This window comes from Halostagnicola alkaliphila (assembly GCF_055379965.1).
On record NZ_AP043826.1, the window covers coordinates 556,944 to 669,863 of the forward strand.

The following is a 112,920-nucleotide window of genomic DNA, read 5'->3' on the forward strand; positions in this document are numbered from 1 at the left end:
TCTCCCGGCGAGCGTCTCGGCCTTTCGCTGGTGATCGCTCACCCGTTCGACCTCCACGCCGACGTCGTCGGGGAACCGACTCACCAGCCCCGCGAGCGCGTCGGGTTCGCCGAGGACGGTAACGTGAACGCTCTCGCGACCGGTGTAGACGATCGGCGGCACGATCACGAGGCCTGCGTCGTCGAACGTACCCAGCAACGTCTCGTCGGCGGCCCGGAGCTCCATCTCGGCGTAGCCGTAGAACGTGTCGTCGTCGACGGGCGTAATATCGAACTGGTGAACGACGCCGATCTCGGCCGCCGTCTCGCGGATCGCGTCGCGGTCGCCGACGATCAACGAGAGGAATCGCACCCGTTCGGTCTCGGGGTCGACGTGCCAGGAGAGCAGCTCCTCGCGGTGAAACTCGAGTTCGGAATCGGGCCTGGGAACCGGAAGCTGCATTCGCTCGGGCAGTCGGAGCGTCAGATCCGTCGATTGCATACTCGCCAGTCACGCCCCGTAATAAAGAAGTTCAGTGCTTCGGGAGAACACCGACCATCGATCCCGACCTCCGTACACCCATGTCCGAGCCAGAATTGCACGCGCTTCGGTCCGACGGCGGAGCGTCGTCGTCGGCAGATTCCTCGAGCGGTGAGCACTCGAACGCGGATGGCTCGAGCGTTACTTCTTCGAGCATAGATGGCTCCAATAGCAATCCCTCAAGCGCCGACCGACCGCCGGGACCGCGCGGCCTTCCGCTGATCGGGAGCACGCTCTCGATCGCGCGCGATCCGCTCGCGTTCCTCGAGTCGGCCAAGGAGTACGGCGATATCGTCTCCTATGGTGCCTACGGAACCGAGTTCGCGCTCGTCTACGATCCGCACGTCGTGGAGGCCGTCCTCGTCTCGCGGTCGGACGAGTTCGACAAAGGCGAGTTCGAGACCGATTTCGGCGAACTCATCGCTCCCGATGGAATCGCGTTCACGGAGGGCGAGCGGTGGCGTCGACAGCGCACCCTGTTGCAGTCGTCGTTTACGCCCGATCGCATCCGCGCCGTCGCCGACGGGATGGTCGCGGAGGCGGACGCGCTCGTCGACGGGTGGGACGACGGCGATGTCGTCTCGCTTCGGGACGAGCTGTCGACGTACACGCTTCGCGTGCTCGCTCGAACGCTGTTCGACTTGCCGCTCGCCGCCGATCGCGCTGCGGTCGTCACGCGGGCGGCGACCGCAGTCAACGAGTACGCGTCGCCCCGACGACTCGCGATCGGCTCGGTCGTGCCCTCGTGGGTTCCGGATCGCGTCGGCAACGAGTACGAGACCGCGATGGCCGATCTTGAGGAACTCGTCACCGAACTGGTCACGGAGCGCCGCCGGACTGACACGACGGGTGCGGACCTTCTCTCGGTACTGGCTCGAGCGGAGTACCCGGACGGATCGCGACTCTCGCCCGACGAAATTCGAGATCAACTCGTCACGTTCCTTTTCGCCGGTCACGAGACGACCGCGACCACGCTCGCGGTCGCGTGCTGGCTCCTCGCAGACGATCCGACCGTTCGCGATCAACTCGAGACCGAACTCCAGGCCGTCTGTGGCGATCGGGACCCCGCGGTCGGCGATCTCGCAGATCTCGAGTACACCGAAGCCGTCCTCAGGGAGGCGATGCGCCTCTACCCGCCGGTAACGGGCGTCTATCGCGAGCCGCGGGCGGAGACGGTGTTGGCCGGATACCGGATTCCGTCCGGAACGACCCTACAGCTCTCGGCGTACGGCATCCACCGCGACGAGCGGTGGTGGGCCGATCCCGAGACGTTTCGGCCCGAGCGCTGGCTCGCCGATGCCGACCGACCCGAGTACGCGTATTTTCCCTTCGGCGGCGGGCCGCGTCACTGTCTCGGGATGCGCTTTGCGATGGTCGAATTGCAACTCGCACTCGCATCGCTGGTGCGACGCGTCGAGTTCAGCCGGGTCTCGGAGACCCTCGAGCCGTCGCTCGGGGTGACGCTCGATCCCGGTCCGCTCGAGACACGAGTCGAAAAGCGATGAAGCGGCGCTCGTTTGACCGGGTCGACATCGGATCTCAGCCGGCGGACACGGTCGACCGGGACGGCTGAATATGAAAGTCATAGCTATTTGCGTCGGAGCGGTGTTCTCTCCAAACCCATGGTAATCGAAAGCGAGCGAGAGCTGTTCGAACGGACGCTCGAGGAATACTACGGCGTCCAACACGCGCTCGACGACCTCCAGCCCGAACTGGCGTCGAACGCGGCGGACCAGGACATCGAGGACTTCTTTTCGGCCCACCACGAGGCCACCCGAGCGCAACAAAACCGAGTCGAGGACGTTTTCGAGGCGATCAACGCCGACCCGTCCAGTCGAGAACCGGCCGCGCTCGAGGGGATTATCGAGGATCGTGACGCGATCAGTAACGACCTCGAACGCCCCGATCTCGACGACTTTGAAGCGACTGTGGCTGGAAAAGCGATCGAACGCTTCGAGATCACGCAGTTAGAAACGTTGCTCGTGCTCGCGGATCGGATCGATCTCGATTCGGAATCGACCGACGACCTCGAACGGAGCAAACTCGAGGCTGAAGACGCTCTCGAGACGCTTCAGGAGCTGTCTACAGGGTATTGACAGCCTGGTCTGCTGCAGGAATTGACCGAATCAGTTGGACGCAAGCCACGGGCAACTCGGACCAGAAACCGCGTGAGAAAATGGATCGGCCAGTTCCGGTCGATCTTACTCTTCGACCGTGACGGTGATCTCGTCGGGTTCGCCGAAGGCGCGGTGTGGCCCGTCGGCGATCTGGAGGGTCAGTTCGTACTCGCCGGGTTCGAGTTCGATCTCTCCGTCGGAGCGGCCGTCACCCCAGTGGTAGATGCCATCTGCTTCGGCCTCGTCTCCCGGGCCGGGGATGATATCGCCGTCTTCGAAGCCTTCGTGATCGACCAGCACGTGCAGATGACCCTCGCCCTCGACGGCGTCTCCGGCCTCCGCGAGTTCGATTCCGTCGACGTTGGCCTCGATTTCGACCGGCGACGTAACGGCGTCGCCGTCCTCGGGTGTGGCGAACGTCGCGGTCGCGTTGTCGGGTTGGTCGTCGACATCGACTTCGCCGTCTTCTCCCGAGTCCTCGTCATCTCCGGGCTCCCCGTCGTCACTCGACTCTTCGTCGTCTTCCGGCTCGTCATCGTCGTCTCCGCTAAGACAACCGCTCAGTCCGACGACGCCCGCACCCGCGAGAACGCTGAATCTTCTGCGTGTGAACCTTGTGTTTTTAGAAGTCATAATTGTATTATACTCGCACATGGTTATGAAATCACCGATGGTGAGATAGTTGATCGCCTCCTCAGCTAAAATCTCTGTATTCAGAATCGAGAATCGTCGATGCCGAAAGGCGTTACTGGAGATTTCGAGTCGAACCGCTCGAGAAATGGTCGCGACGGTCGACGCGAGTTAGGATATCTTCTCGTACTGTTCGGAAAGCTTCTCCGCGGCTTCGCCGAGTTCGTTACGTTCGAACTCCGAGAGGTCCCACTCGACGATCTCTTCGACTCCGTTCGAGCCGAGTTTTGCGGGAACCCCGAACGCGGTGTCTTCCTGGCCGAACTCGCCCTCGAGTGTGACGCTCGCGGGAAGCACTTCTCCGGTGTCCCGAAGGACGGCTTCGACCATGTGGCCGACGCCGGTAGCTGGGCCCCACTCGGTCGCACCTTTCTTCTCGATGACGTTCATCGCCGAGGTCTGAAGTTCCGAGAGGAGTTCTTCCTTTTCGTCGGCGGTGAACTCGAGGTCCCGGCCGTTGACTCGAACTTTCGAGAAGACGGGCACCTGCGCGTCGCCGTGTTCGCCGAGGATCGTCGCCTCGACGTTCTGGACGGGAACGTCGTAGCGTTGGGAGATCACGTATCGGAACCGCGCGGAGTCGAGTCGACCGCCGAAGCCGATCACTTGCTCGCGCGCCCGGTCGCCGGTTTCGTAGAGGTGGCGGTTGAGCAGGTCGACCGGGTTCGAGGTCGTGATCGTGACGAAGTCGTCGTTGTACTCGGCGAGCGAGGAGCCGATGTCCTCCATGATCGGCGCGTTGTCGCCCGCCAGATCGATGCGAGTCTGTCCCGGCTGCCGTGGAATACCCGCCGTGATGACGACGACGTCGGAGCCTTCGGTCGCCTCGTACCCGCCCTGTCGGATGACGGTATTGGAGTCGTAGGCCGCGCCGTGGTTCGCGTCGGCGGCCTGTCCGACCGTGTCGTCTTCCTTGTCCGGAATGTCGACGAAGACGAGCTCGTCCGCAACGTCCCGAAGCGCGATGTTGTAGCCTGCGGCGGCCCCGACCGTCCCGGCCGCGCCGACCACGCTAACTTTCGTCATACCACGTAGAGGTGCATCGTCCCCCGCGTTAAATCCGTCGAAACCCGTCGATTTGAACGATTTACCGATCGTCGAACCGGTGTTCGCCGAACGTCCGATCGCCCCCGCTCGAGTCGGAGCTGTCGAGACCAGTTTGGACCGTCTCGTCTGAGACCGAACCGATCATACAACGGGGCGCCAAGACTCGAGTATGCGCGTAGGTGTGATCGGTGGCGGGACCATCACCGACGAAGAGGAACGAATTGCCGTTGCAATCGGGAAAGCACTCGCCCAGGCCGACCACGTTGTCGTCTGTGGCGGTCTCGGCGGGACGATGGAAGCGGTCTGTCGCGGCGCGAAAGCCGAAGGCGGCGAGACGATCGGAATCCTCCCGACGGATCGCCGAACCGACGCGAACGAGTACGTCGACACGGCGATCGCGACGGGGCTGGGCCACGCCAGAAACGTGCTCGTTCCGATGAACGGCGACGGCGTGGTTGCGCTGGCTGGAGGCGCGGGTACCCTCTCGGAAATCGGCTTCGCACAGGTGTACGACCGCCCGGTCGTCGGAATCGACACCCACGAAATTCCCGGCGTCGAGGCCGTCGATACGCCCGAGGAGGCGGTCGCGGCGCTCGAGCGAGCCGTCGCAGAGAGATAGTGTCTGGCTCGAAACTCACCGGTCGACGGTAGAGGGATTCATCGGTCGACGTTACCGGCGGCCGATGTCGCCGGTCGTCGCCGCGTCGAAGTCGGCACTCCTTCGGTTGCTGGAATCCTCGTTTCCGGTATGACTGGTGATACCGCCGAGAGCGATTTCGGTACCATTCCCGAATCCTACGACCTTCGCGAAGACCTCCCGACACCCGAGCAGTTCGCCGACCTTCGCGACGCCGCCGGACTTCCGGCTCGCTCGCGCGAGGGAATCGAACGCGGTCTTCCAAACTCGCTTCACGGCGTGACCATCGCGTACGGGCCCGATGAGGAGGTCGTGGGAATGGGGCGAATCGTCGGTGACGGCGGGACGGTCTTCCAGATTGGCGACCTGGCGGTCCGTCCTGAACACCAGGGAAACGGTCTCGGGACGGCGATGATGGCCGCGCTCGTTTCGCACCTCGAGGAGAACGCCCCGCCTCGGGCGTACGTCAACTTGATGGCGGACATCGACGGCTTCTACGACCGATTCGGGTTCGAGGAGACGCGGCCCGAATCGAAGGGAATGTACCGCCGAACGGGCGAGGACCGATAGCGATGCGGTCGCTCGTATCCGTTTCTCAAACTCTCACCCCTCTTCGCAGCCTTTTCGACGTTCCAGCCCGTTGAGACGAGTATGAGCGACTTCGACAAGGAAGCCGAGCGCGAGAAGCTTCGAGAGAAGTACGAGCGCGACAAACAGGAGCGGAAGGCGACCCAGCGGATGAGCGACCTCCTGCTCAAGGGTGCTCGGATGACCAACACCCACTGTAACACCTGCGGCGATCCGCTCTTCCAGCAGAACGGAACCACGTTCTGTCCGTCCTGTCACGGCACCGCCGAGGGCGTCGAGGCGTCCGCGGCCGACCAGTCGGCCGAAGAGGACGCTCGAGGAACCAACGCAACAGGGACCGAACCGGGAACCACGAGTTCGAACGGTGGGTCGACTGCCGCTCGTTCAACCGCGACCGAAACTGCCGATTCCGTAGAATCGGTTACCGAGACGACCGAGACGATTTCGAACGACCGCGCGTCATCGTCTCACGAATCTCCTGTTGAATCGGAGAAGAAATCGTCGAACGCGACCGAGGCGACCGCTCATTCCGACGATGCTCGAGTCGCCCCAACAGACCATTCGCAGTCTGGGACGGCTCCCGATCCTGTTCGAGACTCCGCCGGAAACGGCCGTTCGTCTCCCGCTCCTGTCGACGGCGATCTCGAGGCCGCACAGGACGCGCTCGTTGAATCTCTCGAGCGATTCGCACGGAAAGCCGCCGAAACTGACGATCCGCGGTACGCCAAAGAGTGCCTCGAGGCCGCTCGCGAGGCGAGCGAGGCGTTATCGGCGTTGCGATAAGGACTGTTCGACCCCTTCGGTGCCGGTTACTTTCCGGAGCCGGTGTAATCGTTCCCGATAACTTCCCGAATCCGTTCTGCGGTGACCGAGCCGACGCCGTCTGCCTCCTGGAGTTCGTCCTCGGTCGCGATCATCACCGCCTCGACGGTGCCGAACTCCTCGAGGAGCGAACGGGCCGTCACCGGCCCGATTTCGGCGATCGAACCGACGACGTACTCCTGTTGCTCGGCCAGGGTCTTGCTCTGTTTCTCGCCGTGGACCGAGACCTCGCGACTCGAGGTTTCCTGTTCGCGCCCGGCGATGACGCCGAGTAGCTCCTTCGTGTCGGCTTCGTCTTCGGTTCGCAAGATGCTCACGCCGAAGTCGACGGCGAGACTCGAAAGCGCGCCCCTGATGGCGTTCGGATGGATGTCGCGCTGTTCGTACAGCCCGTCGCCCTCGACGATCACGATCGGTCGGGAGTAGTGTCTGGCCATCGCGCCGACCTGCTCGAAGACCGACCGATCGCCGCCGACCAGCGAGTCCACGAAGTCGGCGACCGACTTTCGCTCGACGACGGCCCGATCCGAGAGCACGTAGTCGCCGACCTCGAGCGTCTCGAGGCGGATGTCGATCTCCTCGCGTTTTGAGAGCTCTCGAGCGATGTTGGCGTCCATCTCGCGTTGGTCGGCGACGATTTCGATCGTGTCCCCCTCCGCGTGTGGCTCGTGGGCTTCGACCTCGTCTTCGGTCGATCCGTTCGCCTCGCTCCCGTCGCTGTCGTCGTCCGATTCGGCGTCGAACTCCTGCAATCCGGGCTGCCCGGAAACCCCTCCACTTCCACTGGAAGATGTAGTTCCGTCAGGTGATTTCGTCGATCCCGTGTTCACTTCCGCACTGCTTTCGGTTGCACCGCTATCGCTGGCCTCATTCCCCGCGCGCTCGCCGCCGTTTTCGAAGGCGGCGAGCGATTGTTGGGCGTCGTCGAGTTCCTCCTCGAGATCGGTGGCCATTCCCTTCAGTTCGCGCAGTTCCGATTCCATCTCCTTCTCGCGCCGCCTCGAGATCCAGAAGTACGCCTCGTCTCGGGTGTCTTCGGCCATCAGGACGACGACGCGACCTTCGGACTGGCGGCCCGTTCGGCCCTTTCGCTGGATGGAACGAATCGCCGTCGGCACGGGTTCGTAAAAGAGCACGAGGTCGACCTCGGGCACGTCCAGGCCTTCCTCGGCGACGGAGGTCGAAACCAGCACTTCGAACTCGCCAGCGCGGAAGTCGTTCAACACGTCCTGTTGTTGATTCTGGGTCATCCCGTCCGATCCTTCGCGGTCGCCCTGCCCGACGAAGCGTTTGGCGTCGAAGCTGTCGTTCAAGAAGTCCGTCAGCGCCTCCGCGGTGTCCCTCGATTCGGTGAAGACGATCACGCGTTCGCCGCCGTCGAGCCCCAGCGTTTCGGCCAGCAGCATCCGCGTTTTACGATACTTGGGGTGGAGTTCGTCGTACTTCTCGGCCTTTCGCATCGACTCGCGGACCCGCGGATCCGAAACGAGTCGCTGGCTCGCCTTCGAGGCACCGGAGGAGCGAGCCTGGTTTTTCTGCCGGTCGAAATACCGACGGAGCGCCTCCACGCTCTGGGTTTCGACCAGCGTCACCGCCTGTCGGAGTTTCATCACCTCGGCGTGGACTGACATCCCTTTGAACCCTTCAGACTGGTCGTTGTTGATCAGCTCCTGTAACTCGGCTCGCATCCGATTGAGGTCCTTCTGGGACTGGTCGGGTTGAGTCGACTTCGCGACGCCGAGCTCTTTCAACTTCTCGAGGCGCTCTGTGATCACCTCGTTCAACGCGTCCCGAATCTCGATGACGTCTTCTGGGAGGTCGATCCGCTCCCACTCGACGTCGGTGTCGTGGGTGAACTCCGAGACGTCGGCGTCCTCCTCGGTCATCACTTCGACCTCGTGGAGCCCGAGGTTTTCACAGACCTCGAGGATGGCTTCCTCGTCGCCACCCGGAGAAGCGCTCATTCCCGTCACGAGCGGCTGGTCGGCGTCGGCGTGGTAGCGCTCCGCGATGTAGTTGTAGGCGTAGTCGCCGGTCGCCCGGTGGCACTCGTCGAAGGTGATGTGAGTGACATCGGAAAGCGAGACGCGGCTGCCGACGAGGTCGTTCTCGATGACCTGCGGTGTCGCCATAATAATCGTCGACTCGTTCCAGAGTTCGGCGCGGTCCTCCGGGCTCACGTCACCCGTGAAGACGACGATCTCCTCGTCCGTGATCTGCAACGCCTCGCGATAGAACTCCGCGTGCTGCTGAACGAGGGGTTTCGTCGGCGCGAGCATGAGCGACTTGCCACCGGACTCCTCGAGCCGTCGGGCGGTCACGAGCAGGCTTACCGTCGTCTTTCCCAGCCCGGTCGGGAGACAGACGAGCGTGTGGTCGTTCGCCGCCGTTCCCGCGAGTTTCAGCTGGTAGAGTCGTCGCTCGAGAAAGTCGGGTGCAAGTAGGGGGTGATCGATAGAGGGGATATCCTCGTCCGTCGCTGCCATTGCCGGCGGTTCGACGCGGCCGCGGTTAAGGTTTGAGAAAGCGCGGTGGAAGTAGAAGTCGTCGCCGAGGACCGGCTCCGTCAGTCCGCCTCGAGTCGGCAATCAACTCGTTTCTGGCGGCTGAACCGTCGCCGGTTCGTTGTCGCCACAACCGTGGCGGTAGAACTCCGTGTACTCTCGGTCGCGATCACCGGGCGTATCGATCGTCTCGTGAGTGATGTCCTCTTCGACGACGTACATGTTCAGGCGAACGAGCTCCTCGTCGTGATCCTCGGACCACTGCTCGCAGATGTCGTCGGCCAACGTTCCGGGAACGTCGTTGCCAGCGTAGCCTCCGCGGCGGACACTGTTCATGTAGAAGCGCTCGCGGTAGGTATCGTACTGTAACTGTAGCTCATCGTGGGGTCGATCGTAGGCCAGGGGCCGTTCGTTGTAGGCGTCGACCAGCTCGCCGCTCTCGGTTTCGGCGGGGAAGACGTAGTACCGGTCAGTCGTCCGGGGATCCGGGCCGGCGAAGACGCCCCAGCCCACCGGCTGGTCGATTCCCAGGCTCGAGGCGACCGTCTCGACCTGTGCGACGCCCCGGTGCTCCTCGAGGGTCTCGTGAACCGACCCCTCGATCCGTTCCTCGAACTCCCGGTCGCTCTCGTCGTCCAGTGCGGCTCCGCCAACGTTGACCGCCAGTACGGTGGCGACGAACAGGACGGTGACGACGACGGCACCGAGCGAAAGGCTGTACGCGCGCTTGCGAGCGACGGTGATTCGTTCGTCGTCGGCTCCCGAAGCGGGAACTCGTTTTGCGATCCCCTCGAGCCGCCGGGTCGCTCGCGTCGCGATTTCGGAAGCGTCGATTCCCAGCCGGGTCGCTACCGCGCCCAGATCGTCCCAGAACTGCGCTTGCAAAAAGAGGAGAACGCCGGCGATCGAGACGTATGAAAACGCGCCGATGCGGACCGTCAGCGCGAACGAGAGATGGCCCGCGACGAACATCCCGGCCAGTAGCATCCGCGGGCGGCCCCGTAGCACGAACAGGACCGGCGAGCAGACGAGCATGAGAAACCAGAGTAAGCCGCCGAACTCGAGCAGTACCGGGAACTGGCGCACGGTGTCCCCGAGCAGGAACGTCATTTCGTCGAGGCCGAGCACCAGCGGCGCGGCGTCTCCGCTCGTCCAGACGTCGGATCGTGATTTGATCAGCCCGTTCGTGAAGTACATGTAGACCATCTGGCCCAGAATCAACGCCGAGGCGACGCTCGCGATGGCGGTTCTGGGTTCCCGGTCGTCGTGGACGGCGTCGATCGACCACCGCTCGCCCAGCGGGAGGAAGATAGCCCAGAACGCCAGAAGTCGAAATAGCGTGTCCGCGTAGCTCAACACGAACGGGTTGTGGTTGTCCAGCGAGATGATGAACAGGAATGTTAGTACCGCCGCGAGGCGCGTTTTGTAGCCGACAATCAACAGGAGAGCGAACAGTCCCTGCAGGACGAACAGTCCCGCGATCAGGGTCGGATCCGTCGTCAGGTGGTAGATCGAGAACGGGTACGTTGTGGCTGTCTCGAGGACGAGCGATTGCGGGACGACGCCGCCGTCGGTGTAGAAGTACCCGAAGTTTCGCGCCCGGAGGAACAGATCGGCGAGGACGAGGAGGCCGACGCACACGCGAAAAACCGCGAGCGTTCGCGTGTCTATCCGAATGCCCCGACGCAGGCGGCTTCGAAGCCGGCGGCCCGACTCGTGAAGGGAGGAGGTTGTCGTGGGACCCATCTGTCATCCTGATTCTATAGGAACGGTATAGGTTTTGCTACTGAAACGACTGCTCGACGACGCGTCGGCGGTGGACGAACGGTTCGGATTCGCTGCTCACGATTTAGCTAAACCACCGGCACGAACCGATCAAAAGGATAATAGTAACGACGTGACACGTTCGTCGTATGGCCGCCATCGAACTCCGCGGCGTGACCAAACGGTACACGAGTTACGGATTGCTCGGTAACCGCTCGGTCACGGCCGTCCAAGATCTCGATCTCACCGTTCACGAGGGTGAGATATTCGGGTTTTTAGGTCCGAACGGGGCCGGAAAGTCGACGACGATCGACCTCCTCCTCGAGTACGCCGAACCGACCGACGGATCAGTTCACGTTCTCGGACACGACGTCCAAACCGAGAGCGTCGCCGCAAGAGAGCGCGTCGGCGTCCTTCCCGACGGTTACGGTCCGATCGGCGAGCGAACGGGCCGCGAGCACGTCGAGTTCGCCATCGAAGCAAAGGGCGCCGAGGACGACCCGGACGAACTCTTAGAGCGCGTGGGCATGCTCGGTCCCGACGAGTACCCCCTCGAGGAGTACTCGAAAGGGATGTCCCAGCGGCTCATGCTTGCGATGGCGCTCGTGGGCGAGCCGGACTTGCTCATCCTCGACGAGCCTTCGACGGGACTCGATCCTAACGGCGCACGGACGATGCGAAAAATCGTCCGCGAGGAGAACGACCGCGGCGCGACCGTCTTCTTCTCGAGTCACATCTTAGAGCAGGTCGAGTCCGTCTGCGATCGGATCGCCATCCTCGATAGCGGACAGCTGGTCGCCGTCGACAGCCTCGAGAACCTCCGGACGGATGCCGACGGATCTGCCCAGGTCACGGCAGAATTGTCTGCGGTCCCGCCGGAGATTCCCGACCGAATCCGGACGCTCGAGGGCGTCGAGGACGTACAAACGACGGGAACGTCGGTCGTCGTCGCCTGTCGAAACGACGTGAAAGCGACGGTGATCGCGACGCTTCACGACTCGAGCGTCGACGTGTTGAACGTCACGACCAGCGAAACCTCGCTGGAGGATCTCTTCGAGAACTACACGCGAGGTGTCGCCTGATGGGGATCGGCGGCTCCTCGCGGCTGGCGCTGTATATCCGCGAAGACGTTCGCGATACCGTCCGCGAGCGTCAGGCTCAGGTCATCGTCGGGCTGTACGCGCTCGTCGGCGCGTGGGTGGCCAACAACGCCGCGAGTTCGTCCCTGGTCGAACCGTCGGAAGTCGACCTGTTCGCCGAACTCGTCCCCGTCCTCGTGTTGCTCACGCCGCTGGTCGCGCTCGGATTCTTCTGTTCGTCGCTCGTCCAGAAGCGCACGGGCGGCGCGCTCACGGTTATTCTCGGGTTGCCGTTCTCGAGGAAAACTGTCGTTCTCGGCACGCTGATCGGCCGCTGTCTCGTCATGACGACGGCGGTACTCGCCGCGATCGCCGCCGCCGTTCCGGTCGGCTACCTTCGCGGGATCTCCTTCGAGCCGATCAACCTCGTCGGCGCGGTGCTCTTGGTCGTCCTCCTCGGGGTCACGTTCACCGCGCTCGCGGTGTTTCTCTCGGTGGTCACCCGGACGGCCACTCGAGCGACCGTCGCCGCGTTCGGCACGTTCGTGATCTTCGCGGCCAACGTCTGGAGTCAGCTTCCGCGGCTCGGAGTGTACGTCAGTTACGGGCTGTCGTATCCGGACACCTACCCCGCGTGGTACGACTTCGTCGTCGCGCTGAACCCGATGGCGGCGTACACCTATCTGGTGGCCGAAGCGTTTCCCGATCTCGAGGGCGGGACCTTCATTCGAGCGCCCCAGGAACCGGCGTTCTACGAACGGCCGACGTTCGCGGTCGCCGTGCTCCTCGGCTGGATCGTGTTCGCGACGTGGTTCGGGTATCGACGATTCCGGGCGACCGATCTGTAGTCCTCGAAACCCTGCTAAAAACGTCGCCGCTGATACAGCCCGAAACGCCGTCCTCCTTCGTCGCCTATCGCTTCCACATCTGATTCGCGTGGACCCGACACCCGCAGGGCTCGAGGGTGTGAAAGACGGGATCGACCGCGAGCACCCGCACGATCGGGGCCCCACAACGCGGGCACTCGAGAAACCGCAACTCGCCGCTCCGTTCGCGATCGACGTCGTCCAGTCCGAGCGTCTCGAGCAGGTCGTCGATCGATTTGGGTTCGGCGGGTTCGCCCCGATCGTCCGCGCGGTCTTCGCGTTCCTCGGGGTCGGTCACTCGCCGATCACCCGAACGCCGTCGTTCGTGATCGCGAGTGAAATCCCGCGGACCAGCAGTCGGACCTCGACGTTCGACCCGCCGGTTCGGACCACCCGCTCGAGCGCCTCGGGATCTACCTCGCGGCCGAGCTGGTAGGCGTCCCGCGGGAGCCCGTGGTCCTCGAGCGTTCGGACGATATCCACGACGAGATGGTCGGTGGGATTCGTCATCGTCGCGGGACACCTCCGGTGCTCGGTCGGCGAGTTTGGCTGAAGCCACTCGTTCGTTCGGTTCGATTCGACTGTCGTACGGGACGTTTAAGCCCGCGGAGAAGCAATCCGATCATGGCAACTGACCCTTACCGGGTTCGGAAGCCACGCCTCGGGTGCTCCACCACCCGGGGCATTTCTATGCGAAACGCCCCCATCAGACGGAGGGCGCAGCTTCCGTTTGGGCACTCGAGCTATAGTGTCATATAACTACTGTTTCAGGCTAGAACGAACGTCGGAACTCTCCTCGTGTGTCCTCTCTGTTTCTCGAGTATCTGTCGAGGTGTTGTCCAGTAGCTCAGTTGGGTTGAGCGACAGACGCCAGTGGTTGGGTTGTTTCACTGTTCTGCCAGGGATTCGACGTACTTCTCGAGTGCTTCGTAGACGAGACCGAATTCGGGAAGATCTGCAACCAGATCTGGGAGCGTGTGGTTCCAGGCGTCCTGTATCTCGGTCTTCTTTGCCGTTGGTAGTCCCGAGCGGAGGGGGATATCCAACCCGTCGTGCTCACACTTTTTTCGAAAAGCTGGCACAATACCGGCGTCGGTAACAGTAGCTTCCGATATCATCCGATAGAGATCGTAGTAATCGCGCGCTTGTGTCCGCTGATAGAGCGCTCGCAATTTTTCTGCGAGGATTTCCTCGAGGCTATATGCGATCAGGGAAAATTCTGGTGTATCTTCGTACTCGTGTGTATGAGTAACTGGATCGAATTCTACGTGCTCGTCGATCATTATATCTAAGCTCGTCGTATTTTTCTGTCCGAGCACTGCATCGTACTGGATGTCAATATCAACGTAGTGTGTCGGATACTCTTCCCGCTGTAGCTCTCGATGTTGAGTTACCTCGAAATCGATCCCTGATCGCCTTATCGCGTCGTCTAACGCAGTCCTCAGTTCATCTGCGCTACCCTGGTAGTCTCCCTCAACGCCAAAATCAAGGTCTTCCGAATACCGCCACGTCTTCGGAAAGTATAGTTTGCTGAGTGCAGTTCCTCCTTTGAAAAGCAAATTCTCACCGTACGAACTTGTGTATATACTCCACAGAATCCAAGAGTTGACGTAGTTCTTCTCGGCGTATCCCAAACGGACATCTAACTCCCTGGCGACCTGTCGAAGTTCCGTTTCCGTAATCATGAGTCGACATCCGAGATGAGAGACTGCGGGTCGATGTTCAGGCGAAGCTGATACTTGCTATCGCGAGTGCCAGTTGCTTCTCGAGTCGGATCGAGGAGGGGATAGCCGGACGTAAACTCCTCGACGAGGCGTTCGTATTCGGGAAGAGCAATGTCGAGTTGATCAGCGAGATAGATGATCCGTTTCGTCGCAGCGCCGTTGTCGACTCGCTCGAGCGCGTCGACGACTTTCCCCCACGAACACTCATCGCTATTTTGCATCGCCTTGGCGAGTTCGCTGATTCCACCACAAAATTCTGGATGGTCGGCACAGTCCACGAGAGTTTTTTCGAGCGTTGCGATATTCACTTGTGACGGTCCAACTGCCGTTGGCTGATAGCCGAAGAACTTCTGCTCGGTGACGGTGACTGGTCGATACGTCACACCGTGGATCTCTCGGCTCTGCGCCCGCTCAGTTGTCGCGATGTACACTGTCCGCGGAACCTGTTCTGTGAGCCCGTAATGATTCAATGCGTTCCAATATCCGACGTACATCGGACTCGCAAGCGATTGGGCAATGACAAATTCGTGTGCAGTGTATAGCGGTTCCTCTCCTGCAGTAAGTGGAAGAATAAGATATTTTCCTCGAGCAAGATGCTCGAGCCACCCCTTCTCTTTCAAGGAGAAGGCCATATCCGACGCTGATTTTCGAGGAATATCGAGTGTATTTTCGATATCTCCGACCGAGATCACCTCTCGACCCTCGCTTGCAAGCTGTGAAAGTGCCCGTGATTCGCGTGTGGACAGGCTTTTCCTTTGTACTATCTCCTCGTTTTTCGATGCCATTGCCGTGGTACCTACATGGATTCTAAATCCACTCGGAAATAAATCTACTTGTTAATTTGTGTGGAGATAAGCTTCCCTATAGCCGTGTGAAGCACATAGACTCTAAAACACATCACAAATATATTATAGGATGATGAAAAATCTCTCGAGACGAGCGTTAGATCGGAACGAACTCGAGAACCAGATACCCCAACAATCCGGCGTAGATCGGGATCGTGAGGTTGTCGTCGACGACGAAGTCGCCGATTTTCACCGTGATACAGTCGGCGACCATTGCACCGATCGCCGCCGCAACCGCGACCTCGGGATGCTCGCGCAGGAAGGGGAGTGCGATCAGGAAGCTCACGACGAACATCGTCGCGAACACTTTCGGGCTCTTGAACCGACGGAGGGAGTTGTCCGACACCGCGCCGCTTACCGGATCCCCGATCGCGAGCATCAACATCGCCGGAAGGGCGATTTCGGACGGGAACGCGAGCACGGCGACGGTCATCGAGACCATGTAGTAGCCGTAGCCGGCGAACTGGTCCTGTTCGTACTCTCGAGTAAGCTTGTCGTAGAGGGACAGCTCGAGGCCGGCCTTGAGCCGGAGGAACTCGAGGCCGATAGTCCCGACCGCGAGGACGACCATTAGTAGCTGAAAGCGGTCCCACGTCAATCCGAGATCGAAATAGGCGGCGAGCAGGTAGAGGGCGACCAGTCCGGCACCGCTCGAGTGGACCAGCCGTCGCTTGAGTTCGTCGGCCATCCCGTGAGTCCTCGAAGTACGTGACCTTCAGTTCGTCGGATTACTTTCCGCGCGGGCGTCGCGTCGTCGAGGGAGCGGACGGCGGGATTCGGGAGCAATCAGAACCGGCGAACTCGGACGTTGAGAGTGCGGGGTTGTCGTCTTTATCCGTCGTGACCGTACCTGTGTTATGGATCCCCAAACTCTCGCACTCGAGTACTCGAACGTCGGGGAGGGACCGGACCCGGTGTCGATTACCGAACTCGCCTCCGACACGGCGTTTCTCGTCCTGCTGTTGATGCAGAGCCATCGGAGCGGAACCTGTCGCCAGCAGGTTCGCAAGATTGCGGCCGAGTACGACGAGTTTCGGCGGCGAGACGCTACGGTTGCGGCTGTGGTTCCGGGAACGCACCCGAAAGTCCGGTCCTGGCGCCGACTCGTGGACCCGCCGTTTCCGATTCTGGCGGACGACGACGGTGTCGTCCGCGAGGAGTTTCACCAACCGACGCAGTACGGGACGATCGGTCGGTTCGTCGCGTCGATCGGACGCGTTCCCGTGACGCTCGTTCTGGACTGTCGCGACGGAGAGCCGTCGGTCGCCTACAGTTACGAAGGCCAGACGTCGCTGGACCGACCGTTGCCGGTCGACCTCCTCGCGGCGATCGACGACCTGTGAGAACGAACCGGGTACCCGGACCGGTTCGCCTCGAGCGAACCCGGCGCAGTAAACTAGTTTGATCCTGAGATAGCCGACCGATACGAGCCAGTTTTCGACGACCGTCTTGTTACTATGGATGTAGTAATTACTATTCCTATAGTGGACTAATTTGGAACAACACTTGGAACTCGACCGCCTCTAAATTTAATATTTGAAAATTTGCTGTTGTATACTCATCGATTAATATAATACTCTCTATCAGGGTAGATAACCTGTAGCATATATGGCAATTGCTAATCCACTGATAGTATTCGCAATCGGATTGGTTGCGGTTATCGCACTACTCGTCTGGTTGAAATTACCTGCGGTTATCGGGCTCGTCGTCGCTTCCTTTATCGTCGGCGCTGCGACGGCAGCGGTACCGATCGGCGACGTTCCTGAAGAGATCGCCGCCGGATTCGGCGACACGATGACAGGGATCGGTATCCCCATCCTGATGGCGGCGATCATCGGGAAGGGAATGATGGAAAGCGGGGCCGCAGAACGCATCGTTCGGTCGTTTCAGTCGACGACCGGCGAAGATCGGTCCTACCTCGCCCTATGGGGGAGCAGTAGCGCGCTCTCGATCCCCGTCTTCTTCGAGAACGTCTTCTACCTGATGGCGCCGCTGGCTCGCTCGATGCGAGCCCGGACCGGGCGCGACTACGCGCTGTTCCTCTGTGTGGTCGGCGCCGGGGCGGCGACGACCCACGTGTTCGTCCCGCCGACGCCGGGCCCGCTGGCGGTGGCGGGAGAACTCGGTGACGCGGTCGACCTCGGCGCGATGATGCTCGGCGGCGTCCTCGTCGCGGTTCCGACGGCCGCCGTCTCCGGAATCCTTTACGGGAAGTGGATCAACAATCGCCTCGACGACATCCCGCTGCGGGAGACGATGGGATCGACCGCCGAGGAGGTCAACGAACTGGCGGACCGTCCCGCCAGCGCCCTTCCCGGCATGTTCGAAGCGTTGCTCCCGATTCTTCTCACCGTCGTTCTGGTCGCTATGAACACCACCGTGGACTTCATGATCGACCTGGCCGCCGAGGATGTCTGGCCCTTCGCTGGTATCCAAGGACCGCTCGAGTCGTTCGCGCCGGCGGCGAGTTTTATCGGCGACCCTAACTTCGCGCTGACCGTCGCGGCACTGGCCGCCGCCGTGACGTACCTTCGCGTCCGCGATATCAGTCAGGAGATCTGGACGGACGAACTCGTCGAGTCGCTCAAGAGCGGTGCGCACATCGCTGCGATCACCTCCGCCGGCGGGGCGTTCGGTGGATTGCTCGCGGCCTCGGGTATCGGCGAGTACATCACGGATCTGGTCACCGTCGGATCGGGCGGCGGCGTGATGGTGCTGGTCTCGGCGTGGCTCATCGCCGCCGCCATCCGCATCGCACAGGGCTCTGCGACAGTTGCGATGATCACTACCGCAGGGATCATGGCCCCGCAGGTGCCCGACCTCGCAGTCCACCCGGTCTACCTCGCGCTGATAATCGGCGCTGGCGGCAACATCTTCTCGTGGTTCAACGACAGCGGGTTCTGGATGGTCAAGGAGATCGGCGGACTCACGCAGGCCGAGACGCTCAAGATCTGGACGGCGCTCACGACGATCATTTCGGTCACAGGATTCCTCATCATCGTCACCGTCGCGTCGGTTCTGCCGCTTTCCTGATCGGATCGTTCGGCTTCTCTTCCCGATCGTTTCTTCGAACGTACCCGTCCGTGTGTATCACACGAATTGAGAAAAGCGCTTCAGACACGCTCGCAACCGCGACGGTTACTCGCCCTCGAGTTCCGAAAATGCCACGTCTCCGGCCCGAATCGCGACGAGCGTTTCCGCCAGACCGTCCACCGGCAGGCGCTTCTGGTCGGTCGAGTTTCGCTCGCGAACCGTCACCGTCGTCTCCTCATTTTCTATCGTCTCGTAGTCGACAGTTACGCAAAACGGCGTGCCGACCTCGTCCTGACGGCGGTACCGTCGGCCGATGTTCCCCGAGTCGTCGTAGGTGACGGACAGCCCGGCTTCGCGCAGCTCCGACGCGATATCGTCCCCCTGGGCCTCGAGTTCGTCGTCGTTCTGGAGCGGGAACACGCCCGCGAACGTCGGCGCGACTTCGGGCTCGAGCTCGAGGTAGGTTCGTTCCTCGCCCGAAACCTCGTCCTCTTGGTAGGCGTGGTGGAGAACGGTGTAGACGACTCGGTCGACACCGAAGGAGGGTTCGATGACGGTCGGAACGACGTGCTCGCCCGCCTCGGTCTGCTCCTCGACGGCGAAGCCGGTCTTCTCGACGGGAATCTCGTGGCTCTCGCCCTCGAGTTCGATTTCGACCGTCTCGCCGTCGAAGGCGGACCGATCGCGTCCCGCGAGGGCCTCGAGTTCGGAGACGACGGCCTGTGCGTCGCCGCCGAACTCCGGCCCGAGGTAGCTCATGTCGGGATCGACGGTAGCGCGCTCGACGGTTTTTGGCTCGTCGTACTGCTTGAAGACCGTAAAGCGGTCCCCGGAGTGTTCGGCGTGCTTCGAGAGGTCGTAGTCGCCCCGATGGGCGAAGCCGGCGATTTCGATCCAGTTCCCATCAATTTCGCTCTCGGCGTCCCAACAGTCGCTCGCGTAGTGGGCGCGCTCGCCCGAGAGGTGCTGGCGGAACCGGAATCGATCCATGTCGACGCCGATCGAGTCGTACCACTCCTGGGCGATACCGAGGAAGTAGGCGACCCACGGGTCGGCGATGACGCCCTCCCTGACCGCGTCGCCGATGGTCGTCTCGATCGCTTTCCCGTCTTCCACGTTCTGTTCGGTGACGGGGTACAGCCGCACACCGACGTCTTCGACCGCCGAGAGGTCGGGTTCGTCTTCCTCGGGATCGATGAAGTACTCGAGTTCGGCCTGGGTGAACTCGCGGGTCCGGATGATCGACCGTCGCGGGCTGATCTCGTTGCGGTAGGCCCGGCCGATCTGGGTGACGCCGAAGGGGAGCGTGTTCCGGGCGTACTCCTTGAGCCGCGGGAACTCGACGAAGATACCTTGGGCTGTTTCGGGCCGAAGGTAGCCGGGCTGAGAATCGCCGGGACCGATGTTCGTCGCGAACATGAGGTTGAACGCTTCGACGGCTTCACCCCCGAGTCCAGCACCGCAGGAGGGACAGACGAGTTCGTACTCGGCGATAACTTCCTCGACTTCCGGAATGGGGAGGCTTTCGGCGTCCTCGAAGTCCGTGTTGTCCTCGACGATGTGGTCCGCGCGGTGGCTCTCGCCGCACTCGGAGCACTCGACGAGCATGTCGTCGAATCCGTCGAGGTGGCCCGACGCTTCGAAGACGGGTTCGGGCATGATCGTCGGCGCGTCGATCTCCATGTTGCCCTCCTCGAGGGTGAACCGGTCGCGCCAGGCGTCTTCGACGTTGCTCTTGAGCGACGCGCCCTGCGGACCGAACGTGTAGAAGCCGCCGACGCCGCCGTAGGCTCCGGAAGACTGGAAGAAGTAGCCCCGACGTTTGGCGAGTTCGACGAGCTGTTCGCTCGTCCGCTCAGCGTCGTCGTTCTGTTCTTGCTCTTGCGTTGGGCTCTCGTTACTCATACAGCGCCTCCAGCAGGTCGACGTCGCAGACGATGCCCGCGAGCTGTTCGCCCGATACCATTGGAATCTGCTCGATATCGTTGCTGATCATCTCCTGTGCGGCCTCCTGTACCGACCGCTTTGCCGTCACGGTGACGACATCGTCGGTCATGAAGCTCTCGACCGGGCCGTTCGGGATCTCGATGTCCCGCGTCGGCAGGTATCGACTCCCGACGCCTTTGATTCCCTCCCAGGAGTAGTCGGCATCCTGGTCCGGGAAGTTGTTCCCCGTCTCCTCTTCGCCTTCGACGATGCGAGCCACGTCGATGATGTCGACTTCGGTGAGGACGCCGCTCATACTCCCCTCCTCGTCGAGTGCAACCGTGTACGGAACGTTCGCGTAGTACAACTCGCGCTCTGCGACAGCCAGGGGAGCGCCCTCGTAGGTCGTGTTCACGTCCTCGCTCGCGTAGGAGCCGACGACGTCGTCGGTCTCCTGATCGCCCGTTGCGATGGCGTGGATAACGTCGGTTACTGTAACTATTCCTTCGAACTCCCCGTCTACGACCGGTACGCGACGCGCATCTTTTTCGACCATCTCGCGCGCGACATCCTCGAGCGGCGTCTCCGCGGTCGTCGTCGGAACGTCGTCCATCAGCATGACGAGCTGGTCCTCGTCCGGCTGCTCGATCAGGATGTCTCGAGAGACGAGTCCGCGGTATTCGGTCCCCTCGTCGGTGGATTTGACGACGGGAACCGACGAGAACGACTGTTCTTGCAGGTACTCGAGAACGTCGGTTCTGGTTCCCGGCAGTTCGACAGTCACGACCTCCTCGCGCGGCGTCATCGCGTCGGCTACGTTCATGTCCCGCTTGTACGGCTAAAATGAGTATAAACCCAGTGTTTCATTGGTCGGATCCGACGGGAGCCCAACCCTCATGTAGCCGGCGCTGTTAGCGGAACCTCCATCGAGCCAATCGAGCCGGCAGTCATTTCCATTGGACAGTCTATTTCGATGAGTTTATACGTGTGTGGGTGAGAACTTCTCCCATGCCCAACACTCACGCACATTCGGTTGGGTCCGACGACACCGTCGTTGGCTCCATCGATTCGGGAGGATCGAGCAGCGAATACGTCATCGCGGACATTTCAGCCGACGGTGCGTGGCTTTCGATGCAGGCCGACGATGCGCCGAAACTTCCGTCCTGGCGCTAACGCGTTCGTCCATATTGCGGCGTTTTCTACAGATGAGCAAGGCGAGTGCCTCGAGGTCCGCGAAACCTTTGGTTTCGCTTGATGACGAGACGCCTTTGGCGTCTCGAACCACTTGATCCCGAGGCGGTTCACCGGCGAGTCGAAACCGAAACCGGTGCCCGTCTCGGCCCCTTCGAGTCGAACATGCCAACTGCGTCGAACGGAGACGTCTCGCTTCACTACGAGGTCGACGGCGACGGTTATCGAGATAGTCCCGCGGGTAGTTCCGATACCGTCGTATTCGTCCCCGAAGCCGGCCTCGGCGGCTGGTCCTGGGGCTGGCAACACGCGGCTCTCGCCGGCCCGTTCGAAACCATCGTCTGGGATCTTCGAGGAACGGGCCGATCCGACGCGCCCTCCGGACCCTACGACCTCGAGACGCTCGCAGCGGATCTCGAGGCCGTTATCGCCGATTCCGGGACCCGATCGGCCCACGTCGTCGGTGCCGGCCTCGGCGGTGCCGTCGCGCTCGAGGCCGCACGCACGACGGATCGGGTAGAGACGCTCACGCTGCTCGGAGCCGCACCGACGGAATCTGCGTTCGACCTCGAGCCGCTGTTCGCCCCGCCGGAGGACCGGGAGGCGATCCGCTCGTCGCTCGAGACCCTCTTCTCGGCGGACTTCCGAGAACGCCAGCCCGAGGTACTCGAGGGGATCGTCGACTGGCGAGCCGACGGCGACGCCTCCCGAACGGGATGGGAGGCCCAACTCGGTGCACTCTCCAGATTCGATGCGACCGATTGGCTGGTCGAGGTCACCCAGCCCGCGCTTGTCGTCCACGGATCCGAAGACGAACTCGTCGATCCCGAGGGCGGCGAGCGGCTCGCTCGAGAACTTCCACGCGGCGAGTTCGAAGCGATCGATGACGCGGGCCATCTCGCGTTCATCGAACGCTCCCGAACCGTGAACGATCGATTGCTGGGTTTTCTCGAGGCGCAGGAAGACGAGCGCTGATTCCGATAGCCGCCGTTTCGGACTCGAGACAGGCTCCCACCAGCCACATTTTTGTATTACTCACTTGAACGGTTTGCCGAATGCAGTTTATCGATCTCACCGTCGTTCCTGACCCGTCGATTCAGTCCGATTTGAGTCGTCGGCTGGCTGCCAGCGATGCGATCATCAGGGAAGAACTGCTCATGTGGCGAATGAGCCGTCAACTAATTCTCAATCAGTTGTGTTTCGTTCACGGGGACCCGGACGTCTATGCGGATGCGTTGGCGGATGCCTCCGAAATACGCAAACACGAGATCAGGCCGGTCGGCGACGGCAGATTCTACGTCTACACGCAGGAGAAAGACGCCCACGAGCGGACCTCGTGGTGGTCGGTATTTTTGGGCCACGACTTCATCCACGCCCCGCCGGTCGTCGTCGAGGACGGAACGGTCACGGTCACGATTCTCGGGGACTTTCAGGAACTCCGTGAGGTCGTGTCCGATCTCTCCGAAGCGGTGTCGATCGAAATCGAGTCGGTCGGTGATTATCGCGGTCACGAACGACGGCTCACCGATCGATTAACCGCGAGACAGTATCGCGCCTTACGGACCGCCGAGTACGTCGGATACTACGAAGTCCCTCGAGAGGGATCGCTCGCCGAAATCGCAACGGAATTGAATTGTTCCGAGAGCACCGCCTCGGATCTGCTCCGCCGAGCGGAGCGCGAGATCGTTCGCGCGCTCGTCCCGTCGCAGAACCGATAGATGCTCCTGAACGTTTCTCGTCAGTTCTCTCGCTTAGGCGACGAATAGAGTCACGATCACGTACGCGTACACGTTGTTCAACAGGTGAAGTAACCACGCCCCGGCGAGGTTGTCGAACCGAATCCGGAGTATCGTCGGAAAGATCGCCCACGCGGCGATCGCGAACACGCCCGCGATGCCGAGTCCGAAGACGTGATACCCGGCGAAGACGGCGATCGAACCGAAGCCCGCAGCTATCGGAGACCACCCGCGGTCGTCGAGCGAACTGATCAGTGCCCCTCTGAAAAGGAGTTCCTCGGCGACCGGTGCCACGATCACCGCCCCCAACACGACCCCGGCGAACGTCAGGGGGTCGGTCAAGTCGTACGCGTAGAACGGTTCCATTTCGAACCCGAAAAGCCCCGCGACCCACTCGCCGCCGAGAAACGCGCCTAGCCCGAGCGGAACGAAGGCGAGTGTCCAGACAAGCTCGGCTCGATTCGGTCGACGGATTGGGAACGCCGTTCGCCGTTCAGCTTCGTCGAACTGCCACCACAGCAGGGACGCCGCCAACGCGAGCGCGATAGCGCTCGAGCCGTATACGACGCCGGCCGGCGGCTCGACGGTCGGGTCACCGACCGTAAAAATGTATCCGGAGATGGCGACAATTATCACCACGATTGCGAGCGTCGCAGCGCCGAGCGTGAGCCAGAGCCGGTCGGCGATGTTTGTCTCTACAGTATCCGTTCTATCCACTCCGGAGAGCCAGCCTGCGTCCATGTTTCTACGAAGACGTATCATCCGAAGCGTGATGGGAACTCGTACTGCACAGTTCGATCAGTTAAGTCCCCTCGAGAATACAACCGTTTCCGGAAACGGCGACGCTGATCCGTAATAGCTGTGGCTCCTCTCGAGTTCTCCCGCGTCGATGAACCCGGCGAGTCGCTCGAGGGCCGTAGCCCGATTTCGACGGCCGTGGTTTTGACTACGGTTCGAATACTGCCGATCCGGCTCTGCCTCGACGCAGGTCACGGCAACGCCCGTGGTGGGCGCAAGGCCTTTTTCCACCGAGCCGTCTACAACTGGTAATGAGTCAGCTCCGTATCGCCGTTCTCAACGCCGCACACGAGGACGCGAACACGACGCGAAACTTCCGACGCGAACTCGACGCCTCGTTAGTGGAGTTCGACGTTAACGGCGGCGAGCTCCCCGACACGGTCGACTTCGATGGCGCAGTCGTGACCGGTTCTCGCTCGTCGGTCTACTGGGACGACGAGTGGATCCTTCCGGTCAAAGAGTGGGTTAGTGAAGCGATCGACGCCGACGTACCGTTTCTGGGTATCTGTTGGGGACACCAACTCCTCGCGGACGTCCTCGGAGGAACCGTCGCCGACATGGGTGCCTACGAGGTCGGTTACAGCGAGATCGAACACACCGGCTCCTCGAGACTCTTTGAGGGCATCGACGGCGAGTTCACCGCCTTCACGAGTCACTCCGACGAAGTCGCAGAGCTTCCGCCGGGTGCCGAGCCGCTGGCCGAAAACGAGTACTCGAACCACGGCTTCAACAAGGGCCGCGTCTTCGGCGTTCAGTTCCATCCCGAATACGACACGAAGACCGCACGCGAGCTCGTCCACCGAAAGGAACTCTCCGACGAACGCCGCGAATCCGTCCTCGCGGAGATCACCGACGAGAACTACCAGCGAGCCTGTCAGGCGAAACTCGTCTTCGAGAACTTCCTCGAGTACGTTCGCGACATGCGACTCGAGGAGGGCACCGGGAAGGCGTCTCGAGACGTCTCTGCATAAATCTTCGTTGCGATCACGTTTTGTTCCGCTGAAGAGCGACTCTCGCCTGTTCCCGCTGCTACGTACGCTATCGAGGGGTTTACCAGTCGTAGAAAGGTTTACTTTTCTACTACCACTACTATTCTCTATGGCGACCTCGGTAAAGATGGACAAACGAACGAAAGATCGTCTCGAACGGTTACAAGCGGAAATCAAGCTTGAGACGGGACGGAAAGTAACGCAACAGGAGCTGTTAAAACGGCTGGTCGATACCGCCTACGACTCTCACTCCGAATTCATCGATTCGTTTCGCGATGAGTGGGACGGGCTATCCGAAGCGGAAGTCAAGCAGTTACTTGCCGGAACGGTCGCGTCCGGAAATCCAATCTCCGAGGAGAACATCGACGATGCGCTGTACGGCGCTGAACTCGAATGAGTCTTTTCTTTGATACGGGTGTCTTCTACGCGCTTCAGGATCGTGATTCTGCACGTCACGATGTCGCACTCGAGCGGTAAAACAGGCGGCAACGGGGCGAATTCGGCCGACTCTTTACGAGCGAGTACGTGTACGACGAAACGATCACGTTGGTCCGCCAACGAACGGGACAATTCAGTGCTGCAAAACAAGCGGGAGATCGGATCCGTGGTATCGAACGTACCCGAAAACGTTCGAACTGCTCCACGTCACTGAAGCGCTGTTTGACCGAACGATCGAGATGTTTCAGCGATACGATGACCAATCGCTCAGTTTCACCGATGCAAATAGCATCGCTCTCGTCGAAGCGTACGATATCGACGCCATTTGTAGCTTCGACGACGACTTCGACGGACTCGCCGAGCGAATCGATCCCGCTTCAATTTAGGCCGCGACCTCGAGACTCGCTTCGTCTTCTTTCCCGATCGCTTCGACGATTAGTTCGGCGACGTCGACGACCTCGATGTCGTCCTCGAAGCCGCCCGTTTTGCGTCCGTCCTCGTACATCGTCATGCACATCGGACAAGCAACGACGAACTTTTCGACGCCGCTCCCGGCGTCGGTGTCCTCGAGTGCCTCCCGAATGCGCTCTTCGCTCGGTTTGGGTTCCTCTTCGAAGTCCATCCAGAGTCCGCCCCCGCCACCGCCACAACAGAACGAGTTCGAGCGATTGCGCGGCATTTCGTCGAGCTCACAGCCCGTCGCGCGGATGAGTTCTCGAGGCGCTTCGTACTCGTCGTTGTACCGCCCGAGGTGGCACGGATCGTGGTAGGTGACGGTGTAGTCGAGTTCGGTGCCCGAAAGCTCGAGCGCGCCGTCGGTGACCAGCTCTTCGACGGCCTGGGTCCAGTGGAGGACGTCGATCTCGCCGTCGTCGTTCCAGAACTCGTCGTACTCGAAGGGCATGATCGGATCGTCGGCGAACTCCTCGAAGTCGACCTCCGGATACTCGTTCTCGAATGTGTTGTAGGAGTGCGGGTCCGTACAGACGATTTTGTCGAACTCGCACTCCTCGAATGACTCGACGTGGTGGCCGGCGAGTTCGATGTAGAGGAACTCCTCGCCGACGCGGCGGATGTCGTTGCCGTCGTACTTTTCGTCCTCGAAGAGGATGCCGAAGCTCACGTCGGCCTCCTCGAGTATCGTCGCGAGCGAGCGGGCGACCTGCTTGTTGCGCTCGTCGTAGCTCGGGAAGTCCCCGACGTACCAGAGGTAGTCGACTTCCTCCTCGCGGGCGTCGGTCACGTCGAACTCGAGTTCGTCGGCCCAGTCGGCGCGGTTTCGGGGGCTGTTACCGAAGGTGTTGCCGTCCTGCATGACGTTCTGGAAGACGTCCTGCATGGAGGAGGCGATGTCTCCCTGGTCGGTCATCTGACGGTTGAGCTTGGTGAAGGAGTTCAGGTGCTCGATTTCGACGGGACAGGCGTCCATACAGGCCATACAAGCCATGCAGGACTCCATCGTCTCGGTGTTGATCACGCTCGTCCCGCCATCGGCGATGATCGGCTGCTCCTCGCCGCCGGCGTCGAGTTCCTCGCGGTACTGTTTCAGATCGAGGATGACGTTTCGCGGGTCGAGCGGGCGGTCGGAGGCTTTCGCGGGACAGACCGACGAACAGCGGCCGCACTTGGTACAGGCGTCCTGGTCGAGGATATCTTTCCAGGTAAAGTCGTCAATGTCCTCGGCGTTGGTCGCGTCCAGATCTGAGGGGACGCCGGGGAGCCGTGCGCCCGCTTTCTCGTCACGCGTGACGACGTTCGCGAACGAGGAGATCATGTGGAACGGCTTGGCGTAGGGGATCCACGCGATGAAAAAGAGCGCGAGAAGCGAGTGGGACCACCACGAGAGCCAGTGGAGGGTTTCGGCGTTCGCGCCGAACGCGCCCATCGCGACGTACTCCTGAGCGACGTCCGCGCCGCCGACCGTCGGGATCCCGATTGCACCGAACAGCATCGCGAGTCCGTAGCCGACGAAGCTGACGATTTCGTGCTCGGGCATCCCCGTGATGTAGATACGGAACCCCTCGAGGAGGAAGCCGCCGACGCCGAGGCCGAACAGCGTCCAGATGAAGATATCGTCCTCACTCGAGGTGTGGCGATCCCAAAGGCGGTGATTGCGGACCCAGTAGCGCCGATACATGGCCATCCCGATACCGACGACGAACAGCAGTCCCATCGCGTCGACCATGAACTGGTAGGCCAGATAGAAGTCGCCTTCCCAGAAGAGAATGCCAAAGAGCATATCGGTCGCGTAGGCTTCGAAGCCGATGATAATGGTCGCGATGAGCAGCGTCAGAAAGCCCCACATGATAAACGAGTGCATCAGTCCGCCGTAGAGGTCCCTGTTGAACTGCTTCTCGTTCGAAAGAACGATTTTGGCTGCACTGACGATTCGATTCGGCAGGTCGTTGAGCCGAGCAAGCGGATCCTCGCCCCCGCGGGTGTAGCGTTCGAATCGGCGATACACGCCGTAAGCGAAGACGAAGAGCGTGACCGCGACGAGGAAGTAAAACAGGAGTATCTCGACGCCGTGAAGCCCCAGATACATGTCCCTCGACGCGCCCGCCTGTGCGACAATGTTCATGTTCTATCACGTGCGGGGATTCGACTTAACTCTTATCACCGCGTTCGGTACCCCTACCCGACGCCTTCTCCGTAAAATATTATTTATGTTTTGAGTTTACAACTGTGGGACGTTTCTTCTGCTTCGCGACGATATCTGGCAACAGGCTTATATAGCGTCCTATCTCCAATGTCCACTCATGAACGAAAAAACCGAGGAACTACGCGATATCTTTACGAACGTCACTGACGGCGAGGAGACTGTCACAGAGTCCCAGACGGCGAGTCGCGGCTCGCTCGAGAAGGACGAGCGAACGAACAACGAGCGCCTCGAGAGCGTCGTCACACAGATGCGCGAACGGTATGATTTCGAGACCCCGCTTACGAACGAGGAGTTGATCGATGTCGCCAAGGGGTTTTACGAGGGGATGAGCGACGAGGAGATCGCCGGGGAACTCGATGTCACGGAAGCGGACATCTTCGAGGCGAGGCTCTCGCTTCACCTGGTTGACGAGGCCGACGCGGACGAAGTCGATCTCGTGGCGATCCGCGAGCGCGATGAAGATCCTGCTACGCTCGCCGACGAGTACGACGCCAGCGAAGAACAGATCCGACGCTACCGTCGAATCGCGTCGGCTCGAGACGAATCGAGAGCGGCGAACGATCGCTACCGGGACGAGCTCGACAGCATTCTGGCGGATTCGGACCTGACCCAGCGACTGGCAAGCGACGTCCGGGAGGACGGCCTCGAGGACGCCACCGAGGGAATGGAAACCGACGTCTCGCTCTGAACCGGGCGAGACTTTTTATCAAATCGGGCAGCCAACGCGACCGTGTCCCGCGTCGCTTTCAGCGATCTCCGATCGGCCGCTTACTGTCCGCGTAAATGCTATTACGATCGTCGTCGCGATGAGCGCGATCCGCCCGCGGCCGTCGACCGAATCCGTTCGCTCGCCTTTCGGTACCAACCGCTTCTCGAGGCCGATACGAACGCCCTCGCGAACGAACCGATCAAAACCGATCCCGATTCCTACCGACGAGCGCTCGAGGGGAGCCGAGATCGACTCGAGCGCGCGGACCGGTGGGAAGCCATCTGCGACCCCGCCGCCGAATCCGTTCTCGCCACCGGCCGCGATGTACGCGGCATCGTTCACAAGGTCCTCTCAGATCCGCTTGAGCCGACGCTCGTCTCGACGGGTAAACCGCCCGAAACCGGCGTCTGGGAGTCCCAGTCGGTCCACGCCGTCGCGGCCGCGAAGGCGCTCGCCTGGGAGCACGAAACGCCGATCGAGGGCGCCTGGCTCGAGTACCCCGCCTACGGCGTCGTTCGGCGCCTCGAGATGACGACTCGTCGGAAGGCCAGGTACCGACGGGTGCTTCGGACGGTTCGCGAACTCGACGGGCCGCCTGCGAGGATTCGAAACGATTCCAAGTGCGAGGCTTGTGAGTACGCTGGCGAGTGTGGCGTCAGAACGCGGACCTTGCGGTCGCTGCTCGGGTTAGGGTAAGCGGTCTTTCGGCACCGTTCGGTGATCGCGAGGACCCGCGATTCGCTCACCGCTCCTCGAGCCACCGCTCAATCTCTCCAGCCTGAGCGCCGCGACGGTGAATTACACCGGTCGAGACGTTCACGACGGTGCTTTCGGTGCCCGCGGTTTCGCCGCCGTCGAGCACCACCGCCGCTCGGTCGCGGATCTCCGGGTCCAAATATCCAACCCGCCTGGCGCTCGAGCGACCGCTGATGTTCGCGCTCGTGGACGTGATCGGCGTTTCGGCCCGCTCGCAAAGCGCCAGCGCGAGTCGGTGGTCCGGAACGCGGACGCCGACGCGGTCGGCACCCGCGGTGAGTTCGTCCGGCACGGCCTCTCGTCGTCGACAGAGGACGGTGACGGGACCGGGGAGGAACGACGCCATGAACTCCCGTTCGCGGGTGGTCGTCCGGACGTGCTCGAGCGCCGTGGGAACCGACGGGACGGCGAACGAGATGGGGTTCGATCGATCCCGTGATTTCGCGTCGAACACGCGCTCGACGGCGTCCGCATCGAGCGCGTCGGCCGCGAGGCCGTAGACGGTTTCGGTCGGATAGACGACGAGATCGCCGTCGCGGATCGCATCGGCCGCACGCTCGAGGGATGATGGTGGCACGGTTGTCGTCACGACCTCCGCCCGTCGCGGGCAAAAACGTACCGCGTTCGACCGATGCGAGACGGTCGACTGCGACCCCTCCCATTACTCGAGCCCGAACTGCTCCTCGAGGTCGTCGTACTCGGGGAACTCGGGCCACTCGGCGGCGACCCAGCTCGCTTCGACGACGCCGTCCGAACCGATCGCGAAGAAGGCGGTTCGTGGCTCCGAAACGCCAGCCATTCCGTCGAGGTCGTGAGCGATGCCGTACCGTTCCGCGACGCCGTTCGCCGGATCCGCGAACAGGTCGAAGGGGTACTCGTTTTCCCCGATCACGCTCGAGTGGGCGTAGGGGGTCGAGGCGCTGACGCCGACGACCCTCGCGTCGGCGTCGTCCCACTCCCGTTCTGTGAGCTCGTCCCAGACGTACTTGGCCGCGTAGGAGCCGATCATCGGCGTGAAGACGAGAATCACTCGCCCCTCGTCGGTGAGTTCCGATAGCGAGCGATCCTCCCAGAACTCGTCGTTGACGAGCGGTCGGGTGAAATCCGGCGCTTTCGCCCCGGCTTCGGGATGGTCCGCCGGGCCGAGTTCGACGACGTCGAAATCCGGCATTCAGTCGTCACCCCCCGTGGATCCGCCATTATTCTCGCTCGCTCCCGCGTACGTCCGCTCGAGGTACTCGACGATGTTTCCGCTTTCGGCCATCGTAACGCCCGTTTCCTCGTCGACGATGACGGGAACCGATCGGACGCCGGCGACGCGTTTGACGACGTCGCGGTCGGAGTGCATCGGTTCGACGTACCGCGAGGCGTACTCGAGGCCGTACTCCTCGAGGAGGGTAACGACGCGTTCGCAGTACGGACAGGCCTGCAGTCGGTACAGGGTAATCGGTTGTTCAGTCGGTGCGCTCATGTGTGTTCGTTGGTGAAACGGGCGGGTAAACGTGTCGTCGCCGGAAATCCGTCGCAAAAGGATAAAGGGTTAGTCGGCAGGGTGATAATTCCCCACTAATCAATGGCGTTGTCTTCGTTCCTCGACATCTTGCTTGCCACATACGAGGTTCCAGTTGCCGGACTCGAGTTCGACCGGTCGACAGTAACGATTCTCGGGACGCTCGCGGTCGTCGTCCTCATCGCATTATCGGGCTTTTTCTCGTCCTCGGAGATCGCGATGTTCTCGCTCCCGAAACACCGCGTCGAGGGAATGGTCGAAGAGGGGATTCCGGGCGCAGAGCGGGTAAAGTCTCTCAAGGAGGACCCACACCGACTGCTCGTGACGATCCTCGTCGGGAACAACATCGTCAACATCGCGATGTCCTCGATCGCGACTGCGTTGCTCGGCTTTTATTTCGGCGGATTGGCTGCTGTCCTGTTGGCGACGTTCGGGATTACGGCGATCGTCTTGCTGTTCGGCGAGAGCGTTCCCAAGTCCTACGCCGTCGAGAACACCGAAACTTGGTCGGTCAAGATCTCAAAACCCCTCAAGGGGACCGAGTATCTCCTCTATCCGCTCATCGTCCTGTTCGATTATCTCACCCGACAAGTTAATCGTATTACCGGCTCCACGGGAGCGATCGAGTCTCCCTACGTGACTCGCGACGAAATTCAGGAGATGATCGAGTCCGGCGAGCGCGAGGGCGTTTTAGAGGAAGAAGAACACGAAATGCTCACGCGGATCTTCCGGTTCAACAACACTATCGTCAAGGAGGTTATGACTCCGCGACTCGATATGACGGCCGTTCCCAAAGACGCCGACATCGACGAGGCGATCGAAACCTGCATTCAGAGCGGCCACGCTCGAGTACCGGTCTACGAAAACAGCCTCGACAACGTCCTGGGGATCGTCCACATCCGCGATCTCGTTCGCGACTTGAACTACGGTGAAACCGAGGCCGAAGATCTCGAGATCGACGATCTTATTCAGCCGACGCTTCACGTTCCCGAGTCGAAAAACGTCGACGAGTTGCTCACCGAGATGCGCGAAAACCGGATGCACATGGCGATCGTCATCGACGAGTTCGGCACCACCGAGGGGCTGGTGACGATGGAGGACATGATCGAGGAGATTATCGGCGAGATCCTCGAGGGTGGTGAAGACCTCCCGGTCGAGGAAATCGACGAGCGGACCGTCCTCGTCCGCGGCGAGGTCAATATCGAGGACGTTAACGAGGCCCTCGAGATCGAACTGCCCGAAGGAGAGGAGTTCGAAACCATTGCTGGCTTCATCTTCAATCGGGCGGGCCGACTCGTCGAAGAGGGCGAGGAACTCACCTACGAGGGCGTCCGGATCACCGTCGAAGACGTCGAAAACACCCGAATCTTGAAAGCCCGACTTCGAAAGCTCGAGGAGCCGGTCGATGACGAGGAGACGCAAGCGGCTGAAGCTGAGACGGAGGAGTAGGCGGGGCACGAGCGGCCGAAGTCGAACGGAGGAGCAGACGAGGCGGACGAAATTCCGAGGAACGCCCATGCGCTCGGTTGTAACTGTGTACCGTTTTGTCGCCAGAGCGGGGTGGAAAGTGGCCGGAAATGACTTCCAACCGACTCTCTCAGTCGTCGGCGTTGATTAACCCCTGTACTTCACGTGCAACCGCCGGCGGAACGACGATCCGCCGCGGTCCCTGCACGTACTGACCGTCCGGTTGCGCGTACTCGAGGCTCAAGATTGCCGCGTCTCCGAGCCTGCGGATCGAGGCGTCCTCGATCAGTTCGAGTTCGATCGCCTGATCGGGGTCGTGGAGGTAGATCACTCGCTCTTCGTGATCGAGCGTGCCGACCGATCGGAGAAACGACGAGAGTGCAATCGCGACGAGGGCGAGCGGAATCGTCAGCGCCGCGAGCAACGTAAACGGACCGGCACCGAGTTCCAGCAGTTCGTTCTGCGAGACGTACCGACCGATCGCCATCAGGACCGCAATCGCGCCGGCCATCACGAGCATTCCGAGCGCCGCGTCGAGTGCCCGCTCGAGGCTCGTTCCGGTCGGTGCACTGATCGGGAGCCGTTCGCTCACCCGCGCGACTCGCTGTTCGGTATTACTGCCGAACGCGAACGCGAGGATTGTAACGACGAGCGCGGCGAGTCCGGCGACGATGATCGATTGGCCGCCAGTCTGACCGGTCATATCGAACAATCGCCAGAAGACGATGATGAGCGCCGCGGCGAAGAACGTCCCGACGCCGAGTGACCACAGGATACGAACGGTTCGCGACGTTGCGGCGTCCCGCCGCCACTGAATCGGTTCGGAATCGTCTACTGCCATACTGGAATTCACGGCCGTTCGTGTAAATGCCGTTCGGTATCGCGGTCGTCACCTTCCTCTCAGAGAAGCAGGGACTCGATAACCCAGTAGCCGACGAAGGAGATGAGGATCGAACCGACGAGCGAGAGGACCCACGCGAGAACGGTGTACCCCATTTTTCTGCCGCTTACGCCACCACCGGCCGTCGAGGCAGCGTAGCCGCTTCCGATGATCGCACTCACGATAATTTCGTTAAACGAGACGGGGATGCCGTACAAAACGGCAACCTGTGCGATCGCGAACGACGGGATCAGCGCTGCGATGGATCGACGCGGGCCGAGCGAGGAGTAGTCCTGCGAGATCGCTTTGATCATCCGTGGCGCACCCGTCCACGAGCCGATCAGGAGCCCGACTCCGCCCCCGAGGAGCAACGCGATCAGCGGAAGCTCGAGGTCGCCGGAGATGGGCACCAGCGGTCCGATCGCGAGACCGACCTGACTGCCGCCCGCCGAGAAGGCGACGAGGCCGCCGAGAACGAGCAGGAAGTGTCTCTCGCCGCGTTCGATTCCCTTGTTGAGGTCGGCCCCGACGGCGACTCCCCAGAGTATCGCTATCGCCAGGGTCACGCTGGCGACGGAGGGGGTCGGCGACAACGGGAGCCAGCCGCCGACCGTCTGTGCGATCGATTCTCCACCGTCGGGTGGCCCGAGGACGGCGAACTCGATGTTTGCGACCACCGCACCGACCAGCGCGGCGAGCCCCACGATCAAGCGCTTTTCGCGGATCGGCTCGTCGCGCAAAATTCGTGCGATCGTGTACGCAATTCCACCGCCGACGAACGGCGTCAGGATCCACATCGCGCCGATCTCCGTGTACTTCGCCCAGGCGGGGTCGCCCCCCATCGCTAGTCCGACCCCTATCACGGCTCCAGTAGAGGTAAACGCCGTCGCTATCGGGTAGCCGGCGAAGACGCCGATCGCGACCAGCGTTGCCGCGATGGTGAGCGCCACCGCAGCGGCGATCGGCGACAGCGTGGCCCCGTCGATCAGTTCGGTTCCGACGGCTTCGGAGACGTTCGCACCCTGTAACACCGCACCGGCAAATCCGAGGATGCCGACGAAAAACCCGGCTCGCATGACCGAAATCGCGTTCGCACCGACGGCTGGGGCGAACGGCGTCGAACCGCTCGAGCCCGCGCCGATCGACCAGGCCATAAAGAGCGCCGCGAGCGCGGCCACGAGAAACGTCGCGATCGTCGCGATATCGACCATCTACACGGGCTTACCAGCGGGTCCTACAAGTGTGTGCCGACCTATTGGCGACGCCGGCGTTCTCGAGCGTTGGTGCCGATGAAAAGCGCCGCGAGACCGTTAGTTCGTCGTCGATTTCGAGTTGTCTTCGGGCTCCGGCGGCGGCTCGACACCTTCGATCGCTTCGGCGGCCTCGGTGTCCTTCTCGGTGACGACGTGCCATCGGTCGACCTCGTCCTCGTAGGACGCGAGCGATTCCGAAACGTCGTCTTTGAGCACGTCGTCGTTAACGTTGACCTCGAAGACGAACGACTCGCCGTTGTCGTTTCCGCGAGCTGACTGTTGGATGTTGGCGCTGATGAGGTCGTTGTCGAAGTAGTACGGCGCAAGCTGAGTCATCACGTTCTGATAGACCGTGTCCTCGACGCGCCGAAGCGCTTTTCGACTCGCTGAATCCGCCGCCCGAGCGACGTAATCGATGGACTCCTTCCAGTTGTCGACGGCGGCTTCGGCGTCGTCCTCCTCTAACTGTTCGTAGGACTCCGAGAGCTTTTCACCCGCTGCTTTGATATCCTCGTCGGGACCCTTTCCGGCCTTTTCGCCTTTCCCCTCCTCGACGCTCGCCTGCTCTGCGGTCTTCTCGCTGACGTCTCGATCGAGCGTTTCGTGGGCCTTGGGCCGCCATTCTTCCCACTCTTCGAAGGCTCGAGCGAAGCGCGCGCCGTAGTCGTGATCGGGGTCGTGGACACCGGCGTCTCTGAGTGCGCGTGTGACCCGCTCGCCGTGCTCGACGATGGTCGCCCAATCACCGCGGACTTTGAAACCCGAGATACTCTCTTCCATTCGATTGAGCGAGTGGTATGGCGCGAAGCGGTATAAACTTCTCCGCTAGGGGGAAATCTGCGAGTTCGGTCGTCGTTACCCGTTCGAATCGGATCGATACCATGAACTATCCGGCGGGTGGCTGTACTACTATGCCGATAGACAAGCGGGACAACGCCTACGTCGTCACGCACGCACTGGCGAAAGACACCCTCTCACGCCTTCGGGACGTCGAAACCGAACAGGTCGGCTTCCGGAAAGGGCTGGTCAAACTGGGCCGAATCTGCGGCTACGAGATCATCGACGGACGGATGGAAACCGAGTACGCCGAGATCGAAACACCCCTCGAGCCGACGATGGGCGAGCGCGTCAAGGGACTCGATAACGTCGTCATCATCAACGTGTTGCGCGCGGCGACCCCGTTCGTCGAGGGGCTGTTGAAAGCCTTCCCGCGGGCGCGACAGGGAGTCATCAGCGCGAGCAGGGACGAGGAAGCCGGTCGGGGCGAGGACGGCTCGTTCCCGATCACTATCGACTACGTAAAACTGCCCGAGATTCACGAGGAGGATACCGTCATCGTCGCCGACCCGATGCTCGCGACGGGCAGTACGATGTGTGCCGTCCTGGATCACGTCGTCGAGAACTCAGTCGATCCCGAACACCTCATCGTTCTCTCTGCAGTGTCTGCACCCGACGGGCTCCTCCGAGTCGACGAGGGGTTCGACCAAGTCGATCTCCTCACCGTCTCGATCGACGACCGACTGGACGACGACGGCTTCATCGTCCCCGGACTGGGCGACGCCGGCGATCGCGCCTTCCGAACGACCTGATTCTCGGATCGTAATTCTTTGCGGGCGTTACACTCCCCGCAGGAGCCAGCGCTCGAACGAGACGTTATTCCTCGCCGCAGGTATCGATCCCGAACAGGGCGTTTATCGGACACCGCTGGATGATCGCGGTCGCGAATATATCGCTTCCGGCGACGAACGCGAGCGTTCCGATCGTTTTCTGTCGGTTACGGTACCCGTAGATCAGCAGTGCGAGTCCTCCGACGACCCGAAGCAGTCGATCGCTGCCGCCGACGTTTCGGTCCATAGCTGGGTTTCGGGCTCGGACTTCCTAACGGTATTCCCGTCAGCTGTCGGCACGTCGTACCCTGCATTGGGTCTCCGTTCCACACCCACGTTTCAACTCGAGAGACCCAATCTCTCTCGGCCATTTGAACCCTCTCGTTTCACCTCGAACCCTCGACCCTGCTTGCGATTCGCCGGTCAATAGCTGCAGTCGAATTGCACCTACTCCGTTTCGTCCTCGTTCCCGCCGTCGTCCCCCTCACCGTCGTTCCCGTTCTCGCCTCCGCTCAATCCCTCGCCGGGGTCGCGCTCGAGGGCGGGCTGGGAATCGCGGTGACTCGAGTAGCCGTCGAACCAGCGGCGGATGCGTTCGACGCGGTCGACGACGTGTGCCGGTTCGCCGCTCCGGGAGAGTTCGTGGCCCTCTCGAGGATAGCGCACGAGGCGGGTGTCGATGCCGTATTTCTTCAGCCCGAGGTAGAACAGTTCAGCGGTATTGGCGGGCGTCCGATAGTCCCGATCGGAGTGCATCACGAGCGTCGGCGTCTCGACGCCGTCGACGTGTGCCACGGGAGATTGTTCCCAGAGGAGTTCGGGTTCGTCCCAGGGCGTCGTGCCGAAGTCGCCCTCGATCAGCTTGAACGCGTCCGTCGAGCCGTAGAATCCCGTCAGGTCGTAGACGCCCCGTTGGGAAACCGCGGCCCGAAATCGATCCGTTTGGGTGACGGTCCAGGCGGTCATGAAGCCGCCGAAACTCCCCCCCGTGACGAACGCTTCGTCCCCGTCGACGTACTCGCGCTCGCAGATCGCGTCGACGCCGGCGAGAATATCGGCAAGGGTCACGTCGCCCCAGTCGCGTTCGATCGCCGCCGCGTGCTCCTCGCCATAGCCGGTCGAGCCTCGAGGATTACACCAGAAGACGACGTAGCCGCTAGCGGCGAGCGCCTGAAACTCGTACCACATCGACCCCGAGGTGGTCCACTGGACGTGGGGCCCGCCGTGGATTTCGACGGCGAGCGGGTAGGTTTCGCTCTCGTTGAACTCGGGCGGCGTGAGCACCCATCCTTGGATCGGTCCCGCGTCGCCGTCAATCCACACTTCCTCGGGCTGAGAGACTGCGCGGTCGGTGAGATACTCGTCGTTGGCGCGAGTCAGCCGCGTGGTCTCGTTGCCGCCTCGAGTCGTCACGAAGACATCTCCGGGGTGGTCCCACTCGCTCTGGACGAACGCGATGGCGTCCGGGCCGACCGAGAAGTCCTCGACGGTAACGCCCTCGCCGTAGACCGGCTCCGGCGGCTCGCTCGCGTCTCCGGGTGCCGAATAACAGACGACGGATCCCTCGTCGGGCGCGGTGAAGTACAACGATTCGCCGTCGGGGCCCCACTCGACGTGGCCGTCGTGGGCGAGATCGCGGTCGAACGATTCCGTCGGCGTCGTCTCCTCGCCCGTCTTCCGGTCGTGAACTCGAATCTGGGTCTGTGCCAGCGTTAGGCGTTCTTCGGGTGCGTAGGGGTAGGCGACTCGGCCGTCTTCGGTCGCCCACAGCGAGCCGACCCAGCCCGTCGTCTCCGCGAACGCTTCGGTCGCTCCCGACTCGAGGTCGCACTCGAGCAGTTCGAAGGTGACCGAATCGTCCGGCACTCGATCGTCTTCGACCGCCTTCCTCGCGTAGTATACCGTCTCGCTATCGCCCCACGTCGGCCCGATGTGATCCTCGTCGCCGTCCGTAAGCCGCTCGAGTGAGGTCGTGTCGTCTTCGTTCTCGTTCCCACTCGATCTGGCCACCCCACCCTCGAGGGCGGCCTCTACGTCGAGTACGTAGACGTGCGCCCGCTTCCCGTCGAGATACTGCGTGCCGGCGCGGTAGATCATCCGATCGATTACCCGCGGATCGGGCGACTCCGGTTCGTACTCGGGCTCGACCTCGAGGTCTCGTCCCTCCTCGCGATCGGCTTTCGTCGCGGACTGAGCAAACAGGAGCTTCGTTCCGTCTGGACTCCATTCGACTCCCGAAACGCCCCCGACGACGTCCGTCACCTGTCTCGCCTCGCCGCCGTCGGTTGGAAGGACCCACAACTGCGGCCGGTCGTCGTCCGCGCCTCGAGTGCTGACGAACGCGAGATGTTCGCCGTCGGGGCTCCACCGCGGCTGGCTATCGACGCCTTCGGCGACGGTGAACTGCCTCGAGTCGTCCCCGCCGAGGGGGACGACGTGAATCGTCGCCTCGTAGTTCTCCTCGTCAATTGGAACTTTTTCGACGTAGGCAACGCGTTCGCTGTCGGGCGAAATCTGGGGACTCTCGACCTGTACGAGGTCGTAGTAATCGTTCGCGGCGATCGTTTTCATGGTACGTGACACCTCGTCGCGAGAATTAGCAGTTTCGATTCGAAACAACGGCTGGCGTCGTCGAACGGGGTCGCGCTCACTCGAGATCGACCCGTCCGCTCGTCGCGCTCCGAAGCCGATCCTTGAACGCCTCGCTCTCCGCGAGCGGGACGCGAACGTCGAAGGAGACCTCGGCCTCGTAGGCCGCGTCGAACTCGTATCCTTCGCTCTCTATGATCCCTCTGACGGTTCCGGAATCGTCGTACTCGACCGTGATCCCGAGACGTTCGCGGGGCCGCTCCTCGACGACACCCGCCTCCTCAACGGCGTCTTTGACCGCTTTCGAATAGGCCCGGACGAGGCCGCCGACGCCGAGGTTCGTCCCGCCGTAGTACCGCGTTACGACGACCGCGCAGTTCTCGAGTTCCTCCTGTGCGAGGACGTTCAACGCCGGCTTTCCGGCCGAACCCGAGGGTTCCCCGTCGTCGCTCGAGTACTCGCGCAGAAAGTCGCCCTCGGTGTCCGCTCGCACTCGATAGGCTGGGACGTTGTGCGTCGCGTCGTCGTACTCCCGTTCGACCGTCTCGACGAACTCCTCCGCCGCGTCGACTGACTCGACCGGACGGGCGTGTCCGAGGAACTCCGAGCCCTGGACGACGAACTCGGCGGTGGCGGGCTCGGCGAGGGTGCGGTACGTTCCGGTCACTGTCTTCTCGCCTTGCTTCTCACTGCAGTTCGATCTTGCGGACGAACGTGATTTCGCGCAGATCCGTAAACAGGTCTCCCGGCAGGTCCTCGTCGGTGACCAGATACAGGCGCGGATCGTCGGTGAACTCGGGATCCTCGCTGATCGTCTGGCGGATCGAGATATCGTGATCGGCCAGCAAGCCGGTGATCGTCGCGACGATCCCCTTCTTGTCCGCGTCGTCGACCTCGATCGACAGGACGGTCAGATCGAGCACCGGCGCGAGGTCCATCAGGCTCGGCACCTGCGAGATGTTCTGGAAGATCCGTCGCAGTTCGGGATCCTCGAGGATCGCATCCGTGGTCGAATCGACGACGCGCCGATCGACATCGATTTCGCGAGCGATACCCGTGTTCGGAATCTCGATCCCACCGGAGACGACTCGCCCCTCGTCGTTGACGGAGAATCCGCGCTCGAGCAGGAGGCGGATAACCGCCTGCTGGCTCGGCGATCCCTCGAACTTCTCCATGATCTCGTCGAACATTCGTTCTCGTATATATGCGGGCCGGGGTATAATGTTCGGTGGTCGCTCGCTCCCCGCGAACTCCTCGCGTTTCGCTCATCGATCGCGCTGACTCACGGACGTTTTTGAGGGCGTAGTCGAAACGGGCACCTATGCGCGCACTCAGTCACTGTGATTTCTGCGGAGCCGACGCCGCGGGAACCTTCGAACTTCTGCCACCCGAACTCGAGCCGACCGAAGCCGAACAGCGCCGCGTCGTCCTCTGTCGCGCGTGCGGCGAGCAACTCGAGGACCTCCTCGAGCCGCTGCTCGCCCGCGCTGGCGTCGATTCGACCGACGACGCGTCTCCTCCCGCCGGCGCGAGCGAGGCCGACACGGCGGACGAGGAATCACCGCAAGAGTCGGCCCAGACCGGTCGTCCGTCCGTTATCGACGTGGACGAAGCCAAGACGAACCCCGGCACGGACGAAGCGAAGAGGAACTCCGGCGCGGGGGATCCGGAATCCGACGATAAGGGGGCAGACGACAGCGACGGTGGAATCACCCTCGAGCGCAGCCCCGATTCCGGATCCGCCGAATCCGAAGATCCATCCCCGGAATCGTCGGATGCGACTGCTGACTCGAGCGCCGAGGAACCGGCGGTCACCGGGGAATCAACGGGCACCGAGGAATCCGTGGGAACTGAGACGGACTCCTCTCCGTCCGCCGAGGGTACCGATTCCTCGAGCCCCAGCGGCTCGAATGCGGGTTCGACGGCCAGCCCGCCACAAGGATACGCAAAAGTCGTCCGTCTCCTCCGAAACCGGGAGTTTCCGATGGAACGCAGCGCCGTCGAAACGCTCGCCGCAGGCGCCTACGACCTCGAGACGCGCGAAGTCGAGGCGATCATCGAGCACGCGCTCGAGGACGGCGAGTTTGCCGAAAACGGCGATCAACTCGTTCGTACTTAAACCCTCTGTTCGCTCCTCTCCGTCCCGTTTTCGACGCTCTCTGGAGACCACCTCTCTAGTTATCCGAAACGCTCAATTGACGAACGTATCATGATCTCCGTATGGCCTCCCAGTCGCTGCTCGGAATCAGTTTCGCCCTCGTTATCGGCTTCTGTTGGCTCCGATTGTACGGCTGGTACACCGCTCGAGGCGATACCGATCCCGAACGAGCGAGCGCGGGGACGTATCAACATCTCGTCGCAGTCGGGTTCCTGACGTTCGTCGGCACCGTCCTCATCGGTGACTTTCCCGCGAGAACCGAGGCGGTTCTCGAGTCGGCCGATCCGGCGCTGGCCGGTGGTGTCACGATGCCGCTCGCCTGGATTCCCGCTCTCGGTACCGTCTTCGCGGTGGTGATCGTTTCCTACCTCGGCGTCTTCCCCTACGCTCGCCAGCGAGCCGACACCGAAATTTCCGCCGCTCGCGCGACGTGGCAACTGGCCAGGTTTTTACTCGCTCTCTTCGCAATCGCCGTCGTCGTGACCGCGGTTACGGGTCTCCTCTTCGAGACGCCGTTCTGGGTCGCCGGCCCAGTCGCCGGAACGCTGTTCGTCGTCCTGTTTTATGTCTGGGGACAGCTCTCGACACGTCTCCTCAACGACGTTTCCGAACCAACAGAGAAACAGCGTCGACGACTCGAGGAGGCGCTCGAGGCGACCGGTATCGACGCGCCTATCGCCGGCGTGCTTCCGGGTGCCGAGAGTCGAACCGCCACCGTCTATCTGCAGGGCCCGTTCTGGAACCGCCGACTGTACGTCACCGACTACGCCCTCGAGACGTGTTCGGACGCGGAACTCGAGGCCCGCTGCGCTCGCGAGGCGGGAAGTCACGAGTTGCGTCTCCGAGAACTTCAGGCGATCACGGCGGGGCTCTTGCTCGCGTCGGTAGTCGTCGGGCTCTCCGTCTTCGGACTGCTCGGACTGGCGGGTGCACTGGGTTGTTTGCTCGCGTTCAGCTGGTGGCTCCGTCGCCGGACGCTTGCCGCGGATCGCGCCGCAGCCGGACGAACGGAGACAGCAACGCTCCTCGAGACGTACGAGACGGACCACGATTCGACAGCTGGTGAAGGTGGACGGCTCCGGTCACTGGTTTCGCTCACGCCACCTCTCGAGCGTCGTCTCGAGGCGGTGCGGTCCAACTAGTATTTACCGTCGTTCGAACCGCCGTTACTCCGAGAGCGTTCCTTTCGTGCTCGGCGCGCCCTCGCGGCGCTCGTCGAACCGCGTCGCGTCGTCGAGCGCTCGAGCCAGCGCCTTGAACAGCGCCTCGACCTCGTGGTGGGCGTTCTCACCCTCGACCGCGAGGTGAAGCGTCAGTCCGGCGTTCATCGCCAGCGATTCGCCGAAGTGCCGTGCCATGTCGCTCGTGAAGTCGCCGATTTCGTCCTGGGAAAACTCGCCGTCGAAGTAAAACCGGGGACGTCCGCTCACGTCGACGATCGCCGAAGCGACCGCTTCGTCCAGCGGAACCTGTCGGTCGGCGTAGCGGACGATCCCCGCTCGATCCTCGAGGGCGTCCGAGAGCGCCGTCCCGACGACGATCGCGACGTCCTCGACCGTGTGGTGGTCGTCGATCTCGAGATCGCCGTCGCAGTCGACCTCGAGGTCGAACAGTCCGTGTTTGGCCAGTGCGCTCAGCATGTGATCGAAGAACCCGATTCCGGTTTCGACGTCGGCGGTCCCGCTTCCCTCGATTGTGAGTGTACACTCGATCGTCGTCTCGGCCGTCTCGCGGGTGACGGTCGCCGTTCGCTCGCTCATAGGCCAACGAGGGGGCCGGCGGTACAAGGCGATTGCGCTCGACCCGCCCGCCGAGTGGCTCGCCGGAGCCAATTCTCGACAACTCGACGAAATTCGGAATATCTCTTTAAATCTCTTTATAAAATGTCTAAAGATTTCTTGGCCAGTCTAAAAGTGTCAGATGACATCGCCTACTCGAGTAAAACGGACCGAAATTACGGCAACCTTCTCCCTGTTATATGTTATTGCCGATGACAGTCATGAGTAACCGAGGTGAACCCCCAGATGTCCAACTCCTCCCCGCTTCCGAACGAATCGATCGCTCAGTCGTCCACTGAGACGGATCGAGATATTGATGCCCATCGCCGCCTGCTCCGGACGTTCAAACGACCAGCCCAGTTCCTCTCGTTCTGGGTTGCGATCGCCTTGCCGTTCGTTCACGTCCCGTTGCTCTCCCAGGGTCTCGGCGACCCGACCGTTACGATGGCGTTTCTCGCTCTGTTAGCCATCAACGTACTGGCCCTCTACTTCGGCCACGGCTACAACCGATCGCCCTGAACGCGAACTGGCCTCTCCTCCATATCTCGTCCCCTCTTCACTCCACCACCTCGTCCGTCACTCCCCGCTCGTCATCGGTGAGTCGCCGACCGAACCGATTATTTCCTCTCCCCCTCACGTTCTGACTCGATGAAGATTCGCGTCGACTGGCGCTCGAGTTGCAGCCTCACCGGAACGGTGTTAAAGTGGCTCGCCGTTCCGCTGGCTGCGCCGCTCGTTTTGGCGATGATCGACGGCTCAAACCCGACGCCGTTCGTCGTGGCGATTATCGTAACCGCCCTTTCGGGGCTCGCCCTCGAGCGACTCAGCGCCGAACGCGACCTCGGTCAGCGCGAAGCGTTTTTGATGGTCGCGCTGACGTGGCTCGCCGTCGCCGCCGTCGGTGCGATCCCGTTCTTCGTCGCCGGCGTGGGGACGCTCGCCCATCCGGTCAACGCGCTCTTCGAGAGCACGAGCGGGCTCACGACCACGGGAGCGACCGTGATCGACAACTTCGGCGAGCACTCGAGGGCGATCATGCTCTGGCGACAACTCATCCAGTGGCTCGGCGGACTGGGAATCCTGGTCGTCGCTATCGGCTTGCTCTCGAACCTGATGGTCGGTGGCGCACAGCTGATGGAGACCGAAACGCAGACGCGAAACGTTCGCAAACTGCGGCCGCACATCGCCGATACGGCCCGGCTCATCTGGGGGCTGTACGTCGGACTCACCGTCGCCGCTGCGACGACCTTTTACGCGCTCTATCTCCTCGGTCTGGCGCCGAACATGGATCTGTTCAACGCCGTTTCACACGCGCTCACGAGCGTTGCGACTGCCGGATTTTCACCGGAATCACAGAGTGCCGGCGCGTTCTCACCGATCGCTCAGTGGGCCATTATCCCCTTCATGATTTTCGGGGCGACGAACTTCGTGTTGATCTACTACGTCGTCCAGGGTGACTACCTGCAGCCGTTCAAAAACGAGGAGTTCCGCTTTTACCTGAGCGTCCTCGGAACCTTTAGCCTGCTCGTCGTCGGCATTTTGTACGCAGATTCGACGTTCGAAGAGGGGCTCGAGTCGACGATCCGACACGGCGTCTTCAACGTCGTCTCGCTCGTCTCGACGACGGGCTACGCCTCGGTGGACTTCGACCGCTGGTCGCCCGGCGCAAAGCACATGCTCTTTTTGTGCATGTTCGTCGGCGGGATGGCCGGGAGTACGACCTGTTCGATCAAGTCCCTGCGCTGGCTCGTAATTCTCAAGAGCCTCCACCGGAACCTCTTCACCTCGATTCACCCGCAAGCAGTTCGTCCCGTGCGACTCGGCGACAGCGTCGTCGACGAGGACACGATCACCGACATCTTTTCCTACGTCCTGCTCGCCATCGTAATTTTTTTCCTGTTGACGATTTTCCTCGTCGTCGACGCCGCTCGAAACCCCTCCACCGTTGTTTCGGAGTTCGACGCGCTCGGGGCGGCCGCATCGATCTTCCTGAATATCGGCCCCGCGTTCGGGATGGCCGGCCCGATGGGCAACTACGAAGGCTTCTCGACGCTCTCGAAGTCCGTCATGATCGTCATGATGTGGATCGGCCGCATCGAAATCATCCCCGTGCTCGTCCTGTTGACGCCGGCGTTCTGGAAGTCCTAGAGAACGAAGTTCTAACACCGAAGTTTTGCGCTGCGTGCGGTCGCGAGCGACCGCACTCGGCAAAAATTCGATTAAAAGCGCTCCTCCTTCCGTTCCGACCCCAACGGGGTCTCCACATCAGTCGTCGGCCCGCTCGGTCACTGACTCACGGGCGTCGCCCGTTCGTCGTTGCGCGGCGCGTCGCGCCGCGCTCTCGTGACCTCGCGGTAAAATTCGCAAACCGCCTGCCTTTCCCCGGGTCGCGGGCGTCTCGCAGTGGCTCAACGCCCGCTCCCGGCCACGGCTCTCAGATCGGTTCGGGTTATTGGTTCTCGATGGCGGCCTGTGCCTCCTCGAGGGTAAACTCGCCCTCGTACAGCGCGCTCCCGACCACGACCGCGGCCGCGCCGGCTTCCTCGAGCGCCCGCACGTCCTCGAGCGTGGCGACCCCGCCGCTGGCGACGATCGGGATCTCGGTGGCCTCGACGAGTTCCCGAACGGGCTCGGTGGCGACGCCCTCGAGTTGTCCTTCGACGTCGACGTTCGTAAAGAGGATTCCAGCGGCTCCGAGGTCCTCGTAGCGTTCGGCGGCGTCGACGGGCGTGATACCCGCTCCTTCGGTCCATCCCTCCACGACGACCTCGCCGTCTTTCGCGTCGAGGCTCACGACCACCGAATCGGGGTGGGTTTCGCTGATTTCGGCGACGATTTCCGGATTCTCGACGGCCGCCGTGCCGAGGATAACTCGGTCGACGCCGCGCTCGAGCAGGTCGATCGCACCCTCGGCGGTTCGAATCCCGCCGCCCAGTTGGGTCGGAACGTCCACCGAATCGACGACTGCATCGATCGCGTCGGCGTTCGCTCGCTCCCCTTCGAACGCTCCGTCGAGGTCGACGAGATGGAGGGATCGCGCACCCGCGTCGGTCCACCGGTCTGCGGCGTCGACTGGGTCGCCGTATCGTTTCTCGGTCCCGCGCTCGCCCTGGACGAGCTGGACGACTTCTCCATCCTGTACGTCGACGGCCGGGAGTACCTCGAACGCTGGGAACTGGCTCATACCCGAACGCGCGGTGCCGGTCGGGATAATCCCGTTGGTCCGAACTAACGACTCACCCGGCACTTTCTGTGGGGTATCTTCTCAATACTCTTCGATCTGAACCAGTCAGCGTCGAACACAAATACACGTGCTTTTAGGTCTTCACGATCTATTTTATAGACGTGACAGAAGTACTGCTACTCGTCGGAATTCTCGTTGCAGCCTTCGTCGGATACAATATCGGTGGTGCAACGACCGGCCCGGCATTCGGGCCTGCCGTCGGTGCAAATATCCTTTCGAAAGGAATCGCCGCGGCGTTGATGTCTATCTTCTTCGCAATCGGCGCATTTACCATCGGACGGGAGGTCGTCCATACGCTCGGGAACGAACTGGTAACGAGCACGGCCATCTTCACCCTCGAGGCCAACGTCGCCGTGCTCTTTTTCATCGGCGGCGCGCTCTTCATCGGAAACTACGCCGGCGTTCCGGCTTCCACGTCGATGACCGCCGTCGGCGCGATCGCCGCGCTCGGCTTGGCAACGGGCGAACTCAACTGGGCGGTCCTCGGCGAGATCGCCATCTGGTGGATCGTCGCGCCCATCATCGGCTTCTGGATCGGCGGCGTCGTCGGCCGGTATTTCTACACGCGAATCAACGAGTGGGTGGCTATCGAAGGGAACGCCGCCGAGGAGGCCCTGATCGGGATCGATACCTCGGGATACGTTCCCAGCTTACACGTCGAAACCGGCGTCTCGAAGCGGGAGTGGACCGGTTCGATAGTCGTTATCATCATCGGTTGTCTTATGGGATTCAGTTCGGGAACGAGCAATATCGCGAACGCCGTCGCACCGCTCGTTGGGAGCGGCGAACTCGCGGAGGATCCCGCCATCATCATCGGTTCGATCGCGGTCGCGATCGGTGCGTTTACCATCGCCCGCCGAACGCTCGACACGCTCGGCAACGACATCACCAACTTGCCGCTGACCGCGGCGGTCGTCGTGGCCGTCATCAGTTCGACGATCGTTATCGGACTCTCGGCGATCGGGATTCCAGCGAGTTTCGTCGTGATCGCAACCATGTCCATCGTCGGACTGGGTTGGGGCCGTGCAACCCGAACGACTCGCCTTTCGGAGGCGGCTCGAGGCGAAGAAACGGCGGTTTCGGTCGGTGCGCTCACAGCCGACGAGGAAGGTGAACCGTCCCCGGAAATCGGCGAAGAGGAAGTCAGCGACATTCCGAAAGCTTCCGATCTGTTCAACCCGTCGACGACGGCTCGAGTGATCCTCATGCAAAACGTCGTTCCGATCATTTCGACGACGGGAGCTTTCTTCACGTTTCAATACGTTCCGATCTTCGGATTCTAACCGTGCGCGTTATTTCTGCCTATATTTTTCATTCTGACCCAATACTTGCCTGAGAACTCCACGATCAACGACCTAACCGGTGGATACCTTCCAGTCCTGTGTGAAAGACAATTTAGGACTGAACAGCAAGCTATACCAGTGCGGGACTCGAATCACCGCCTGATGCCCACCGTAGAATACCTCAACTACGAAGTGTTAGATGACCAGGGATGGGAGATGGACGACGACGACCTCTTCGAGAACGCGGCTGACGCCGGTCTCGACGATGAGGATTACGGCTCCCTCGATGTCGCCGAAGGCGAGTACATTCTCGAGGCTGCAGAGGCACAGGGCTACGATTGGCCCTTCTCCTGCCGAGCAGGCGCGTGTGCAAACTGTGCGGCCATCATCAAGGAAGGCGAAATCCAGATGGACATGCAACAGATTCTCTCCGACGAAGAAGTCGAGGAGAAAGACGTCGTCCTGACCTGTATCGGTTCGGCTGAAACCGAGGAAGTCAGAATTGTCTACAACGCGAAACACCTCGACTACCTGCAGAACCGCGTCATTTAACGACCGCACTCGTATCCGGCGTCTCTAGACGCAGTCCGGGATCGCTCGCGATCCCGCTTTATTATTCGACGCAGTCCGCCAGTCTGGAGCATTGAGTCTTACTCTCTTTGACCGACCCGTTCGTCGTCGAGGATGATTACGACACCGAAGAACACTCGTGTGTACAAAATCCGGTAGCATCACACGGAATTAAAACGCGCCGGATAACCGCGGCAAGACTTTACCGTGACCAGCCAGTACTGACCGTAAAATGGGTTCGTCATCGAAGCCCAGAACGGAACTCGAGGTCAGGGTTCACCAACGGGAACTCGTTACCGACCTCGGAACACAAGCACTCGAGAACGATGACCCCGATCAGTTACTCGAGGATGCCATTGAAGCGATTACGACGTCGCTGAACGCGGGATTCTGTCACGTTCTCGAATCGGGTTCGGCCGGTGAGACGCTGTCTTTTCGAGACGGCATCGGGTGGGACGATGAAGTGGTCCAGACCTCGAGTCTGCCGGCGACGCCGGGGTCGCAGTTCGGGCACACGCTTCGCTCGGACGAACCGGTTATCGTTTCTGATCTCGAAACCGAGAACCGCTTTTCCGTCGCTTCGGACCTCGTCGAACACGATATTACGTGCGGAATCTCCGTCTCGCTCGGTTGCGATGACGAGCCGTGGGGCGTTCTCGGTATCTACTCGACGAACGCCCGTGGTTTCACCGAGGACGATGCTCGTTTCGTCGAAAACGTCGCCAGTATCCTCACTTCGGCCCTCGACGGGCCACGACAGACGCGTCATCGCGATAAACGACACGCGGACCGAATCCTCGAGACGAGTCCCGTCGGCATTACCGCTGTCGACGCGGACGGGACAATCGCCTTTGCAAACGAGTGTGCTAAGGACCTTCTCGGTGGGTCGTCCGATCACTTTCCGACGAGCGTCCACGACGAATCGTGGAACTTCGCCGATCGGGACGGGAACGAGGTCTCGTCGGTCGAAATTCCGTTTTCGCGTGCGAAGCAGACGGAAGAACCGGTAACCGGGGATATCATCGGCATCACGCAAACGGACGAGACGCGCGTCTGGTTGTCCGTCCACTGTACCCCCCTATTTGACGACGAGGGGTCCTTCGATGGTGCCGTCTGTGCACTGGTTGACGTGACCGATCGCAAAGAACTCGAGAGCCAACTCGAGGAGATACTGGGTCGGATCGACGATGCGTTCTGTGCGTTCGACGACGAACTTCGATACACGCTCGTCAACGACCGGGCGGAGGACCTCCTCCAGTACTCCGAGGAAGAACTCCTCGGGAACACCCTCTGGGAGATGTTTCCCGAGGCGGCCGAGGACGACGACGTTCGGGAGAGCTTCGAGACGGCGATGGAAACCCAGGAGCCGACGAATTACGAACACTACTACGAACCGCTCGGGAACTGGATGGAGGGAAACATCTACCCGTCGGAAACCGGCGTCTCGTTGTACTTTCGCGATATCACCGAGCAAAAGGAGTACCAGCGAAAACTCGAGCGGTCGAACGAACGACTCGAGCAGTTCGCGTACGCGGCGAGTCACGACTTACAGGAGCCCCTGCGAATGGTGACGAGTTATCTGAACCTGATCGAACGGCGATACGGGGGCGACCTCGACGAAGACGGGCGCGAATTCCTCGAGTTCGCGGTTGATGGCGCAGAGCGGATGTGCGAAATGATCGACGGACTCCTCGAGTACTCTCGAGTCGAAACTCGGGGGGATTCGTTCGATCTGGTCGATTTGGACGACGTTTTCGCGGATGCGCGAAAAGATTTGAAAGTGCAGATCGAAGAGAGCGACGCACGAATCACGGTGGATTCGCTTCCGCGTATCGAAGGTGACGGGAATCAGTTACGGCAGGTGTTTCAGAACCTCTTGAGCAACGCGATCGAGCATTCCGGAGCGGATCCACCGCGGATCGATGTCTCTGCTAGACGGGACGGAGACGAATGGAAACTAACCGTTCAAGACGACGGCGTCGGGATCGATCCCGGTAACGAAAGTCGTATTTTCCAGGTATTTCAGCGGTTCCCGACCGCTGACGACCAGCAAGGGAGCGGCATCGGACTCGCCCTCTGTAAACGGATCGTCGAACGCCACGACGGGCGGATCACCGTCGATTCGGTTCCCGGCGAGGGATCGACGTTTACGGTTACGCTCCCGGTTTCTCACGAGCGGTCACCGTAGCTCTGGGGTAGCGACTTGGACCGACGCGAAGTCGATGGAAACGTTCGCGGATCGATACCCGAATGTCCGCCGTTTCGCTCGGATTTCGAACGCCGGTATGGTCCGGCACACATCACATACTAAAATTGGCTATTGGTAATTTATATCTAGACACAACCATGAAAAGAGGGATTTCGGTACTTGGTCAATATTTTCTAAGTATGGGAACATTTGTAATAGTATGGCGAAATAATACGACCGATATCGTCTATGTTGGAAGAATATCGATACCTGTGTATCTCTCGAACGGATCCACAAACGGTTACCAAGTCCCTTCCACTTCTCTCGAGAGAAGTCTATAGGGCCATTACGGACGTATCTTCAGCTATAGAGTGCGTGTTCACGAACCCACATTGATTTCTAACTACCAGAATATAAAAATGTACTAGAATATGATTTCTGTGCTGGGGCGGAGACGGTGTGAACTACCCCTGCCTACTCGCCAGCAGAAGCTGGCTCCTTGAGGCAGGGGCTTCCTGCTTCGACGACACGACTTGCAGATACGGAAAGTGTATCCACAGCGGTTGCAGTCTCCACAGACGTTCGAAAATCGCTACGCGATTTTCGCAGCCCATCAGAACCGTGAGGTTCTGAGGACGTTGCTTCGGAGTGAACCACTCCTAGTTTGTCCAACCCACGCGATTTCACGTTCAATGCTGCATTCCAATCCCGATCCACCTCGAACCCACATGACGGACACGAGTGCTCTCGAACCCAGAGCGGTTTCTCAGTCTCTACACCACACTTGGCGCACTCTTTCGTCGTGCCACGCGGCTCAACTTCGACCACGTGACACCCGTTCTTTCGACCGTGGTGTGTGAGAATCGTGATGAAGTCACGCCAGCCAACTTCAGCCTTATTCCGCGCATTGCCATCGGATTCGAGCATCGACGTCACGTTCAAATCCTCGACGAACACGGCGTCGTACTCCGTCGTGTAGAAATGCGCGAGTTTGTGCTTGTAATCGCGCTTCTTGTTCGACATGCGAGCGTGAACCGCAGCAACTCGACGCCGTTGCTTCTCCCAGTTGCGAGACTCGTACTGTTTGCGCGAGAGTGACCGCTGCTCGCGTTCCAACCGTTCTCGCTCGTTGGACAACTCGAGTCGTCCGATGGAGCGTCCGTCCGAGTCGTGGACGAAGTTAAGAACACCAAGGTCGAGGCCGACGGTATCTGCAGCGTCAATACCGTCAGGGTTGGGCTTCTCGGATTCGCCCGTGCTGATGCAGAACGAGGCGAACCACGCTCCTGTCGGTTCTCTCTTTACCGTGACTTCCTTGATAGCGTCGTGTTCGGGAAGGTCACGGTGAAGGCGGATCGGGATTTCCAGTGTGTCGCCACGGACTTTCTTTACGCGGAGTATTGCTCGGTTTCGCGGGCCACTCTTCTTGTCGAGTTCGAAGCCCGATTGCCGATACGTGAAACTCCTGTACTCTCGCGGCGACTTCCAGTTCAACGAGCCAACGTCGTATCCCTTGGCTTTGAGTTTGCCGAGATTATTGATGTTGGTGCGAATGCGTTCGACAGCTTTCTGCAACACAGTGGAGTAGACCTGTTTCAGGTCTGTCCACTGTTGTTTGAGTTGCGGGAGTTCGTCTCGGACTTGCCAGACGCGCTGTCGAAGCGTTCCGTCGGCTTCTGGAATGTTGTTGAACTCGTGGAGTGCGTGGTTGTAGAGTTGTCGCACGATGTTTCGAGTCCACTCGAGGCTCTCACGCTGTTCGGTCGTGGGAAAGAGTCTGTATCGTGGACTGTACTCCATGCGACTTACTCTCTGCTAGTGGTTGTAGTTAGTTAATCCTTTTGATAGAGTTGTTTGAAAGTTGTGCGGACGTGTATCCCCGCCCTACTCGCTCACTCGCATATGCTCGTTCGCTCCTTGAGGACGGGGGCTTAGCGCCCTCTTTTTCAGCTAAAAGCACGTGTCTCCGCCGGTCGATTCGAGTTGCTTTAGAAACCCTCGAGAAACCGATTTCGTCGACACGGGTTCTCCGTTCGTTCGGACAGCAAACTCTGATGCGACCGATTCTAACTGGGTACCAGTGATCGCTGTACTGGGGGTGAGAACCGGTAAAAGACTACGACCGACCGCCTGAAGCGTTCCTACCCGCCGATGTACGTCTCGATGAACTTGTCCGATTCGAGGCTGTCCGGCGTTCCCGTTCGTCGGACTCCGCCGTTTTCGAGCAGGTAGAGTCGATCGGCGTGTTCGAGCGCGAACGTGATGTTCTGTTCGCAGATGAGGATTTCGACGGACAGTTTCTGAATGGACTCGAGCGCTTCGCTGATGTCCTGAAGGATAACCGGCGCGAGCCCGATCGAGGGTTCGTCGAGGATGAGAAATTCGGGATCGCTCATCAACCCTCGCCCGAGCGAGAGCATTTGCTTTTCGCCCCCGCTCAGCGACTGGGTCTCCTGTGATCGTCGCTCCTCGAGTCGTGGAAAGAGGTCAAACACGTCAGCGAGTCGTTCTTCCTCGCCTTCGTCGTTCAGGTACGAGCCGAGTCGAAGGTTCTGTTCGACGCTCATGTAGTCGAACAGGTCCCGTCGCTCCGTACAGTAGAACAAGCCGTCGTCGATCAGCGCCGGCGTCGACGAGTCGGAAATCTCCGTTCCGTTGTACCGGATGCTCCCCTCGTAGTCGTGGAACCCGCCGATCGTATCGACGAGCGTCGACTTTCCCGCACCGTTGGGGCCGATGACCGCGACGGTTTCGCCGCTTCGAACGTCGACATCGACGTCGTTGAGCGCCTGTACTTTCCCGTAGGACACCGATACGTTTTCGACCGAGAGAACGGTCTCGGGTGACGACGTGCTCATAGTTCACCTCCGAGATAGGCTTCCTGTACCGTTGGATCGTTTCGAATCTCCTCGGGGCTCCCTTCGGCTATTTTTTCGCCGAACGAGATCACGACGACCCTATCGACGAGGTCTAAGAGACCGTGCATGTTGTGGTCGATGACGACGAGCGTCATTCCGTCCTCGCGAAGCGACCGGAACAGCGACGCGGTTCGGTCGATCTCTTCGGGCGTGAGTCCAGCGAAGGGTTCGTCGACCAGCAGGAGGTCGGGCTCGGTTCCCAGAGCGCGCCCGACCTCGAGTCGCAACATGCCGGCGTGGGGGAGTTCGTCCGGCGTCTGGTGCATGTACTCTGTTAACTCGACCTGTTGACAGATCTTTTTGGCCCGATCCTCGATGTCGGTCTGGAACTCCGAGAAGGATGCCAGTTTGTTGGGCATCATCGAGAGCGAGACGTTCTCGAGGACAGTTCGGTCTTCCAGCGGCCGAAACGTCTGGTAGGTCCGCGCCAACCCCTTCTCGACGAGCGTGTACTGTGGAACGCCAGTGATGTCCTCTTCTTGATAGTACACCGTCCCGTCGGTCGGCGGAAACGCCCCCGAGACGCAGTTGAACGTCGTCGACTTGCCGGCTCCGTTCGGCCCGATAAATCCGAGAATTTCCCGCTCGTGAACCGAAAACGACAGATCGTCGACGGCGACGACGCCGCCGAAGCGCTTTGTCACGTTCTCGAGTCTGAGTACGTCGTCCGTTGTTGCTGTCCCGTCCGTCGATTGTGTAGATTGTGAGCTCATTGATATTTCCCCGTTAAGTGGTCGGCTTTCCGCGTTGGTCTCGCCACGCGAGCAATTTGCGTCCCCGGTCGGCCAGCCACGGAACGACTCCCTTCGGAAGGAAAAACAGGACAAGGAGTGCGACCGAGAAGAAGATCACCATCGAGACGTGACTGACGGTCGACTGGAGGAAATCTCGAACGAAGTAGTAGCCGATCCCAGCGGCTGCGGGACCCGTGATCGTTCCCATCCCGCCAAGAATGGCGATCAGGACGACTTCGATACTGACGACGACCGCCAACAGGAGTCCGGGATTCGGATTCCCGACCGGCGTGTGGACGAACGCCGCCCCTGCGAGGCCGCCGACTGCACCGCTCATCGTGAAGGCGAAGACCTTGAACTTCGCGGGGTTGATACCGGAGGCGAGTACCGCGTCCTCGTCTTCTCGAATCGCCGTAAATATGTCCCCCACGTACGAGCGAGTGAAGACGTAAAACAGGGCGAATATCGCCAGGAACAACAGGAGGCTAATATAATAGTAGACGAACACCTCTTGATCGAACGGCGTTTCGAAACCGATCGTCGAGAGAACCGATGCCAGCGTATCGCCGACTGAAATCAGATTCTCGGGACTTCGAAGTCCGGCTTCTCCACCGAGCGTTCCCGGGAAGATGTTGACAATTTGGACCAGTATGAGCGGAACGATAAGCGTGATGAGCGCGAGATACGGTCCTCGAAGCCGAAGCGCGGGAACACCGATAACGATGCCGAGAATACCCGCCGCAATCGTTCCGATGATGATCGCGAGCAGGGGTGTGACGTCTAAGTGGAGATTAAAAAGCGCCGCCGTATACCCGCCAGTCGCGAAGAACATACTGTGTCCGAAACTGAGCTGACCGGTGTACCCCGAGACGTAGTCCCAACTCATCGCGAACATTCCGAGAAACAACGCACCCGTAAGCTGGCGTAATGTGAGAACGGGGAGCAAAAACGGCGCAGCTGCTAACCCTACCAGACAGACGATACCCACTGCTTGTCGCGGCTCGAGATCCAGACGTGTCATGTCATCACTTACCCTCTCGTTAGAGAAGACGCAACATTGTATTTATAACTTGTTGTCCAATGTTGACTTGTGGAGTATGGTATGTTACCAACACACTTATTTAGGAGGCTGGTCATCCCAACTATTATGCGTGATAACGCAACCCAGGGTATCGACAGACGACGGTTTGTCGGAATGATTGGTGCAGGTGCAACGATGTCCGTTGCAGGGTGTCTCGGTGGTTCAAACGGCGGGAACGGCGATGACGGGGTCCAGATCGGGCTCCTCGCCTTCGAACCGGGAAGTGCACCGCAAGGAACGGCACAGGAATACGCAGCGGAACTGGCCGTCGACGAACTCAACGACGACGGCGGGGTGCTCGGAGAGGAGGTCGAACTTCACGTCGCAAACTACCAAGGGTCGCCGACGACCGCGGAGGACCGGTACCTCGAGTTCGTCGTCGACGACAACGTCGACATGACGGCCGGCGTGTTTCAGACGGAGGTCATGCTGGACCTCATGGAAAACATCGCGGAACACCAGGTCGTCCACATCAGCGGTGGAAACACGTCCCCGGAGGTTTCGCGGTACCTCGCGGACGATTACGAACGGTACAAGTACCACTTCCGTCCCTACGGAAACGGGGTCCTCTGGGTGGAGTCGGTCGCGGAGTTCGCCGGCTACATGCACGAAGAGGAAGGGTGGGATCGGGTCGCCGTGCTCAACGAAGAGTTCGAGTGGACGCAGCCGTTTTCGGAGGACCTCCCGGACTTGCTCGAAGAGCAGGGGATCGAGGTTCCGTACAACGAGCGCTATCCCGGCGACACCGACAACTTCACGCCGATGTTCGATAGCATCGAGGGAGAAGACGCCGACGCCGTCCTGATGAGCATGGCCCACACCGCAGGGCCCGCACAGATTCAGTGGCGCGACGAGGAACGGGAGTTCGCGGTCGCCGGATTGATCTCCCAGATCAACGACCCCGGTGCACACGAGGCGTTCGACGGCGCTACCGAGTTCGCGATGAGCAACACGCCGGGTGTCCACACCGCGGAACTCACCGAACAGACGGTTCCGTTCGCCGAGAACTACTACGACGAGTTCGGCGTCTATCCGAACGACGCCTTCTCCTACGCCACCTACGACGGCATCAAGATGTGGGCCGAAGTGGTCGAACAGGAGGAGACGACCGATTCCGAAACGATCGTGCCGGCGCTCGCGTCGCACACGTACGAGGGGACGCGCGGAACGGTCGCGTTCAACGGTGAAGGCGACGAGTTCCCGCACGACGCCCAGTTCGGGGAGGACCGCCTCCGACGGGTCAACTTCCAGTGGCAGGAAGACGATGACGGAGATGGCATCCAGGAAGTGATTTACCCGGAGGACCTGTCGACGGCCGACTATCAGGAACCAGAGTGGTTCTAACGAATGGTTGACATCGTCGGTATCGTCGCGAACACGCTCATCCTCGGCTCGCTGTACGCGCTCATCGCGATCGGGTTCACGCTGGTGTTCGGCGTCGCCGGGCAGGCGAACCTCGCCCACGGTGGGACCATTACGGTCGGTGCGTTTACCGCCTGGTTCGTCGCCGGACTGGGATACGGCGTCTGGATCGGACTGGCTGTCGCGACGGTAATGGGAGCGCTCTTTCACGTCGTCTTGCATTCCGTCTTCGTCAAGCACACGGACGACCCGATCAACGTGTTGATCATCACGCTTCTGGCCTGGCTGGTCATCGAGTACTCGTTCCGAGCGGCCGTCGGGACCGATCCGCGATCGGTTCCCTCGATGCTCGCCGGCAGTACGTCTATCGGCGGCGTCTCGTTTCTCTATAACAACCTGCTGATTTTCGTCATCTCCTGGCTGTTCATCATCGGGTTGTTCGTGTTCATCAATCACACGAAAGTCGGACAGGCGATCATCGCGACGGGACAGAACGAAAAAGGCGCGGCTCTGGTCGGCATCAACACGGACCAGATCACGCTTCTGGTCTGGGCGGTGGCGGGTCTCCTCGCGGGCTCTGCGGGCGTCATGTATGGCACCTTCCGAGCCGCGTCCTACGACATGGGAATGATGCCGCTGGTTCTGGCGTTCGCGATCGTCATCCTCGGCGGAATCGGCTCCATTCGCGGCAGTCTCATCGCCGCGTACGTCATCGGCTTTCTCGAGGTGTTCACGACGACCGCCATTTCGCCGCGGCTGAGCGGCATGACGGCACTGATCGTGATAATCCTCGTATTGATCTACAAGCCGACCGGCCTCTACGGGCGGGAACTGCCCCACTAACGCCGCTCTTTCCTTCGATCCGTCCGTATCGAATTTCGTTCAGAATCCCGTTCGCTTTCGTTGAGTGTACTCCGTTCGAGATAGTTCCTGTTCGAGATAGCTTCCGCTCGAGCGAACTCTATTTAGTGCGGATTCGCTCGAAACCGGCTCCGCCCGCGGTCGTTTCGGCCGGTAGATATATTCCTTCGGTCTACCAACAGGTGCGCTAATGACTAGCAGAGAGCTGTTGCTTCCGGATCAACTCGCTCGTGACGAGGCGAAAGGCGAAGGCGAGAACGCACAGTTGCGAGCGGAACGCGATTTCTGGCGAACCCTCTTCGAAGGAGTCGTCGACGAGTTTCCGGAACCGATACTCGTCGTCAACGATAGCGGGACGATCACGCACTGGAACGACGCAAGCACGGAACTGACCGGTGTCTCGAACGCGGAGGCGATCGGAGAGCCAGCATTGGACGTAATCGGAACCGAGGGCGTCGAAGAGACGCTAGCGGAGGAAATCGCAAGAAAAGGTGCCCCCATTCAGGAAGAGCAGATCCGATCCGGTGGCCCGCCCGACGATCAGTGGCACATCCGCACGGCAGGCGTCCCGCTTCGATCGCCCGACGGCGACTCTATCGGCGCGTTCGAGTATATCACCATCGTAACGGATCTGGTCGACCAGCGCAACGAACTCGAGGAGATCCAGACGGCTATCAGCGAAACCGTCGACGGGGCCGTCGACGAGTTGCTTGCCGCCGCAGAAACGAACGCGGAGATAACCGACGACGTCGACGAACTCGCCACGGAGCAGGTCGAGAACCTCGTCGAGGTCCGAAACGAGGTGGAGTCGCTGTCGGCGACCGTCGAAGAGATTTCTGCGAGCGCCGAGGAAGTTAGCTCCCAGAGCGAGGCGGCGACGGAACTCGCCGAGGAGTCCAAGGACGCGACCGCCGATATCGTCTCGATGATCGACGAGGTCCGCGAGGCGACCGATACGCTCTCGGAGTCCACCCGAGCCCTCGAGCAGCGTATCGTCGAAATCGATAAAGTGGTGGACGTAATCGACGGAATCGCGGACGAGACGAACCTGCTCGCCGTCAACGCGAACATTCAGGCCGCACAGGTGGATTCCGGGGCCGAAGGATTTGCCGTCGTCGCGGACGAGGTCAAAGAGCTCGCCGATCAGTCCAAGGCGGAAGTCGAGACGATCGAGGATATCGTCGAGGACGTCAGCGAGAACACGACCGAGACGATCGACAGCGTCGAGACGACGATCAGCCGCGTCGACGAGGCGGTCGAACGCGCTCGCACGGTCGACGACAAACAGTCCGAAATCAGGGCCGCCGCCGAGGAAGCGAACACGGGAATCGATCAGATCGCTGGAGCGACGGACGATCAGGCGGCGACCGCCGAGGAAGTTGCGACGATGCTCGCCACGTCGGTCGAGCAGATCGAAGAAGTCGCGGACGAAATCGAAACGTTAGCGGAGACGAACGATCAGCAGGAGACGAAGGTTCGAGACGTTCACGAGGAGGTCCAAGAGCTCGGGTCCGAGCTATAGTCTCCGACGCGTACTTTCGTCCCGGTACGTAGCCGCCGACCGGAATTTCCCTCGAGTCTCACGTTCTCGATCGAAACTGGGCCTCGGCCGCAACTAACCTGGTCGTTTTATACCGTCCGCGTGCTTTCGTCTCGGCGATGGCGACGATCTACTTCGAGGACGTCGAAGAAGGCACTGTCAGGGACCTCGGAAGCTACACGGTCCCGGAAGCGGAGATGCGCTCGTTCTCCGAGCGCTACGATCCCCAGCCGATCCACGTCGACGAGGAGGCGGCCGTGGAGACGCCCTTCGGCGGCGTGATCGCCAGCGGCTGGTACACCGCGAGCGTCTGTATGCGCCTGTTCGTCGACGGTTTTCTCGCCCAGAGCGACAGCATCGGCTCACCGGGACTCGAGGAACTCTCGTGGTCGGCGCCCGTCTACGCTGGCGACACCCTGGCGGTCGAAAACGAGATTCTCTCGGTGGAGCCGTCGACCACGCGCGACGACCGCGGCTACGTCCGGAATGAGTCCCGGGCGTACAACCAGAACGGCGACAAGGTACTCAACTGGATCGGGACGAACATCCTGCTGCGCCGGAATCGGGACTGATCGCAGCCGGGTGGCGCCCTGATGCGCTTGGCGCCGGTGCGTTCGATAGTGTTGGAAGGACGTGGTAGTGTACCGACCGACTGGAAGTACCACACCACTGACGCACGCGCCAGTGAGGAAATCTCGAGAGCGACCCGGGACGACCTCCAAACGGCCACACAGCGGATATTTCACGACTCCGATCGACGGTCTCAGCTGACGCTTCCAATCGTAACATAATCCCTGATATAGCGAGACCGATTTCGGAGAGCGGTCTTGTGCCTCGACGACGGTCCTTACTCCTCGACCGGAAGCCCGTCGTACTCCTCGTCGAAGTCGTCGCGGAGCACTTTCTTGTTGAACTTCCCGGTCGTCGTCTTCGGGATTTCCTCTCGGAAGAGAATCTTATCCGGCATCCACCATTTCGGATACCGCTCGAGGAGGTGTTCTTCTAGCTCGCCGGCGGTAACGCCCTCCGAGGACGGGACGACGTAGGCGACTGGCCGCTCGTCCCACTTCTCGTGTTCGATGCTGATGACGGTCGCCTCCTCGACCGCGTCGTGGGCCATCAGTTCGTTCTCGAGTTCGATCGAGGAGATCCACTCGCCGCCGCTCTTGATGATGTCGTCGAGTCGGTCGACGACCTCGAGGTAGCCGTACTCGTCGATGGTGCCGACGTCGCCGCTCTTGAACCACCGTCTGGAAGACGCGTCTTCGGCCTCCCCGGTTGCTTCGCTCTTGGGGACGTCCTCGGTGAACGACTGTGCGGTCTGTTCCGGCCGATTGAAGTACTCGTCGATGAGCCAGGGGGAACGGGCCTGAATCTCGCCGGAGGACTCGCCGTCGTGGGGAACCGGCTCGCCGTCTTGGTCCCGAAGGCGGATCTGCACGCCGGGGGCGGGAATTCCGGGTTTCATCTGCTGGTGGTACTGCCCGCTCTCGTCGAGTTCCTCCCGGACCTCGGTGGTCGTCATCGTATTCACGAGGTGCGGGGCCGCCTCGGTCATGCCGTACCCCTGGTGGATCGGCGCTTCGATCTCCTTGTCGAACTTCTCCATGAGCCACTCGGGCGGCGAACTGCCGCCGGTCAGAACGCGGTCGAGGCTCTCGAGTTCGACGTCGTCGCGCTCGTCGTAGAAACTCGCCATCTCGCGCCAGACCGTCGGCACCGCCGCGGTGACGGTGACGCTCTCGCGGTCGATGAGTGCCGCGGTCTCCTCGGAGCTGGTTTTCGGCCCCGGGAGCACGAGTTTCGAGCCACAGAACGTCGCGGTGTAGGGGAGCCCCCAGCCGTTGACGTGGTACATCGGGACGACGGGCATGACCACGTCGTTCTCGCTGATCTTGAAGACATCCACGTGGCTGTGGGTGAGCGTGTGGAGGTAGAGCCCGCGGTGGGTGTAAGCCGCACCCTTTGGGAGTCCCGTCGTGCCCGACGTATAGCAGATTCCGGCCTCGCGTTCCTCGTCGATTTCGGGCCACTCGTAGTCGGTGTCTTGCCCCTCGAGCAGATCCTCGTATGATTGGACCGGTTCGAGGTCCGTCTCAGGAATCTCGTCGTCGAGGATCACGTACTCTTCGACCGTCTCTAATTGGTCAGCGACGGCTTCGACGATGTCGACGAACTCGGGGTCGACGAAGACGACCTCGTCTTCGGCTTCGTTGATGATCTCCACGATGTGCTCCTCGGGGAGCATGTGGTTCGTCATGTGGATGCTCCGGCCGCTACAGGAGAGCCCGAAGTACAGTTCGTAGTGGCGGTGGTGGTTGATCGCCATCACCGACGCTCGGCTTCCCAGCTCGAGGCCGAGTTCGTCGAGCCCGTGTGCGAGCCGGCAGATACGGTCTTCGGCCTCGCTGTAGGTGTAGCGATGAGTCGTTCCGTCCGCTTCTTCGGAGACGATCTCCTTGTGGCCGAACTGGGAGACCGCCCGATCGAGCATGACCTGCAGCGTAAGTTCGTAGTCTTTCATTGTTCTTCACCTCGTGGTTCGAAGCGATAAAAGACCCGCTCCCGGTCGGTTCCGTCGTCGATGTCGACGATCTTCAGCGAGACTGGATCGCCGATCTCGAGGTCGTCGTATCTGGCGTCGTCGATCCGCGCCGAGAGCTTGACCTCGCCCAGATCGACGATAGCGACGACGAACGGCGACGTGTCGTGGTAGCCAAGCGGCGTGCCGCCGCGAGACTCGCTGAAGGCGTACAACTCGCCCTCGTGGGGTAAGTCCACGTACTCGAGGTCGTCGCTCGTGCACTCGGGACAGACGATCCGGGGCGGGTAGTGGATCTCCCCGCACTCGAGACAGCGCGTGGTCGTCAGCCTGCCGTCGTCGAGGTTTTCGTAGAACTCGTGAATCTGGGTATGTTCTGCCGTCTGTCGTTCGTAGAAATCGAGTAGGTCTGGGAGCTCGATCTCCGAGGGGATCGATACTGTCTCTCGAGTGACCGAGCCGCCGGCGCTCGAGTCGCTCGATCCGGCCGAACCGCCTGCATCGTTGGTGTCTGGTTGCTCCGTCATTGTGGATCACGCCCCAGCGTCATGACGCTGTGAACCGATGCGCTGCCGCTCAAATTGTGGATGAGCCCGGTCGTTGCGTCCTCGACCTGTCGATCGCTCGAGACGGTGCCCTGGAACTGATTCGTGATCTCGAGGGCCTGCGAGACGCCGGTCGCCCCGAGCGGGTGGCCACAGCCCAGAAGGCCGCCGCGCGGGTTGACCGCGATATCGCCGTCGAGATGGCTTCGACCGTCCTCGATGAACTGGCCGCCTTCGCCGCGTTCGACCCAGCCGAGTTCCTCGTACTCGATGATCTCGCTGATCGAGAAGCAGTCGTGGACCTCCGCGACGTCGATCTCCTCGAGGGGATCCTCGATACCCGCCTGATCGTAGGCTTCCTGAGAGGCTTCTCGAGCCTGGGGCCAGCCGTCGTAGGATGGCAGGTTGTTGATCGAGTTGCCCGCCATCGAGGATTGACCGCTCCCGGTGATCCAGGCGGGGGTATCGGTTACCTCTCGAGCTTTCTCCTCGCTCATCACGATCACGCCCGAGGCGCCGTCCGTAATGCCGCTGCAGTCATAGAGGTGAAGCGGCGGCGCGATTTCGGGCGATTCGGTGACGTCGTCGGGTTCGATCTCGCGCTGGAACTGTGCGAAGTCCGTCTTGGCGGCGTTTGACTTGTTCTTGGCCGCGACCTGCGAGAGCTGTTCGCGGGTCGTGCCGTACTCGTGCATGTGTCGCTGGGCGTACCAGGCGAAAAACGGCGGCGCGGAGAGGCCGTTGACGCCGTCGAACTCCCGGTCGAGGACGTTCGACATCGACGCCTGCATTTCGGGCATCTGCTCCTTGCCGAGGTTCATCTTCTCGACGCCGAGGACGAGCGCGACGTCTAACTGGCCGGCTGCGATGGCGAGCCAGGCGTATCGGAGCGCGGCCTGACCGCTCGCGCAAGCCAGTTCGGTGCGCGCGATCATCTTCGTCACGTCGATGCCGAGCAGTTCCGCGACCATCGGCGCGACGTGGGACTGAAACGCGAACCGTTCGGGCTGGACCGCGCCGACGAACAGCCCCTCGATGTCCTCGGGGCCGATATCGGGGACGGCGTCGAACGTCGCCTTGCCGCCCTCCTGTGCGAGGTCCTTCCAGCTGGCGTCGCGGTCGCCCCACGACGTTTGCCCGCCGCCGACGATCGCGACGTTGCGGGTCATCGGTCACTCACCCGTAAACTCCGGCTCGCGGTTCTCCCTGAACGCCGTGACGCCCTCGAGCATGTCGTCGGTGGTTGTCAGCAGGGCGAACGATTGCTTTTCCATCGAGAGGCCGGCGTCGAGGCTCGTCTCCTGGCCTTCGTTGATGACCTGCTTTGCGGCCTTGAGCGCGACCGGAGGCCCGGAGACGAGATCCGAAACGACGTCGTCGACGACGTCCTCGAACTCGTCGTCGGAGACGGCATGGTTCAGAATTCCCCACTCCTTGGCTTCTTCGGCACCGATCTTGAGGCCGCGGAAGACCATCTCCTTCGCTCGGTTCTCGCCGACGAGTCGAACGAGGCGCTGAGTTGCGCCGCCGCCGGGGATTAGGCCGAGGTCCGTCTCGGGCGTGCCGATAGTCGAACCCTCCTTTCCGATCCGGATGTCACAGGCCAGCGCGAGCTCGATACCCGCGCCGAGACAGAAGCCGTCGATCTTCGCGACCGTCGGTCGATCGAACTCGTAGACGGTGGTGAACACGTCATCCGGGTCCATGATGTCGACTGGCTCGCCCGCGGTGAAGCCGGTGATATCCGCACCGGAACTGAACGCCCGATCGCCGGCGCCGGAGAAGACGACGCAGCTGACCTCGTCGACGTCGATGTCGTTCAGCAATCGGTCGATCTCGGCGAACATGTCCTCGGACATCGAGTTCAGCCGCTCCTCGCGGTCGAGCGTCACGTCGAGGACGCCGTCCTCGTCGAGTTCCCAATCGAGGTAGTGATACGGCGGGTCCGTCCGGTAGTCGTAGAAGCCCTTTCCGGCGTCCTCGCCGGTGTGTCCCTCTTCGACGAGTTCGACGAGGTAGTCGGACGGCTCGTAGCGGTCTGCCCCGTACTCCTCGGATAGCGACTCGAGCTTCTCGAGGACGGCGTCGAGTCCGACGCGGTCGCCGCGCCGACACATCCCTTCGGGGAAACTGCCGCCGAGGCGGAGTCCGGTATCGATTTCTTCGGGCGTCGCGACGTCGTTTCCGATGAGCCACGCCGCGTTGTTGATCATGATCGCCTCGGTTCGAAGGGTGTCGAAGTCGCCGGCGTCGGTCGGGCCGTAGTCGACGCCGTCGCCGTCCGTTTGGGAGTCCGCTCCTCCCTCGTAGTCGTAGAACCCTCTGCCCGTCTTCTTTCCGAGGTTCTCGTTCTCGACTTTTTCCGCGACTGCGGGGGGAACCGGCTGGTCGGAGGCGTCGCGGAAATGATAGCCGATGTCGATGCCGCCGAAGTCGTTCAGTTCGAACGGGCCCATCGGATACCCGCGCTCGTAGACCATCGTCGCGTCGGCCGTCTGAACGTCCGTCTCGTCGTTCGAGAGCATCCAGGCCGCCTCTTCCATGAACGGGACGAGGACGGTGTTGACGACGAAGCCGTGGACGTCCTTGCGGACGTGAATCGGCGTCTTGTCGACCGACTCGACCCACTCGTAGCCGGCTTGTGCGTACTCCTCGCTCGTCGCCTCGCCGCGGATGACCTCGACGAGATCCATCTTCACCGGCGGGTTGAAAAAGTGGAGACCGACAACCTGTTCCGGGCGATCGGTCGCCGTCGCGATTTCCGAAATCGAGAGACTCGAGGTGTTCGACGCCAGAATCGCGTGATCGGGCGCGTGCTCGTCGACCGTCGAGAAGGTATCCTTCTTGATCGGCATCTGCTCGGGAACGGCCTCGATCACGAGGTCGGCATCCGAGACGGCCTCGGGTAGGTCGGTCGTGGTCTCGACTCGCTCGAGGACGGCCTCGCTGGATTCGTCGATTCGCCCCTTCTCCGCGAGCTTTTCGACGCTCCACTCGATGTTTTCGTAGCCGTCCTGAACGAGATCCTCCTCGAGATCGCGCATCGTCACCTCGTAGCCACCGATCGCAGCGACCTCTGCGATCCCGTGACCCATGCTTCCTGCGCCGAGAACTGCGACTCGTCTCACTGTGTCAATCGTCATCAATGGTAACTGCGTGTTTGGGTCTCATATATCTTTGGAAGCGACGCCCAACGGTTCGTCGCCCCTGGCGTTTATCGCCGAGTAATCCGTTGCTACCGGTCGATAATGATCGTTGTCGATAGTGGCTCGGATAGCGACTCAGGGGACCGTTCGTTCTCTCGTAACTCGTACGTCCATTATGATTGGACGCCTGGCCTTAGTCGACGACGACGGTTCTTCTCCAGGAAAGATAATGTAATAAACGACAGAGTCGGTATCCATTACAGACTTATGGTTGTAATCAATGCTCGCTTCTAACCCCCACTTCGTCCAATCAAGTTGGACGGTTGGGAGTAGTCGAGCTAATGCGGAGTCACGAATCGGTTTACTCGAGCTCGTGGTATATGTTGGCATGATCTCCGTCTAATATAATCGAACCACTTAACCGGCCCAACATGACACATATTACCATGACTAAGTCGACCCCATCGCTCACGTCGGTCCAACGGGTGTTCGAAGTCATCCATCTCCTCTGGGAAACCAACGGGGCGGGCCCGTCCGAAATAGCGACACGGATGGAGATTCCAAAAAGCACTGCGCACGTGTACCTTCGCACGCTCGAGTCGACCGGCTACGTCGTCAACCAGGATGGCGTGTACTCGCTTAGTTACAAGTTTCTCTCGACGGGATCGCGAATCAAGTACCGGAGCAGAATCTACCAAGTTTCGAAGTTAGAGCTCAAGCGGCTTACCGAGGCGACCGGCGAGCTAGTGACGCTCGTGATCGAAGAGGCAGGCCAATCTGTCATCCTCCACGAGGAGTTCGAAGATCAGTCTCTCGAGTTGGGAATTTATCCCGGCATGACCCTTCCCTCTCACTCGCACGCGCCCGGAAAAATGATTCTGGCACACATGTCGGACGACCGCCTCGAGGAGTTCCTCGAGACGCGCGGCCTTCCGCAGGTAACCGACCACACGATCACCGATAGAACGACGCTACTCGACGAACTCGAGGACATTCGCGAACAGGGCTATGGGGTCGATTGGGATCAGCAGGTCAACGGAATGGGACTACTCGCCGTTCCGATCGTCGTCGAGGGTGATTTGAAGGCCTGCATTGGCATCGCCGTCCCGACCGGTCGGATGAAAAACGAGTCCTACCAGCGGACGCTGCTTCGGGAGGCGGAGGAGTCAGCAGATACGATCAGAATCAAGTATCGATACGGACAGTAGGTCTGCGGTGGGATGAGTCGCGTATCATAACTCGAGATAACGTATCTAATATCATATCAGATATCAAAGTGGTATCGAAAAAAGAAAAATATCTTACCAATATTCGATCGTACCACTGACACAGATCTATAAACCCTACACTCGTTCTACTCTCTCACAATTCTCCACACAAACTGTCTGATAACTCCTTATAATATCTCCATTCCATTATTTATGTTATAATACGCTCCAATTCGAGAACTAGCCGATTGTAATTCTCGATAGAGGAGAGATGGCGATCAACTGCCGATATCATTGCCTTCGTTGCTCTAACATATACGCCCGATATTCGATTCACAGTCTGCGTCGCTTCCTACCTCGTTCGATATCATATCTCTTAGTATCCTTTTTATTATATGTAAATGTTTGTGGGGGAGGCGGATCGGAGCATCTCGATTCGGTCATTTTCGGTTGCTGTTTACATTAGCTGACTCAGTACCGTTTAGCCGGGCCGAAACTATAACGCCCCCTCGCTCGAGAGGGAGTCGTGTGATAGGTTCGGTTTCGTCGGCGGCACTTCCCGATATCCTTCGGCTGCTCGCCGTCCCGGTATTCGCGTGGGTCGCATATCGAGATATCAAAACTCGGCGCGTCTCGAGTGGCGTCTGGATTCCGCTCTCGAGTCTCGGCGCAGTACTGCTCGTCTGGGACGGATGGCTCGCCTGGAACGCATCCGATTCGACCGTCTGGTTCGAACAATTCCTGTTGCCGGTGACCGTGAGCCTCGGGTTCGTCGTCCCGCTGGCGTACCTCTTTTGGTGGTTCGGCGGCTTCGGTGGGGCGGACGCCAAGGCGTTGATGACGCTCGCGTTGCTCTTTCCGACGTTCCCGCAGTACGTCGTCGGCTCCGTGGAGTTCCCGATGGCGACGACGCCAGTTGGAACGTTCTCCTTTACGATCCTCACCAACGCCGTACTGATCGGCATCGCGATCCCGCTCGCGCTCGCCGCGAGAAACGCCCTCGCCGGGCGAATCGCACCGGTAATGTTCCTCGGCTGGCCGATCTCGTGGGATCGGACGACCGAAACCCACGGAACGCTTCTCCGGTCGCCGAGCGTGTTCAGCTTCGGCGGCCTCGACCTGGACGCCCTTCGAATGTACCTTCGCTGGCGGGGCTGCTCGCTCGAGGAGCTGCGATCGGATCCCGAGCGATACCGGGATCCCGACTCGCTCCCCGAGGAACCGAATCCGCCGACCGACGGTGCGGTCGACGCCGCGGTTCGAACCGACGGCGGAGGGTCCCTCGAGTCGCCGACTGCGGATGATTCGACGGAACGAACGGCGTTCGACGAGGACGAAAAAGACGCGCTCGTCGAGGAGGAAGCGGAAGAATTCGAGGAGGCTCGGCCGGAGAACGCCGATCCGTGGGGTGCCGAAGCGTTCCTCGAGGAGATCGATCACGCGGCCTACGGGACGTCCGCCGAAACGCTGCGTGAGGGTCTCGAGTCGTTGACCAAGGAGGAAGCGGTCTGGATTTCGCCGGGAACGCCGTTTCTGGTGCCGGTGTTCGTCGGACTGGTGATCGCGTTAGCGTACGGCGACCTGCTGTTCGGACTGTTCGTCTGGTAATCCAAACCGGACACCGAAAACAGGGTCCGCTATTTTCGTCGAACCGAATAGCCGTCGCACTCACCCGAACGATCGTTCGTACGGTTGACCTCACCCGAGCAGCCGTTCGTACAGCGGAACGAGAACCGTCCAGAGCACGACGATCGCCGCGCCGCCGCCGATTATCCCGAGCCACAGTTCGCCCGTGCCGGTCGGCGGGCCGCTCGAGATCGCGACGAACGTTCCGACGACCAACAACACACAACCCAACAGTGTCGCCGCCTCGAGCGCCGCCGCGACGGGGTGTTCCCGCGCCAGCGCGGCCAACCTGGTAACTCCGCTTGCCGGACTCATACTCGAGGCTCACGCTCGAGTGTAAAAACACTCACGGCAGTTCTTTGTTCGTCCCTGTTCTATACGCTCTCTTCACTGACTCTCGAGTAGTAGTCTGATGGTATCTCTCACAACCTCGATAGGTATAGGACTCAATTCAGTATAGGGGGTGCTTGTCTCTCGTTGCTGTCCATGTTTGGTTTGTAGCACCCCGAGACACTGAGATATTCGGTACAAATGGCGTCAAAAGACCGGGATTAGTCGTCCGCATCTGACGAACAGGATTGGGAGAAAGTATGCTCGCTAATCGATACGTATGACCTTCTGACACCGACGTCAACGTAAGTACAGGTCTCATCATCGTTACCATCAACCTCGCTGCCGTCGAACGTCTCTTCCCAATTTTCACTATCGTATCGAGCGATAACTGTTATTTCGCTGGGTTCATCGGGGAAGTCCGCCGACACGAGATCATCGTCATCGACGCCATCATTCATTGACTCGTGCGTGGAAACGTGGACAACTTCTCCGTCGTATTTGACGATGATCGAGACTTCTCCCACCAGTTCGATATCGGGTAATTTGTTGAGATACAGACCTCCTAGTACGCTGCCTGTGGTTCCCCCTCGAAAGCTACTCAAACAACCCGAAACCGGTAATACCAGGGCTGTTGATGCCCCCATAACGGCGCGCCTTTTCATATCTCCATTAATACCTCCTTCTGTGATGAATATTTCCACTCGCCAACACCGATTATAATTGGACCTGGTGGCTTCGTGAGTAGGTAATCGTTTCTCTCCTGTTACCCACCAATATCACCTCGCGAGAACAGCGCTCGAGCGATCAACACGAGCACTGCGGTCGCGACCAGTAGGATGACCGCGCCGGTCAGGTCGTACGTTCCCTCGACGAGGATCTCGGTCGGGTCGTAGTAGTGGGTCGGACTGACGTTGCCGATCCACTCGTACTCGTCGGTTCCCGCGGTGACCGACTCGATCAGGAAGAGGGCGAAGACGACGGCGATGGCGACTCGGTTCGCGACGGCCGCTCGAGACATCGTCACCGAGAGCACGAGCCCGATCGCGGTACAGGTAAGCAGGTAGGGGATCGAGAGAAGGTGGACCATCGCCAGATCCTGGACCGAGATCGACTCGCCGACGGCGACGACGCCGCCGTAGACGGCCACCGGAACAATGGCGTTGAGCACGAGAACCGGTACAGCAAGGGCGGCGAACGTCTCGAGGACGACGCGGCCTCGAGAGACCGGAAGCGACAGGACGAGATCCATCCGGTCGCGTTCGATGTCCTCGGCGACCGAGTTCGCCGCGGCGTAAGCCACGTAGAGGCCGAGCAGGAGCAACCACATGAACTGGTAGACCTCGACGGCGAGAAACCCCTCGATCGTCCCGAGGGTTTGAATCCCAAAGGCCTCCTGCATTGCCGGCGGGTAGGCCTCGACGAGCTCGTCGATGTCGGCGTCCGCGAACGAGGGGAAAAAGCCGATGAACGCCAGCGAGAGCACGCCGATTCCGATCGCCAGCGCGACCGTTCCTCGAAGCCGGCGCTCGGCTTCGTAGCGTGCAATTTCAAGCATCTCTCTCCTCTCTCGTCGCTTCCGTACGCACTTCGCTCGTTTCGTCGCCGACCGTCCCGTCGTCACCCATTCCGCCGACCGTCCCGGCGTCCGCTCGACCCTCGGCTTCCTCGGCGTCCCCATAGTAGTGCATGAAGATGGTCTCGAGGGCCGGCTCGTCGATCTCCACGTCGACCACGTCGTAACTCGAGAGATGCGAGAGCAAGGCGTTGTACTCGCCCGTGTAGGTGAAGGTGATCGACCGGCCGGTCGTCTCGAGTTCGGCCACGCCGCCGATCGGCTCGAACCCGTCCGCGGATTCAGCGAGTCGAAGCCGGACCTGTTTCCCGCCGCGATCGAGCAGGCTCTCGACGTCCTCGAGGGCGACGAGTCTCCCCTCGCGGAGGATCCCGACGCGGTCACAGACGCGCCGAACCTCGCTCAGGACGTGCGAGGAGAAGAAGATCGTCGTTCCGCGGTCGCGTTCGGCTCGAAGAAACTCGAGGAGCCGCTCCTGTTTCAGCGGGTCGAGTCCCGACGTCGGCTCGTCCATAATGACGAGGTCGGGATCGTGCATGAACGTCTGGACGAGCCCGAGCATCTGCTTGTTTCCGCTCGAGTACTCCCGAATCTCCCGGTCGAGCGGCGGCGTGAACAACTCGAGGAGTTCCTCGCGCCGGCCGTCGCCCTGAATCGAGCCGAAGTACTCGAGAACTCGTTCTCCGGTCGCCTTCTCGTCGAAGCCCAGATCCGCCGGCAGGTAGCCGAGTCGACGTTTGGCCTCGATGAGGGCACCCTCGTCGCGAATATCCGCACCGAGCACTCGAGCGGTCCCGTTTGTCGGCTCGAGCAACCCGAGCAGGAGCCTTATCGTCGTGGTTTTGCCGGCACCGTTCGGGCCTAAAAATCCGAATATCTCGCCCTCCTCGACGGTGAAGGTGAGGTCGTCGGCCCCGAGTACTTCGCCGTAATCCTTCGTCAGACCGTCGACGTCGATCGAACCCATGGGTATTGGTTCCATCCCACAGGTGATAAATTCGGCTGGCCGGTTTCTCGCTCGGAACCGTTCGAGCTTGTTGCCTCGAGATGAATAGTGTCTCACTCAGTCTCGAGTTTTGCTCAGACTCGAGTTTCGTTTAGACCCGAGTTTCGCTCAGACTCGAGACTCGATTTCCTCGGCAATATCGTCGAGCTCGTCGTCCGAGAGGTCGGGCGCGTCGCCCGCGACGGCGTGGATCGGGCCGCCGCCGTCGCCCTCGAACCGCGGCACGATGTGACAGTGGACGTGGGGAACCTCTTGACCGGCTTCCTCGCCGTTGTTGAACGCGACCGTGCTCGCGTCGGCGTCGACGCTCTCTTCGACCTCGGGAACCAGCCGGTGGATCGTCGCGTAGAGGTCGGTCGCGACGTCGTCGGGAACGTCGTTGAGCTGCTCGTACTCTTCTTTGGGGATCACGAGCGTGTGTCCCGGCGCGAGGGGGTTCGCGTCGAGGAAGGCGATCGTGGTCTCGTCTTCGTAGACGATTCGTGCCGGAATGTCGCCGTCGATGATCTGGCTGAAGATCGTACCCATACGCGAGTGTGTGTCGCCTCGACCCAAGAAGGTTACTCGCCTCATTAACAGCCAGTCTGTTTTGGTTACTCGAGCACCCCCTCGAGCGTCTCCCCAATCGCCTCGAGATACTCCTCGGGTTCGTAGCCCAGCCGCCCGATCCAGACGTCTTGATAGGACGGGTGCAAAATCGGCACCAGCCAGACCTCGAGTCGCTCACAGCGAACCGGCTCGAGGACGGTCTCGAGGAAGCCGTCGATGGACTCGCCCTCCGCCTCGAGCACCGTCGTTGTCGCGTGTTTGCCGGTCGCGAGGACAATTTGGGGATCGATCGTCTCGAGTTCGGTCAGCAGGTGGGTGCGGCAGTTCTCCCGTTCGTCGTCGCTCGGCTCCCGGTTGGTCGTCGGATCGTCCGAATCCGCGGGAAAGCACTTGACGGCGTTCGTGTAGTAGGATTCCTCGCCGTAGCCGATCCGCTCGAGCATCGAGCGAATGCGCCGGCCCGAGTGTCTCGAGGTGTAGGCCTTCCCCGTCCAGTTGCCGCCCCGCCAGCGGTCCGCCGACGGCGTTCCGCGGCCGGGGGCTTCGCCGATGACGACGATATCCGCCTCGAGGTCGCCGGTCCCCCACGAAATACACTCGCGGGAGTCGGCGAGTGCGGGACAGCGAGTACAGTCGCGCTCGAGGACGTTGCGCGTGTTCGGGAATCGCGGATCCGCGGCGTCCTCCGCGCTCGCGCCGGATTTCTCACTCGAGTTGGCGTCGGGTCCGGGCACAGTCGACGGTTCGTTCTCCAGCGACTCGGCGTTGTCGGATTTGCCCCGCTCGGTCCGTCACTCGAGTGCTCGATGGGACAAGTTTACAATCGCCGAGTGACTTACGGAAGCTATGAGAGCGGAACTGCTGATCGAGATCCTTTCGATACTAGTCTACACGGTCGCCGCGATTACCCTAACCGCGGCGGGTATTGCGACCGAATACGCGAGCGTCCAGCACTTTGGTTCGGGTGAAGCGATGGTCGCCGTCTGGCTCGCTGCACTCGGCGGCGTCATGCTCTACGCGGGCGTCTACGGGCTCGGATACCAGAAATTGCTCGCGCGCTTGATGCAACACTAACCCGGCTCTCCCGCAGGATTCGTCCCGTCAATCCACCTCGCGGTCGTCCGTTCCCGACTTGCAATATCGATTCCTCTTTACTTCCCCAGCGAATTACGTCACACATGAGCAGGTTCGGCGAGGTCGACGACCAGTACGACCCCGAGGCGGTAGAGCAACGGGTCTTCGAGTACTGGGACGACGTCGACGCTTACGAGCAGACGGTCGAGCACCGCGCGGACGGCGAATCGTTCTTCTTCGTCGACGGCCCGCCGTACACCTCCGGGTCGGCCCACATGGGAACGACCTGGAACAAGTCCTTGAAGGACGTCTACATCCGCTACCTTCGAATGTGCGGCTACGACGTGACGGACCGACCGGGCTATGACATGCACGGACTCCCGATCGAAACCCAGGTCGAGGAAAACCTCGGGTTCGAGAACAAAAAAGACATCGAGGAGTTCGGCGAGGAGAACTTCATCGATGCCTGCAAGGAGTACGCCGAGGAGCAACTCGAGGGACTTCAGGAGGACTTCAAGTCCTTCGGCGTCTGGATGGATTGGGACGACCCCTACAAGACGCTGTCCCCGGAGTACATGGAAGCCGCCTGGTGGGGCTTCTCGAAGGCCGCGGACCGCGGTCTGGTCGAGAAAGGACACCGTTCGATTTCGCAGTGTCCGCGCTGTGAAACCGCCATCGCGAACAACGAAGTCGAGTACGAGGACGTCGAGGATCCCTCGATTTACGTCAAATTCGATCTCACCGAGCGCGACGGCTCGATCGTCATCTGGACGACGACACCGTGGACCATCCCGGCGAACACGTTCGTCGCCGTCGACGAAGAGGGCGACTACGTCGGTGTGCGTGCGGAAAAAGACGGTGAGGAGGAGTTACTGTACCTCGCCGAAGCCAAACACGAGGAGGTACTCAAGGAGGGCCGCTACGAGGACTACGAGGTCGTCGAGGAACTGACCGGCGAGGAGCTGATCGGCTGGTCCTACGAGCATCCACTCGCAGAGGAGGTTCCCGACCACGTCGACGCCGAGGGAACGCTCGAGGTCTACGCCGGCGACTACGTCGACACTCACGGCGACGGCACCGGGCTCGTCCACTCCGCACCCGGCCACGGTGAGGAGGACTTCGACCGCGGGACCGAGCTGGGCTTTCCGATCTTCTGTCCCGTCGGCGGCGACGGTGTTTACACCGACGAAGCGGGCAAATACGAGGGACAGTTCGTCAAGGACGCCGACGAGGAGATCACCGCCGATCTCGAGGACAACGGCGCGATGCTCTCCGCTGGCCACACCCACCACAGCTACGGCCACTGTTGGCGCTGCGATACGGGCATCCTTCAGATCGTTACCGACCAGTGGTTCATCACGATCACCGACGTCAAAGACGAACTCCTCGAGAACGTCGAGGACAGCGAGTGGCACCCCGACTGGGCTCGAGACAACCGGTTCCGGGACTTCGTCGAGGACGCCCCGGACTGGAACGTCTCCCGCCAGCGCTACTGGGGGATCCCGCTTCCCGTCTGGACGCCGGAGGGCCGCGACGATGACGAGGATATGATCGTCGTCTCCACGCGCGAGGAACTCGTCGAACGCGTCGATCAGGATATCGACGCTGCGGAAGTCGATCTGCACAAAGACACCGTCGACGACCTGACGATCACCGAAGACGGAACCACCTACACCCGCGTTCCCGATGTCTTCGACGTCTGGCTCGACTCTTCGGTCGCCTCGTGGGGGACGCTGAACTACCCCTCCGAAGAGGAACGCTTCGGCGAGCTTTGGCCCGCCGACTTCATCCTCGAGGCTCACGACCAGACGCGCGGTTGGTTCTGGTCCCAGCTCGGAATGGGGACGGCCGCGATGGGCGAAGTGCCCTACGACGAGGTCCTCATGCACGGCCACGCGTTAGACGAGGACGGCCGAAAGATGTCCAAATCGGTCGGCAACGTCGTCGAGCCCGACGAGGCGATCGAGCGCCACGGCTCCGACGCGATGCGGCTGTTCTTGCTCTCGGCGAACCCGCAGGGCGAGGACATGCGCTTTTCGTGGGACGAGATGGCGACGCTGGAGAACCAGCTTCGCACCCTCTGGAACGTGTTCCGGTTCCCGCTGCCGTACATGCGTTTGGACGACTTCGACCCGAACGAGTCCACCCTCGACTCGCTCGAGGACGACCTCGAACTCGTCGACGAGTGGATCCTCGCACGGCTTCAGTCGACTAAAGCCGAGATGACCGAGGCGTTCGAAGACGTCCGGCAGGACCGCGCGCTCGAGGCGTTGCTCGAGTTCGTCGTCGAGGACGTCTCCCGCTTTTACATTCAGGCGGTCCGCGAGCGGATGTGGGAAGAAGACGATAGCGCCTCCAAGGAAGCAGCGTACGCGACGATCTACCGCGTTCTCCGAGAGACGGTCGCTTTGCTCGCGCCCTACGCGCCGTTCGTTTCCGAGGAAATCTACGGCACGCTTACCGGCGAGGACGAACACGACACCGTCCACATGTGCGACTGGCCCGCGGTCGAGGAGACCTGGGAAGATCCGGAACTCGAGACGGACGTGGCGCTGCTTCGCGGCATCGAGGAAGCGGGTGCGAACGCCCGCCAGCAGGCCGGCCGCAAACTCCGCTGGCCGATCGCTCGAGTCGTGGTCGCCGCGGACGACGACCGCGTCGTCGAGGCCGTAACCCGTCACACCGACCTGCTCGCGGACCGACTCAACACCCGCGAGGTACAGGTCGTCGAGCCCGGTCAACAGTGGGGCGAACTCGCCTACAGCGCCGAGGCGGACATGAGCGAACTCGGCCCCGCTTTCGGCGGTCGCGCCGGCGAGGTCATGAACGCCCTCAACGAGGCCAGCATCGAGGAACCCGACCTCGAGGCGCTCGAGGCGGCGGTCGACGATGTTCTCGAGGACGACGAAGGACTCGAAGCGTCGATGGTCTCGTTCGTCACCGAGACGCCTGAAGACATCGCGGGAACGGCCTTCGGTACCGACGGCGACGACCGCGGCGTCGTCTACGTCGACGCCTCGCTCACGGAAGACATCGAGAGCGAAGGCTACGCCCGAGAGGTCATCCGCCGAGTCCAGGAGATGCGCAAGGAACTCGATCTGGACGTCGAGGAGCGAATCGCGCTCGAGTTCGAGGTCGAAGACGACCGCGTCGCCGACCTGGTCGCCGACCACGAGGAGTTGATCCGCGAGGAGGTTCGCGCCGACGAACTCGGCTCGCTCGAGGACGGCCACCGAAAGGAGTGGGAGGTCGAAGGCGTGGCGGTCGAAATCGCGATCGATCCGCTGGCGGCCGCCGAAGCGTCCGACTGAAGTCGACACGTTTCGTTTCGAACGCGAGGGGGTTGCGGTCGAATCGGGTGCTCTCGAGCCGTGTGGTCTCGAGTTCCGAGATTTTTGCGGACGTCGTCTCGAGTTACGTGATTGGGCGGTCTCGAGCGGCCGTCACTTCGAACTGCGTCGTCTCGAGCGCCGTCGCTCAGGGGAGGTAGAAGATGCAAGGAGTGCATTTGGTTCGACGCCTGCCTACCCGACGGTAGCTACAGCGCGTGTCTATTCCTGTCGGTCGCCGATATCCTCGAGTCCGAGGAACTGTCCGTGAGACGCCCACAGCTCGTTCGTCTCGACCGTCGCGTCGAAGACGACGGTGTTGCCGTTGCGGTAGATGCCGTCGTTCTCGAGCGACTGCGAACCGGTCGTCGCCTCGGTGACGATGTTACGAACGGTCTCTGCGCTGACTCGATTCGGATCGGCGACGATGCCGTACCGGAGTCTGCTTCGGGCGGACCCTGCTTGGAGGGCAACACCAGCGGCGCTGGCGGCCTGGATCGCGGATGTGAACGCGTCAGGCGCGTCGGTCAGCCGACTGCAGAGCGAGCGACGCGTGTCCGAGCCAAGCGACGCGTATGCGACCGCATGACCGGAGAGCAGCGACGGGAGCGAACCGTAGTTCGCACCCGCGACCGTCCCGCTCTGGGTCGTTCGTGACTGGCCGTCGGCGTTCATCTCGAGGGCCGTCTCGACGTGTGTCCGCGCGTCGGTCTCTCCGTAATCGTAGCCGACGTAGAGCGTGGTGTTGTCGACGCCAATGGCGTAGGGCGAATCCCCAGCGGCGAACCGGTCGACCGATCGGGGTTCTCGAGTTGTGGGCGTGATCGTGGTACTCGAGCCAGCTCCCGTTACTCGCTGCCGGTGAGAATCCGCCTCCATTCGGCGGTCGTCAGTGGACGACTCGACGTCGGTTAGTCCGTGCTCTCGCGCTTCGGCTCCGATCGCTCGCCTATCGAACGAACCGCTCGCGATGGCACAGCCGCCGGTGATCGTTTCGCCGTCGATTGCAGCGCTCGCGCTCACGCGCTGGATGTCCTCGAGCGAGACCGACGAGTACTGCTGTCGGAGGTCATTGAGCGCGTTCCCGACCGGGTCGGGGAGTCCGACGACGTTCAGTACCGGACGTTCGACGCTGGCAGTGACCGTCGTTTCGGCGTCGACGACTGCACTGGCATCGTATCCGTTCTGTCGGTGTAACTGCGCCGTCGACGACGATCCGCCGGTCGGCGCGGCACCGGCAGTCCCGCTGGCGATGAGCCCGCCGCTCGCGACCGCGAAGGCGCGGCGAAGCAGCGACCGTTTCGATAACATCGATTGACAAGAGGCGTGACTATCATATAAGCCTACTATCGCGTTTTCTCGTCGAGAAACTCCGCTTCGTTCGCCGTCTCGAATCGCGCGCTGGCTCCTATAGCTCGTCCGCAATCGCCGGCGCAACCGACACCGAACTGACCGTTCGTTCGACCGTGTCGGTTCCGTAAACCGCTTCGACGCCCGCTCGAGAAAGCTTCGTGTAGGCGTTTCGAGCCAACAGCGGATGGACGCAGGTGACGAACACCCGTTCGACGCCGCGATCCTCGAGGACGGCGACGGCCTCGCTCATCGTCGATCCCGTCGCGATGATGTCGTCGGTTACGACGACATCGCGTCCGTCGACATCGACGTCGCTGGGGGAGATTTCGACCTCGGTTCCGGAGTGGCGGGTTTTCTCGAAGTAATCCGTCTCGCCGCCGCCGTAGTCGTCTCGAACCGTTTTTGCGAGATCGATCGCGCCGGCGTCGGGCGAGAGAAAGACGGGATCCTCGAGCGCGCCCGGAAGCGGCTCCGCGAGCCGTCCGGCGGCATCGACGGCCGTTGCCGTCGGCTCGAAAAACTCGCAGACGCCTCGTTCGTGGGGATTGACGGTCAGGACGCGATCCGTCCCCGTCGAGATGGCGCGGGCGACCGCGCGAGCGGAGATCGGATGCCCCGCTTCGAAGGCGTCGTCCTGACGACCGTATCCCATGTACGGAACGACGGTGACGACTTCCTCGGCACCCGCCTGCCGAACGGCGTCCTGTAGCTGCAGGAGTTCGACATGGGCGTCGTTCGAAACGGTCGATGCGACGATGATGGCTCGCTCGCCGTCGAAATCCGGAACCGCGGCGAGCGTTTCGCCGTCCGGAAACCGGTCGTAGGTGGCCGCCGTGAGTGGCTCCTCGAGAACCCGTGCGAGCGAGGCACCGAGCGACTGCGAGGCGGATCCGCTGACGATCATACTCGGTGAGACTGCCCCCGGGCTAAACCAGTTTTCGTTCTCCGGATCGCGTTAGTCCTCGGCTTCTTCGGCGTCGTCGACGTCGGTATCCCCCGATCCGCAGGGGCCGCTGTCCGTGTCGGCCGCGATCGTCACGCCGTCGGCGTCTCTGACGCTAACGTAGAGGTTGAAACAGTCCGGGTCGTTCCAGTCCGCCGGCGTCGCTTCGGTGAACTCGTCGCCGTCGACTCGGGCGACGATCCGGATCGAACCGGGATCCGATGGCCAGTTTCGCTCGAGCGTCGTACTTTCGCCGCTCGATTCGAGGCTCTCGGAGGTCCAGTCCTCGATTTCGCCGTCGAATTCGACGAGGACGTCGACGGTGTGGCTCGTCTCGTCCATGTTTTCGACGGTGATGTTTCCGAGAACGGTCCCGGTCTGGTCACCGGTTCCGGAGCTCTCGGTTTCGGTCTCGTCACCCCCGCCTGCGGTTTCGTCGTCGCCGCCGTTTTCGTCTTCTTCACCGGAACTCGTACACCCAGCAACCGCACCTATCGTCGTTGCACCCGCGGCGGCCAGCACGCGCCGCCGTGTTATCTCTCCCATTGAAGTCTTCTGAGAATTCCGTCACATTAAGCCCCCGTCAGACGCACGTCATGCACGAGTCATTCGCTGGAGACGATCATGTCGATGGTCCGGGGACCGCAAGTCCCGTTACGCCGGTCACGCCGAGAACGTGCGGCCGCCAGCCGTCGGTATCGGCCGCGAGAAACGTTCCGTCCGACGTGATGGCGTAGACGGTTTCGCCGTAGCCGAACCCGACGACGGGGCCGCTCGAGGGTGTCCCGCCCGCGTGTGAGCCCTTTTCAGTTTGCTCGTCGGAACCCCACTCCTCGTCCCGAACCCATTCGGTCGCTCCGCTCCCGTCGCTCGAGTGCTCGTAGACGATACCGTCGGAAACCGCGTGGGCTCGTTCGAGTTCGCTCGGCTCGCTGATCGGATCGGCGGCGACGGTGTCGAACGATTCCGGCCGCACTTCCATCCAGCCGTTACCGAGTTTGTACAGTCCCGATTCGGTCGCCGCGAGCGGAACGCCGGCCGCGGAGACGTCGCGGACGTCGGTCAGCCCTGCGTGGTCGAGTTCCCCCTCGTGAACGCGGTAGACGCCGTTTTCGGTTCCCAACAGGTCTCCGTCCATCGCCCGAACGTCGGCCTCGAGCATTTCGGCGATGGGGTCCCAGCGGCCCTCGCGCCGTCGAGCGATGTGGCCGTCGGATCCGGCGGCCAGCAGCGTTTCGCCGTGGTAGCTCACGCCCACAGCGGGGCCAAATCCCGTTTCAACGAACGAGTCGGGATCGGTCGGATCGGCCACTAACACGTCTTCGTCGGTCGCGATCGCGACCGAATCTCGTCCGGCTGCGATGTCCCGAGTTTCGTTTCGGTGACAGAGCGAGAACTCACCGACGGCGCTCCCGGAGACTTTCACGTGGACGACGCCCATGGAACTGCCGACGTAGGCACCGAGTGCGCCCTCGCTCTCGCCGTAGACGCGTTTTTCGTCGATCGAGGTCATAGTCGTGCTATCGGCCGGGGGCGTCGAAAACATTCTGCTTGACGGCGACGCTGACGGATCGTCTCTTGTTCCCCTCGTATCGACCACTGACGTGTGCGTTCTCCGGAACCCCTTTGAGGTGTCCGTCCAGAGTACTTCCTAATGAAAGTGTTCGGATCGAGCGGGACTCGCGGCGTCGCCAACGAGGAGTTGACGCCAGCGTTCGTCCTTCGGGTTGCGAAGGCTGCGGGGACAGCCTGGGACGTCGACCGAATCGCGATCGCCCGAGATACGCGCCACACCGGCCAAATGCTCGCCGATGCGGCGGCCAGCGGGATCGTCAGTACGGGGACGGATGTCGACCGACTCGGCATCCTGCCGACGCCGGGTGCCCAGTTCTACGCGGAACGCGAAGGCGTCCCGACGATCGTTATCACGGCCTCGCACAACCCGCCGCAGTACAACGGCGTCAAACTCGTCGGGAGCGACGGCGTCGAACTGGCTATCGACGACTTAGAGCGAATCGAAGAGGCGCTTTTAGCCGAGTCGTTCGAGGTCGCCGCGTGGGACGAAACCGGGCGAAGCCGCGACGTCGACGGCGTTCGACGCGAGTACATCGCCGAGCTGCTTTCGGCCGTCGACCGAGAACGTATCGCCGACGCCGATCTCACCGTCGCCCTCGACCCGGGCCACGGCGCAGGCGCGCTCGTCAGCCCCGAATTCCTCCGCGAACTCGGCTGTCGCGTCGTCACCGTCAACAGCCAGGCCGACGGCCACTTCCCCGGACGCGATCCCGAACCCGTTCCCGACAACCTCGAGGATCTCGGGCGACTCGTCCGCGCGACCGACGCCGATGTCGGGATCGCCCACGACGGCGACGCCGACCGCGCCATCTTCTTCGACGAAACCGGCGAGTACGTCGAGGGCGACGCGACGCTGGCCGCACTCGCCGCCGCCGAACTCGAACCCGGCGATACGACCGTCTCTGCAGTCAACGTCTCCCAACGGTTAGTCGACGTGGTCAACGACATCGGCGCATCCATCGAACTCACGCCTATCGGCTCGACGAACATCATCACGAGAATCGAGGAACTCGAGGCCGACGACCGCCGCGTTCCGGTCGCCGGGGAGGGAAACGGCGGTATCTTCTTCCCCGGATTCCGACTCTCGCGGGACGGGGCCTTCACCGCCGCCCGATTCCTCGAGCTCGTCGCCGACCAGCCGGTGAGCGACCTCGTCGAACCGTACGGCGGCTACGCGAACGTTCGACGGAACGTCGAGTACGATTCGACGGCCGAACGCGACGCGATGATCGACGCTGCGGCCAACCAGGCCAAGACCTCCGAGGCGGAACTCAACACTCGCGACGGCTACCGACTCGATCACGGCGACGCCTGGGTGCTCGCTCGCCCCTCTGGAACCGAACCCCTCGTTCGGATCTACGCGGAGGCTCGCGATTCGAGTCGCGCCGACGAACTCGCAGACGACATGTACCGGGCCTTAATCGAAGCGAAGGACGAAACCTGATTCGCAGAGACGGACCCGTTCGACCGGCTTTCTCTTACTGCTCTGTCATACGTGTCGTGCACCCCACCGCTCGGTCGCGAGCAACAGCTGGTGGGCGATCACGAGAACGATGACGGTGAGAATTATCAGTGCGCCCTCGAGTACCGTCGTGAGAAGCCCGAGCGAGACGATTAGCGTCGTCGCGCAGGCCGGGGGATGACGGGTGTCCGTCGCCAGCATTCCGCCCGCGGTCAGCGTCGTGGCGAGCACCCCACTGGCCGCGAGTCGAAGCCCCTCGATCGATCCGGGATCGGTCGCACTCGCCATCGAAATTCCGCTCGCGAGCAGGTGGTAGGCCAAGAGTCCGGCGACGACGCCGATGACGTGACCACCGATCACGCGCCGCGGCGAGGTCGCATCGCTCTGTTGAAAGAGCGCCAGCACGAACGCCGTCGGGCCGAGACTCGGAAACAACATCGGGAACCCCGATATCCACGCCATTGCCGCCGTGGTCGTGATGAGAAGTCCGGTGTGGAGCGTGCTCCCGAGCTGATCGTCCATCCTGCTCGAGTGTTCGAACTCGAGGTAAAAACGTAGCCGGTTTCGACCGCTCGACACGGCCTCGTCTGACTGCTCGCTCGAGACCTGATCGGTCAGTTCGGCCGCCGCCGGCTCACGGAACGACCGTCACCGGAACCGACGCCCGGCGGGTCACCTGCTCGGCGATACTCCCGAGTAACACCCTCGAGACCCCCGACCGGCCCTTGCTTCCCATGACGATGCCGTCGATCTCTTCTTCCTCGGCGTACCCGAGGATGGCTTCGCCGGCCGTTCCGTCCACGACCTGCGTCTCGAAGTCCGCATCGTACTCCGCGGCGATTCGCTTCGCCTCGTCGAACACCTCGGGCTCTGCGTCGGTTCCCGCGACCGCGGGCGGCTGACCGGCGTACCCGGCGGCCAGATCGTCGATCGCGTGGAGGACGGTGATTTCCGCGTCCGGAAAGTATTCGAGAGCGTACTCGAGGGCCGCGCGTGCGGGATCGGAGTCGTCTACGGGAACGAGAAGGTGTTGTGTCATACCACGGCGTTCGTGTGCTATCGGGGAAAGGTCTCCGGAGTTTGCAGCTGTTGTGTGCGGAGCACGCACAAAACTCCGCCGTTTACTCAGTTGGCCGAAGAACGGTCGCTACACCGGATCCTCGACCTCGAGGGCCGATCGCAACTGTTCCTGTTCGTTTCGAAGGGCCTCGAGGTCGTCTGCAACCTGTCCGTCGGACAGCCGCCTGCGTTCGTCGGGGGTGAGCTGCACGACCGCCTGGGCCGCCGTCTGCAGTCGATCGTAGTCGGAATCGCGAGCGAACAGTCGGACGTCTCGCAACAGCGACACCGTCCCTTCATCGGCGATCCGATCGACGAAGGGGCGATACTCCCGTGTCCGGCGCTGGAGGACCCCCGCGGGGCCGGGCGGCCACTCGAGGGTCAACGGCTCGGCGTCGATCCCGTCGAGGAACGTCTGCTGGGTGGCCACCTGCCGCTTGAGTTCGTCCGCGTCGTCGACGTAATGGGAGAGCTTCGACCGGGAGTAGTTCGCGTACTCGAGGAGTTCGTCGATCGTGTACTCGCCCGCGGAATTCGTGGCGACGTAGGACTCGAGGTCCGCGGGCGGCCGTTCGCACTCGACGAAGGGATACCAGCGGGTCCGGTCCAGAAAGGCGAATACTTCCCGCGCGCTAGCTTCGCTTCGGTACTCCTCGAACGCCTCGCGAAACGCGTCGTTGTAGCCCTCGATGGGCTCTCGGAGTCGCTCGACCGGCGCGTCGAGGTCGGCGTTCGAAAGCTCGAGCAACCGCTCGTTCTCCTCGAGTTCGCCCTCGATCTCTTGGAGGCGTTTGGTCGCGTTCGTCCTCGCGGTTCTGACCGCCTCGCGAGCGGCTCGGCGTTCGTCGATCAACTCCGCGTACTGTTTGGCGGGCTCGAGTTCGGCTTCTGCCGTTTCGAAATCGGACTCGCTCAGCCGGCGTTTATCGATCGCGTCCAGGGACGCCTCGAAGGCCTCTCTCCCCTTGAGATCGTCCGAAAGCCCCTCCACGAGCGAATCGAACTTTCCCTCGAGTTCGACGTAGGCCTTGAAGTTCTCCTTGCCAGTTCCCGTCGCGCGATCGACGTACGACTCCAGGAGATCCACCGCGTCCCGGTAGGCCTCGGCGGCGTCTACGACCGCCTCGCCGCTGTCGCCACCCTTCGTTTCGATCTGTTGTTGTGCCCGCTCGAGCCGGTCTCGGGCCGCCTCAAGCTCCTCGAGTGCGTCGGATGCCGTGCGATGAACGGATTCGCTCATTGGTCTGGGTCCGGTAAGTTCGCGTTGTTCAGTTAGTCGGCCGAATTATTCGTACACTGCGTCCGGATCGAACACCTTTTCGCCGACGTTCTCGCCCTCGATCGTCCGGTAGAAACACGATCGATGTCCCGTGTGGCACGCGCCGCCCTCCTGGTCGACCAGGTAGAGCAGCGTGTCGGCGTCACAGTCGACCCGAACGGCTTCGATCTGCTGCATGTGGCCGCTGGTCTTTCCCTTCTGCCATAACTCGTCGCGACTTCTCGAGTAGTAGTGGGCCACCCCCGTCTCTCGCGTTCGCTCGAGCGCCTCCGGGGACACGTACGCGAGCATCAACACCTCGCCAGTTTCGGCGTCCTGGGCTACGGCCGGAACCAGCCCGTCCTCGCCAAAATCGACCTCGATTCCGTCGTCCATACTCGAGGGCATGTCCGTCGGGGCGATAGGTCTTTTGCTGGGCTCTACGTTCCGGGAATGACGTAACCCAGTTAAACCGGTTGTCGCTCGACAGTGGTTCTCGAGCAACTCTCGACGACAGCTGGTACTTTTCTCGCAAACGGCGACGAGCCGCTCGAGCAATCTATATTTTGATCCCGTTCTGGGTTTTCTCCCTGTTGCGACACGGCTACCTTCCAGACCGAGGCGGCAGTGATCGGGTTTCAATCCCGTTCTGGGTTTTCTCCCTGTTGCGACCGGACTCACTCGTCGGGCGGTCGAGTCGTGGGAACACGTTTCAATCCCGTTCTGGGTTTTCTCCCTGTTGCGACCGTGGCGGGAAGAACATCGTCTCGGCGATCGACAAGTTTCAATCCCGTTCTGGGTTTTCTCCCTGTTGCGACCGTTCTCGTCCATTGGGTCTGTATCTGATTGTGCGCTGTTTCAATCCCGTTCTGGGTTTTCTCCCTGTTGCGACCGTCGGTTGCTTGCCGCCCTGGAGGCGAGGCACAGGTTTCAATCCCGTTCTGGGTTTTCTCCCTGTTGCGACAGTCTCCGTTATCGGTACGCAAGCAGGTAGAATCCCGGTTTCAATCCCGTTCTGGGTTTTCTCCCTGTTGCGACTCCACGCCGTGACTAGCACGACCATCGAAATCACGAAGTTTCAATCCCGTTCTGGGTTTTCTCCCTGTTGCGACCGCAATGATTGAGCAGGAAGTCGACGGCCTCGAGATGTTTCAATCCCGTTCTGGGTTTTCTCCCTGTTGCGACAAACGCGGACATCTTCGTGCGTCTGGTACACTTGGTTTCAATCCCGTTCTGGGTTTTCTCCCTGTTGCGACGTCTCCCCATTGGCAATAGAACAACCAACCATGTCTTGTTTCAATCCCGTTCTGGGTTTTCTCCCTGTTGCGACATGCATCAAGTTCTGGCGCGACTCCGACGAGGAGTTGTTTCAATCCCGTTCTGGGTTTTCTCCCTGTTGCGACGACACAATCAAGGGAACTGTCGGCACTAACACAGCATAGTTTCAATCCCGTTCTGGGTTTTCTCCCTGTTGCGACCCGGCCCATGTCGCCGCGCCTGCCGCTGTTCCGAAGTTTCAATCCCGTTCTGGGTTTTCTCCCTGTTGCGACCCCGGCACCTCTGTATCTGGGTCTGGTGAGATCCCGGGTTTCAATCCCGTTCTGGGTTTTCTCCCTGTTGCGACCGAGGGGATCGTCGATCAGCTGGTGGGCGATATTGAAGTTTCAATCCCGTTCTGGGTTTTCTCCCTGTTGCGACCCCTCCACGAACTCCCGGTATTGCTCGAGCTTTTCCTGTTTCAATCCCGTTCTGGGTTTTCTCCCTGTTGCGACCTGGCGGCGAGGATGACACCGAGAAGGCGTATCTGTTTCAATCCCGTTCTGGGTTTTCTCCCTGTTGCGACGGCTCTCGGACGCCTCGAGCTGGCGGACGCGCCGAAGTTTCAATCCCGTTCTGGGTTTTCTCCCTGTTGCGACGTCGGCGTCGATCCGTCTCGCGTAGCGCTCGAGGCAGTTTCAATCCCGTTCTGGGTTTTCTCCCTGTTGCGACACGGCCCTCTCCTCGGACTCGCTCCGCGAAGTCATGTTTCAATCCCGTTCTGGGTTTTCTCCCTGTTGCGACAGGGGGCTGAAATACGCGGATGTTCGCTAAAAAGCTTCCTCATCAGTTGAATTTCACGGTGCCGTTCATCGACCCCTGCTATACAGACTGTTTATATGGGTCGATGAAATAGCACCTCAAACAGATTCTCTTGATGCCAGATAGAGTCGCCCGCCGAGTGTGATTTCGACGTGTTTTGTTCGGTCTTCAGTCCACGACGTAACCAGACTCTCGTCCTCGAGCTGATTCACGTGTCTCCCAATCGTACTTTTTGCTTGATCACCTTGCTGTTTAAGCACTGGTATTGTCGTAGCGTTGTCGGCCTGGTCAATTGATTCGAGTGTACCAACGGCTCCTCTCGAGATGTTCGTTGGAATAGTTGGTAGTTCCCACTCTCGAACTTGCCCATCGATGTCACTGTATCCAAGAATCTCGGCGATATTGTGTCCGTGCGCGACAGTTGCGATCGTCAGTGGAACGAGCACATCTCGAGCACCACCACCGAAATTAACGATAACAGATCCATCTGCAGCCCGGAGGACATCGCTGCACGTCATCACCGCAGCTGCGAAGTTCTCGTGTGGTATTCGAGTAACGTGTATTGTGATTCCTGGTTCGATTTCTTGCAATAGTTGTTCGACATCTGCGATTGCTTCGGACGCACGATCATCGTCTGTTTGATGTTCGGGTCGAAGTAACACGACTTCATCATCAGAGCCGACTTGCTGATTGAGTATCGTCCGTGTGACACTGGTCGTATTAAACCCGATAGGAGAGACGAACGTTTGCATTGGAGGGTGTTATTCGTGTCTTTCTTATAACGTTGCACGATTTTGCAATCATCATATTCTAATTCCGTTTTATATATGCCGTGACATTTATAGTGAGTGTCTCGAGTGTACTATTTGCAACCGTATGGAACAACAACCCCACTCCGCTTCTCGCCTTCGCCGAATCACCATTCGGCTACGACCCGACAAGCGGTTCAGTGTGCCGTTGTCGGATGGCTATTCGGTTTACAGTGCCTTACTGAGCGCACTCGAGTCCGCTGACGAAGATGTAAGCGCACACGTACACAATTCGCCGATCGGAAGTCTCCACAACGGCGGTCTTCAGGGCTCGTTCGGGAGTAGTGATCGGTCGCATCACAAACTTGCCCTCCCGAACGAGGAATACGAACTCTCGCTCGGAATTACTGACCGGGCGGACGAGGACATTTTCCAGGCTCTCGTTTCGTCGCTCGTGCTTGCGGGTGAAACAATCGAATTAACGAACGGAACGCTTCGTGTGGAGTCGTTCGAAAGCGAGAACGCGAGCCACGAGACGTTACTCGAGCGAGCGGACGAAGCCAATAATCCAAACCTCTGCTTTGATTTCCGCACAGCAACTTGCCTCGAGGAGGCAGGATCGGTCACGACGATGTTCCCCGTTCGGACGGCTGTCTTCTCGAGCCTCCTTGGAAAGTGGAATCGGACCGCTCCCGAAGAACTCGAGTTGGATATCAGTCGAGATGCGCTCGCCTCCTCAGTGATCGAAAAACCGGACGACTCGAGCTATCGAACGCACAGTGTGCTGGTCAATCGCGTCGAAGGCGACGACGGAAACCCACAGCCAATTTTCAGACAGGGATTCTCTGGCCGATGTACGTACGCGTTTAAAGATGCCAGTGAGAGCGTCGAAAACGCAGTGACGGCGCTCGCGCTCTTCGCGGAGTATTCGGGGGTTGGGAGTGCTGTCGCTCGAGGGTGTGGTGATGTTGCTGTGGAGGTCACGTATTCATGAATTCAAACAAAGAAATGGGGACAATTTCGAGGTTTTCAAGAGGTGTTGCAGGAACACCCATGTTTCAATCCTGCTGTGTGTCCCCATGTGTGAATTGGATCTCTAGTAATGTAAATAGTGACCTGCTCACACCCATCTCAATCATTAGTCAGATGCCTTCTACCTTGCAGGAACACCCATCACCTATTAAGCCACTTCAGGTAGTCAATCGAATCATGGGTGAGAGATCACATCTATACGGGGTTATGGCTAAGGTGTGTGGAATCTATAATGTTTCACGTGACGAATTCGTTCAAGAAGGTGATATGAAAACGGAGAACGGAGAGAAATTTCGATACGGGACTGAAGAGATCCCATTGAAAATCCACGGACAGTACATAATAGCGGAAGAACCCGATATCCAGTATAAAGATGGGATAGAAATTGTAGTTATAAATAGGTTACAGGAAGTCAAGAGGAGAAAATGACCGAGACCTTTCCTAATCCAACTGCGGCTCGAGATGCTCACGAAACGATCGTCGGAAGTACAGACCTGTACTCAAACATTATCGATGCAGCGGGCAAGTACGACGCAAAAGTGGATTCTTCGGCAAATTCTTCGTTAGCTGCACACATCTTGAACGCAGTTACGATCGGTGTGAACGCGTTCGTGTACGAAGCAGTTGGCCCGGAGGAGGATCTGTATGCGGATTACGAGGAAGAACTTCGCGTGCTCGCTTCTGCACTCGCACTCCACGATACGGACAAGTTCGTCCGTGAGGCCTACGGTGCAGATATCGAGGGGAATAGTGCGGCGGCTTTCGAGTTGTATTTCGATCCAGAGCCGACCGAAGATGGAGAACCACGGGAGAGCGACCCATTTGGGATCGAAGAATTCCTCGGAGAGGGTTATCGCGACGACCTCCAATATCTCGTTCAGCGGACCGAAACGACCGAAAATAGTACCGAAACTCGAGCGACTGATACGTCGTTCAACGGACTCGAACGATATTGCCGTATTGGAGATAGTACTGCCTCAGTTGCACTTAGAGATGGTACTGATGGAGTGTACGATCAACTTTGTACGCTGATGGGACAAGACGATGTCCACCGAGTAGAGTTCACTCAACTCGAGCAACCGATTCTAAACGACACGCTTCTTGGTGCAACAAAGGAAGCTATTGCCGGCGAGACAGGCAACGATACGTACGGCGTTATCGTTGGTAGTTCGTCAAATACTGTTGTTTATCTAGGTAACCTCATCGATCGTTCGTATCTCAAAGGTATTGTTGAGGAACGAGCACCTGAACTAATCGGGACTGAGTTCGAGTTCGATTGTAAACTCAACTGGAACTCTTTTGATTATGATGTTCTAGCAGAGGTTAATATCCCAGTTGAAGAAAAAGAGCAAAAAATCGCTGATTCATTTCGTGATCTCCTCAAGCGTGGGTCTGCGGGGGTAGAGCCCTTTGAACATATTCCTGAGGAATTCGATCCTTATTTCCCAATTTTAGCAAAGGCAGTCTATATTGATGGATACTCAGAATTTGAGGATCCAGACGTACAAAACGCATATGACCGAATTGAGGACGAACAGGGCGTTCAGAAGGTCAAACTTCATTTTGTTGCGTATCTCGTCCAACAGTATGACGAACACGTTGATTTCCTTGAAACGTTTTCAGCGGCCGTTCGTCCTGAGTTGCACGACGACCTTGAGCCGGAATCCGATGCAATAGGGGCCGTTGTTGATCGATTCTTCGATGGTCGAATTGCACCGGATCTCGGGTCGAAAGATGAGATGTGTTTCCTCTGTGGTGCAGAAACGGATACAAAGTACCAAAAGGGGCTTAGCGGGGTCTACCGGACTCAGGAATATTCTCGTCGTGTTCCGCCACACGCGAAGTACAAGTCAATTTGTGAGGTATGCAACCTAGAGTACGCACTTCTTTCTCACGTCTGTGAGCAACACGATGTCAGTACGAACAACGCACTCGAAGTTGCATACTTTTACTTCGATGATTTCCTCGGCGATGTTCGAGTGCGGAGTAATCGCGTCGGAAATATTGTCCAAGGGGATAGCGATGAATTAGATGATCCTGAAGTAAAGTCTGAGCTGGTGAAACCCCAGTACTTCCTCCAGCCGCTTTACGTGCTGGATGAAAATCACCGAATGGCAGTCGTCCGCCAGGTGATGGAAGCGGCCCAAGAATCTGGGATGAAGGTGGTCATCGGGAGACCGTTTACGCGCTTTGAAAGCGCGAATACGGTCTTTACGGACGAGGAGGCCACCCGACCACAAGAACTCCTCGGGCTGGATGAAGCAGAGCGATTCGGTCCGCTCCCTGATTTTGTTGAGGGAGACCGATCGGAATCGCATCTCCAACGTTCACTCCAGTTATTCAAAATCATGAGTATGGTTGGACAGGATGCGAATATGACCAACTCATATCTTCACCTTGACCGCGACACGTTCCACAGTATTGCAAATTTCGCAGTTGTCAATCATGATAACGCGATCAAACTTCCTGATCTTCGGGAGTACTTCGAAACGTATCATCAAGATGCACTTATGGACATGAAAACCGTCGCTGAACGGGGAATTGACCTGTTTGGCCAACAATATGACAGCAAGTACAAGAAAACGAAAGTATTCCGTGAGGCACTCGATGCATTCCTTAGCGGAAAAAATCAGCAGATGGACGACGACCAACTTGTCGACTACGTTGAAAGTCAGGTGTATGCTGCTGCAGATCGCGAAGACTACGCCGGACATGCAACGCCGGAGCAAGCAGCAGTGTTCGTTGAGGCGATCCGTTCCTACCTCATCGAGAACAATCTCTATGACCTGAAAAAACTCTCCGATTGGGAAGACGCGCTCGTTAACTCGTACTATTACGCATACGATCAAGCACTTCAAAACTACTAATGACACTCGAATATCCAGACACAGGCCTCGTCGAATCGTTCGGTATCTACCGAAAACGCAAACCGTCCGTCACGCTCATCGTCAAGAGGGATATAACCGAACCGACACTCTTCCGTAATTCGAATCACGACCGTGCGGAAACGCAGGAGTTCGACGACAAACTCCATGCACAGGTAAACGGTGAGAAATTCACTAGCAAAGAACGGCTCACCGGATTGTCTCTGCTTCGAAGTCTAGATGAAGAGTTCGTCCACGAAGAGTACGCGTATAACGAACCGGAAACGCTCGAGAAATCCCTCAACGTTGGAACGCTTACATACGGGTTAGCTGGTACCGGCGATCAGGACTTTGCAATCAAATCCCGAGTTGTAGAGGGGTACACGTATACGACTGAGGAGTACGATTTGATGAATAAGGAAACTCGTAACGCCGTCTACGAGTCAGGAACGATGCGAGATGCTGACGGAGATCAATCTGAGGCGCTTTTCGACTTCGTGAAAGTTCAACCGGGGAACGACCTTGTTCACTTTATCACACTCGAGGCAGCGACTGGACCAATGTTGCTGTACACCCTTCATAATATCCTCAACACGGGTAAGTACGGGGCTCGAGAGACACGAACAGGGCGAAATGTTCGGAACGAAATCCTGGGCATTATTCTCGGCGATCACGACACCTCACTATCGACGGGCGAACTTCTGATGGAATACCACGATGAGGGTGACGAATTGCCAGAAAGCGTTGGAGAATACGTTGCAGATGTTCGTCGTACCGATTGGGAAGTTTACGGTTCCTTCGGGAGTGCCGATGATGTTCCTGAGTGGTTCGAGCGGCTCCGAGCAGTCGCTTCACGAGAAGCCGAAGACGCCGACGATGTGATGAGCGAAGAGTTTGCAGACCTGATGGAGGACGCTAAAGGCGAACTTCTGGACGATGATTGAACAGACGTACGAGGCAACGCTGTATGCACCGCTCTTCTACTCCAGTTCGGAGGGGCGTGCGATCCGAACGCAACCGACGCTCTCAGCCACTGCACTCATGCATGCTCTTGGCTATCGATACTTCGGAATGGAAAAACGATACGCGGAATTTGGGGACGAAGCGACATCTCCCGACTACTCTCACCTCAAGGAAGCTCCGTTCTTCGTTACGGATATGCGACCGGTCGCCGTCCAAACCGATGAACGGACGTTCCGGAGTACGGATTACCGGTCAGAACGGCATTTCACTACGAACGACACAGAGATTGCAAATCAAGTTGCTGGTACAAAGTCAGTGCCTGCGATTCTCGAAAACTCGGGAGCGGCATATCAGACAATGCGAAACTACGTCGGACTGTCCCCCGGTTCGACGTTCGAATTTACTGTCTGGGGGGAAGAAGAACTTCCTCGACGCCCGTTCTTTCGAATGGGAATCAAGCAGACTGGTGAAATCCGGGCACAAACTTCGGAACTGGATACACTCGTCCTGAATAAGTATCTCCTTTCTGAAGTCTACGATCTACCTGATGAAATCCTTGCAGCGTTGTTAGAGCATAGTGACTCTTTCAGGCGAGGAAATGATCCACGGTTACAGCACTTCGTTGGTGCTAACCCCGACTTTGTTAGGGAACGTGTTCTCCCTGAGGTGCTCGGATGAGTCGTTTTCAAGTGGATAGTGCAGCTCTTGCAACAGAACCTCCAGAACCTGCCCTCGAGGAACAAGGGTTTGATCGTGCAAGGGCGTTCCAGAACCGTGTCGTTGAATGGATTCGTGAGGGTACCGAACCTGTCGCTGCCGTTCACGCTCCGACTGGTGCAGGGAAGACGGCGACGTTTTACGAGCTTATCGATTCGCGTGATATGACGCTGCTTGTCTATCCTACAAATGCGCTTATGCGCCAGCAACGCGAGCGATTTGAAGCGGATGAAATCGATGTTGGTGTTCTAAACGGAAATACATTAAATGGACATGGACACGAGCGGACTGAAAACCTGATTCGGTACGTGAACAAGTTTGCTGCTGATCACGAAGTCGTTCTTACTAATCCAGATATTCTACAAGCAGCGATTCAGGACATGTACCGTGGGGGTGATGCGATGCGGTTTTTCAATAAATTCGATGCAATAGTCTACGACGAGTTCCATTTCTACGATGCACTCGCTGCGAGTGGCCTCTTGCTCCAAACGAAAATACTCGAGGAGCGACACAGTGATCCGAAAATCCTTCTCGCATCAGCGACGCCAAACGAGGACTTCGTGGATTTCTTGCGGAAACGAGTTGGTCTCGAAATCTGTGATATTGATGCAGAATACGTCGAAGATGGGGACCAATTTCGCCAATCTGTCGATGTCGTTCGCCACGAGGAACGAAACATTCTCGAGCAGCGTGACGAGATCGCAACGGCACTTCGAGAGAAGGTCGAGTCAGCTGGGGAGTACGATCAACCGCATGCTGCCGTCGTGTTCAATAGTGCGAAAGACAGCAATGACTTCCATCAGTTCTTACATGACGAGTATCCAACTGTCTTCGAACATACTGCCAAGGACAATGGATTCGATACGAACGATGAAGCCGTCGACCTTGACGAGGAGAGCTTCTATATCCTCAACACGACGAGCAAGGGAGAGGTCGGGCTTGATTACGATATAACGACGCAGTACATGGAGAGTCCACCTGATGCGAGCGCCTTTCTTCAGCGCTTCGGCCGTGCTGGCCGCGAATCTGAGGCGACAGTTCACCTGTACGGGCTTGGACAAGGTCCATGGGGTGCTAGTGTTGATTTTCCAACGTTCGCTGCCCAGATCCACGAGGGACTCGAGTCATCCGAGATGGATCACGAGTGGCTTGGTGATCTCGTCGGGTTTCGAGCTGCCTACGCGATTGCTTCACGCGAGGATGATTACGGATGGTTCAACGAGGAACTGCGAGAGGATTTCGAAGCAAACATCGAACAGTACGATCGCTGGCGTGGGTTTATTGCAACTGTTGAAAGTGAGATTGAAGAAATAAAGGACGGACTCGGCCCTGGAAAGTACCAGAAGAACAGTGAAGCAGCGAAACTACTTCGGTTTACCCGACACTGCTTTCAGACATTCCGTGGGCTTCGTGGTCGATCTCTGTCAGCATCGATCAAATATCCTCGCGGAGACCAACTTGGCGTGACGACGTACGATCTCACGACAACACTTCGACACTACGATATCGACCGGGTGGAAGACGATAATGTTCTCGTTTTGAAACCGTCTGCTGGTGATGTCCTCTCAGCGGTGACTGCACGGCTACCAGAATACGAGACAGAACCGACACGATACGACAAACCGACGAGCGAGATCGAGGACCTCCTCCAAACGAAGATTCGTCGCCGAATCGATCAGATGGACTTGGAAGACGAGTTTGAACTCGACATTGGTATCTTACATCAATTCTATCGAATGATTCGGATCGTCAATGCCGTCGTCCCTCGCCGAATCACTACCGCAGAGTACGAAACAGAAGTCGAGACTAGCGATATTGGACCACCAAAAATCGATGTTTACCAGCGTCAGGTATGACTGTGGAACTAATTAATGTCTCCGACCTGAATCAGTTTGCGTACTGTCCACGCCGGTATTGGTATCTCCATTTCTATGATACACAAGGGCGGAACTACGAACGAGTCGAGGGGAAGACGACACACGAGAATCAGTCGACTCGTGGGGACTGGTTAAACGAATTCTACCTCGAGTCCGAAGAACTGGGCCTCAAAGGAAAGATCGATGTTCTCGATCTCGAGGAAGACCGTGCTGTTCCTGTCGAACGAAAAAGAGCCGAAAGTGGGGATTACTACAAAAGCGACGAAGTACAGCTCGCAGGATACTGCATGCTCCTCGAAGATCATCTCGACGAGCCGGTTCGAGAAGGAGCAATATATCTCTACGAAACGGATCAGCGAATGCACATCCCAATTACGGAAGACCATCGAGCGGAAGTTCACGACCAGATTAGCGCAATTCAGTCAATGTCGGTCGATTCGATTCCCCCCTTCACTGATAACCCGGACAAGTGCGAGGCGTGTTCGGCTCGAGAGTACTGCATGCCCGAAGAAACGGCACGCTTAGAGCCCGAAAAAGCGGTCGGAACCGGCTGGGAGGACAACCTATGAAGGCTTCCGAAGGAATGTACGACGAGGCGGTATTGTTCGTCACGAAACAAGGGTCGCAGGTCCAGGTCGATGGTGGCCGAATCGTTATCTGGGATGTCGACGGCGACGAGGGACAGCTCGCCTCGAGGCCGATCGAGAAGGTCGATACGATCAACGTCTTCGGCGGCGTGAACTTTTCGACGCCGTTCGTCGCCACGGCGAACGAACACGGCATCGTACTGAATTATTTCACACAACACGGAAAGTACCGTGGGAGCTTCGTTCCCGAGAGAAACACGATTGCGGAGGTCCGACGCGCACAGTACGCACTTTCAGACGAGGAAGAACTCGAGATCGCTAAAGCGGTGATCGCTGGGAAGATTCGCAATGCACGAACCCTGCTCTCTCGAAAGGGAGTCCGTGGTACGGAAGTGTTGAAAGATCTCGGAGTTCGTGCCGGAAAGGCGACGACGAAAGACGGCCTCCGCGGAACGGAGGGTGAAGCGGCGGAGCGATACTTTTCGCGACTCGACGAGACGTTAACTGACGGATGGACGTTCGAAAAGCGAACGAAGCGTCCGCCGGAGGACCACATCAACTCCATTCTTTCGTTGACGTACGTCTTCATGAAAAATGAGGTTCTGGCGGCATTGCGCCAGTATAATCTCGATCCGTTTTTGGGCGTGTTACACGCAGATCGTCACGGACGGCCTTCGCTCGCGCTCGATCTCCAGGAAGAATTCCGACCGATCTTCTGCGATGCGCTGGTTACTCGGTTAGTTAACCGCAGTGTCATCACGCATAACGATTTTCGGGACGATAACCGGCTGAACGATGATGCGTTCAAGACGTACCTCTCGAAGTTCGACGACTACATGAACGAGGAATTCACGCACCCCTACTTCGAATATACCGTTACTCGTCGAAAGGCCATCCGTCAGCAGGCGATCCTCCTTCGAAAGTCGATTACCGGTGAACTGGACGACTATCATGCGCTTACATTCGATCACTAACAATGCGACTCGCAATTACCTACGACGTAAGCGACGACTCGAATCGACGTCGAGTGTACCGCACGCTCGAGCGCTACGGCGCGTGGAAACAGTATAGCGTGTTCGAACTCGAGATATCCAAGACTGATCGAGTCGAACTCGAGGACGAACTCGAGTCCCACATCGAGCCATCGGATGGCGACCGAATTCGGCTGTATCGGTTGTGCGATTCGTGTCTCGATGCAACGACCGATATTGGTGCATCACAGGATGAAGAACAATCGAATGTCATTTGATATCGACTCGTCGTTTCATCGACTGTTATAAACAGTCTGTACGGTGGGGGTCGATGAATAGAAGAGTCATTTTCGACGCTCGAGGAACATTTATGACCCTTCTATCCGTATCTCAACCCCCTGTCGCAGAAGGGAGAAAACCCACTACGGGATTGAAACACGTGAAAACCGACGCCATCGACGCCGAAGAACTCGGTCGCAGAAGGGAGAAAACCCACTACGGGATTGAAACTACGTCCATCCCGTCCATATCCGCGAGGAACACATCCGTCGCAGAAGGGAGAAAACCCACTACGGGATTGAAACTCGAGACCTTTCGCCGCCGTGGTTCGGGAGTTCGCCCGTCGCAGAAGGGAGAAAACCCACTACGGGATTGAAACACTCGAGTTCGGGACAGTGCTGGTTTCGGTGGATGGTGTCGCAGAAGGGAGAAAACCCACTACGGGATTGAAACAGTGATGCGGAGTTCGAACGCGAGACTGTCGCGCCCGGTCGCAGAAGGGAGAAAACCCACTACGGGATTGAAACCGGTTGATCGGGTCCGTCTCGCGGATGAACTCGCCCGTCGCAGAAGGGAGAAAACCCACTACGGGATTGAAACGCTTATACGTTACGGTCCCGTTCCCCTTCGGCGTAGGTCGCAGAAGGGAGAAAACCCACTACGGGATTGAAACGGCTTGAGTCGTTCGTCGAGAACGTCGAACGTGGCGGTCGCAGAAGGGAGAAAACCCACTACGGGATTGAAACATGTTTTCGGTCGAACTACCATCGTCTCGGACGATTGTCGCAGAAGGGAGAAAACCCACTACGGGATTGAAACATAATAACGCCCCCATTCGCCCTCGGTTGACTCGCGTCGCAGAAGGGAGAAAACCCACTACGGGATTGAAACCCAGCCCTGCAGCGTGTCGGGCGTCCCGCCGTCGGCGTCGCAGAAGGGAGAAAACCCACTACGGGATTGAAACTGATGCCAGCGCCGAAAACCGTCATTCGAGAATCACGTCGCAGAAGGGAGAAAACCCACTACGGGATTGAAACAGCGGGTGATGGCGAACCGTAGCTACCGCGCGAACAAGTCGCAGAAGGGAGAAAACCCACTACGGGATTGAAACCTTTGAGAAGGTGGGGGGTTACTCCCTATCGCTCGGGTCGCAGAAGGGAGAAAACCCACTACGGGATTGAAACGCTCGATGAGCCAGCTCGATCCTCCGGAGAGGCCGGGTCGCAGAAGGGAGAAAACCCACTACGGGATTGAAACATCGCGTTCATCAACCTTCCAAGCCCCGAGTTCATCGTCGCAGAAGGGAGAAAACCCACTACGGGATTGAAACACGATTCGTGGAATCTACAGGCGGTTACAGACCAGTAGGTCGCAGAAGGGAGAAAACCCACTACGGGATTGAAACTTAGCTGACGACTTGGAGTTTGCCCTTCATGATGGCGTCGCAGAAGGGAGAAAACCCACTACGGGATTGAAACATGAAAACGTGAGATCCGTCAGTGAGGTAGTACGTCAGTCGCAGAAGGGAGAAAACCCACTAAGGGATTGAAACTCGTCGATGTTGTGCAGTTCGCAGTTGCACGTCACCGTCGTAGAAGGGAGAAAACCCACTAATGGTTTAAAATTGGGGAATATATGTACAAAATCGCCGTATCCTGTCGAATTAGGAAAATAAGAGAATGTGCTCTTGATGCTTGATTTTCTTTGTAGCCTTCACAGTTTCTCGAGTCCGGTTTACGGACCGAAACCCCGATCCACGATGTGGTGATGGTGGTGGTTTCTTCGTCGCCAACTCGGTGATCGAGATTTCGGCTTACCGCCCCGACTCGAGCCTTAGTCGGACTCGAGCAGGCCGGGGGCGACGTGACAGCCACAGGGCGTGGCGATGCCGATCGTGGGTTCTTTCATCGTGACGAGTGCGACGGGTGTCCCGCAGGTGGGACACTCGACCAGAGACCTCGAATCGGATGTGGCGGCGTCTGATTCTGCCTCGAGGTCGTCGCTCTCGTCGGTCACAACTTCCCTCCTGCGGTGGTTGTGACTAGTTCCTGTACGCTATTCAGCTGTCGGACGGGATGTTTATATCCCGGTAGAATGAACGTAATCATGGCTCCGAGCAGACCGCTTGGAAGCCACGCCTCGGGTGCTGTAACACCCGGGGCATTTCAACGCATGCCCCATCACTCGTGGAGGGTGACTTCCATTCTGTTTGTTGACCTGATGAGACTTATATCTATCCGTAGCGGACCGGGAAAATCGCCGTTTCTGTGACCGAATCCGTCCTCGAGGCGCTACCAAATTCGTCGATTCTCCGTCTCGAGACCACACTGTATCCCTCTGTCTAGCAATTGTGGTCCGCTCGAGTGTAGCCGACTGAGAGAGATCCTAAATGAGCGTAGCCGGTCGGGTTAGTCGTCGGTGACCGTAATGTGAAACGATTCGGTTTCGGCGTTGGCATCGTCTCGAGTTCTATCGGGCCCGCGCTCGACGTCTGCGTGCCACGCTGTGACTGCGTACCGATACTCCCCGGCCGTTGTGCGGTCGGGTACGCGTACCGGGACCGAAATTTCGACGCTCGCTTCGGGCGGCGACCAGTTCCAATAGGGCGGGTCCGCGTCGTCTTGGCCGACTGGCGAGTCGGAGAAGCTCGCATCGTTGACGTCGAAGACGACGGATTCCGATTCTGGAAGGCTGGAAACGCGCACGCTTCCCGCGTCGTCGACTCGGAACGTCGCTGTCGTTTTCTCGCCCGGTGTGAGTTCCAGCTCTTCGCCCGCGACGACCGGTACCGCATCCGACTCTCCGGTCGGGTTGCTGTGGACGAGAAGGCCACCGAGACAGATGCCTACCCCCGCACAGCCCGAAGCGAGGGCCTGCCGGCGATTCATGTTGCACGGTACACTCTCTCAATATAAGTTCCTTTTCGAAGGTCAAATCGTGATTTGTCCTTTCGATATCCGTTCTCTCAGCCCACGCTGGGGAACGCGCTGTAACCTGGCGGAGTGAAGGGGCGAAGTGCGCTGGCGCTTGCCTGGTTATCACGGCGACCCCTATCGCCGGAGGCGATATGTCGCCGTGTGACCGCCAGCGTGCTGAGGGCCTTCGGGGTCACGATTACTCTCACTCGAGTATCACAGAGCGTGCTGAGGGCCTTCGGGGTTACAATCACTCTCACTCGAGCCGTTACCGTCTCTCATCAGGAAGAGTGCTCGAGAACAGTCAAACTGAACCAGGACGATTTCGAAAAGACGAGTTACAGAAACGCCTGAAACAGGAAGAGAGTGGCATTGTAGCCGCCGTGGATCCACATGACCAGATAGAGGTTTTCGTACTTCTCGTAGAGCCAGCCGAGCACGAGCGAGAGCGCGAGGACGACGCCGAGCGAGACGACCGCTTCGCCGAACGTGGCCGTGAAGTAGGCGGGGAGGTGGATGCTCGAGAACAGCACCGAGGTCAGGACGACCGCCCCTGCGGAGCCGAACGCGGGGCGCATGTAGTTCTGGATGACGCCTCTGAACAGGAGTTCCTCGGCGGGGCCGATGATGAGGATCGAGATCACTGCCAGAGCGAGGAAGTACGTGGTCGAGGCGTTCTCGTCGATCAGCGAGTGTTCGGAGGCGGGGATCCCGAGCGCGTTGCTGATGATCGAAAGCGCCATGCCGAGTGCGACGAGGCCGGCGATCGCGATGAGGCTGATGACGAACTGGTGTTTCGTCGGCATCGACAGGCCGAAATCCGATTTCGGGATCCAGCCACGCATGACCGAAAGCGCCGCGAGGCCGACCGCGCCGAGCCCTAACATCGCGGATTCCGCACCGGCCAGAAGCACGAAGCCTTCGCCCTCGAACAGCGTCTCCACGAGTTCGAGGTTGTCGGTGATCATCAGGCCGAGCATCAGCGGGATCATCAGCGCGATACTGCCGGCGAATGCGATGATGAACGCGCCGATGATGTAGCCGACCGACCCAACGACGGCGATCAGTCGCGACCGCGAACGGTCGGGCTCTTCGGGACCGGAGTCTTCGGGATCGGACGGAGGATCCGATTGCGGGCTGTCCATACCGAATATCAGGGAATCCGACCGATGAATGTGCCGATCCCAGCAGTCCGTGCTCGCACTCCGCACGGAACCCGTCTTTTCGCGGTCGCTTACTATTTTCCCGCCGTGGCTCGAGGACTACTCGCGCGGCTCTGAGCGTGGCTCGCCCTCGAAGACGCCCCGATATCGTTCGTGCGAATCGACGGTCCGACCCTTTCGAAAATCGCACCAACGAGGCTATGTTCCGGTGCTCCCAAACCGGAGATATGCAGCGACGCCAGCTTCTCGGAACTATCTGCTTGGCTTCTACGGTGTCGATAGCCGGGTGTCTCGGAGACGATTCCCCGACCGCGTTGGATCCGCCGGATCACGACGCGGACCCCGAAACGTTGCCCTATCCGACACACGGCGCGGAACTCCCGACTGCGACGCTCCCGTCGCCGCTTCACGACCGATCGATATCGACGACGGAGTTCGTCGGCGATCGAGAAACCCTCCTGACCTTCGTCTTCACCCGGTGTCCCGGCCCGTGTCACTCGCTTACCTCGAGTCTCGCACACGTTCAGGCCGACGCGCTCGAGAACGGCTACGCCGACGAGGTCGCGCTCCTCCCGACGACGTTCGATCCCGAACACGACACCCCCGAAGAACTTCGATCGTTCTCCGAGTCAAACGGCGCGGATCCGGACGCCGGGAACTGGCAGTTCCTCCGGCCCGAATCGACGTCGGAGGCGGCGGCCGTCGTCAACGACGGCTTCGGCGTCGGATTCGAGAAAGTGCCGCTCGAGGAGGCCGAACACGACGACCACGACGAGCAAGAAAGCGACGACGACCACGACCAGGACAGCCACGACGAGCAAGAAAGCGACGACGACCACGACCAGGACAGCCACGACGAGCAAGAAGGCGAGGACCACGATAACGGCCACGACGGCGGAGATGACGAAACGACGTTCATCCACTCGAACCTCCTGTTGCTCGTCAACCGCGACGGCTACGTCGAGCGCGCGTACGGTCGCCAACCCCCTCGGCCGGACGAAGTTCTGACCGACCTCGCCGACGTGCGCGATCACTTCGCATGAACAGACGCGATATACTCGCCGGGCTCGGAAGCGTCGGCGTGCTCGGCACCAGCGCGGTCGTCTATTCGACGTTTCAAGCCGACGGGGACGTCGACCCGGTGACGGTCGAAACGCTCGAGGCTCCCGGTAGCGAAGCCGGCGAGGCGACCGTGCCGGAAGCCGGTCGCGTCACGTTTCTCGAGGTGTTCGCCACGTGGTGTTCGACCTGTCGTGGCATGATGCCGACGTTACAGGAGGTCCACGAACGGAGCGACGACGTTCGCTTTCTGTCCGTCTCCAACGAACCGCTCGGGACGACCGTCGAGCGAACGGACGTGGTGGAGTGGTGGCGGACACACGACGGATCCTGGACCGTCGGCGTCGACGCGGATCTCGTCTTGACGTCCGAACTCGACGTGAGAGCCGTCCCCGCCACGTTCGTTTTCGATGAACAGAATCGGATCGTCGACGCCGACACGGGGACCAAATCGGCCGATACGTTGCTCGAGTGGATCGAGTCTGCACGGGGGTGATCGCAATGGCGTCCTCGAGGAGTGTCGAGTTCGCCGATCGCGCGAACGAGAGCCCGTTCCGCGGAGTTCGCGCTTGCAGCGCCGCCTACGGAGCGCGTGTGTACAGTATCGCCTACGGAGCGCGTGTTCGCGGTGTCGCGACCAATGACGAGTGGCTATTCGAAAAATCGGTCGACCGTCCGGATGAACCTGTCGACGATCCGATTCGGCAGCGACGGCGAAACCGCCTCGAGGAGCTCGCCGGTGCGGTCGGGTCGTGCGAGTGCGAGCCGTACCGGGCTTTCGTTCGACTGTTCGACGATATCGTGTTCGACGAGAATGGACGTGTGCCACGAGATGGTGCTCCGGGCGAGCTCGAGTTCGTCGGCGAGGGTCGTCGGTTTTTGGGGCCCGTTCGCGTGAAGCCGAACGATGATCCCTCGAGCGCTTTCCCGGCGGAGGAACGCGAGCGCTCGTCGTTCCCACGGATCGAACGTCGGCTCGAAGTAGTGCGTCCGTCCGGCGACCTCCGTGGAGACGATGTCGTCCGCGCGGATCAGCCGCCGGAGGTGGTACTGGATCTGTCCGGTTGCGAGATCGAGGTCGCGCTCGAGGCGGCTGAAATGCACCCCGGGCGTCTCGTGGACGTGTGCCCTGATCCGATCTCGGGTGTCCGCCATTCTAGTTGTCCTCTGTTCGGTCGCGTACTAATGGTCGTCCCGGTTTCTCGACCGCTGGGAACGGTGGATGGGACAACTCATAATAGTCCGCTGTCAAATAGGTGTACGCAGTGATCGATCCGAGTTCCCTTCTGCACGTCCACCTCGAGAACGTCGAGGGATCCGTTTTACTCCTCTTCGTCGTTCTCGTCGCCGGCATCGGAACGGGGATCCTCTTCGTCGTGAGCCTCGCCGCGTACCGTCGACGGGGTACGACGCAGTACCTCCTCGTCAGCGTCGCCGTCGGGGCGCTGTTTAGCCGTTCGATCGTCGGAACGGGGACCGTTTTCGGCTACGTTCCGATGACGGTCCACCACTTCGTCGAACACAGTCTCGATTTCCTCATCGCGGCGATTATTCTGTACGCCGTGTACGTCCACGCGCCCGGATCGTTCACCGACGCGGAGACGTGACGCGTCGGAACGCCCGCGAGCTATCGGTACGATGCTATGAGACATCAGTACGGATCGTGAGACATCAGTACGGATCGTGAGACATCAGTACGGAACCGTGAGACATCAGTACGGAACCGTGACGCTCGAGACGCATCCGCGACCGCCGATCGGCGCGGTGCGGGAAAGCGTCGTAGTCGGACGATTCGGCGACTGCGATCCGTCTCGACGGCGGTTATTTCGATCGTAACTCCGTCTCGAGAACCAATAAAAACCGCTTCTCGAGAAATACGAGAACCGCTCAGTCCTGGCCGTTCAAGATGATATCCGCGACGCCGATGATCCGCTCGTCGGCCTCGAGTTCCGCTCGCGCTTCGTCGGGCACGGCGCTGTCGACGTTGTAGACGGTGAGCGCTTCGCCGCCGATGGTCTCGCGGGCGTTGAACATGCCGGCGATGTTGACGCCGTGTTTGCCCATCACCGAGCCGATGAGGCCGATAACGCCGGGCTCGTCGGTGTTTCGCGTGATGACCATCCGGCCGTGGGGGATCGCGTCGACGCGGTAGCCGTCGATGCGGACGATTCGGGGGTCGTTCCCGGCGAAGAGCGTTCCGTCGACGGAGACTTCCGAGTCGCCGTTGCCGACGGTGACCGAGATCAAGCCTTGGAAGTCCTCGGCCTGTCGGGTCTTCGATTCGGTGACGTCGACGCCGCGGTCCTCGGCGATCTGGGGCGCGTTGACGGCGTTGACCTGCCACTCGAGGGGTTCGAAGACGCCCTTGAGCGCACTCGCGGTGACGAACTCGACGTCTTCGTCGGCGATGTCGCCCTCGTAGGTGACCTCGACGCTCTCGATGCGGCCGTCGAGTAGTTGCGCGGAGACCTTCCCCGCGGTTTCGGCCAGGTCGATGTAGGGCTCGACGCGCGGGAACGCGCTCTCGTCGATCGAGGGTGCGTTGAGCGCGTTCGCGACCGGTTCGCTTTCGATGGCGGCGACGACCTGTTCTGCGGTCTGGGTGGCGACGTTCTCCTGGGCTGCCTCCGTCGACGCGCCGAGGTGTGGCGTGACGATCACGTCGTCGACGTACAGCAGCGGCGAATCCTCGGAGAGCGGTTCCTCGGCGAAGACGTCGAGTGCGGCTCCCTCGAGGGTGCCGTCTTCGACCTTCGCGGCGAGGGCGTCCTCGTCGACGACGCCGCCGCGGGCGCAGTTGATCAAGTAACCGCCCTCGAGCAGGTCGAGTTCCTCGTCGCTGATGAGACCCTCCGTTTCGGGGGTCAACGGCGTGTGGACGGTGACGAAGTCCGCGGCCTCGAGACACTCCTCGAACTCGACGAGCTCCGCGCCGATGCGGTCTGCGCGGTCCTCGGAGATGTAGGGGTCGTACGCGACGATGTCCATCCCCATCGAGTCGAGCTTTTTGGCGACTTCCTGGCCCACGCGACCGAGGCCGACGACGCCAAGGGTCTTGTCGTCGAGTTCGGTTCCGAGGTAGTCGCCCTTGGCCCACTCGCCGTCTTTGAGGCGGACGTGTGCTTGCGGAATCGAGCGCGCGGCCGCGAACGTCATCGCGACGGTGTGCTCGGCGGCGGCTCGAACGTTCCCTTCGGGCGCGTTCGCGACGATAACCCCCTCGTCGGTCGCCGCGTCGATGTCGATGTTGTCGACGCCGATTCCCGCTCGGCCGACGATAGCCAGTTCCTCGGCGGCCGCGAGGACGTCTTCGGTGACTTCGGTGCCCGAGCGAACGATCAGTCCGTTGGCGTCCGAAATCTCCTCGAGGAGCGCCTCGCCCTCGAGTTCGTATGCCGTTTCGACTTCGTAGCCGGCGTCCCTGAGTACCGCCAACCCTGCGTCGGCGATGGGATCCGTGACCAGAACCTTCATGCGCGAGTCAATTGCGTCGATAGGGTAAACCCTTCCGTTGTGTCCGAAGCTGGCGAAAGTTGCCGACGGAGCCGTTGGGCTCGGACAGCTCACCGCCCGTGTCGATCCGCGCGAGACGCCGTTCAGCGAAGACGAGCGCGCTCGTCTTCTGGTTCATCGGTGGTCCCGTCCCGTCGTCCCGCCTCCTCGTTCGGGAAGTGACACGCCGAACGGGCCTTCCCGACGCGTTGCTGGTCGGGTTTGGAGGCGGCACACTCCGGTTCCGCTATCGGACACCGCGTGTGGAACGCACAGCCGCTCGGTGGCGAGACGGGACTGGGGATCTCTCCCTCGAGACCGACGCCGTCCGACTCGCCCTCGAGCGACGGAATAGACTCGAGCAGCGCCTTCGTGTAGGGGTGGGCCGGCCGATCGAATACCTGCTCGGCGGGACCGACTTCCATCAGTTCGCCGAGGTACATCACTGCGACGCGATCCGTGACGTGTTCGACGACGTCGAGGTCGTGGGAGATGAGCAGATAGGTGAGACCCAGCTCGTCCTGCAGGTCTAACAGGAGATTGAGAATGCGGGCCTGAACGGAAACGTCGAGCGCTGAGACGGGTTCGTCGAAGACGACCAGCTGCGGGTCGAGTGCGATCGCGCGAGCGATCGCGACGCGTTGGATTTGCCCACCGGAAAGTTCGTGCGGGTAGCTATTCGCGTGACTCTCCGGCAAACGGACGAGATCGAGCAGTTCCGCGACCCGATCTTCGCGGCGACGGTCGTCCCACCCCCGAGCTCGCATGGGTTCGGCGATCGCCGCCTCGACGGTCAGTCGCGGATTGATGCTCGAGCGCGGGTTCTGGAACACGTACCCGACGCTCGCGAGGGTCTCGGCCGACCGATCGGTTGCCGATCCCATCCGCGTCCCCTCGAGTCGGACCGCTCCCGCCGTCGGCGTCTCGAGACCGGATACGAGTCCGGCGAGGGTCGATTTACCGCTCCCGCTCTCGCCGACGAGCCCGAGCGTTTCCCCCTCGCGGATCTCGAGGTCGACCTCGGAGACCGCCGCGAGCTCCCGATCGTTCCCCAGCAGCCGATCGAGGACGGTGTCGTCGAGACTGAAGCGCTTGGAGACGCCCCGGAGCTCGAGAAGCGGTTCCGCGTCGGAGGCGTGTCCGAGACCGGATGCGTCGGTGGCGTTCTCGGGGCCGGACGGGTCGGAGGCGTGTTCGAGACCGGATGCGTCGGAGTTGCGGCCGTGTCCGAATGTGTCGGCGGCGTTGCCGAGATCGGATGCGTCGGCGATGTCGACATCTTGTGCCCCATCGCTTCGAGCGCGCTCGTTCCACGCGTACTCGCGACTCGAGGGCTCAGTACCCGCCGGCGTGTTCGAGTCGGTACCTCGGCTCCCGGCGGTTCGGCTCGAGTCGAACACGATCGGTTCGCCACACGCCGCGGTGCCGCCCGTCCCGTCCGTGCCTGTAACCTCTCCGCTACCGATGTCGACGAGCGGTATCTCGCCGGTTCGACACGAATCCGTCGCGTGGGGACAGCGGGGCGCAAACGAACAGCCGTCGCGCTCTCCGAGCAGGTCGGGAACCGCGCCGTCGATGGTGGGAAGTCTCGACTTTCGCTCGGATTCTCGGGTCAGACATTCGAGGAGGGCTCGCGTATACGGATGGCGCGGGTCCTCGAGAATGCGTTCGGTCGGACCGGTTTCCATCACCTCGCCGGCGTACATCACGACGATGCGATCGCAGATGTCGGCGACGACGCCGATGTCGTGGCTGATTAGAACCATCGCGAGGTCTCGATCGGCGTTGAGCCGCCGAAGCCGCTCGAGGATCTGTGCCTGCGTCGTCGTATCGAGCGCCGTCGTCGGTTCGTCGGCGATCAGGAGATCGGGGTCCGAGGCGAGTGCGATCGCGAGGCCGGCCCGCTGGCGCATTCCGCCCGAGAGTTCGTGCGGATACGCATCGACGCGGTCCTCGGGGCTTGCGATCCCGACCGCTTCCATGAGTTCGACCGCCCGGTAGCGTTTTTCCCGCCAGTCGGACCGGCGGCTGAACAGGGGCGCGTGGAGGTAATCGAGCAAGCGCTGAGAGTCCGGCTCGTCGTGAACCTTGAGCGATTCGGCGATCTGTTCGCCCACGTCGAAGACGGGGTTCAAGGTTTCTGTCGGGTCCTGAAACACCATCGAGACGGTGTCGCCGCGAAGCCGTCGGAGCGCTCGAGCCGGCGCGTCGGTGACTTCGGTCCCGTCGATCCGGACGGATCCCCGGACGATCTCGCCGGGATCCTCGAGGCCGACGATCGAACGCGCGGTGACGGACTTGCCGCAGCCGCTTTCGCCGACGACGCCGACGATTTCGCCGCGGTCGACGGCGAACGAAACGCCGTCGACGGCGCGAACGATTCCCTCGCGGGTCCGAAACTGCGTGTGGAGGTCGTTGACGGTGAGCAGATTTGTCATAGTTACGTGAGTTTCTCGGTCGTCGCGTCGTGTTTCGGGTCGAGCACGTCACGGAGGCCGTCGCCGAGCAGGTTGAACCCGAGAACGGTCAGCATGATCGCGACGCCCGGAACGTTCGCGATCCACCAGGCGTCCCGCAGGTGGTGGCGGCCGGCCGAAAGCATCGTCCCCCATTCGGGCGTCGGCGGTTGCGCGCCGAGTCCGATAAACGAGAGCCCGGCGGTCCCGAGGATCACCGTTCCCAGGTTCAGCGTCGCCAGGACGACGACCGGGCTGGCGACGTTCGGCAGGAGGTGTCGAATCGCGATCCGAACCCGGGAGACGCCCATCAGGTGCGCCGCACGAACGAACTCGCGTTCTTTCGTCGAGAGGACGCTGGCCCGGACGACTCGGGCGTAGGACGCCCAGCCGACGACGGCGAGCGCGATCATCACGTTCTGCAGGCTCGGGCCGAGAATGCCGGCGATCACGAGCGCCAGAACGAGTCCCGGGAACGCGAGTTGGACGTCGACGAGTCGCATCAGGAATTCGTCGATCCAGCCCCCGAGATAGCCCGCGACCAACCCGATCACCGTCCCCAACACGAGTCTGATCGCGGTCACGGCGAGGGCGATTCCCAGCGAGAGGCGCGCTCCGTAGAGCAGCCTCGAGAAGACGTCCCGACCGAGCTGATCGGTGCCGAACGGATGCGCGAGCGAGGGTCCCTGCAATCGATTGGCGAGATCCTGCGCCGTCGGATCGTAGGGGGCGACGACGGGCCCGATCGCCGCCGCGATCGCGATCGTTCCGACGACGGCGAGTCCGGCGACGTTGAACGGGTTCGCGAGAAACGCTCGGAGCTCCCTCGAGGTGCGTAGCGACCGAAAACGGCGTCGAACGACGGTCGCGAACGCGCCCGCTTTCCCGTTCACGCCGTCTCACCGCCGAGCGAGACTCGCGGATCGAGGTACTGGTAGGCGACGTCGACCAAGAGATTTGTCGCGACGAATATCAGCGCGGTAAAGAGGGCGATTCCCTGCACGACGGGGTAGTTACGCTCGAAGACGGCGTCGACCAGCAACATTCCGATCCCGGGTCGCTGAAAGACGATCTCGACGACGACCGCGCCGTTGAGCAGCGATCCGAACTGGAGCCCGACGATCGTCACGACGGGGAGTATTGCGTTCCTGAAGGCGTGTTTGTAGACGACGATCCGCTCTCGAAGCCCCTTCGATCGAGCGGTATCGACGTACGGATCCTCGAGGACCTCGAGCATCGAGGTTCTGACGAGCCGGGTGACGACGGCGGCCAGTCCGGTACCGAGCGTGATCGCGGGCAGGACGAGTTGGCCGTAACTCCCCGCGCCGGCGACGGGGAGGACGCCGAGAGTCAACGCGAAGACCATGATGAGCAGGTATCCCAGCCAGAAGTTCGGCATCGAAACGCCGATCAGCGCGCCGAGCTGGCTGGCGTGATCGACGGCGGTCCCCCGATGAACGGCGCTGAACACGCCGGCGGGGACGGCGACCGCGAGGCCGACGGCCATCGACGCGACGGCCAACTCGAGGGTTAGCGGGAGCGCGTCGACGATCAGCGTCGAGACGGGGGTATCGGTGTAGTACGACGTCCCGAAATCGCCTCGAAGCACGTCGCTCACCCATTCGAGATACTGGATCGGAACCGGTTCGTCGAGCCCCTCCTGGGCGCGGAAGGCGTCGATCTCCCGTTGGGACGGCTGGCGCTCGAGTTGCTGGCGGAGGATCACTTCGGCGGGGTCGCCGGGGGTCAGAAAGACCAACCCGTACGTGACGATCGAGACGCCGAACATGACGACGAGCGACGTTCCGAATCGGTATGCGAGGTAGTTGTACATCGGTGTGTTCGTTCCTTACGACTCTCTCCGAAGATCGGTCCACTCGGTGAGTCGATCGATGGGGTGGTGGCCGATCCCCTCGATGGCGGCGTCGGCGGCGACGACGTACTCCTGGAAGTAAAGCGGGATGACGACCGCCTCCTCTACGATCCGTCGTTGAGCCTCGACGTACGCCGTTTCCGTCTCCTCGGGATCTCGGGACTGGAATCCCGTCTCGATTAGTTCGTCGACCTCTCCCCCGAGGTTGTGGAGCCCCGTTCCCTCGTTCTCGTGTCGATCTATATTGCTGATGCCCAGCGAGTGAAAGTTTTCCCACATGATGTAGTCGGCCGCCGGACTGTTCGATTGCGATCCTCTGATCCTGAGATGGAACTCCCCGCTGTCGACCCGATCGTCGAGGGAGGCTTGCTCGAGCACTTCGATGTCGACGTCGACGCCGATATCGTCGAACGCCGAGTCGAGTCGCTGGGCGATGAGATCCCCATCGTCCATATCGTTCTCGACGAGACAGGACAGCTCCTCGCCGTCGTAGGAGGACTGTTCGAGGAGCTCGCGGGCGGCGGCGTGATCCCGCTCGTAGGTCGTGAGCTCCTCGTCTGCGGCCCAGTCGATCACCGTCGAGATGGGGCCGTCGGCCGCGATTCCGATCCCCTCGAGCAACGAGTCGACGATCTCCTCCTGGGAAATCGCGTGGTTCAGCGCCCGCCGAAGCGCGGCGTCGTCGGTCGGCTCGTTGTACAGGTTGATCGAGACGTACGTCGACCCCGGAGACTGCTCGGTCTCGAGGGCGATGTCGTCGTCCGCTCGGAACGAGGAGACGCGACTCTTGGCGGGGTCGTAGATGACGTCGACGTCTCCGGACTCGAGGAGGTTCGTCCGCGTCGTCGCGTCCTCGGCCGCTCGGAACGTGAGCTCGTCCGGTTCGGGCTCGCCGCCCCAGTAGTCCTCGAACGCCGCGACCTCGAGCCGTTGGCCATCGACCATCTCTTCTAAGGTGAACGGCCCGGTGCCGATGACGTTCCCCGCTCTGGGCTCGGCTTCGGGCGGATGAATGTCGATCATGTTGTGGGCGATCGTGCCGGGAAACCCGGGGAAGGGATCGGTGTTTTCGAACTCGACGGTGTACTCGTCGATCTTCTCGACGCTGTTTGGCTCGAGGTGGAGCCAGCCGTAAACGACGTCGCCGCGCTCGGTCAGGATGTCGTCCTCGAAGGTCGTGACCACGTCGTCTGCGGTCATCTCCTCGCCGTTGTGGAAGCTGACTCCCTCCCGGAGTTCGAACACCCACGTGGTGTCGCCGGTCGCCTCCCAGTCGGTCGCCAGCCACGGCTCGGGCTGCATGTCTTCGGTTCCCCAGACGAGCGGTTCGACGACGCGGGTCCAGTACGGCGTCATCCCGCCCCAGTTGTCCCACGAATCCCCGGTTCCGGTCGGGTCCATGTGCGGGACGATCGTGAACGATCCCGATTCGTTTGCGCTTCCTTCCGCGCAGCCGGCGAGACCCGCAACCGTTGTCGCGCCGATTCCACCGAGCAACTGACGGCGTGAAACTGTTGATTCCATCGTTATAATAAAAATCAAGTTAATATTAATAACTCTTGCTAATCTATATTATGATGTTATTACTAGAACGAGTCAACCTGCGATCGGTTCGAGGCGACCCAGCGAACTTCCGTGAGCGCCACATCGGCGCAGAATGTTCGAGGACCAATACCCTCGACAGCCGGTCCGGTACGCGAATTTCGGTCGGCGCGAACGCGTCGCGAGAGAACGCAGTGGGACGAAGCGATCGACCGTCGGTAGCGACAATCATGAAATTCGGGTTTCAGTAGTGAAAGTCAGGTTGTAAAGATACCGGTCGATCGCGATCGACGATGTTCGAACAGCGCCAGCATTCACGAACACAGCGCTGCCGCGGAGGAGGTTCGGCCGATGCTGACGAACGCACCGGCCGGTGTCCGTCGAGTCGTTTCCCCGAAAACGAAAGCCGTGCCGGCGGACTGCAGCCCGTACTCCATTGCGGATGTACGGTCGCCGCCATCCATGACGTGTCGTCCGCGAGTTTGCCCGTCTTCAGCGCCGCGACGAGTGCGTCTTGATCGTCGACTGGACCGCGGGTGCTGATGCCGTCACCGGGATTTCCGCCGTGTCGTAGACCGTAATCGGTGATTCGTCCGGCCGAAAAGGGAACTGGAAGGCACAACCGGGTTCCGGAAAATGCGATCGTCCTCGACAATTTCCACCCGGTGGCGTGGTGTTCGGTCTCGAGAGGCGCAGTTCTCCTACAACAGGATCGATCCCCATATAGAGACTGCAGCCTGCCCGATCAGGAGCATCAACGTGCCGCCGAGCCGCGAGGACATCTGTGCGAACGCCATCAGTTCCATCCGTTCGGCGGCCGCGAGGGTCGCCACGTCACCCGAGCCGCCCATGTTGACCATACAGAGGCCGCCACAGAGCGCCGCTTCGATCGGGAACATGCCGAAGAGATAGCCGACGAGCCCGGCTCCGACCGCCCCGCCGATGACGACGAGGATCACGATGGCGAAGTACGTCGGCGTAATCATCTCGATGAGGACGTCGATGTCGATAAGAGCCATCCCGATCGCGAGCAAGAGCGGGCCGACGAAGCCCGCGACCATGAAGTCGTAGAAGTGGCCCGCACCGTCTTCTAACCGATCTGGGAACACTTGAAAAATCTTGATTCCGACCGCAAGCAGGATCATAATCGCGAACGGATGAATCGGGATGACGTTCGCAAGAAGATAGCCGAGTATCAACAGTCCCATTGCGATCATCCATCCGGTGACGATCGTATTCTCGGTGAGCTTAACGCTGGAGTCTTCGGTCTCGGCCGCGGATTCCGACATCCACTTCTCTTTCGGCATGACGACACCGTCCCCGCTCAGCGACGGCCGAAGCTTCCCGATTCGGTTCGCGATTGCGGCGAAGAGGATCCCCGCCATGTTGCCGAGGATGATCACTGGGGCGATGATCGAGAACATTTGTTCGAAACTCGTCCCCGTCTCGCTCGCGTAGATTTCGCTCAACGGGATCCCGCCCGCACCCATCCCGCCGCCGAAGACGGGGATCAGTATCGTCAACAGCGCATCGAGACCGCCGTAGCCCAGAACGGCCCCTGAAACGTAGGCAGTCAACGCGGCGATCACCAGCCCGCCGACGACCGCGGGTGCGTATATCGGAAGCGCCTTGACCAGATACGACCGGGGCATCGAGAGGATACTCCCCGTGATCAACGCGGCGATGAACCAGTCGAGCATGTTCGAGCTATCCTGCAGGAACCCCTCGATGGTCTGGTACGATTCCGCGGGGATCAGCGAGTAGTAGTTTATCAGCAGTCCCAGAACGAGACAGAGAACCAGTCCGCCGCCGAACCACGTACGCCAGACCGGAACGCGATCGCCGATGAAGACGGTGATTCCCGATACGACGAGCAAAAAGGCCGTCGCGCCGACCATGTCGTCCGGAAGGTCGCCGGTGTAGATAGCCGTGAGAACGGTGAGAAGAAGTGGCAGATAGATGTACAGCGGAACCCCGTACGCGATCTCCGCTCGCAACAGAGATGATTCTGAACTGTCTCGGTATTGATTAATTGTATTGTACATTCATATAATGACTGTCAAGCCATATCATTAAGGGATTTCGATCGTATTGAATATGGTGATTTATAATGTATATATGGGGCTGGAACCGGAAAATAGGTTGTAAAAGGTACTACGGCACCAGTATCGAACGGTACCACCTCGACCCGGCAAAAGATGGTTTTTTCCAGTCCACAAGTGATGGTGTACTATGGAGAACGTCCTGATCGTTCAAACCGGAAACGAACTCGACCAGCCCCTCCTCGAGACGGCGGCGGATCACGTCAGGGGAACTACAAAGGAGGTGCTCGTCTGCGTCTCGATAGATAGCGATCGAGTTCAGAACGAGCTCCAACGCCAGGCCAGACCCGATCGAACCCTCGAGGAGATAAAACGGACCAGACGAGAGGACGCGGCGGAACTCGCGGATACGATCTTCGGTTCGGAGATTCCGTACACGGTTCGAGAGGTCGTCGGACGGATTCCCGGCGACGTCCTGGATATTGCGACGGAAGAAGAGTGCGATCACATCTTCGTGAGCGGAAAGCAACGATCGCCGGCCGGGAAGGCGATTTTCGGCGATGTCGCGCAGTCGATCATTCTCGAGTTCGACGGACCGGTCACCGTAATTACGTCGTAATCTGCTCGTGATTGGGTTAGGAGCCGGTGCAGTCATTGGCACGTTGCGTTCTGAAATCCGACACGGCCGATCAAATCGTCACCATCACCGCGCCCACGACGATCAGTCCGGCACCGACGACGACGCCTCTCGTCACCCGCTCGAGATCCCGAAGCAACACGGCCGCGAACACGAGGGTGAAAAACGGAGCGGTCGCGACGAGCGGATCCACGATGGCGATTCGGCCCGCTTCGAGTCCCAGCGCGGCCATCAACGACAACATCGCGACGCTCGTCAGGAGCCCGGCACCGACGAAATAGGTGTAGCTCTCCCGCGGCCGCGAGAGGATTTTCCGCCGATTCGTGGCGATCGCGAACGCGACGAGTGCGACCAACCCCGCGGTCTCGTTTATCGCTACCGCCTCGAGCGCCGATATCGGACTCTCGAGCATGCCGTACCGGCGGGCGACGTTGGCCACGGCGAACGTCATCGCAGCCAGCAGCGGCCACAGGAGGTCCCGCGGTTGCCAGCCCGCCAGGTCGCCGCCCCTGGCGGTCGTGAGCACGGAAAGTCCAATCACGATCACGACGATCCCGAGGCCGGTTATCGGGCCGAACG

General features: G+C 60.5%; 109 protein-coding genes and 2 CRISPR repeat arrays (2 of these 111 running past the window's edge). Of the genes, 48 read left to right on the top strand and 61 right to left on the bottom strand.

Annotation, left to right across the window (positions count from 1 at the left end; translation table 11 throughout):
* On the bottom strand, nt 1-480 hold the 5' portion of the coding sequence (locus ACZ5C7_RS07895; protein WP_464375786.1) for a helix-turn-helix domain-containing protein. It extends 177 nt beyond the left edge of the window; the window shows 480 of its 657 coding nt (coding positions 1-480); the start codon lies at nt 478-480; its stop codon lies beyond the left edge, outside the window.
* An 80-nt stretch (nt 481-560) separates the two neighbouring features.
* On the opposite strand from ACZ5C7_RS07895, the gene ACZ5C7_RS07900 reads away from it, so the two are divergent.
* Nucleotides 561-2,024: a cytochrome P450 gene (locus ACZ5C7_RS07900; RefSeq protein ID WP_464375787.1), complete on the top strand. Its 1,464-nt coding sequence runs from the start codon at nt 561-563 to the stop codon at nt 2,022-2,024.
* Nucleotides 2,025-2,141: 117 nt separating this feature from the next.
* Entirely contained in the window at nt 2,142-2,615 is a 474-nt protein-coding gene (locus ACZ5C7_RS07905; protein ID WP_464375788.1) for a YciE/YciF ferroxidase family protein, read from the top strand.
* A gap of 105 nt (nt 2,616-2,720) precedes the next feature.
* Here the strand turns inward: ACZ5C7_RS07905 and ACZ5C7_RS07910 are convergent, their stop codons facing one another.
* Nucleotides 2,721-3,269: a DUF4399 domain-containing protein gene (locus ACZ5C7_RS07910; RefSeq protein ID WP_464375789.1), complete on the bottom strand. Its 549-nt coding sequence runs from the start codon at nt 3,267-3,269 to the stop codon at nt 2,721-2,723.
* A 168-nt stretch (nt 3,270-3,437) separates the two neighbouring features.
* A complete protein-coding gene (mdh, locus tag ACZ5C7_RS07915; protein ID WP_464375790.1) occupies nt 3,438-4,352 on the bottom strand; it encodes a malate dehydrogenase in 915 nt (304 codons plus the stop codon).
* A 190-nt stretch (nt 4,353-4,542) separates the two neighbouring features.
* Here mdh and ACZ5C7_RS07920 point away from each other — a divergent pair, with 190 nt between their 5' ends.
* From ACZ5C7_RS07920 to ACZ5C7_RS07930, 3 genes are all read left to right on the top strand, one after another.
* Nucleotides 4,543-4,992, top strand: a complete 450-nt coding sequence (locus ACZ5C7_RS07920; protein ID WP_464375791.1) for a TIGR00725 family protein — start codon at nt 4,543-4,545, stop codon at nt 4,990-4,992.
* A 129-nt stretch (nt 4,993-5,121) separates the two neighbouring features.
* A complete protein-coding gene (locus ACZ5C7_RS07925; RefSeq protein ID WP_464375792.1) occupies nt 5,122-5,580 on the top strand; it encodes a GNAT family N-acetyltransferase in 459 nt (152 codons plus the stop codon).
* An 81-nt stretch (nt 5,581-5,661) separates the two neighbouring features.
* A complete protein-coding gene (locus ACZ5C7_RS07930; RefSeq protein ID WP_464375793.1) occupies nt 5,662-6,381 on the top strand; it encodes an Sjogren's syndrome/scleroderma autoantigen 1 family protein in 720 nt (239 codons plus the stop codon).
* Nucleotides 6,382-6,407: 26 nt separating this feature from the next.
* Here ACZ5C7_RS07930 and ACZ5C7_RS07935 read toward each other — a convergent pair whose 3' ends face one another.
* Nucleotides 6,408-8,906: a DEAD/DEAH box helicase gene (locus tag ACZ5C7_RS07935; protein ID WP_464375794.1), complete on the bottom strand. Its 2,499-nt coding sequence runs from the start codon at nt 8,904-8,906 to the stop codon at nt 6,408-6,410.
* 102 nt (nt 8,907-9,008) lie between these two features.
* The gene (locus ACZ5C7_RS07940) at nt 9,009-10,670 is read right to left on the bottom strand and encodes an HTTM domain-containing protein (RefSeq protein WP_464375795.1); all 1,662 of its coding nucleotides are present in this window, start codon (nt 10,668-10,670) and stop codon (nt 9,009-9,011) included.
* Between the two features lie 167 nt (nt 10,671-10,837).
* Here ACZ5C7_RS07940 and ACZ5C7_RS07945 point away from each other — a divergent pair, with 167 nt between their 5' ends.
* Both ACZ5C7_RS07945 and ACZ5C7_RS07950 read left to right on the top strand, forming a co-directional pair.
* Nucleotides 10,838-11,770 (top strand): ABC transporter ATP-binding protein, encoded by a 933-nt coding sequence (locus ACZ5C7_RS07945; RefSeq protein ID WP_464375796.1) that lies wholly within the window; start codon nt 10,838-10,840, stop codon nt 11,768-11,770.
* Complete coding sequence (locus ACZ5C7_RS07950) at nt 11,770-12,615, top strand: ABC transporter permease subunit (RefSeq protein WP_464375797.1); 846 nt, start codon at nt 11,770-11,772, stop codon at nt 12,613-12,615. The genes ACZ5C7_RS07945 and ACZ5C7_RS07950 overlap by 1 nt, the downstream gene beginning before the upstream one ends.
* Before the next feature lie 64 nt (nt 12,616-12,679).
* Here ACZ5C7_RS07950 and ACZ5C7_RS07955 read toward each other — a convergent pair whose 3' ends face one another.
* The 5 genes from ACZ5C7_RS07955 to ACZ5C7_RS07975 form a co-directional block, all read right to left on the bottom strand.
* Complete coding sequence (locus ACZ5C7_RS07955) at nt 12,680-12,931, bottom strand: hypothetical protein (RefSeq protein ID WP_464375798.1); 252 nt, start codon at nt 12,929-12,931, stop codon at nt 12,680-12,682.
* Complete coding sequence (locus ACZ5C7_RS07960; RefSeq protein ID WP_464375799.1) at nt 12,928-13,143, bottom strand: HalOD1 output domain-containing protein; 216 nt, start codon at nt 13,141-13,143, stop codon at nt 12,928-12,930. The genes ACZ5C7_RS07955 and ACZ5C7_RS07960 overlap by 4 nt, the downstream gene beginning before the upstream one ends.
* 377 nt (nt 13,144-13,520) lie before the next feature.
* Entirely contained in the window at nt 13,521-14,318 is a 798-nt protein-coding gene (locus tag ACZ5C7_RS07965; RefSeq protein WP_464375800.1) for a nucleotidyl transferase AbiEii/AbiGii toxin family protein, read from the bottom strand.
* Complete coding sequence (locus ACZ5C7_RS07970) at nt 14,315-15,142, bottom strand: type IV toxin-antitoxin system AbiEi family antitoxin domain-containing protein (RefSeq protein ID WP_464375801.1); 828 nt, start codon at nt 15,140-15,142, stop codon at nt 14,315-14,317. Before ACZ5C7_RS07970 ends, ACZ5C7_RS07965 begins: the two co-directional genes overlap by 4 nt.
* A gap of 157 nt (nt 15,143-15,299) precedes the next feature.
* Complete coding sequence (locus ACZ5C7_RS07975; protein WP_464375802.1) at nt 15,300-15,890, bottom strand: diacylglycerol/polyprenol kinase family protein; 591 nt, start codon at nt 15,888-15,890, stop codon at nt 15,300-15,302.
* A gap of 169 nt (nt 15,891-16,059) precedes the next feature.
* Here ACZ5C7_RS07975 and ACZ5C7_RS07980 point away from each other — a divergent pair, with 169 nt between their 5' ends.
* Together ACZ5C7_RS07980 and ACZ5C7_RS07985 are read left to right on the top strand one after the other, a co-directional pair.
* Nucleotides 16,060-16,545: a redoxin domain-containing protein gene (locus ACZ5C7_RS07980; RefSeq protein ID WP_464375803.1), complete on the top strand. Its 486-nt coding sequence runs from the start codon at nt 16,060-16,062 to the stop codon at nt 16,543-16,545.
* Nucleotides 16,546-16,810: 265 nt separating this feature from the next.
* On the top strand, nt 16,811-18,235 hold the full coding sequence (locus tag ACZ5C7_RS07985) for a GntP family permease (protein ID WP_464375804.1): 1,425 nt from the start codon (nt 16,811-16,813) through the stop codon (nt 18,233-18,235).
* 105 nt (nt 18,236-18,340) lie between these two features.
* Here the strand turns inward: ACZ5C7_RS07985 and glyS are convergent, their stop codons facing one another.
* Both glyS and ACZ5C7_RS07995 read right to left on the bottom strand, forming a co-directional pair.
* Nucleotides 18,341-20,140 (bottom strand): glycine--tRNA ligase, encoded by a 1,800-nt coding sequence (glyS, locus tag ACZ5C7_RS07990; RefSeq protein WP_464375805.1) that lies wholly within the window; start codon nt 20,138-20,140, stop codon nt 18,341-18,343.
* On the bottom strand, nt 20,133-20,984 hold the full coding sequence (locus ACZ5C7_RS07995; protein WP_464375806.1) for a CBS domain-containing protein: 852 nt from the start codon (nt 20,982-20,984) through the stop codon (nt 20,133-20,135). Before ACZ5C7_RS07995 ends, glyS begins: the two co-directional genes overlap by 8 nt.
* A 185-nt stretch (nt 20,985-21,169) precedes the next feature.
* Between ACZ5C7_RS07995 and ACZ5C7_RS08000 the strand changes: the two genes are divergently transcribed.
* The 3 genes from ACZ5C7_RS08000 (at nt 21,170) to ACZ5C7_RS08010 (ending at nt 23,070) form a co-directional block, all read left to right on the top strand.
* A complete protein-coding gene (locus ACZ5C7_RS08000; RefSeq protein ID WP_464375807.1) occupies nt 21,170-21,334 on the top strand; it encodes a DUF7556 family protein in 165 nt (54 codons plus the stop codon).
* 183 nt (nt 21,335-21,517) lie between these two features.
* On the top strand, nt 21,518-22,327 hold the full coding sequence (locus tag ACZ5C7_RS08005; RefSeq protein ID WP_464378413.1) for an alpha/beta fold hydrolase: 810 nt from the start codon (nt 21,518-21,520) through the stop codon (nt 22,325-22,327).
* 80 nt (nt 22,328-22,407) lie between these two features.
* Nucleotides 22,408-23,070, top strand: a complete 663-nt coding sequence (locus tag ACZ5C7_RS08010; RefSeq protein ID WP_464375808.1) for a helix-turn-helix domain-containing protein — start codon at nt 22,408-22,410, stop codon at nt 23,068-23,070.
* A 33-nt stretch (nt 23,071-23,103) separates the two neighbouring features.
* Here ACZ5C7_RS08010 and ACZ5C7_RS08015 read toward each other — a convergent pair whose 3' ends face one another.
* Nucleotides 23,104-23,829 carry a CPBP family intramembrane glutamic endopeptidase gene (locus tag ACZ5C7_RS08015; RefSeq protein ID WP_464375809.1) on the bottom strand — a complete coding sequence of 242 codons (726 nt, stop codon included), beginning with the start codon at nt 23,827-23,829 and terminating at the stop codon, nt 23,104-23,106.
* 308 nt (nt 23,830-24,137) lie between these two features.
* Here ACZ5C7_RS08015 and ACZ5C7_RS08020 point away from each other — a divergent pair, with 308 nt between their 5' ends.
* The 3 genes from ACZ5C7_RS08020 to ACZ5C7_RS08030 all read left to right on the top strand — a co-directional run bounded on the left by ACZ5C7_RS08020 (nt 24,138) and on the right by ACZ5C7_RS08030 (nt 25,699).
* Nucleotides 24,138-24,857, top strand: coding sequence for a type 1 glutamine amidotransferase (locus tag ACZ5C7_RS08020; protein WP_464375810.1), 720 nt, complete (start codon nt 24,138-24,140; stop codon nt 24,855-24,857).
* A 127-nt stretch (nt 24,858-24,984) separates the two neighbouring features.
* Nucleotides 24,985-25,272 carry a hypothetical protein gene (locus ACZ5C7_RS08025; protein WP_464375811.1) on the top strand — a complete coding sequence of 96 codons (288 nt, stop codon included), beginning with the start codon at nt 24,985-24,987 and terminating at the stop codon, nt 25,270-25,272.
* Between the two features lie 280 nt (nt 25,273-25,552).
* The gene (locus ACZ5C7_RS08030) at nt 25,553-25,699 is read left to right on the top strand and encodes a hypothetical protein (RefSeq protein WP_464375812.1); all 147 of its coding nucleotides are present in this window, start codon (nt 25,553-25,555) and stop codon (nt 25,697-25,699) included.
* On the opposite strand, the gene ACZ5C7_RS08035 is transcribed toward ACZ5C7_RS08030, so the two are convergent.
* Nucleotides 25,696-27,894, bottom strand: coding sequence for a heterodisulfide reductase-related iron-sulfur binding cluster (locus ACZ5C7_RS08035; protein WP_464375813.1), 2,199 nt, complete (start codon nt 27,892-27,894; stop codon nt 25,696-25,698). The genes ACZ5C7_RS08030 and ACZ5C7_RS08035 overlap by 4 nt on opposite strands.
* Nucleotides 27,895-28,072: 178 nt before the next feature.
* Between ACZ5C7_RS08035 and ACZ5C7_RS08040 the strand changes: the two genes are divergently transcribed.
* Nucleotides 28,073-28,663 carry a conditioned medium-induced protein 4 gene (locus ACZ5C7_RS08040; RefSeq protein ID WP_464375814.1) on the top strand — a complete coding sequence of 197 codons (591 nt, stop codon included), beginning with the start codon at nt 28,073-28,075 and terminating at the stop codon, nt 28,661-28,663.
* Nucleotides 28,664-28,705: 42 nt separating this feature from the next.
* Complete coding sequence (locus ACZ5C7_RS08045) at nt 28,706-29,380, top strand: CRISPR-associated protein Cas4 (RefSeq protein ID WP_464375815.1); 675 nt, start codon at nt 28,706-28,708, stop codon at nt 29,378-29,380.
* A gap of 46 nt (nt 29,381-29,426) precedes the next feature.
* Here the strand turns inward: ACZ5C7_RS08045 and ACZ5C7_RS08050 are convergent, their stop codons facing one another.
* From ACZ5C7_RS08050 to ACZ5C7_RS08060, 3 genes are all read right to left on the bottom strand, one after another.
* Nucleotides 29,427-30,017 carry an L-threonylcarbamoyladenylate synthase gene (locus ACZ5C7_RS08050; protein WP_464375816.1) on the bottom strand — a complete coding sequence of 197 codons (591 nt, stop codon included), beginning with the start codon at nt 30,015-30,017 and terminating at the stop codon, nt 29,427-29,429.
* 84 nt (nt 30,018-30,101) lie between these two features.
* Nucleotides 30,102-30,611, bottom strand: a complete 510-nt coding sequence (locus tag ACZ5C7_RS08055) for a redoxin domain-containing protein (RefSeq protein WP_464375817.1) — start codon at nt 30,609-30,611, stop codon at nt 30,102-30,104.
* Entirely contained in the window at nt 30,612-30,911 is a 300-nt protein-coding gene (locus ACZ5C7_RS08060) for a glutaredoxin family protein (protein WP_464375818.1), read from the bottom strand.
* A gap of 102 nt (nt 30,912-31,013) precedes the next feature.
* On the opposite strand from ACZ5C7_RS08060, the gene ACZ5C7_RS08065 reads away from it, so the two are divergent.
* Complete coding sequence (locus ACZ5C7_RS08065; protein ID WP_464375819.1) at nt 31,014-32,399, top strand: hemolysin family protein; 1,386 nt, start codon at nt 31,014-31,016, stop codon at nt 32,397-32,399.
* 148 nt (nt 32,400-32,547) lie between these two features.
* On the opposite strand, the gene ACZ5C7_RS08070 is transcribed toward ACZ5C7_RS08065, so the two are convergent.
* From ACZ5C7_RS08070 to ACZ5C7_RS08080, 3 genes are all read right to left on the bottom strand, one after another.
* Entirely contained in the window at nt 32,548-33,258 is a 711-nt protein-coding gene (locus ACZ5C7_RS08070; RefSeq protein WP_464375820.1) for a hypothetical protein, read from the bottom strand.
* A 59-nt stretch (nt 33,259-33,317) separates the two neighbouring features.
* A complete protein-coding gene (locus ACZ5C7_RS08075) occupies nt 33,318-34,508 on the bottom strand; it encodes an anion permease (RefSeq protein ID WP_464375821.1) in 1,191 nt (396 codons plus the stop codon).
* Between the two features lie 99 nt (nt 34,509-34,607).
* A complete protein-coding gene (locus ACZ5C7_RS08080; RefSeq protein WP_464375822.1) occupies nt 34,608-35,330 on the bottom strand; it encodes a DUF5828 family protein in 723 nt (240 codons plus the stop codon).
* A gap of 131 nt (nt 35,331-35,461) precedes the next feature.
* Here ACZ5C7_RS08080 and upp point away from each other — a divergent pair, with 131 nt between their 5' ends.
* A complete protein-coding gene (gene upp / locus ACZ5C7_RS08085) occupies nt 35,462-36,139 on the top strand; it encodes a uracil phosphoribosyltransferase (RefSeq protein WP_464375823.1) in 678 nt (225 codons plus the stop codon).
* A gap of 64 nt (nt 36,140-36,203) precedes the next feature.
* On the opposite strand, the gene ACZ5C7_RS08090 is transcribed toward upp, so the two are convergent.
* From ACZ5C7_RS08090 to ACZ5C7_RS08105, 4 genes are all read right to left on the bottom strand, one after another.
* Entirely contained in the window at nt 36,204-36,404 is a 201-nt protein-coding gene (locus tag ACZ5C7_RS08090; RefSeq protein ID WP_464375824.1) for a YgaP family membrane protein, read from the bottom strand.
* 200 nt (nt 36,405-36,604) lie between these two features.
* Nucleotides 36,605-38,728: a S9 family peptidase gene (locus ACZ5C7_RS08095; RefSeq protein ID WP_464375825.1), complete on the bottom strand. Its 2,124-nt coding sequence runs from the start codon at nt 38,726-38,728 to the stop codon at nt 36,605-36,607.
* Nucleotides 38,729-38,804: 76 nt separating this feature from the next.
* Nucleotides 38,805-39,413: an IMPACT family protein gene (locus tag ACZ5C7_RS08100; protein WP_464375826.1), complete on the bottom strand. Its 609-nt coding sequence runs from the start codon at nt 39,411-39,413 to the stop codon at nt 38,805-38,807.
* 19 nt (nt 39,414-39,432) lie between these two features.
* Entirely contained in the window at nt 39,433-39,936 is a 504-nt protein-coding gene (locus tag ACZ5C7_RS08105; RefSeq protein ID WP_464375827.1) for an amino acid-binding protein, read from the bottom strand.
* A 131-nt stretch (nt 39,937-40,067) separates the two neighbouring features.
* Between ACZ5C7_RS08105 and ACZ5C7_RS08110 the strand changes: the two genes are divergently transcribed.
* Complete coding sequence (locus tag ACZ5C7_RS08110) at nt 40,068-40,865, top strand: prolipoprotein diacylglyceryl transferase (protein ID WP_464375828.1); 798 nt, start codon at nt 40,068-40,070, stop codon at nt 40,863-40,865.
* A gap of 101 nt (nt 40,866-40,966) precedes the next feature.
* A complete protein-coding gene (locus ACZ5C7_RS08115) occupies nt 40,967-42,046 on the top strand; it encodes a M48 family metalloprotease (protein ID WP_464375829.1) in 1,080 nt (359 codons plus the stop codon).
* Nucleotides 42,047-42,070: 24 nt separating this feature from the next.
* Here ACZ5C7_RS08115 and hisB read toward each other — a convergent pair whose 3' ends face one another.
* Complete coding sequence (gene hisB / locus ACZ5C7_RS08120) at nt 42,071-42,664, bottom strand: imidazoleglycerol-phosphate dehydratase HisB (RefSeq protein ID WP_464375830.1); 594 nt, start codon at nt 42,662-42,664, stop codon at nt 42,071-42,073.
* Nucleotides 42,665-42,928: 264 nt separating this feature from the next.
* Here hisB and ACZ5C7_RS08125 point away from each other — a divergent pair, with 264 nt between their 5' ends.
* A complete protein-coding gene (locus tag ACZ5C7_RS08125) occupies nt 42,929-43,201 on the top strand; it encodes a DUF8028 family protein (RefSeq protein WP_464375831.1) in 273 nt (90 codons plus the stop codon).
* A gap of 129 nt (nt 43,202-43,330) precedes the next feature.
* The gene (locus tag ACZ5C7_RS08130) at nt 43,331-44,830 is read left to right on the top strand and encodes a TrkH family potassium uptake protein (RefSeq protein ID WP_464375832.1); all 1,500 of its coding nucleotides are present in this window, start codon (nt 43,331-43,333) and stop codon (nt 44,828-44,830) included.
* Between the two features lie 301 nt (nt 44,831-45,131).
* On the opposite strand, the gene hisA is transcribed toward ACZ5C7_RS08130, so the two are convergent.
* The gene (gene hisA, locus ACZ5C7_RS08135) at nt 45,132-45,866 is read right to left on the bottom strand and encodes a 1-(5-phosphoribosyl)-5-[(5-phosphoribosylamino)methylideneamino]imidazole-4-carboxamide isomerase (protein ID WP_464375833.1); all 735 of its coding nucleotides are present in this window, start codon (nt 45,864-45,866) and stop codon (nt 45,132-45,134) included.
* Nucleotides 45,867-46,027: 161 nt separating this feature from the next.
* On the opposite strand from hisA, the gene ACZ5C7_RS08140 reads away from it, so the two are divergent.
* The 3 genes from ACZ5C7_RS08140 (at nt 46,028) to ACZ5C7_RS08150 (ending at nt 49,967) form a co-directional block, all read left to right on the top strand.
* Nucleotides 46,028-47,209, top strand: a complete 1,182-nt coding sequence (locus tag ACZ5C7_RS08140) for an anion permease (protein WP_464375834.1) — start codon at nt 46,028-46,030, stop codon at nt 47,207-47,209.
* Between the two features lie 162 nt (nt 47,210-47,371).
* Nucleotides 47,372-47,761, top strand: coding sequence for a ferredoxin Fer (fer, locus tag ACZ5C7_RS08145; RefSeq protein WP_464375835.1), 390 nt, complete (start codon nt 47,372-47,374; stop codon nt 47,759-47,761).
* A gap of 250 nt (nt 47,762-48,011) precedes the next feature.
* Nucleotides 48,012-49,967: a GAF domain-containing sensor histidine kinase gene (locus ACZ5C7_RS08150; protein ID WP_464375836.1), complete on the top strand. Its 1,956-nt coding sequence runs from the start codon at nt 48,012-48,014 to the stop codon at nt 49,965-49,967.
* A 474-nt stretch (nt 49,968-50,441) separates the two neighbouring features.
* On the opposite strand, the gene ACZ5C7_RS08155 is transcribed toward ACZ5C7_RS08150, so the two are convergent.
* The 4 genes from ACZ5C7_RS08155 to ACZ5C7_RS08170 all read right to left on the bottom strand — a co-directional run bounded on the left by ACZ5C7_RS08155 (nt 50,442) and on the right by ACZ5C7_RS08170 (nt 54,640).
* Nucleotides 50,442-51,767, bottom strand: coding sequence for an RNA-guided endonuclease InsQ/TnpB family protein (locus ACZ5C7_RS08155; protein ID WP_464375837.1), 1,326 nt, complete (start codon nt 51,765-51,767; stop codon nt 50,442-50,444).
* A 341-nt stretch (nt 51,768-52,108) separates the two neighbouring features.
* Entirely contained in the window at nt 52,109-52,825 is a 717-nt protein-coding gene (locus ACZ5C7_RS08160; RefSeq protein WP_464375838.1) for an ABC transporter ATP-binding protein, read from the bottom strand.
* On the bottom strand, nt 52,822-53,598 hold the full coding sequence (locus tag ACZ5C7_RS08165; RefSeq protein ID WP_464375839.1) for an ABC transporter ATP-binding protein: 777 nt from the start codon (nt 53,596-53,598) through the stop codon (nt 52,822-52,824). Before ACZ5C7_RS08165 ends, ACZ5C7_RS08160 begins: the two co-directional genes overlap by 4 nt.
* Before the next feature lie 13 nt (nt 53,599-53,611).
* Nucleotides 53,612-54,640, bottom strand: coding sequence for a branched-chain amino acid ABC transporter permease (locus ACZ5C7_RS08170; RefSeq protein ID WP_464375840.1), 1,029 nt, complete (start codon nt 54,638-54,640; stop codon nt 53,612-53,614).
* Between the two features lie 126 nt (nt 54,641-54,766).
* Here ACZ5C7_RS08170 and ACZ5C7_RS08175 point away from each other — a divergent pair, with 126 nt between their 5' ends.
* The 4 genes from ACZ5C7_RS08175 (at nt 54,767) to ACZ5C7_RS08190 (ending at nt 59,035) form a co-directional block, all read left to right on the top strand.
* Nucleotides 54,767-56,044, top strand: a complete 1,278-nt coding sequence (locus ACZ5C7_RS08175) for an ABC transporter substrate-binding protein (RefSeq protein ID WP_464375841.1) — start codon at nt 54,767-54,769, stop codon at nt 56,042-56,044.
* A 3-nt stretch (nt 56,045-56,047) separates the two neighbouring features.
* Entirely contained in the window at nt 56,048-56,905 is an 858-nt protein-coding gene (locus ACZ5C7_RS08180) for a branched-chain amino acid ABC transporter permease (RefSeq protein ID WP_464375842.1), read from the top strand.
* A gap of 208 nt (nt 56,906-57,113) precedes the next feature.
* Nucleotides 57,114-58,445: a methyl-accepting chemotaxis protein gene (locus tag ACZ5C7_RS08185; protein ID WP_464375843.1), complete on the top strand. Its 1,332-nt coding sequence runs from the start codon at nt 57,114-57,116 to the stop codon at nt 58,443-58,445.
* A gap of 137 nt (nt 58,446-58,582) precedes the next feature.
* The gene (locus ACZ5C7_RS08190; RefSeq protein WP_464375844.1) at nt 58,583-59,035 is read left to right on the top strand and encodes a MaoC family dehydratase; all 453 of its coding nucleotides are present in this window, start codon (nt 58,583-58,585) and stop codon (nt 59,033-59,035) included.
* Nucleotides 59,036-59,310: 275 nt separating this feature from the next.
* Here ACZ5C7_RS08190 and ACZ5C7_RS08195 read toward each other — a convergent pair whose 3' ends face one another.
* The 4 genes from ACZ5C7_RS08195 to ACZ5C7_RS08210 are packed head-to-tail and all read right to left on the bottom strand — an operon-like array spanning nt 59,311 to nt 64,693.
* Nucleotides 59,311-60,987, bottom strand: a complete 1,677-nt coding sequence (locus tag ACZ5C7_RS08195) for a long-chain fatty acid--CoA ligase (RefSeq protein ID WP_464375845.1) — start codon at nt 60,985-60,987, stop codon at nt 59,311-59,313.
* The gene (locus tag ACZ5C7_RS08200; RefSeq protein WP_464375846.1) at nt 60,984-61,532 is read right to left on the bottom strand and encodes a Zn-ribbon domain-containing OB-fold protein; all 549 of its coding nucleotides are present in this window, start codon (nt 61,530-61,532) and stop codon (nt 60,984-60,986) included. The genes ACZ5C7_RS08195 and ACZ5C7_RS08200 overlap by 4 nt, the downstream gene beginning before the upstream one ends.
* Nucleotides 61,529-62,719 carry a thiolase C-terminal domain-containing protein gene (locus ACZ5C7_RS08205; protein WP_464375847.1) on the bottom strand — a complete coding sequence of 397 codons (1,191 nt, stop codon included), beginning with the start codon at nt 62,717-62,719 and terminating at the stop codon, nt 61,529-61,531. Before ACZ5C7_RS08205 ends, ACZ5C7_RS08200 begins: the two co-directional genes overlap by 4 nt.
* Before the next feature lie 3 nt (nt 62,720-62,722).
* A complete protein-coding gene (locus ACZ5C7_RS08210; protein ID WP_464375848.1) occupies nt 62,723-64,693 on the bottom strand; it encodes a 3-hydroxyacyl-CoA dehydrogenase/enoyl-CoA hydratase family protein in 1,971 nt (656 codons plus the stop codon).
* A 449-nt stretch (nt 64,694-65,142) separates the two neighbouring features.
* Here ACZ5C7_RS08210 and ACZ5C7_RS08215 point away from each other — a divergent pair, with 449 nt between their 5' ends.
* Both ACZ5C7_RS08215 and ACZ5C7_RS08220 read left to right on the top strand, forming a co-directional pair.
* A complete protein-coding gene (locus tag ACZ5C7_RS08215) occupies nt 65,143-65,904 on the top strand; it encodes an IclR family transcriptional regulator (RefSeq protein WP_464375849.1) in 762 nt (253 codons plus the stop codon).
* Between the two features lie 528 nt (nt 65,905-66,432).
* The gene (locus ACZ5C7_RS08220; protein ID WP_464375850.1) at nt 66,433-67,512 is read left to right on the top strand and encodes an A24 family peptidase; all 1,080 of its coding nucleotides are present in this window, start codon (nt 66,433-66,435) and stop codon (nt 67,510-67,512) included.
* A gap of 90 nt (nt 67,513-67,602) precedes the next feature.
* Here ACZ5C7_RS08220 and ACZ5C7_RS08225 read toward each other — a convergent pair whose 3' ends face one another.
* The 6 genes from ACZ5C7_RS08225 to ACZ5C7_RS08250 form a co-directional block, all read right to left on the bottom strand.
* Nucleotides 67,603-67,845, bottom strand: coding sequence for a hypothetical protein (locus ACZ5C7_RS08225; RefSeq protein WP_464375851.1), 243 nt, complete (start codon nt 67,843-67,845; stop codon nt 67,603-67,605).
* Nucleotides 67,846-68,081: 236 nt separating this feature from the next.
* On the bottom strand, nt 68,082-68,525 hold the full coding sequence (locus ACZ5C7_RS08230; protein WP_464375852.1) for a hypothetical protein: 444 nt from the start codon (nt 68,523-68,525) through the stop codon (nt 68,082-68,084).
* A 101-nt stretch (nt 68,526-68,626) separates the two neighbouring features.
* Nucleotides 68,627-69,418 carry an ABC transporter permease subunit gene (locus ACZ5C7_RS08235; protein WP_464375853.1) on the bottom strand — a complete coding sequence of 264 codons (792 nt, stop codon included), beginning with the start codon at nt 69,416-69,418 and terminating at the stop codon, nt 68,627-68,629.
* A complete protein-coding gene (locus ACZ5C7_RS08240) occupies nt 69,411-70,403 on the bottom strand; it encodes an ABC transporter ATP-binding protein (RefSeq protein WP_464375854.1) in 993 nt (330 codons plus the stop codon). Before ACZ5C7_RS08240 ends, ACZ5C7_RS08235 begins: the two co-directional genes overlap by 8 nt.
* A 147-nt stretch (nt 70,404-70,550) precedes the next feature.
* Complete coding sequence (locus ACZ5C7_RS08245) at nt 70,551-70,970, bottom strand: HIT family protein (RefSeq protein ID WP_464375855.1); 420 nt, start codon at nt 70,968-70,970, stop codon at nt 70,551-70,553.
* Between the two features lie 65 nt (nt 70,971-71,035).
* A complete protein-coding gene (locus ACZ5C7_RS08250; RefSeq protein ID WP_464375856.1) occupies nt 71,036-71,725 on the bottom strand; it encodes a uracil-DNA glycosylase in 690 nt (229 codons plus the stop codon).
* A 112-nt stretch (nt 71,726-71,837) separates the two neighbouring features.
* On the opposite strand from ACZ5C7_RS08250, the gene ACZ5C7_RS08255 reads away from it, so the two are divergent.
* Together ACZ5C7_RS08255 and ileS are read left to right on the top strand one after the other, a co-directional pair.
* Nucleotides 71,838-72,065 carry a hypothetical protein gene (locus tag ACZ5C7_RS08255; RefSeq protein ID WP_464375857.1) on the top strand — a complete coding sequence of 76 codons (228 nt, stop codon included), beginning with the start codon at nt 71,838-71,840 and terminating at the stop codon, nt 72,063-72,065.
* Between the two features lie 104 nt (nt 72,066-72,169).
* Nucleotides 72,170-75,376, top strand: a complete 3,207-nt coding sequence (gene ileS / locus ACZ5C7_RS08260) for an isoleucine--tRNA ligase (RefSeq protein WP_464375858.1) — start codon at nt 72,170-72,172, stop codon at nt 75,374-75,376.
* A gap of 240 nt (nt 75,377-75,616) precedes the next feature.
* On the opposite strand, the gene ACZ5C7_RS08265 is transcribed toward ileS, so the two are convergent.
* From ACZ5C7_RS08265 to ACZ5C7_RS08280, 4 genes are all read right to left on the bottom strand, one after another.
* Nucleotides 75,617-76,705, bottom strand: a complete 1,089-nt coding sequence (locus tag ACZ5C7_RS08265; protein ID WP_464375859.1) for a hypothetical protein — start codon at nt 76,703-76,705, stop codon at nt 75,617-75,619.
* A 97-nt stretch (nt 76,706-76,802) separates the two neighbouring features.
* On the bottom strand, nt 76,803-77,651 hold the full coding sequence (locus ACZ5C7_RS08270; RefSeq protein WP_464375860.1) for a ribose-phosphate diphosphokinase: 849 nt from the start codon (nt 77,649-77,651) through the stop codon (nt 76,803-76,805).
* A gap of 51 nt (nt 77,652-77,702) precedes the next feature.
* Nucleotides 77,703-78,236 carry a hypothetical protein gene (locus tag ACZ5C7_RS08275; RefSeq protein ID WP_464375861.1) on the bottom strand — a complete coding sequence of 178 codons (534 nt, stop codon included), beginning with the start codon at nt 78,234-78,236 and terminating at the stop codon, nt 77,703-77,705.
* A 76-nt stretch (nt 78,237-78,312) separates the two neighbouring features.
* Entirely contained in the window at nt 78,313-79,203 is an 891-nt protein-coding gene (locus ACZ5C7_RS08280; RefSeq protein WP_464375862.1) for an HVO_0234 family beta-propeller protein, read from the bottom strand.
* 141 nt (nt 79,204-79,344) lie between these two features.
* Between ACZ5C7_RS08280 and glmM the strand changes: the two genes are divergently transcribed.
* Complete coding sequence (glmM, locus tag ACZ5C7_RS08285) at nt 79,345-80,709, top strand: phosphoglucosamine mutase (protein ID WP_464375863.1); 1,365 nt, start codon at nt 79,345-79,347, stop codon at nt 80,707-80,709.
* A gap of 45 nt (nt 80,710-80,754) precedes the next feature.
* Here the strand turns inward: glmM and ACZ5C7_RS08290 are convergent, their stop codons facing one another.
* The 5 genes from ACZ5C7_RS08290 to csa3 form a co-directional block, all read right to left on the bottom strand.
* On the bottom strand, nt 80,755-81,249 hold the full coding sequence (locus ACZ5C7_RS08290; protein ID WP_464375864.1) for an HPP family protein: 495 nt from the start codon (nt 81,247-81,249) through the stop codon (nt 80,755-80,757).
* A gap of 112 nt (nt 81,250-81,361) precedes the next feature.
* Complete coding sequence (locus ACZ5C7_RS08295; RefSeq protein ID WP_464375865.1) at nt 81,362-81,766, bottom strand: universal stress protein; 405 nt, start codon at nt 81,764-81,766, stop codon at nt 81,362-81,364.
* A gap of 108 nt (nt 81,767-81,874) precedes the next feature.
* The gene (locus ACZ5C7_RS08300; RefSeq protein ID WP_464375866.1) at nt 81,875-83,026 is read right to left on the bottom strand and encodes a DUF7118 family protein; all 1,152 of its coding nucleotides are present in this window, start codon (nt 83,024-83,026) and stop codon (nt 81,875-81,877) included.
* 45 nt (nt 83,027-83,071) lie between these two features.
* Nucleotides 83,072-83,440 carry a phosphoribosyl-AMP cyclohydrolase gene (gene hisI, locus ACZ5C7_RS08305; protein WP_464375867.1) on the bottom strand — a complete coding sequence of 123 codons (369 nt, stop codon included), beginning with the start codon at nt 83,438-83,440 and terminating at the stop codon, nt 83,072-83,074.
* A gap of 167 nt (nt 83,441-83,607) precedes the next feature.
* A CRISPR array of direct repeats spans nt 83,608-85,105; the repeat unit is 37 nt; unit sequence GTTTCAATCCCGTTCTGGGTTTTCTCCCTGTTGCGAC.
* 116 nt (nt 85,106-85,221) lie between these two features.
* The gene (gene csa3 / locus ACZ5C7_RS08310) at nt 85,222-85,875 is read right to left on the bottom strand and encodes a CRISPR-associated CARF protein Csa3 (protein WP_464375868.1); all 654 of its coding nucleotides are present in this window, start codon (nt 85,873-85,875) and stop codon (nt 85,222-85,224) included.
* A gap of 199 nt (nt 85,876-86,074) precedes the next feature.
* Between csa3 and cas6 the strand changes: the two genes are divergently transcribed.
* The 9 genes from cas6 (at nt 86,075) to cas2 (ending at nt 95,161) form a co-directional block, all read left to right on the top strand.
* The gene (gene cas6 / locus ACZ5C7_RS08315) at nt 86,075-86,866 is read left to right on the top strand and encodes a CRISPR system precrRNA processing endoribonuclease RAMP protein Cas6 (RefSeq protein ID WP_464375869.1); all 792 of its coding nucleotides are present in this window, start codon (nt 86,075-86,077) and stop codon (nt 86,864-86,866) included.
* Nucleotides 86,867-87,081: 215 nt separating this feature from the next.
* Complete coding sequence (locus ACZ5C7_RS08320; RefSeq protein WP_464375870.1) at nt 87,082-87,333, top strand: hypothetical protein; 252 nt, start codon at nt 87,082-87,084, stop codon at nt 87,331-87,333.
* Nucleotides 87,330-89,771, top strand: coding sequence for a hypothetical protein (locus ACZ5C7_RS08325; protein WP_464375871.1), 2,442 nt, complete (start codon nt 87,330-87,332; stop codon nt 89,769-89,771). The genes ACZ5C7_RS08320 and ACZ5C7_RS08325 overlap by 4 nt, the downstream gene beginning before the upstream one ends.
* Nucleotides 89,771-90,712 carry a type I-D CRISPR-associated protein Cas7/Csc2 gene (gene cas7d, locus ACZ5C7_RS08330; protein WP_464375872.1) on the top strand — a complete coding sequence of 314 codons (942 nt, stop codon included), beginning with the start codon at nt 89,771-89,773 and terminating at the stop codon, nt 90,710-90,712. The genes ACZ5C7_RS08325 and cas7d overlap by 1 nt, the downstream gene beginning before the upstream one ends.
* A complete protein-coding gene (locus ACZ5C7_RS08335) occupies nt 90,705-91,409 on the top strand; it encodes a hypothetical protein (protein ID WP_464375873.1) in 705 nt (234 codons plus the stop codon). Before cas7d ends, ACZ5C7_RS08335 begins: the two co-directional genes overlap by 8 nt.
* The gene (cas3, locus tag ACZ5C7_RS08340) at nt 91,406-93,304 is read left to right on the top strand and encodes a type I-D CRISPR-associated helicase Cas3' (RefSeq protein WP_464375874.1); all 1,899 of its coding nucleotides are present in this window, start codon (nt 91,406-91,408) and stop codon (nt 93,302-93,304) included. The genes ACZ5C7_RS08335 and cas3 overlap by 4 nt, the downstream gene beginning before the upstream one ends.
* A complete protein-coding gene (cas4, locus tag ACZ5C7_RS08345; protein ID WP_464375875.1) occupies nt 93,301-93,894 on the top strand; it encodes a CRISPR-associated protein Cas4 in 594 nt (197 codons plus the stop codon). Before cas3 ends, cas4 begins: the two co-directional genes overlap by 4 nt.
* Nucleotides 93,891-94,886: a CRISPR-associated endonuclease Cas1 gene (gene cas1, locus ACZ5C7_RS08350; RefSeq protein ID WP_464375876.1), complete on the top strand. Its 996-nt coding sequence runs from the start codon at nt 93,891-93,893 to the stop codon at nt 94,884-94,886. Before cas4 ends, cas1 begins: the two co-directional genes overlap by 4 nt.
* A gap of 2 nt (nt 94,887-94,888) precedes the next feature.
* Nucleotides 94,889-95,161 (top strand): CRISPR-associated endonuclease Cas2, encoded by a 273-nt coding sequence (gene cas2, locus ACZ5C7_RS08355; protein WP_459887378.1) that lies wholly within the window; start codon nt 94,889-94,891, stop codon nt 95,159-95,161.
* A 122-nt stretch (nt 95,162-95,283) separates the two neighbouring features.
* Nucleotides 95,284-96,787: a CRISPR direct-repeat array (repeat unit 37 nt; unit sequence GTCGCAGAAGGGAGAAAACCCACTACGGGATTGAAAC).
* A 208-nt stretch (nt 96,788-96,995) separates the two neighbouring features.
* Here cas2 and ACZ5C7_RS08360 read toward each other — a convergent pair.
* The 3 genes from ACZ5C7_RS08360 to ACZ5C7_RS08370 all read right to left on the bottom strand — a co-directional run bounded on the left by ACZ5C7_RS08360 (nt 96,996) and on the right by ACZ5C7_RS08370 (nt 99,222).
* Entirely contained in the window at nt 96,996-97,178 is a 183-nt protein-coding gene (locus ACZ5C7_RS08360) for a hypothetical protein (protein WP_464375877.1), read from the bottom strand.
* Nucleotides 97,179-97,570: 392 nt separating this feature from the next.
* Nucleotides 97,571-98,050 (bottom strand): hypothetical protein, encoded by a 480-nt coding sequence (locus ACZ5C7_RS08365; protein WP_464375878.1) that lies wholly within the window; start codon nt 98,048-98,050, stop codon nt 97,571-97,573.
* A 365-nt stretch (nt 98,051-98,415) separates the two neighbouring features.
* A complete protein-coding gene (locus ACZ5C7_RS08370) occupies nt 98,416-99,222 on the bottom strand; it encodes a lysostaphin resistance A-like protein (RefSeq protein WP_464375879.1) in 807 nt (268 codons plus the stop codon).
* A gap of 245 nt (nt 99,223-99,467) precedes the next feature.
* On the opposite strand from ACZ5C7_RS08370, the gene ACZ5C7_RS08375 reads away from it, so the two are divergent.
* Together ACZ5C7_RS08375 and ACZ5C7_RS08380 are read left to right on the top strand one after the other, a co-directional pair.
* Nucleotides 99,468-100,283: an SCO family protein gene (locus ACZ5C7_RS08375; protein WP_464375880.1), complete on the top strand. Its 816-nt coding sequence runs from the start codon at nt 99,468-99,470 to the stop codon at nt 100,281-100,283.
* Nucleotides 100,280-100,795, top strand: coding sequence for a TlpA family protein disulfide reductase (locus tag ACZ5C7_RS08380; protein ID WP_464375881.1), 516 nt, complete (start codon nt 100,280-100,282; stop codon nt 100,793-100,795). The genes ACZ5C7_RS08375 and ACZ5C7_RS08380 overlap by 4 nt, the downstream gene beginning before the upstream one ends.
* 155 nt (nt 100,796-100,950) lie before the next feature.
* Here the strand turns inward: ACZ5C7_RS08380 and ACZ5C7_RS08385 are convergent, their stop codons facing one another.
* A complete protein-coding gene (locus tag ACZ5C7_RS08385) occupies nt 100,951-101,454 on the bottom strand; it encodes a winged helix-turn-helix transcriptional regulator (protein ID WP_464375882.1) in 504 nt (167 codons plus the stop codon).
* 110 nt (nt 101,455-101,564) lie between these two features.
* Here ACZ5C7_RS08385 and ACZ5C7_RS08390 point away from each other — a divergent pair, with 110 nt between their 5' ends.
* Nucleotides 101,565-101,906 carry a DUF7471 family protein gene (locus tag ACZ5C7_RS08390; RefSeq protein WP_464375883.1) on the top strand — a complete coding sequence of 114 codons (342 nt, stop codon included), beginning with the start codon at nt 101,565-101,567 and terminating at the stop codon, nt 101,904-101,906.
* Nucleotides 101,907-102,186: 280 nt separating this feature from the next.
* Here ACZ5C7_RS08390 and serA read toward each other — a convergent pair whose 3' ends face one another.
* The 7 genes from serA to ACZ5C7_RS08425 form a co-directional block, all read right to left on the bottom strand.
* Nucleotides 102,187-103,773 (bottom strand): phosphoglycerate dehydrogenase, encoded by a 1,587-nt coding sequence (gene serA, locus ACZ5C7_RS08395; protein ID WP_464375884.1) that lies wholly within the window; start codon nt 103,771-103,773, stop codon nt 102,187-102,189.
* Nucleotides 103,774-103,895: 122 nt separating this feature from the next.
* Nucleotides 103,896-106,229: a dipeptide ABC transporter ATP-binding protein gene (locus ACZ5C7_RS08400; RefSeq protein ID WP_464375885.1), complete on the bottom strand. Its 2,334-nt coding sequence runs from the start codon at nt 106,227-106,229 to the stop codon at nt 103,896-103,898.
* A 2-nt stretch (nt 106,230-106,231) separates the two neighbouring features.
* Nucleotides 106,232-107,140, bottom strand: a complete 909-nt coding sequence (gene nikC / locus ACZ5C7_RS08405; RefSeq protein WP_464375886.1) for a nickel transporter permease — start codon at nt 107,138-107,140, stop codon at nt 106,232-106,234.
* On the bottom strand, nt 107,137-108,081 hold the full coding sequence (gene nikB, locus ACZ5C7_RS08410; RefSeq protein ID WP_464375887.1) for a nickel ABC transporter permease: 945 nt from the start codon (nt 108,079-108,081) through the stop codon (nt 107,137-107,139). The genes nikC and nikB overlap by 4 nt, the downstream gene beginning before the upstream one ends.
* A gap of 15 nt (nt 108,082-108,096) precedes the next feature.
* Nucleotides 108,097-109,644 (bottom strand): ABC transporter substrate-binding protein, encoded by a 1,548-nt coding sequence (locus ACZ5C7_RS08415; RefSeq protein WP_464375888.1) that lies wholly within the window; start codon nt 109,642-109,644, stop codon nt 108,097-108,099.
* A 332-nt stretch (nt 109,645-109,976) separates the two neighbouring features.
* Entirely contained in the window at nt 109,977-110,126 is a 150-nt protein-coding gene (locus ACZ5C7_RS08420; protein ID WP_464375889.1) for a hypothetical protein, read from the bottom strand.
* A gap of 237 nt (nt 110,127-110,363) precedes the next feature.
* Complete coding sequence (locus ACZ5C7_RS08425; RefSeq protein ID WP_464375890.1) at nt 110,364-111,659, bottom strand: 2-hydroxycarboxylate transporter family protein; 1,296 nt, start codon at nt 111,657-111,659, stop codon at nt 110,364-110,366.
* A gap of 235 nt (nt 111,660-111,894) precedes the next feature.
* Between ACZ5C7_RS08425 and ACZ5C7_RS08430 the strand changes: the two genes are divergently transcribed.
* On the top strand, nt 111,895-112,323 hold the full coding sequence (locus tag ACZ5C7_RS08430) for a universal stress protein (RefSeq protein ID WP_464375891.1): 429 nt from the start codon (nt 111,895-111,897) through the stop codon (nt 112,321-112,323).
* A 70-nt stretch (nt 112,324-112,393) separates the two neighbouring features.
* Here the strand turns inward: ACZ5C7_RS08430 and ACZ5C7_RS08435 are convergent, their stop codons facing one another.
* Nucleotides 112,394-112,920, bottom strand: partial view of an EamA family transporter gene (locus ACZ5C7_RS08435; protein ID WP_464375892.1) — the 3' portion only. 370 nt of this gene lie beyond the right edge of the window; only the last 527 of its 897 coding nucleotides appear in the window; its start codon lies off the right edge, out of view; it ends in the stop codon at nt 112,394-112,396.

Bases quoted from the DNA above. Each gene is read 5' to 3' on its own strand.
- upp (WP_464375823.1), top strand. From the start codon at position 35,462: ATGCCGATAGACAAGCGGGACAACGCCTACGTCGTCACGCACGCACTG.
- ACZ5C7_RS08160 (WP_464375838.1), bottom strand. From the start codon at position 52,825: ATGAGCACGTCGTCACCCGAGACCGTTCTCTCGGTCGAAAACGTATCG.
- ACZ5C7_RS08035 (WP_464375813.1), bottom strand. From the start codon at position 27,894: ATGAACATTGTCGCACAGGCGGGCGCGTCGAGGGACATGTATCTGGGG.
- hisA (WP_464375833.1), bottom strand. From the start codon at position 45,866: ATGAGCCAGTTCCCAGCGTTCGAGGTACTCCCGGCCGTCGACGTACAG.
- ACZ5C7_RS07930 (WP_464375793.1), top strand. From the start codon at position 5,662: ATGAGCGACTTCGACAAGGAAGCCGAGCGCGAGAAGCTTCGAGAGAAG.
- hisI (WP_464375867.1), bottom strand. From the start codon at position 83,440: ATGGACGACGGAATCGAGGTCGATTTTGGCGAGGACGGGCTGGTTCCG.
- ACZ5C7_RS08290 (WP_464375864.1), bottom strand. From the start codon at position 81,249: ATGGACGATCAGCTCGGGAGCACGCTCCACACCGGACTTCTCATCACG.
- ACZ5C7_RS08075 (WP_464375821.1), bottom strand. From the start codon at position 34,508: ATGGTCGATATCGCGACGATCGCGACGTTTCTCGTGGCCGCGCTCGCG.
- ACZ5C7_RS08325 (WP_464375871.1), top strand. From the start codon at position 87,330: ATGACCGAGACCTTTCCTAATCCAACTGCGGCTCGAGATGCTCACGAA.
- ACZ5C7_RS08185 (WP_464375843.1), top strand. From the start codon at position 57,114: ATGACTAGCAGAGAGCTGTTGCTTCCGGATCAACTCGCTCGTGACGAG.
- ACZ5C7_RS07940 (WP_464375795.1), bottom strand. From the start codon at position 10,670: ATGGGTCCCACGACAACCTCCTCCCTTCACGAGTCGGGCCGCCGGCTT.
- ACZ5C7_RS07960 (WP_464375799.1), bottom strand. From the start codon at position 13,143: ATGACGAATCCCACCGACCATCTCGTCGTGGATATCGTCCGAACGCTC.
- ACZ5C7_RS08010 (WP_464375808.1), top strand. From the start codon at position 22,408: ATGCAGTTTATCGATCTCACCGTCGTTCCTGACCCGTCGATTCAGTCC.
- ACZ5C7_RS08125 (WP_464375831.1), top strand. From the start codon at position 42,929: ATGTCCAACTCCTCCCCGCTTCCGAACGAATCGATCGCTCAGTCGTCC.
- nikB (WP_464375887.1), bottom strand. From the start codon at position 108,081: ATGTACAACTACCTCGCATACCGATTCGGAACGTCGCTCGTCGTCATG.
- ACZ5C7_RS08030 (WP_464375812.1), top strand. From the start codon at position 25,553: ATGTTTCAGCGATACGATGACCAATCGCTCAGTTTCACCGATGCAAAT.
- ACZ5C7_RS07965 (WP_464375800.1), bottom strand. From the start codon at position 14,318: ATGATTACGGAAACGGAACTTCGACAGGTCGCCAGGGAGTTAGATGTC.
- ACZ5C7_RS08300 (WP_464375866.1), bottom strand. From the start codon at position 83,026: ATGAGCGAATCCGTTCATCGCACGGCATCCGACGCACTCGAGGAGCTT.
- ACZ5C7_RS08255 (WP_464375857.1), top strand. From the start codon at position 71,838: ATGAGAGCGGAACTGCTGATCGAGATCCTTTCGATACTAGTCTACACG.
- ACZ5C7_RS08210 (WP_464375848.1), bottom strand. From the start codon at position 64,693: ATGACGATTGACACAGTGAGACGAGTCGCAGTTCTCGGCGCAGGAAGC.
- ACZ5C7_RS07945 (WP_464375796.1), top strand. From the start codon at position 10,838: ATGGCCGCCATCGAACTCCGCGGCGTGACCAAACGGTACACGAGTTAC.
- cas2 (WP_459887378.1), top strand. From the start codon at position 94,889: ATGCGACTCGCAATTACCTACGACGTAAGCGACGACTCGAATCGACGT.
- ACZ5C7_RS08200 (WP_464375846.1), bottom strand. From the start codon at position 61,532: ATGACGGAGCAACCAGACACCAACGATGCAGGCGGTTCGGCCGGATCG.
- ACZ5C7_RS07995 (WP_464375806.1), bottom strand. From the start codon at position 20,984: ATGAACGTAGCCGACGCGATGACGCCGCGCGAGGAGGTCGTGACTGTC.
- hisB (WP_464375830.1), bottom strand. From the start codon at position 42,664: ATGAGCGAGCGAACGGCGACCGTCACCCGCGAGACGGCCGAGACGACG.
- ACZ5C7_RS08385 (WP_464375882.1), bottom strand. From the start codon at position 101,454: ATGGCGGACACCCGAGATCGGATCAGGGCACACGTCCACGAGACGCCC.
- ACZ5C7_RS08115 (WP_464375829.1), top strand. From the start codon at position 40,967: ATGGCCTCCCAGTCGCTGCTCGGAATCAGTTTCGCCCTCGTTATCGGC.
- ACZ5C7_RS08270 (WP_464375860.1), bottom strand. From the start codon at position 77,651: ATGATCGTCAGCGGATCCGCCTCGCAGTCGCTCGGTGCCTCGCTCGCA.
- ACZ5C7_RS08070 (WP_464375820.1), bottom strand. From the start codon at position 33,258: ATGGCAGTAGACGATTCCGAACCGATTCAGTGGCGGCGGGACGCCGCA.
- ACZ5C7_RS08095 (WP_464375825.1), bottom strand. From the start codon at position 38,728: ATGAAAACGATCGCCGCGAACGATTACTACGACCTCGTACAGGTCGAG.
- ACZ5C7_RS08240 (WP_464375854.1), bottom strand. From the start codon at position 70,403: ATGGGTTCGATCGACGTCGACGGTCTGACGAAGGATTACGGCGAAGTA.
- ACZ5C7_RS07925 (WP_464375792.1), top strand. From the start codon at position 5,122: ATGACTGGTGATACCGCCGAGAGCGATTTCGGTACCATTCCCGAATCC.
- ACZ5C7_RS08280 (WP_464375862.1), bottom strand. From the start codon at position 79,203: ATGACCTCGATCGACGAAAAACGCGTCTACGGCGAGAGCGAGGGCGCA.
- ACZ5C7_RS08420 (WP_464375889.1), bottom strand. From the start codon at position 110,126: ATGGATGGCGGCGACCGTACATCCGCAATGGAGTACGGGCTGCAGTCC.
- ACZ5C7_RS08040 (WP_464375814.1), top strand. From the start codon at position 28,073: ATGAACGAAAAAACCGAGGAACTACGCGATATCTTTACGAACGTCACT.
- ACZ5C7_RS08015 (WP_464375809.1), bottom strand. From the start codon at position 23,829: ATGGACGCAGGCTGGCTCTCCGGAGTGGATAGAACGGATACTGTAGAG.
- fer (WP_464375835.1), top strand. From the start codon at position 47,372: ATGCCCACCGTAGAATACCTCAACTACGAAGTGTTAGATGACCAGGGA.
- ACZ5C7_RS07975 (WP_464375802.1), bottom strand. From the start codon at position 15,890: ATGGCCGACGAACTCAAGCGACGGCTGGTCCACTCGAGCGGTGCCGGA.
- cas3 (WP_464375874.1), top strand. From the start codon at position 91,406: ATGAGTCGTTTTCAAGTGGATAGTGCAGCTCTTGCAACAGAACCTCCA.
- ACZ5C7_RS08005 (WP_464378413.1), top strand. From the start codon at position 21,518: ATGCCAACTGCGTCGAACGGAGACGTCTCGCTTCACTACGAGGTCGAC.
- cas1 (WP_464375876.1), top strand. From the start codon at position 93,891: ATGAAGGCTTCCGAAGGAATGTACGACGAGGCGGTATTGTTCGTCACG.
- ACZ5C7_RS08230 (WP_464375852.1), bottom strand. From the start codon at position 68,525: ATGAAAAGGCGCGCCGTTATGGGGGCATCAACAGCCCTGGTATTACCG.
- ACZ5C7_RS08235 (WP_464375853.1), bottom strand. From the start codon at position 69,418: ATGCTTGAAATTGCACGCTACGAAGCCGAGCGCCGGCTTCGAGGAACG.
- ACZ5C7_RS08370 (WP_464375879.1), bottom strand. From the start codon at position 99,222: ATGGACAGCCCGCAATCGGATCCTCCGTCCGATCCCGAAGACTCCGGT.
- ACZ5C7_RS08205 (WP_464375847.1), bottom strand. From the start codon at position 62,719: ATGACCCGCAACGTCGCGATCGTCGGCGGCGGGCAAACGTCGTGGGGC.
- ACZ5C7_RS07950 (WP_464375797.1), top strand. From the start codon at position 11,770: ATGGGGATCGGCGGCTCCTCGCGGCTGGCGCTGTATATCCGCGAAGAC.
- ACZ5C7_RS08275 (WP_464375861.1), bottom strand. From the start codon at position 78,236: ATGGGAGAGATAACACGGCGGCGCGTGCTGGCCGCCGCGGGTGCAACG.
- ACZ5C7_RS07910 (WP_464375789.1), bottom strand. From the start codon at position 3,269: ATGACTTCTAAAAACACAAGGTTCACACGCAGAAGATTCAGCGTTCTC.
- ACZ5C7_RS08375 (WP_464375880.1), top strand. From the start codon at position 99,468: ATGCAGCGACGCCAGCTTCTCGGAACTATCTGCTTGGCTTCTACGGTG.
- ACZ5C7_RS08180 (WP_464375842.1), top strand. From the start codon at position 56,048: ATGGTTGACATCGTCGGTATCGTCGCGAACACGCTCATCCTCGGCTCG.
- ACZ5C7_RS08415 (WP_464375888.1), bottom strand. From the start codon at position 109,644: ATGGAATCAACAGTTTCACGCCGTCAGTTGCTCGGTGGAATCGGCGCG.
- ACZ5C7_RS08295 (WP_464375865.1), bottom strand. From the start codon at position 81,766: ATGACACAACACCTTCTCGTTCCCGTAGACGACTCCGATCCCGCACGC.
- ACZ5C7_RS08055 (WP_464375817.1), bottom strand. From the start codon at position 30,611: ATGCCGGATTTCGACGTCGTCGAACTCGGCCCGGCGGACCATCCCGAA.
- ACZ5C7_RS08065 (WP_464375819.1), top strand. From the start codon at position 31,014: ATGGCGTTGTCTTCGTTCCTCGACATCTTGCTTGCCACATACGAGGTT.
- ACZ5C7_RS08245 (WP_464375855.1), bottom strand. From the start codon at position 70,970: ATGGGTACGATCTTCAGCCAGATCATCGACGGCGACATTCCGGCACGA.
- glyS (WP_464375805.1), bottom strand. From the start codon at position 20,140: ATGAGTAACGAGAGCCCAACGCAAGAGCAAGAACAGAACGACGACGCT.
- ACZ5C7_RS08175 (WP_464375841.1), top strand. From the start codon at position 54,767: ATGCGTGATAACGCAACCCAGGGTATCGACAGACGACGGTTTGTCGGA.
- ACZ5C7_RS08265 (WP_464375859.1), bottom strand. From the start codon at position 76,705: ATGTTATCGAAACGGTCGCTGCTTCGCCGCGCCTTCGCGGTCGCGAGC.
- ACZ5C7_RS08020 (WP_464375810.1), top strand. From the start codon at position 24,138: ATGAGTCAGCTCCGTATCGCCGTTCTCAACGCCGCACACGAGGACGCG.
- ACZ5C7_RS08380 (WP_464375881.1), top strand. From the start codon at position 100,280: ATGAACAGACGCGATATACTCGCCGGGCTCGGAAGCGTCGGCGTGCTC.
- ACZ5C7_RS08195 (WP_464375845.1), bottom strand. From the start codon at position 60,987: ATGAAAGACTACGAACTTACGCTGCAGGTCATGCTCGATCGGGCGGTC.
- ACZ5C7_RS08335 (WP_464375873.1), top strand. From the start codon at position 90,705: ATGATTGAACAGACGTACGAGGCAACGCTGTATGCACCGCTCTTCTAC.
- ACZ5C7_RS07935 (WP_464375794.1), bottom strand. From the start codon at position 8,906: ATGGCAGCGACGGACGAGGATATCCCCTCTATCGATCACCCCCTACTT.
- ACZ5C7_RS08090 (WP_464375824.1), bottom strand. From the start codon at position 36,404: ATGGACCGAAACGTCGGCGGCAGCGATCGACTGCTTCGGGTCGTCGGA.
- ACZ5C7_RS07970 (WP_464375801.1), bottom strand. From the start codon at position 15,142: ATGGCATCGAAAAACGAGGAGATAGTACAAAGGAAAAGCCTGTCCACA.
- ACZ5C7_RS08165 (WP_464375839.1), bottom strand. From the start codon at position 53,598: ATGAGCTCACAATCTACACAATCGACGGACGGGACAGCAACAACGGAC.
- serA (WP_464375884.1), bottom strand. From the start codon at position 103,773: ATGAAGGTTCTGGTCACGGATCCCATCGCCGACGCAGGGTTGGCGGTA.
- csa3 (WP_464375868.1), bottom strand. From the start codon at position 85,875: ATGCAAACGTTCGTCTCTCCTATCGGGTTTAATACGACCAGTGTCACA.
- mdh (WP_464375790.1), bottom strand. From the start codon at position 4,352: ATGACGAAAGTTAGCGTGGTCGGCGCGGCCGGGACGGTCGGGGCCGCC.
- ACZ5C7_RS07920 (WP_464375791.1), top strand. From the start codon at position 4,543: ATGCGCGTAGGTGTGATCGGTGGCGGGACCATCACCGACGAAGAGGAA.
- ACZ5C7_RS08000 (WP_464375807.1), top strand. From the start codon at position 21,170: ATGCCCAACACTCACGCACATTCGGTTGGGTCCGACGACACCGTCGTT.
- ACZ5C7_RS07980 (WP_464375803.1), top strand. From the start codon at position 16,060: ATGGATCCCCAAACTCTCGCACTCGAGTACTCGAACGTCGGGGAGGGA.
- ACZ5C7_RS08225 (WP_464375851.1), bottom strand. From the start codon at position 67,845: ATGAGTCCGGCAAGCGGAGTTACCAGGTTGGCCGCGCTGGCGCGGGAA.
- glmM (WP_464375863.1), top strand. From the start codon at position 79,345: ATGAAAGTGTTCGGATCGAGCGGGACTCGCGGCGTCGCCAACGAGGAG.
- ACZ5C7_RS08320 (WP_464375870.1), top strand. From the start codon at position 87,082: ATGGGTGAGAGATCACATCTATACGGGGTTATGGCTAAGGTGTGTGGA.
- ACZ5C7_RS07900 (WP_464375787.1), top strand. From the start codon at position 561: ATGTCCGAGCCAGAATTGCACGCGCTTCGGTCCGACGGCGGAGCGTCG.
- ACZ5C7_RS08155 (WP_464375837.1), bottom strand. From the start codon at position 51,767: ATGGAGTACAGTCCACGATACAGACTCTTTCCCACGACCGAACAGCGT.
- cas7d (WP_464375872.1), top strand. From the start codon at position 89,771: ATGACACTCGAATATCCAGACACAGGCCTCGTCGAATCGTTCGGTATC.
- ACZ5C7_RS08025 (WP_464375811.1), top strand. From the start codon at position 24,985: ATGGCGACCTCGGTAAAGATGGACAAACGAACGAAAGATCGTCTCGAA.
- ACZ5C7_RS08110 (WP_464375828.1), top strand. From the start codon at position 40,068: ATGCGCGCACTCAGTCACTGTGATTTCTGCGGAGCCGACGCCGCGGGA.
- ACZ5C7_RS08130 (WP_464375832.1), top strand. From the start codon at position 43,331: ATGAAGATTCGCGTCGACTGGCGCTCGAGTTGCAGCCTCACCGGAACG.
- ACZ5C7_RS07985 (WP_464375804.1), top strand. From the start codon at position 16,811: ATGGCAATTGCTAATCCACTGATAGTATTCGCAATCGGATTGGTTGCG.
- ACZ5C7_RS08150 (WP_464375836.1), top strand. From the start codon at position 48,012: ATGGGTTCGTCATCGAAGCCCAGAACGGAACTCGAGGTCAGGGTTCAC.
- ACZ5C7_RS08170 (WP_464375840.1), bottom strand. From the start codon at position 54,640: ATGACACGTCTGGATCTCGAGCCGCGACAAGCAGTGGGTATCGTCTGT.
- cas4 (WP_464375875.1), top strand. From the start codon at position 93,301: ATGACTGTGGAACTAATTAATGTCTCCGACCTGAATCAGTTTGCGTAC.
- ACZ5C7_RS08190 (WP_464375844.1), top strand. From the start codon at position 58,583: ATGGCGACGATCTACTTCGAGGACGTCGAAGAAGGCACTGTCAGGGAC.
- ACZ5C7_RS08365 (WP_464375878.1), bottom strand. From the start codon at position 98,050: ATGAATCGCCGGCAGGCCCTCGCTTCGGGCTGTGCGGGGGTAGGCATC.
- ACZ5C7_RS08215 (WP_464375849.1), top strand. From the start codon at position 65,143: ATGACTAAGTCGACCCCATCGCTCACGTCGGTCCAACGGGTGTTCGAA.
- ACZ5C7_RS07905 (WP_464375788.1), top strand. From the start codon at position 2,142: ATGGTAATCGAAAGCGAGCGAGAGCTGTTCGAACGGACGCTCGAGGAA.
- ACZ5C7_RS08080 (WP_464375822.1), bottom strand. From the start codon at position 35,330: ATGGAAGAGAGTATCTCGGGTTTCAAAGTCCGCGGTGATTGGGCGACC.
- ACZ5C7_RS08105 (WP_464375827.1), bottom strand. From the start codon at position 39,936: ATGTTCGACGAGATCATGGAGAAGTTCGAGGGATCGCCGAGCCAGCAG.
- ACZ5C7_RS08400 (WP_464375885.1), bottom strand. From the start codon at position 106,229: ATGACAAATCTGCTCACCGTCAACGACCTCCACACGCAGTTTCGGACC.
- ACZ5C7_RS08060 (WP_464375818.1), bottom strand. From the start codon at position 30,911: ATGAGCGCACCGACTGAACAACCGATTACCCTGTACCGACTGCAGGCC.
- ACZ5C7_RS08430 (WP_464375891.1), top strand. From the start codon at position 111,895: ATGGAGAACGTCCTGATCGTTCAAACCGGAAACGAACTCGACCAGCCC.
- ileS (WP_464375858.1), top strand. From the start codon at position 72,170: ATGAGCAGGTTCGGCGAGGTCGACGACCAGTACGACCCCGAGGCGGTA.